Below are 115,343 nucleotides of genomic sequence, written 5' to 3'. Positions count from 1 at the left end.
ATGATGGCGAAGGTGCGCGCTACCTTGCCCATCGTGGCGGCGTAGTAGCCCAGCTCGTAGACGGCCTCTTGCTTATTGTCCTCTACCAGCGGGACGAGGATCTCTGCGGCCTTGGGGCCCTGCACGGCGATCATGGCAACATCGCGGGACTCGTTCTTGAGCTCAACGTCAAAACCCTCGGCGCGCTTATTGAGCTCGTCCCAGACGATATCGGCATTGCCGGCATTGGGCACAACGAGGAACTTTTCTTCCTCGAAGCGATAGGAAATCAGGTCATCGATGATGCCGCCGTCTTCAGCGGTGATCATGGAGTACTTGGCCTTGCCCACCTTCAGCGAATCCAGGTTCGAGATGAAGGAGTAGGACAAGAACTTGCCGGCATCGGGCCCATTGACCCAGATTTCTCCCATGTGGGAGAGATCAAACAGGCCGGCGCTGGTGCGAACGGCGCGGTGTTCTTCCAGTTCGCTGTTGTACTTCAGCGGCATATTCCACGGCCCAAACGCCGTGAAGGTAGCGCCGAGTTCCTCGTGCTTGGCATTGAGCGGGGAGGTTAGAAGTTCGGACATTGTTACTCCTCGGAATTGTCGATCTCGAATGCTTCTGGCGGCGGGCAGCTGCACACCAGGTTACGGTCGCCGTAGGCCTCATCGAGGCGGCGAACCGGTGGGAAATACTTGTAGCTATGCAGTAGGGATTTGACCGGCCACGCGGCCTTGTCGCGGCCGAAGGAGTACTCCCAGTTATCGGTAGCCACCGACTCAGCCGTAAACGGTGCGTGGTGGATAACGGAGTCCTCGTAGGCCACCTCACCGTCGATGATCTCCTGGATTTCGGTGCGGATGGTGCGCATGGCTTCGATGAAGCGATCCAGCTCGCCCTTGTCTTCAGACTCGGTGGGCTCAATCATCAAGGTGCCGGCCACGGGGAAGGCCAGGGTGGGGGCATGGAAGCCGAAGTCGATGAGGCGCTTGGCCACATCGGCGGCGGTGACCCCGGAGGCATCGGTAAGCTCGCGCAAATCGATGATGCACTCGTGCGCCACCAAGCCCTCGTTGCCGGTGTAGAGGACAGGGAAGTACTCGTTGAGCGAGGCCGCCAGGTAGTTTGCGCCCAATACGGCGTGGCCGGATGCGGCGGCAAGGCCCTCGGCACCGGTCATGGCCAGGTAAGCCCACGAAATGGGCAGGACGCCGGCGGAGCCGTACTTGCTGCCGGTAATGGGAACACCCTGGCCCACCGGGGTTTCCGCGGTGGCGTCAAGCTCAGGGGACGCGGCATCGCTGGGCAGGAACGGGATGAGGTGCTCTGCCACCGCTACCGGGCCAACGCCCGGGCCGCCGCCACCGTGGGGAATGGTGAAGGTCTTGTGCAGGTTGAGGTGGGAAACATCGCCGCCGAAATCGCCCGGGCGAGCCCAGCCGGTCAGCGCGTTCATGTTGGCGCCATCGATGTAGACCTGGCCGCCGACCGCGTGCACCTTATCGCACACATCGCGCACCTCGGGGTCGAAGACGCCGTGGGTGGAAGGGTAGGTGACCATGATGCCGGCGATGTGGTTGCCGTGTTTTTCGATCTTTTCTTCCAGGTCCGCGACATCAATGGAGCCGTCCTCGGCGGTCTTGACCACGGCGACGCGCAGGTTTGCGAGGGTCGCAGAGGCGGCGTTGGTGCCGTGCGCGGAGGCCGGAATGAGCACGACATCGCGCTCATTATCGCCATTGGCCACGTGGTAGCGGCGAATGGCCAATAGACCCGCCAACTCGCCCTGGGATCCGGCATTGGGCTGGATGGAGACCTTGGCATAGCCGGTAAGCTCGGCGAGCCAGCCTTCGATTTCTTCCACCAGCGCGCGCCAACCCGTCGTGGTTTCTTCCGGGGCATATGGGTGGATGCCGGCGAATTCTGGCCAGGAGATGGGCTCCATGGCCGCGGTGGGGTTGAGCTTCATGGTGCACGAGCCCAGCGGAATCATGGAACGATCCAGCGCCAAGTCCTTGTCCGCGAGCTTGCGCAGGTAGCGCAGCATCTGGGTCTCGGAGTGGATAGAGTGGAAAATCTCGTGCTCCAGCGGTTCCTCGGCGCGCTGCAGGTTCTCCGGCAGCTCAAAGTTCGCTTCCGCCGGGTTGGCACCGAAGGCCTCTGCCAGGTGTGCGACATCGCGGGCCGTAGCGGATTCACCGAAGGATACGGATACCTTGTCCGTGCCAATCGCGCGCACCAAGTAGCCCGCATCCTGCAGGTCGGCCTTGATCTTCTGCGCGTCCACACCGCTAACGGTAACGGTATCGAAGAAGTCCCTTGCCGTAATCTCCAGTCCGGCATCCACGATGGCCTGGGCGAAGGAGGAGGCCAAGCCGTGCACGCGCTCGGCGATGTCCTTCAGGCCCTTCGGCCCGTGGTAGACGGCGTACATCGAGGCCACGTTGGCCAAAAGGGCCTGAGCGGTACAGATATTGGAGGTCGCGCGCTCGCGGCGGATGTGCTGCTCGCGGGTTTGCAGCGCCAAGCGGTAGGCCGGGCGGCCATCAGCATCCTTGGAGACGCCGACGATGCGGCCCGGCATCTGGCGCTTGAGCTTATCTGTTACCGCCATGTAGGCAGCGTGCGGGCCGCCGAAGAAGAGGGGCACGCCAAAGCGCTGGGACGAACCCAAGACGATATCGGCACCCAAGTTGCCGGGGCCTTCCAGAAGCAGCAGGGACAGTGGGTCAGTGACCACGGAGGCCAACGCGCCGCGGGTGTGCAGCTCTTCAATCAGGGCAGAGGGATCGAAAATTTCGCCTTCGGTGCCGGTGTAGGCGATGACGGCACCGATGAGGTCTTCACCCACCAAGCCCTCGCGCACGTCCACGATCTCTACCTCGAGGTCAATGGCGCGGGCGCGCTCAGCGGCAACGGTAAGCACCTGCGGATGCAGGCGGGAATCCAGCACGACGCGGCGGCCCTTCTTTACCGCGCGCGACATCAGACCGACGGCCTCGGCGGTGGCGGAAGCCTCATCCAACAGGGAAGCATTCGCGATGGGCAGCCCCGACAAAGACTCGATCATGGTCTGGAAGTTGAGCAAGGCCTCCAAGCGGCCCTGGGAAATCTCGGGCTGGTACGGGGTGTACGCGGTATACCAGCCGGCATCCTCAAGCAGGCCGCGGCGGATGACGGCCGGGGTCAGGGTGTCTGAGTAGCCCTGGCCGTAGAAGGGCTTCAGCACCGTGTTTTGATTGGCGAACTCCCGCAAAGCGGCCTGTGCCCCGTCTTCAGAGAGCGCTTCTGGCAGGTGGGGAAGTTCCTTAGCGCGGATCTTGGGGGGAATGGCGGCATCGACAAGCGCTTGCACGCTGTCGTAGCCCACCGTGCCGAGCATGGCGGACTGCTCGGCAGAATCCGGCCCTAGGTGGCGGGAGATGTAATCCATCTGTGAGGTCTCCTTCATCGGGTGCAATGGTCTTAACCGCCCCTAAGTATATGTTTAATAACCGGTAAAAACAGCGCCCTTGACAAACTTTTATGCAGTAACTCACCGATGAAAATGTGTTGTAGCCCGCTTACCTCCCACTTAGTGAAATATGTCCTGTAGTGCCGGGATAAAACTCCTCTGATATTTGTGCCGGAAGTTCTCCCGCTACACCCCCGCGGAGTACCCCAGGCATGACAAAACCTCCCGTCCCCTTCGCGGGGAAGGAGCGGGAGGTATGCCAGTTAGCTAACTGCTTTTAGATATCGAGGTCAGCCTCGAAGTCTGCAGTCTCCAGGCGGTCCTTGATGGTGGTGATGAAGCGACCAGCGTCTGCACCATCGATGACCTGGTGGTCGTAGGTGAATGGCAGGAAGCACATCTGGCGGATGGCGATGGCGTCCTGGCCGTTCTCGTTGACCACGACGGCGCGCTTCTGGATAGCCGCGGTACCCAGGATTCCGGCCTGTGGCGGAACCAGGATCGGGGTATCGAGCAGGGCGCCCTCGGAACCGATATTGGTCACGGTGAAGGTCGCACCGGTCAGGTCATTCGGCTTCAGCTTGTTATTGCGGGCCTTATCAGCCAGCTCTGCAATCTGCTGCGCGATTTCCGGCAAGGACAGGTCCTGTGCCTTGTGGATGACCGGGGTGAGCAGACCCTTCGGGGTGTCTACGGCAATGGCGACGTTGACATCCTCGTGGTAGGTCATCTCCTTGGTCTCTGGGTCATAGGAGGCGTTCACGTTCGGGTGGGAAACCAGAGCCTCAGTGGTGGCCTTCACAATGAACGGCAGGAAGGACAGGTTGGCGCCGTACTTATCAATGAACGCCTGCTTGCTCTTCTTGCGCATATCCCAGATAGGAGTCATGTCGACTTCCTGCACGTGGGTCAGCTGTGCGGAAATCTGCAGCGCTTCCACCATCTTGGTAGCGGTGATTTCGCGGATGCGATTGACCTTCTTGGTGGTGCCGATAAGCTCCTGCTTTTCCGGATCTACGGACTTGGTGGACCAGCGTGCGCGTGGGGAGTCAGCAGCCTTCTTATCGTCGCCTGCCGATGCCTTCGCATCGCCCTCGCCAGCAGCGGCCAAGACGTCCTGCTTGCGGATGCGTCCGCCTACACCGGTGCCCTCAATGGAGTTGAGGTCCACGCCGTGCTTATCAGCCAGCTTGCGCACCAACGGGGTGACGTATGGAACGTTATCGCCGTTGTTGACCTTGGCGGAGGTGTTCAGGGAGGAATCCTGCTTCGGCTCTTCCTTCTTCTCCTCCTTGGCAGGCTCGGACTTGTCTTCCTTCTTGTCCTCGGACTTGGTTTCTTCCTTGTCTTCGGACTTGTCGTCGTCGGAGTCGGAGTCGTCAGAGTCGTCGGAGGATGGTGCGGCGTTTTCGTCGCCGACGCGGGCGATTGCTTCGCCGACCTCGATGGTTTCGTCTTCTTCTGCGAGGATTTCTACCAGGGTGCCGGCAACGGGGGAAGGAATTTCGGTGTCTACCTTGTCGGTGGAGACCTCGAGTAGTGGTTCGTCTACCTCGACGGTGTCGCCGACGGACTTGAGCCACTGGGTAATGGTGCCCTCGGTGACGGATTCGCCGAGTTCTGGCATTTCGACATCGGTGGTCTCGCCGGAGGACTTGGCGGAGGAATCAGACTTGGACTCTTCCTTCTTGTCCTCGGACTTGGTTTCTTCCTTGTCTTCGGACTTGTCGTCGTCGGAGTCGGAGTCGTCAGAGTCGTCGGAGGATGGTGCGGCGTTTTCGTCGCCGACGCGGGCGATTGCTTCGCCGACCTCGATGGTTTCGTCTTCTTCTGCGAGGATTTCTACCAGGGTGCCGGCAACGGGGGAAGGAATTTCGGTGTCTACCTTGTCGGTGGAGACCTCGAGTAGTGGTTCGTCTACCTCGACGGTGTCGCCGACGGACTTGAGCCACTGGGTAATGGTGCCCTCGGTGACGGATTCGCCGAGTTCTGGCATTTCGACATCGGTGGTCTCACCGGAAGCCTTGGAGCTGGAACCGGACTTCTTCTCGTCCTTGTCTTCCTTTTCCTCGGACGTGGATTCTTCCTTGTCCTCAGACTTGTCACCGTCGGAGTCATCAGAGTCATCGGACGAGGAGCCAGCCTCGTCTTCATCACCGATGAGCGCGATGACCTCGCCGACCTCGATGGTGTCGTCTTCTTCGGCCTTGATTTCTAGGATGGTGCCTGCAACGGGGGAGGGGATTTCGGTGTCTACCTTGTCGGTGGAGACCTCGAGCAAAGGCTCGTCCACCTCGACGGTGTCGCCGACGGACTTAAGCCACTGGGTAATGGTGCCTTCGGTTACGGACTCGCCCAGCTCGGGCATCTCAACGGAGTTCGCCATGAGTTTTAAGACTCCTCGAAAAGTTGGAAGTATTCTATCGCTACCGCACAATCTTACAGCGTGATGCCCGTCATCGTGCAGTAGTGGGGTTAGTAATACCCTCCATGCGGGTAAACTAGTGGGTTATGTTCAACCTCTTCCGCCGCAATAAGTCCCGATCGCCACTGCGACCGCCCCGCGGTCCGGGAGAAACTATCCGCCCAGAAGATGAACAAGAGCTCAAAATGTGGGCCGCCGATAAGGCATTTATTGAGGCATTTATCGAGCCAGAGACCGTGGTCAATGAAATGTCCGTGGTCGTTGTGGATGAAAAGGGTGAGTTTATTCGCCGGCGCATCGGCGGGCCGAAGGGGATTGACGCGGTAGGAAAACTGTTGCAGTGCGACGTTTTTGATGTCGAAGAAACCGGGTACCCCCAACGCATGCGCGAGCGCATGGAACGCCAACGCATCTTGCGTAAAAGGGAAGAACAGCGCCTTCGCCGCGCCCGCTTTGAGCGCGGCGAAAACCCTGATTCGGGGCAGGACTTAAGTTAATCGGCCTAGACGATGGTGGCGCCGGCCTTTCCTAACTTCGCTAGGGCGGCATCCCCGCGATCTGGATCAACAGGAGAGCAATACTCGCTTAAGACGCGGACGGAAAAGCCTTCCTTTAAAGCATCCGCCGCGGTTGCCTGCACGCAGTGATCCGTGGCGATGCCGACGATATCTACTGCGTCGATATCGTGCTCGCGCAGCCACTCCGCCAGCAATACGCCGTGTGCTGCGCCCTCAAAGCCGGAGTACGCGGCGGTGTATTCGCCCTTACGAAAATATGCTTGCGCAGGACCGATGGCCTCGTGCATCTGAGCCCCATAGGAATCGGCGACGCAGTGCACCGGCCAGGAATCGACAAAATCCGGGTCCTCCGCAAAGTGGGAACCCGGATCGATGTGCCAGTCCTGCGTGGCAACGACGGTGTCATACTCGGACTGCAAAGAAGAGATCTTCTCTGCAACCTCGTTGCCGCGATCGGTGTCAAGCGCGCCGCCTGGGCAAAAATCGTGTTGGACATCAACGATGATTAAAGCAGTGTTCATAACTCCGCTATTTTAGGCCCAGGCGGCTACGTGAGGTATTACTTTGATTCAGCAATCTCGCGTAGGGCAGCGATGACGGTGCGGGTGGGAACGCCCGTACCCATCTTTGGCGTATAGCCATAAGCGCCGGTGGTATTGAAGGAAGGCCCGGCGACATCGATATGTGCCCATTCGATGCCCTCGCCCACGAACTGCTTTAAGTAGGTGCCGGCGTATTCCATGCCGCCCTCGCGCTTGGCGTTGATATTGCGGATATCGGCGCTGGCGGATTTCACGGATTCATCGTGTTCTTCCAATAGCGGCATGGCCCAGGCATTTTCGCCGACCTCGCGGCCGATGCCCGCCATGCGGTCACGGAAGTCTTCCGAACCCATGACGCCCGCGGTGCGCTCGCCTAGGGCGACCATCTGGGCGCCGGTTAGCGTGGCGGTTTCGATGAGGAAGTCGGGCTTATCCTCGCTGGCGCGCGCGATGGCATCGGCAAGCACGAGGCGGCCTTCCGCATCGGTATTGAGAACCTCAGAGGTAATGCCGCCGTAGTGGGTTATGACATCGCCTGGGCGGGTGGCGTTATCGCCCGGCATGTTTTCTGCCAGCGGCAGGGTAGCGGTGATCTTCACCGGCAGGTTGAGCTTGGCCGCAGCGATGATGGAGGCGGCCATGGCGGCGGAACCGCCCATATCGGAAATCATGTCCCACATGCCAGAACCCGGCTTCAAGGAAATGCCGCCGGTATCGAAGGTGATGCCCTTGCCCACGAGCGCCACGTGCTTCTTCGCCTTCTTCGGGTTCCAGCTCAGGCGCACCAGGCGCGGCGGGCGAGCGGAACCGCGGCCAACGGCGGTAATGCCGCCAAAGCCCTGCTTCTGCAGCGCCTTTTCATCCAGGATTTCCACCTCGAGGCCAACTTCTTTAGCCTGGGCGGAGAGGAAGTCTGCATAAGACTCCGGGTACAGCAGGTTGGACGGGGTATTGACCAGGTCGCGGGCAATCACCACGGACTCCGCGGTGATCTTGGCCGCCTCGAACTCCTCGCGGGCGGACTTTTCTGCCACCACGGTAAAGGCGGCTGGCTGCTCGGAATCCTTGCCAGGCTTAGAGCGCAGCCCCTGGAATTTGTAGCCGCCCAAGATGAGGCCTTCTACCGTGGGAGCGATTCCGAAATCGCCCAAGGAAGTGGCTACCTCTTCCACCTTGGAAATCGAGCGTGCGGCGCTGCCGGCGGCGCGGCGCAAGGTTTCTGCATCGAGGTCCTCGGCATCGCCAAGGCCGACGGCGATGATGGAATCGACCTCTGCCTTCTTAGGTGCCGGGATGCGGGTGACCTCATTGGCCTTGCCGGTTGCCCCCACGGCGATAAGGGACTCGTATGCTTCGCGCAGCGCGGCCGGCTTGAGCAGTGAGGTGCCTGGAAGCTCAATGCCCTCCTCGCCCTTAAATGCGGCGATGAGTAGGGCCTGCGCGTTCTTCGGGGCCTTCTTTTCTAGCTTAAGCTCCGAAAATGCCCCACGTGTGGGTCCAGCGTGCTGAGACATAAAGTCCTCCTTTTTAATTGGTACTAATGAAACTTCTGCCCATGATACCGCGCTAGAGTGAACATATTCCTACCCGGCTATAGATAAAAGGAGTAGATTGTGGGCATGCTTGATTACACGATTACCCGTACGAATCAACCAACAGCGGCAGAAGATTTAGATAATATCCTGGCCAATCCCGGCTTTGGCCAGCACTTTACGGACCACATGGTCACCATCGATTGGTCCACGGACAAGGGCTGGCACGACGCGCAAGTCCGCCCCTACGGCCCGCTCACGATGGACCCGGCGAGCAACGTCTTCCACTACGGCCAGGCCGTCTTCGAAGGCATTAAGGCCTACCGCCAGCCCGATGACTCCATCGTTACCTTCCGCCCCGAGCAAAACGCGCAACGCTTTATCAATTCGGCGCAGCGCTTGGCGATGCCCGAGCTACCGCAAGAAGAGTTCATCGAGGCGCTGCGCCAGCTGGTGGACATCGATAAGAGCTGGGTCCCAGAGGCAGGCGGGGAAGCATCGCTCTACCTGCGCCCCTTTATGATTTCGACCGAGGTATCGCTGGGCGTGCACCCGGCCAATGCTTATCGCTTCATCCTCTTGGCCTCGCCCGCCGGTGCGTATTTCAGTGGCGGCATTAAGCCTGTTTCGGTGTGGTTATCTACCGACTATGTCCGCTCCGCGCCGGGCGGAACCGGTGCCGCGAAATTCGCCGGCAATTACGCCGGCTCCTTATTGGCGCAGGACCAGGCCGAAGAAAAGGGCTGTGACCAGGTGGTGTGGCTGGATGCCATCGAGCGCCGGTATATCGAGGAAATGGGCGGGATGAACCTCATGTTCGTCTACGGCACCGGCGACGACGCCGAGATCGTCACCCCGGCGCTGTCCGGATCCCTGCTGCCCGGCATTACCCGCCAGTCCCTGCTGCAGGTCGCCGAAGACATGGGTTACGAGGTTACCGAGCGGCGCATCACCGCCGAAGAATGGCAGCGCGATGTGGAATCCGGTGAGATGACCGAGGCCTTTGCCTGCGGTACCGCCGCCGTCATCACGCCGGTGGGGCGCGTGCTTGGTGAGGATACCGATTTCAGCGTCAATAATAACGAGGCCGGCGAGGTCTCCATGGCCTTGCGCGAGCGTCTGACCGGTATCCAGCGCGGCGCCGTGGAGGATGCCCACGGCTGGTTGCACACTTTGGTCTAGCGCGCCAGGCGTGAAGCGGCGCGAGGCGGACCTGCGCCGCGCAGTTAGGCCTCTGGCTGCGTCGCGTCCGCGGTAATTTCCACGCCGAGCAAGACCAGGGGTAGGGCGGCCAAGGCGCCAAGCGCCGGCACCGGCTCCATCTGCAGATCCAGCAGGGGATCCAGCCGCAGCTTCTTTAAGGCCAGCCGGTGAGCCGGCTGCGGCGAGATATTGGTGGCAAGGAGCCAGTCATGGATCCGCGTGTCTGCAGCAGCGCATAGGGCGGCGGTGGCGGTTAAGGGGGCATCGACAAGCAGGGGCGTGCGCCGCCTAGCCGCCTGGGACATAAAACCCACCAGCGCGGCCAATACGGGGGAGCCGCAGGCCTTAATGAGATCCCGCCCAGTCAGGCCGCGCATCCGAAACATGGAATCGCGAATGGCCGCAACCTTCGTCTTCCAGTCCTCGACGCTCGGCTGCTTGCCGACGACCACCACCGGCTCCTCCTGCGCCATCACCCCCATGGCGGCCGCGGCAACCTGCGTGCTGTCGATGCCGCCCGGAATGAGCAGATCCGCACCGCCATCGATTTCCGCATCCGCCGCCTGCACTCCTAAGTCATAGGCGGTGGAGCAATCCGTCACCGTGACAGAATTAATGCTGGCCCCAACCCGCCGCGCCGCGGTCTCCGTGGCCAGGGGGATCCCTTCACCGTCCTCGGCGAAAATTACGGCCCGCACCCGCTGTGGCTCGGAAGCGGGGGATCGATCTTGGCAGGCGGCGAGCCACTGTGCGGCATCGCTTAGCCGGCCATAGGGATAAAGCTGCAGGGAATCAGCCATCAGTGTGCTTCCTTAAACGTCGGCCCCGCGCTCTACGCGCGGGCGAGGAATGCGCCACTTGCGGGGCTGGCTGGCGCGGGAAAATGCGTAGAATCCCAGGCCAAAGCCGGTGGCGGTGGTGCCGGGGAACTTCTTGCGGACAGCATTATTAGCGCGGCGACCCAGCCAGATGCCATCGATGGCGAAAATGAGGATGACCACCATGGCAATCGCATTGATGAGGCCGGCGATGCTGGGGGCCGCATAGGTCACAAAGACCACGACGATAAGGGCAAGCGCCATCGGCATGACCCATTCCGAAAGCGTACGGCGGGCATCGATCCAATCGCGCACGTAGGCGCGCTCTTCGCCCTGATCGCGGGCAGGGAGGAAGCGTGGATCGCCTTCGGCCATGCGCTCTTGGCTTTCGCGGTTGCGCTGGTTGCGCTCCTTGCGCTCCTGCTTTTTATATTCTTTCCATTCGTCCTTGCTCATGGACTTTTTGAGTTCCTTGCGGCGCTTATAGCGCTGCGCATCGGATACCCCATGTGGATCGCGCTTCACGCCGCGCGCGATTTCTTGTTCCTGGCGCTTTGGCGTGGGACGACCCTTCGGCGGGGTATACCCCTTGCGGTGGGTTTCTTCCTGAACTTCTTCCTGCACGGGAGCGGGTTCAGGGGAGGTCTTGTCATCTTTTTGCCACGGAAGTTTCACGCTGATCAGACTACAAGGTTTCGACCCCAAGAGGGGAATAGGCCCGCCCACGGCGTTGTTATTACTATGGGCTACCTTTTCCCTCCTTGTAGATGCGGGTAGGGTAGTGGCTACGCAACCAAGACACATTTGAGGAGAAGTGATGACCGCTCCAGTTTCCGAAACCGGCGTCATTCTGACCGAGGCCGCAGCCGCAAAGGCAAAGGGCCTGCTTGATCAGGAAGGCCGCGACGATCTCTCCCTGCGCATCGCAGTACAGCCCGGCGGCTGCGCTGGCCTGCGCTACCAGCTCTACTTCGATGACCGCAGCCTTGATGGCGACAAGGTCGACGAGGTGGGTGGCATCAAGCTCGTCGTGGACAAGATGTCCGTGCCATACCTTACCGGCGCCAAGATCGACTTTGCTGACACCATCGAGTCTCAGGGATTTACCATCGATAACCCGAACGCTACCGGCTCCTGCGCGTGTGGCGATTCCTTCAACTAAACAGAAGGATAAAGAAAGAGGGTGAGCGCTTCGCGGCGCTCACCCTCTTTTTATGTCTTTAAAGCTCAGCGTGGAACTTTGCCCAGTTCGGCTTAAAGCTTGACCGGGTAGTCGCGCTGCTCGATCTGCGGGTCGATGCGCTTTTCCACAAAGATGCCGTGCCAGATCATAAAGGAAAGCACGGTCCATAGGCGGCGGGAGTGATCGGAGACGCCATCGCGGTGCTCCTTGAGCATCTCCAGGACTTCCTTCTTATTGAAGATGTCCTCGGTCTGGGAATCCTTGATGGTGTCTTGTGCCCAGCCGTAGAGCTCATCGCCGGCCAGCCAGTGGCGCATGGGAACCGGAAAGCCCAGCTTCTTGCGGTTGAGCACGTGCGCGGGAACGATCTGTTCCATGGCCTTGCGCAGTGCATACTTGGTGGTGCCGTGGGAAATCTTTAGATCGTGCGGGATGGATTCTGCGACCTTGAATACTTCCTTATCCAGGAATGGCACGCGAAGCTCCAAGGAGTTGGCCATGTTGATCTTATCGGCCTTGACCAAAATGTCACCGCGCATCCAGGTAAACAGGTCAAGGTGCTGCATGCGGGCTACTGGGTCAAAATCTTCAGACTGCGCATAGATGGGCGCGGTGACCTCGCGGTGATCCCATTCGCGCTTGGCCCATGGGATTACGCGCTGCATCTGCTCAAAGTTAAAGGACCGCGCATTGCCGTAGTAGCGCTCCTCCATGGTCATGGAGCCGCGGTTAAGCAGTGACTTGCCCTTCATGCCATCCGGGAGTATGCGGGAGAGCTTGCCTAGTCCTTGGCGCAGGGGAGAAGGGATCTTCTCAAATGGGGCGAGCGACAGCGGCTCCTTATAGATGGTGTAGCCGCCGAAGAGCTCATCGGCACCCTCACCGGACAGGACCACCTTGACGTGCTTGCGGGCTTCTTGGGCCACGAAGTACAGCGGCACGAGGGAAGGATCGGCCACCGGGTTATCCAGGTACCACATGATTTTAGGAATCGACTCGGCGTATTCTTCCGGCGAGACGATCTTGACGATGTGCTCCACGCCGATGGCGGCCGCCGATTCCGCGGCCACGTCCACCTCGGAATAGCCTTCGCGCTCGAAACCAGTGGTAAACGTCAGCAGATCCGGGTTGTGGCGCTTGGCCAGGGTAGCGATGGCGGTGGAGTCGATGCCGCCAGACAGGAAGGAACCAACGGTGACATCGGCACGCATGTGCTTAGCGACGGAATCCTCCAGCGCTTCTGCAATCCGGGCAAAGAGCTTTTGTTCTTCGCCTTCTGGAACCTGCTGGACCGGGAAACGCGGCTTGAAGTAGCGCTCGGATACGACCTTTTCGCCCGGCTTCAAGGTCACCGTGCAGCCGGATTCCACCCGGCGAATATTGGCGTGCAAAGATTCCGGTTCCGGCACGTATTGCAGGTCCACGTAGTGCTCGATGGCGCGGCGGTCAAGGTTGAGTTCTAGACCAATGTCCTCGGCCATGTCCAAGATGCACTTCATCTCGGAGGCAAAGACCGTGCCGGCGTCCGTGGTGGCATAGTAAAGCGGCTTGATGCCAAACTGGTCGCGCGCGGCAAACATGGTTTGAGTCTTGGTGTCCCAAATGACGATGCCAAACATGCCGCGGAGGTGCTCGACGACATCCTTGCCCCAGTGGTGGTAGCCCACCGCAATGGGTTCGCCATCGCCTTCCGTGTAGAAGGTATAGCCCAAGGCCTTGAGTTCTTCGCGGAGCTCAACGTAGTTGTAGATCTCGCCGTTAAAGGTAAGGGCATACCGCTCTGGTTCGTCCTCAGGGCCCCAGCGCAGGGGCTGGTGGGAATGTTCCAGGTCGATAATGGACAGGCGGTTAAAGCCGAAGGCGGCGTCGCCATCATGCCAAGTACCGGCTGCGTCCGGTCCGCGGTGGTGCATGCAAGGAAGCGACCGCTCCAGCGCGTCGACATATTTGTCCACGTCACCGGTGGCCGCGAGCATGCCAAGAAGTCCGCACATGTAAAGATAGCTCCTTTTAATTAAGCGACTAGTGCTCGGTGTCCTACTTTACGGTGCATGGGGTAGAAACCAGAAAGCGCCACGGCTTGGAAGAAGCTGCGGAAAAGCTTAAATTCAGCTTCCCCGTAAGGGTGCGAACTTTCGGATGATGGCCGGAATTGTTCTTTGTGAGTTAAGGCACATGGTGAAGGCGGTGACTGGGGGTACGGTTGGAACATTGTGCAGGTGGGGCGGTAACCTACTGGAATGTGGATATAAATTGAGCGCCCTGGGTCTCCTTTTAAGCTTCAAAAAGGCTGGGAACCAAGCATTTATCCATTATTCTGATTGGGTAAGGGTGCTCTGTGAGTATTCGAGAAGTTTGTGTGGACAGAAAGGCAGAACACACGTGGGACAGCGTAATAAGCGCACCTTCGCCCGTAAGGCGGGCGTAGCTGGCGCACTTGCCCTAGGCGGTCTCGCCCTGGCTGGTTGTGACGTTCAGGCGCCAACTGCTGTAGAGAACCTCCTGGGATTCGGTTGGCCAAAGGGTGTGACCCCTGAGGCTGAGGCAATGTACAACTTCTGGATCTGGGTCTGGGTAGCAGCTTGGATTGTCGGCTTCGTCATGTGGGGCCTCTTCCTTACTGCAATCTTCCGCTGGAGCGCGAAGAAGGCCAAGCGCGATGGCAAGGGTGAATTCCCGCGCCAAACGCAGTACAACGTGCCATTGGAGATGGTGCTGACCATCGTTCCAATCCTGATCATCATGACCTTGTTCTTCTTCACGGTGCAGACCCAGCAGAAGGTCACCGCATTGGATAAGGATCCAAAGGTTACCGTTGACGTCACGGCATTCCAGTGGAACTGGAAGTTCGGCTACGCCGAAAACCGCGTCAACGGTGAAAACTACAACGGTGCGGACGAAGCGCGTCAGGCCGAAGCGGAAAAGACCGCCCATGACCCTGAGGGTGTGGACAACCCCAACCCAATTCACGGTAAGTCCAAGGGTGACCTTTCCTACCTCAACTACAACAAGATTGAGACCGTAGGCTCCACCGAAGAGGTTCCGGTTCTGGTGCTTCCTTCCGATACCGCCATCGAGTTCCGTCTGGCTTCCGCTGACGTTTCTCACGCGTTCTGGGTACCGGAGTTCTTGTTCAAGCGCGACGTGTACGCACACCCTGAAGCCAACGCCCAGGAGCGCAGCTTCCAGATCGAATCGATTGATAAGCAAGGCGCCTTTGTTGGCCGCTGTGCTGAGATGTGCGGTACCTACCACTCCATGATGAACTTCGAGATTCGCGTTGTGTCCCCAGAGGACTTCAATGCCTACATGGACTTCCGCGAGAAGAACCCGAACGCCACCAACGCCGAGGCGCTGAAGGAAATCGGCCAGGATCCGTACGCAGTTACCACCCACCCGTTCTCCGGCGAGCGCGACACCGCCGATGGTGACAACTACGTTAAGACCGCGGCATAAGAGATAAGGACATTACACAATGCGTGCTACATCGAAAGTCTTTTACTCAATCGCGACCTACCTTTTCGTCTCGCTGATTGTTTATATCTTTGGCGTCACCCTCGTGAAGGATGATGGTTACCTCTACGGTGCCGAGTGGGTTGGCATCGTGGGCATGTTCCTCTCCGTCGTGCTCTGCCTCATGCTGGGCGGCTACCTGCACTTCACCGATAACCGCAGCGACGTTCTGCCGGAAGACTGGGAAGAAGCAGAGACCGAAGACTCTGCTGGTATCTTGGGCTTCTTCTCCCCAAGCTCCATCTGGCCGCTGGCCATGGCCGGTGCCATCGGCTTCTTGGGCCTGGGCGTCATCTTCCTGTACTACTGGCTCATCGCCTTGGGTGCCGTGTGCTTGATTGCTGCCTGCACCGGCCTGTCCTTGCAATACGGTCTGCCTAAGGAAAAGCACTAGAAATTATCTAGTCGCAGCCACTGCCTAAACTTCTCAGCCCTCCTCACCATTCCTCGGTGGGGAGGGCTTTGGCGATCCGCGTCGGAAATCGACGGGTAAAGTTCCCGCGGTTTCTAAATTTTTTTGAGGAGGGGGAGAGGGGTTGCGCCCAGGTTTTAAGTGGGCAGCAAAAGTGCATCCCAGCACGTAAACGGCTATTTCTGCGGGGGTCAACCGAAAGTTGCAAATGGGTCATTTTCCCCGGAAACCACCGTGTGATTTATCTCTCTAAGAAACTTGCCGAAACCGGTTGCGGGCGAAGGGTAGATCATCGTGCATCGGCTAGGTCGAGTCGTAGGAATTGCGGCTATAGCCGGAGTTTAAGTGTGTCACCTGCGTTGATGTCTCGTCGGATAAAAATACAAAAAGTTCCCAGGTATTTATTGTTGACGGATCTCGTTCGTTTCCTTATTGGTAGCTGGCAATTTGGTGAAATCCGAATAGAGAAAGCGGGGGGGAATTGAAGTGACTTTAGGATCCAGAACGGCCATAATTACCACTGTGACGAGCGTAGTTTCTAACCAAGGTATGACAGCACCACGTGTTGCCTCGCTGAACCGACCCAATATGGTCAGCGTGGGCACCATCGTGTTCCTGTCTCAGGAATTGATGTTCTTTGCCGGACTGTTCGCGATGTGGTTCACCTCGCGAGCGAACGGCCAGGAAGGCGATTGGGCAGAGCACACTGCCCATATCAACCTGCCAATGGGCTTTCTCATTACTGCAGTGTTGATTTCTTCCTCCGTGACCTCGCAGTTCGGCGTGTTTGCCGCAGAAAGGGGTGACGTTTACAAGCTTCGACTCTGGTACACCATCACGCTGGTATTGGGTGTTGTCTTCCTGGGCATCATGGCGTTTGAGTGGGCTGAGTTGATTCACGCAGGCGTGACGGTACAGTCCAGCGTCTTTGGTTCGGTGTTCTACATCATCACCGGCTTCCACGCTGCGCACGTAACCGCCGGTTTGATTTCCTTTGCAATCATTCTGGCGCGTATCGCTAAGTCTAAATTCACGCCGGCACAGGCTACCGCCGCGATGGCAGTGTCCTACTACTGGCACTTCGTTGACGTTGTGTGGATCGGTGTGTTCACCGTTATCTACTTGATTCAGTAGTGTCGGCGACCCTCTCCCCAAAACAGTCCTCCCGTGTTCGAGTTATCTAAAGGAAAATGATGGATAACAATTCGCAGTCCGCGGCAGTGGAGCAGACCACTGCCTCGGCTAAGAAGACCCGCCGTCGCCGCAAGGCGAAGCGCACCCTTGCAGGTGGCTTTGCTTTGGCCATCGGTTTGACCGGCGCTGGCGTCTTGGCCTCTGCCTTGACGCCTGACGCTCAGGTCGCTACGGCGGAAAAAGATGATCAAGCCCTCGTGCAAGAGGGTAAGGACATCTACGACACCGCTTGTATCACTTGCCACGGTGCCAATCTGCAGGGCATCGAAGGCCGTGGCCCCTCTCTCGTAGGTATCGGCGCCGGCTCTGTGTACTTCCAGGTTCACTCCGGTCGCATGCCGATGATGTCCAACGACGCTCAGGCAGAGCGCAAGGCTCCTCGTTACACCGAGCAGCAGACCTTGGCGCTGGCCGCTTATGTTGCTGCTAACGGCGGCGGCGCAGACATTGTCTACAACGACGATGGAAGCATCGCCCAAGAATCCCTTCGCGGCGCCAACTACAACGGCCAGATTCAGGCCGAAGACGTTGCCAAGGGCTCTGAGCTTTTCCGCATGAACTGCGCATCCTGCCACAACTTCACCGGTCAGGGTGGCGCGCTGTCCTCCGGTAAGTACGCTCCGGAGCTGGCACCTGCTAATGAGCAGGAAATCTACCAGGCAATGTTGACCGGTCCGCAGAACATGCCAAAGTTCTCTGACCGTCAGCTGACTGCAGATGAAAAGAAGGATATTATCGCCTACTTGAAGTCTGCAGAAGAGACTCCGTCTCCTGCCGGTTGGGACCTTGGCGGTCTCGGCCCAGTGGCTGAAGGCCTGGCAATGTGGATTATTGGTATCAGCGCCCTGTGCGCCGCTGCTATGTGGATTGGATCGCGCTCATGAGCAATGTGAAAAAGAATTACACTGACGCAGAGCTCGATAAGATGAGCAATGATGAACTTGCTGCACTTGGTACCGAGCTCGATGATGTCACCGTAGCGTTCCGCAAGGAGCGTTTCCCGGTTGAAGGTGACCCCGCGGAAAAGCGTGCGGGTCGCAATGTCGCCATTTGGCTGGCGCTCTCCGTTATCGGCGGATTGGCTTTCTTGGGCGTCTACCTCTTCTGGCCTTGGCAGTACAAGCAGCTAGGGGAGGACGGCCTCGTCTGGCACACTCTCTACACCCCGCTGCTTGGTATTACCGCTGCATTGTCCATCTTCGGACTCGGCTTTGCCATCGTTCAGTACGTGAAGAAGATCCTGCCGGAAGAAATCTCCGTGCAGCGTCGCCACGATGGTCCTTCCGAAGAAGTTGACCGCCGTACTCTTACCGCTCTCTTGAACGATTCTTGGAAGACTTCCACTCTCGGCCGCCGCAAGACCATCCAAGGTCTGCTTGGTGGTGCAGGCGTTCTCTTCGGCTTGACGGTTATCGCCCCGCTTGGCGGCGCAATCCGCAATCCATGGAAGGTTCGCCACGAGGTGAACTACGCCGGTGACGGCACGCTGTGGACCTCCGGCTGGACGATGCACGAGAAGGGCGTAAAGCTTTACCTCGCTCGTGACACCGGCACCATCGCTGAGAAGCACTCCGGCGAGTCCGGCGAACACTACACCACCGAAGGCGTTACCCGCTTGGTGCGCGTTCGCCCCGAGGACTTGGCTGCCGGCGGTATGGAAACCGTCTTCCCGCTCGCGGAAGAAGACGTCAACGACGGTGACCAGTACGACGCTAAGCGCGACGTATACGAGCACCACATGCACTCCATCCACGGCAACCGCAACGCTGTGATGTTGATTCGTCTGCGCCACTCCGATGCGCAGAAGGCGATCGAACGTGAGGGTCAGGAAAACTTCCACCACGGCGATTACTACGCCTACTCCAAGATTTGTACTCACATTGGTTGCCCAACGTCGTTGTACGAGGCACAGACCAACCGAATCCTGTGCCCCTGCCACCAGTCGCAGTTCGACGCATTGCACTACGGTAAGCCGGTCTTCGGCCCGGCCGCCCGTGCTCTGCCACAGCTGCCCATCACGGTGGACGATGAGGGCTACCTTGTTGCAGAAGGCAACTTCATTGAGCCTGTCGGTCCGGCATTCTGGGAGCGTAAGTCATAATGAGCAATAAACTCGCCCAAATGGGCAACAACATGGACGAGCGCTACAGCGCCGCCGGCGTGCTAAGGACGCAGCTGAACAAGGTCTTTCCGACCCACTGGTCCTTCATGCTCGGTGAGATGGCGCTGTACAGCTTCATCATTCTTCTACTAACCGGTACATACCTGGCGCTATTCTTTGACCCTTCCATTACGAAGGTCATCTACGACGGCACCTACGCACCGCTGAACGGCGTTGAGATGTCGCGCGCCTATGCAACCGCACTCGATATTTCCTTCGAGGTCCGTGGTGGCCTCTTCGTTCGCCAGATGCACCACTGGGCAGCACTGCTGTTCATGATGTCGATGGTTGCGCATATGCTGCGCATCTTCTTCACCGGTGCATTCCGTCGTCCCCGCGAAGCTAACTGGATTATTGGTTGCACCCTTATCCTGTTGGGCATGATCGAGGGCTTCCTCGGTTACTCCCTGCCGGACGACCTGCTTTCCGGTGTTGGTCTGCGCATTATGTCCGCCATCATCCTGGGTCTGCCGATCATTGGTACCTGGCTGCACTGGGCCATCTTCAACGGCGACTTCCCGTCCGACTTGATGCTGGACCGCTTCTACATCCTGCACGTTCTGGTCATCCCTGGCATCATCCTGGGCCTCATCGCGGCCCACCTGATCATGGTGTGGTTCCAGAAGCACACCCAGTTCCCTGGACCGGGTCGCGCAGAGAACAACGTGGTTGGCGTCCGTATTATGCCGGTCTTCGCCACCAAGGCGATTGGTATGGGCATGATGGTCGCTGGCGTGCTGGCTTTGATGTCCGGTGTGCTGACCATCAACGCCATCTGGCTGCTTGGTCCGTACAACCCGTCACAGGTGTCTGCGGGTTCCCAGCCCGATATCTACATGCTCTGGACTGACGGTGTGGCGCGTGTCATGCCCGCTTGGGAGCTGTACCTGGGTAACTACACGATTCCTTCCGCCTTCTGGGTTGCGCTGTTGTGTGGCCTGATGGTTGTACTGCTTATCACCTACCCGTTCCTGGAGAAGAAGTTCACTGGTGACGATGCGCACCACAACCTTCTGCAGCGTCCACGTGACGTTCCTACGCGTTCCGCGATCGGTGCCGCAGCAATCGTGTTCTTCCTCCTAGTTACTCTCTCCGGTGGTAACGACCACGTTGCGCACTTCTTCCAGATTTCGTTGAATGCGATGACCTGGGTCGGACGCATCGGCCTGATTGTCCTGCCGCCGATTGCTTACTTCATGACCTACCGCATTTGCGTTGGTCTCCAGCGCTCTGACCGCGAGGTGCTCGAGCACGGTATCGCTACCGGTGTCATCAAGCAGCTGCCTAACGGTGCCTTCATTGAGGTTCACCAGCCGCTCGGCCCGGTTGATGAGCACGGCCACGCAGTACCGCTTGAGTACGCAGGCGCTCAGGTGCCGAAGCAACTTAACCACCTCGGTTACGCTGACTCCGAGATTCAGGGCACCTTCAGCCCGGACGATCTGGAACTCATGCGCCGCGTTCACGAGATTCACGAGGAGAACCACGAAGAGGAAGCGGAGATGTTCCGCCGCCTCAACGAGGCCAACCGCCGTGATGACGAGGAAAACGGTCGCATCTAACCTTTCCTTGGGTTAGCTCGATACACGCTCACTAAACGAGCCCGCTAAGCCACCAATACCTGGTGGTAAGCGGGCTCGTTTCAGTTTTGGGACCGTTGCTTTCTTAAGGAGTCCCGGGTTACTTTTGCTGGGCTATTGAGTGAGGAGTCGGCACATAATACAGGCAACCTGGGACCGTCTCTTTTAGGCGAAAATCGAATAATTGCCTAAGTCTTAGCAGAGCGCCTCGCACACGCCAGCGGTCTACCGAGGCAGTAAGAAGCTCGTCGCCCTCTGTATACAGGAATGGAAGTACCGACAAACGCCGGCTCACGCGGAAACGCCTTGTCTAGCGGTAGGGAATAGCGCCAGCCCTGTTAGTTAGCAGTAGGGTAGCCGTCCTAGGAGCATGCTTTTGCCACTGAACCTGGGATGGATGATTTCCGCGTATGGGCCTTTGAGCGAGCCCCATAGTCGGTATTTGTCTTTAAGCGTGGTCTACAGGGCTTCGGAATAGCTATTGCACACCCTCCAGCCCTAATATGTTCTTTTCCCTTTGCTTCACTTTCTTGGACACAGTTAGCACAGTTCTTAATTGCAGCTTTTCTGCTGTAGTCATCACCACTAGAAGCGTGAGCCTCATCTGGGGCCGTCGTCGCAGCTTTCCACTAATGCTAAAACTCTTCGAGTGTATCGTCTCCAAGAGCAGTCGCAGGATCCACGTTTGTATCGGCTTCGCCATTTCGCCTGGGTTAAATTCAGGGCGCTGTGCTTTGTACAGACATTTGGATTGGGAATCACCCAATCCAACAACGAGAGCGTTCCTCGAGGCGCGAGATATAGGCGTTATTCTCCGCCCTTAGATACAGCAGTGAGGTTTTCGTTCGGGCTAGGCCTTTAAGCAAGCATTGCCGGCCGCTGCAGAGACTAGGCGGACCAAGGCCTTTTTATGGGGACTGACGCCGTACAAGCGGGGGACTGGGCTGGACCAATCCTTACTCGCCCGGTGGGTAGTGGAAGCGGCGTTACCGAACCGGCCCCAGTGCTTGGCAACAAGCCACGGGGTGGCCCCTTGGGGTCAGCGCGCAATTGGCTCGCGGGCTCAGTAGAATTCGGAGGGATAACGCTGGATAGGGCGGCCGGTTTTACGCGATCGGAAGGCGTTAAAGGACGAGGCTGATGGTACGAAAGTGATTGTTACGCATAGTGTGTGTTGAAAGTCACAAATAATAATTTTTGACCTTGTTGAAGCCCTCGTTCGTGGAAGAGCTAACTGCCGGAGGCGGGGTAAGCCTTGGCTATTGTCCCAGTGTAGGGCCCTTAAAAATCAGTAATAGCTTTATTGAATCTTCGATATGCCGGGTTTGTCTCGGCTTGGTCAAAATAAGATAACGAACGTGTAACAAAGCTAGATCCGGGGCAGTGAATGGACATTGATTGTGATGATTTCGTAACCTATTCGAGACATTGAGTTACCGCCCGAAAAGGTGCTCAATACGAAATGAAAATTTATAGCGTCGCATCTGGCTCCTCCTAGTGAGGGGCCGAGTGGAGGAAGGCCTAAAGGAACGGCCCTCCAATGAACACTAGGCCCCAGGGTCAGAGCTTTTCTACAAGGGAAAGTAGACGCGTAGGAAGATTTGGAGTTTTTCTCGTGGCAAAGCACCGTCGTCAGGGCACTGTAAATACCCGTCGTATCGCATCTACTGCAGCTATCGCTGCAACCGCAGCTGTCGCCGCCCCAGGCGTCGCTCAGGCTGCTGAGGTCGTTGTTCCTAATACCGACTACCGTTTCGAGGTTGCCGGTCTGGAAAACGTTCCGAACATTGACCAGGTACCGAACATTGACAAGTACGTCCCGTCCTTGGGTCAGGTTTCCAACCAGGGTGGCGACAACTTCGTTGCCGCTGCTGAGCAGCAGGCTGCTCCGGCACCGTCCACCGTTGGCCAGAAGGCTCTGGAAGCTGCACGCTCCGTCCTTGGCTCGCCGTACGTTTACGGCGCTGCCGGCCCGAGCGCATTCGACTGCTCCGGCCTGACCAGCTGGGCATACTCCCAGGCTGGCGTTCAGATTCCGCGCACCTCCCAGGCTCAGGCCGCTGGCGGTACCCCGGTTTCCTTGGACCAACTGCAGCCTGGTGACATCATTTCCTACTACGGTGGCGCTTCCCACGTCGGTATCTACACCGGCAACGGCACCATCATTGACGCGCTCAACTCCGGCACCCCTGTGCAGGAGCGCGACTTGAACTACATGCCGATCCACAACGCCGTGCGTTTCTAATCGGCAGTGAAATGACATGCCCTTCCCTTTGTAAAAAAGGGGAGGGTTTTGTTGTGCAACAGCGGCCAAAACCCGCTATAGTAAATTCGATTTTTGAAAATTTTGAGTTGAAGGTCTTCTCGTGTCTAAACGTGTGCTCCCAGCCGCTGCACTAACTGCAGTTCTCGCTGTTACTTCTCTTTCTGGCCTGCCGCAAGTTATCGCGCAAGAGGCGGAACCAAACCAGGAATCTGCCACTGAAAATGTTGACGATCTGGTGGATCGCGTCGGTGAGGTCGCCCGCAAGGTCTCTGCTAAGAACGAGGAAGTCAAAGAGCTAGAAGATAAGCTCGCGGCCAAGGAAGAAGAGGTCGCTCAAGCAGAAGAGGACGCCGATCAGGCACAAGAGCGCGTGCGCGACGCGCAGGGCGATGTCTTCACGCAGCAGGGCCGGGTGGACGATCTGGCACAGTCTCGCTACCGGGGAGACTCCCGTTCCGCCGTCTCGGGCGCTTTGGCAGCAGAAGACCCCGCTGACGCCGTAGAGCGCATGGGTTACTTGGGCGCACTCTCGCGTAAGGCGCAGCGCACCCTCGATGCCAAGGCTGATGCCGCCTCGACGGCCGAAGCGATTCAGCAGGAAGCGGCTGAGGCTGCGAAAAAGGTCCGAAAGGAAAAGAAGGACCTCGAAAAGCAGCGCGATGAGCTGGTAAAGCAAAAGGATGCGCTGGAAGAGCAGCAGGCCGATATCGAGGCGCAGGTGGATGCGCTGAGCGATGAGCAGCGTGAAGCCTGGGAGGGACAATTCGGCGGCACGGATAAGCTGGACATCGACTTGGGCGAGATCGCCGATGGTGCTAGCTCTGCGGCTCTGTCCAAGCTGGGCTCGCCCTATGGTTGGGGCTCTGCCGGCCCGAACCAGTTCGACTGCTCTGGCCTGATGTATTGGGCCTACCAGCAGATTGGTAAGACCATTCCGCGTACCTCGCAGGCGCAAATCGCTGGTGGCACGTCCGTGCCGGTTGACCAGCTGCAGCCTGGCGATATCGTGGGCTACTACCCGGGAGTTACCCACGTCGGAATGTACATTGGCAACGGCCAGGTAGTACATGCCTCGACCTATGGCGTGCCGGTTCAGGTCGTGCCGCTGAACTCGATGCCTATTTCGGGGACTGCACGGTTCTAAGTGGCCCGCATACTGCTGGTAACGAATGACTTTCCTCCCAAAGTCGGAGGAATCCAGTCCTACCTGCGGGACTACCTAGATGCGCTCAACCCAGATGATGTCGTAGTATTCGCTTCGACCCAAGAGCCGCCGGAGGACTATGACGCCTCGGTTGCCTACAAGGTCATCCGGTGGCCACATCGCGTGATGCTGCCCACGCCGGCAACCATGCGTCGCATGCAGGAGATTATCCGGCAAGAGGCTATTGAGGTTGTGTGGTTTGGTGCGGCGGCACCGCTGGCGCTGATGGGAAAGGCTGCGCGGCAGGCGGGGGCGCGCCGCGTGGTGGCAACGACGCATGGCCACGAGGTGGGCTGGTCCATGGTTCCGCTGGCCCGGCAGTGCCTGCGGTTGATTGGCAATAACGCCGATGTCATTACCTATATTTCGGACTACACTCAACGGCGCCTGCGTGGAGCGTTTGGCCCGCACCCCGAGTGGGCGCACCTGCCTTCCGGGGTCAGCCTAGATTCGCTTTCTCCCGCAACCCCTGCCCAGCGCGCTGCGGCAAAGGCGGAGTTTGGGGTAAGTGGGCCGACCATCGTCTGTATTTCCAGGTTGGTACCGCGCAAGGGGCAAGACCAATTATTGCGGGCGATGCCGCATGTCAGGGAAGAATTCCCCGATGCGCAGCTAATGTTGATTGGTCGTGGGCGCTACCACGACGTACTGCAAGAATTGGCAGAGATGTACTGCCCCGATGCGGTGATTCAGCCGGCCCCCAGCATCGAAACCGCGCTTCATGCCGCGGATATTTTTGCCATGCCGGCCCGCACCCGGGGCGGCGGCTTGGACGTGGAAGGCTTGGGCATCGTCTATCTGGAAGCACAAGCCTGCGGGCTGCCGGTCGTTGCCGGTGATTCTGGGGGAGCACCGGAGACCATTACGGAGGAGACGGGGATCGTCGTCAAGGGCGCGTCCGTCGATGAGCTCGTGGAGGCCTTGAAGGCGCTCTTGCGCTCGCCAGAAATGCGTACTCGTATGGGGCAGGCGGGGCGCAGGCACGTTGAAAAGCACTGGAGCTGGGAGATCATGGGGCAGCGGCTGAGAAAGCTTATGGCTTGATGTGACCCTGGCCCGGTTGTCGGTATATTCTGATATCCATGCTTGAAAACAACTCCGCCGATCTTACTATCGGCTTCGATGTCGGTGGCACCAATGTGCGCGGTGGAGTAATCACTCGAGACGGGGAAATCCTTGCGAGTCGCACCATGCCAACGTCGGGGGATCCGCGCCAGCTTGACGATGACCTGGTAGCGATCGTCGAAGAGCTGCGCGTGGACTACCCCGTGGGCGCGGTGGGCCTTGCCGTGGCGGGATTTTTGGACCCAGAGTGCGAAACCGTCCGCTTTGCCCCGCACCTGCCGTGGCGGAATGCGCCCGTCCGGAGAAACCTCGCGGAGCGCTTGGGGCTGCATGTCCGGCTGGAGCACGATGCCAACTCCGCTGCCTGGGGTGAATGGCGCTTTGGTGCGGGGCGCGGCGCGAAGGATTGGGTATTTTTTGCCGTTGGCACCGGCATCGGCGCGACCTTAATGACCCATGACACCATCTACCGCGGCGCGTTTGGAACGGCCCCGGAATTCGGCCATATCGTGGTGGTGCCGAATGGCAGGCAGTGCTCGTGCGGCAAGCGAGGATGCCTAGAGCGCTACGCCTCTGGCACGGCGTTGCCGGATACCGCGCGGGAATTGCGGCCAGACTATGAGACCACCTTGCCGCCATACCCCACCGGTGAGCAGGTCGCACGTGCGGCCCGTGGGGGAGACCCACTCGGCATTGCGGTAATGGAGAACTTTGGTCAGTGGTTGGGCCAAGGCCTATCCATCGTGGCAGATGTGCTCGATCCGGAGCTCATCGTGATCGGCGGCGGGGTGTCCCAAGACGCGGATATGTACTTGGAGGAAGCCACCGCTGCCATGGGCCGAGATATCGTCGGCGCTGGGCATCGCCCCCTTGCTCGCGTTGCAACCGCGGAATTGGGCTCGGCAGCAGGTATGATTGGCGTAGCTGACTTGGCCCGCCGCGGCCACTAGAACGAGCGAAGGACGAGCTGGAGATGAAAAACAAGTGGTACTGGGCGTTTAAGCATATCTTTTTCGGTCCCGCCCTGCGTGTATGGAACCGCCCTTGGTCAGAAGGAATGGAAAAAATCCCTGCTGAGGGCCCCGCGATTTTGGCATCCAACCACCAAGCGGTGATGGATTCCTTCTTCTTCCCTTTGCTGTGCCCGCGCCAAATTACGTTCTTGGCCAAGGCCGAGTACTTCACCACCCCCGGGCTCGTGGGCGGCATGCAGAAGTGGTTTTTTAGCTCCGTCGGGCAGGTCCCCATTGAGCGCGATCACGAATCAGCCAGCCAAGCCATGCTCGAAACCGCGCGGAAGATTTTGGGGCGCGATGATCTCTTTGGCATCTACCCAGAGGGCACACGTTCCCCAGATGGGCGTGTGTACAAGGGTCGTACCGGAATGGGGCGCATCGCGATGGAGACCAATCAGCCGGTCTATCCCATCGCCATGATCAATTCTCGCAAGGCCAACCCGATCGGGTCGTGGATTGTCCGCCCCGCCAAGGTGGGCGTGCGCGTGGGAGACCCCATCTACCCGCACGATTGGGCGCGCGAAAACGGCATGGATCCACAGAAGCACGAGACCATCCGTGCTTTTACGGATATGGTCATGAAGACCTTAGCCGAGCTCTCCGGCAATCCCTATGTGGATGTCTATGCGGCTGATGTGAAGGAATCATTAAAGGCCGGCCACGGGTACCCCGCCGGTGCGGAGATTAAAGGGAGGTAATTACAATTCCTCAGGCCCGCTTAGCGTGGCCGGATACCGCAAAAGGAATTTCTATCATCGGCGTGGTGCTCCTACACATCACGCTGAAGGTGCCAGGAGCCGAACAAACGTGGCTTGCAACTCTCAATACCTTTCTCGATCCCCTGCGCCTTCCCCTGTTCTTTCTGGTCTCCGGCTACTTCTCTTATAAAGTCTTTCGTTACAATTTCGCGGAGTTATTCACCCGCCGCCTCTGGTTCTTCCTCATCCCTTATCTGGTGTGGATGTCCGTGGAGCACTTGACCAAACAGCTGGAGTACCAGTGGGTTTTCGGTGACTCTTCTTGGGGCATGACCGACATGGTGTATAACCTCTTGCTCGGCCATACCATGGCGTGGTTTATCCATGCGCTCATTTTGTTCAACTTATTTCTGTGGTGCGTGCGCAAATTGCCTGCGTGGGCGGGCATCGGGCTGAGCTTTACCCCCGTTATTTTTATTGCATGGCAGGAACAGTTTCAGTTTATTAGCAAGGCCATCATGTTCCTGCCCATCTTCGTCGGTGCAGCCTACCTGCGGGAGCCGATTACCCGTTTTGCCGCCGCAGCAGAAGAGGTATTCCACGGCTCGTGGACCGTGCGCAGCGTTGGGGCATATGCCGCGGCCATCGGCACGTACTGTGTTGGCCTGGCATTGCGCCACGCGTGGGACGGCAACGAAGCAGACATTGCTTTTAACTGGCCCCTGTTGGGCGCGGACTTTTTGGAGTGGGGAGATATCAACCTATTAGTGCGCTTCGCGGAACAGGTGCTAGAAGTGCCCGCGGGAATCGTTGGGGCCGTACTCATTAGCCACATTCCGTGGATTGCAGAAGGCGTGAAGTTCGTCGGCCGGCACACGCTGCCGATTTATCTCTCGCACCCCATCGGGCTGACCGTGGGCTATGGGTACTACATGGCGCATCATGACTATGTCGTCTCTTTGGCTGGGTCGTGGCCGCTGGAAAATACGTGGTTCTGGATCGCCATGTGCTTTATCTTTACGGCCATTTCCTCCCTGGCGCTGTGGGCGCTGGGGAAGGTCCCTATCCTTGGCTGGACGCTGGTTCCGCCGCGGATCGATCGGCGCCGCCCCGCCGTAGAGCCAATGGTAGCGAACAAGCAACCAACAACACGGTGATGATGACGTAGTCATTGCCAACGATGTGCTGCCACCCTGTCCAATCCAGCTCCTGGTCCTCGGTATGCGGAACCTGCCAGTGGCCGCGGGCGAAAAGTGCCAGCCAGGTGAGTGCAGCGAGGATCCAGCGGCGGCTGGCCACCAGGTAGATGCCCGCTAATACCAGCCAGGTAAAGTGGTGCGACCACGATACGGGGGAGCACAGCAGCGATACGGAGGCTGCCAGCAGCATGAGCACAACCTGGTTACCGCGGGACAGGCGCTCCATGGCAAACCACACGATCGCGATGACGACGATGACGCCAACGAGCCACAGGGTTTCTGCGTTATCGGGGCTTAAGCGGGTAAATAGCCCTCGCAAGGATTGGTTGGCGCTATAGGCCAGGCCGCCGATGCGCTCGGAATCGCGCAGGGTAGAGGTCCAATACTCAATCGAGCTGTGCGGATTGGCGGCAAAGGCGATAAGGCCGGCGGCCACGAAGGAGCCCAGGGTGGTAAAGAAGGCCTTCCATTCGCGGCGGACGAAGAAGACAGCCAAAAAGACCGCCGGGGTGAGCTTGATGGCAATGGCGATGCCGGTCAGGATGCCGTGGGCCTTTTTCACCCACAGCAAATCAATGACCACGAGTGCGGTGAGCAGGATATTGATCTGGCCAAAGCTAAAGGTCTGCGTAATTGGCTCGGCCAGCATGGCGGCAAAAAGCCCCCAGGCCGCCCATTGTTGGCAATTGAGGGTGCGCAATACCAGCGCAATGCAGACCCACAAGGCGAGCACGGAGAGGACCGTGATCACCACTGCGGCAGCGGTGAGGGGGATCCACTGGAGTGGGGCGAAGAGCAGGGCCGCAAACGGTGGGTAGGTAAAGGGGAGAGAGACGTTGCGGTCGGTGCCTACGAAATAGTCGCGGTTATAAAGGTCGCTGCCGAATCCGGCCCCGCCTTCGCGGTACACATCGAGGTCAATGTGGTAAAAGGCGCGAAAATCACCGGCGAATAAGGCAGGAATATCGATAATCCACCACAGGGCGGCAAGCGCTGACAGGATTAGGGGGAGGGCGGTGGTCCACAGGGATTTATTATCGGTTCGGCTCACCTGCAAAATTTTACAGCGGCGCGATCGTGGGGCCAATTTCCCGCGCCCGTCGCCGCAGCGCTAGGCTTGTACAACGTGCGTTACTTCTATGACACCGAATTTATCGAGGATGGCAAGACCATTGAATTGGTCTCCATCGGCATCGTCGGTGAGAACGGAAGTGAATATTATGCCGTATCCACGGATTTTGACCCGTCCAAGGCCAACTCTTGGGTCAAGGAAAACGTCTTGGCCAAACTACCCAGTCCCCAGGATTCCGCATGGAAGCCGGCGAGCACCATCCGCACGGAAATCCTGGAGTTTTTAACGCGCAGCTCTACGCCCATTGAATTGTGGGCGTGGGTCGGCGCGTATGACCACGTGGTATTGGCGCAGCTGTGGGGCGATATGGCGAGCTTGCCCAAGCGCCTGCCGCGCTATACCCGCGAGCTAAAGCAGCTGTGGGAGTTCGCCGGCCGCCCCAGCTTGCCGGCCGTGCCCAAGGGCAACCACGATGCGCTTGTCGATGCCCGCCATAACCTCGCCAAATTCCGCGCCTGCACCGAGGTCTTGCCCTTGTCCAAGGGTAATAGAATCAATTTCTAGCAGTTAACTACCAAGCGACAGGCATTAAATGGTTAAATGGAAGAGTGAGTTGGACAGTAGATATTCCCCAAAGCGTTCTGCCTGATCTTCCGCCCTTGCCTGAGGGCATCGAGGAGGTCTTCCAGGACGTCATCAAGCGCGATGCAAAGCAACAGCCCAGTTGGGATCCCACCCAAGCCGATAACGTGCGCAAGATTCTCGAGTCGGTGCCGCCCATCGTGGTTGCCCCAGAGATCGAGAAGCTCAAGCGGCAGCTTGCCGATGTCGCACTAGGCAACGCCTTCCTGTTGCAAGGCGGCGATTGCGCCGAGACCTTTGAATCGAATACCGAGCCGCATATTCGCGGCAACGTGAAGACCCTGCTGCAGATGGCCGTCGTTTTGACCTATGGCGCGTCCGTTCCAGTGGTGAAGCTGGGGCGCATTGCTGGGCAGTATGCCAAGCCGCGTTCCTCGGATACGGATGCGAATGGCCTATTAAATTACCGCGGGGACATCGTCAATGGCGTGGACCCCACCGATGAGGATCGCCGCCACGATCCTGCCCGCATGATCCGTGCTTACGCTAACTCTTCTGCCGCCATGAACTTGGTGCGCTCGCTGACCTCCTCCGGCACCGCGGATCTCTACCGCCTGCATGAATGGAACCGCGAGTTCGTCCGCAAATCGCGCGCGGGTGCCCGCTACCAGGACTTGGCCCGCGAGATTGAGAATGGCCTGAAGTTCATGAATGCGTGCGGCGTGCAGGATTCCACCCTGCACTCGGCGGATATTTACTGCTCGCACGAGGCGCTGCTCAAGGATTATGAGCGTTCCATGCTGCGCTTGGGCCAAGACGATAATGGCGATACCAAGCTCTATGACCTCTCCGCACACCAGGTGTGGATTGGTGAGCGCACCCGTGGTCTGGATGACTTCCACGTTAATTTCGCTGCCATGATCGGCAACCCGGTGGGCATCAAGCTCGGGCCTGGCGCTACTCCAGAGCAGGCCGTGGAATACGCCGAAAAGCTAGATCCCAACCGCGAGCCAGGCCGCCTGACCATCATCTCCCGCATGGGCCACGACAAGGTTCGCAGCGTCTTGCCGCCCATCATCAAGGCCGTCGAAGATTCTGGGCACACCGTGGTATGGCAGTCCGACCCCATGCACGGCAATACCTTTACCTCGTCCAACGGGTACAAGACCCGCCACTTCGACAAGATCGTCGACGAGGTGCAGGGCTTTTTCGAGGTACACCGCGATTTGGGCACCCACCCGGGCGGCGTGCACCTGGAGTTCACTGGGGAAGACGTGACGGAATGCTTGGGTGGAGCCGAGGACATTACCGACCTGGACCTGCCGGGCCGCTATGAATCCGCCGTGGATCCGCGCCTGAATACGCAGCAGTCCCTCGAGCTCTCGTTCCTCATCGCGGAGATGCTGCGGAACTAGGGGCGCCACCTAGACCCAGAGGGACGGGGTCCCTTCGTAATAGGAGGAACCAAACCACCACCCGCTGATAGCGACCGCGCCGGTTGCCACCGCCACTGCGAGGAGAAAAACCAGCAGTGAGGCAGGATGGCGATTGGTCAGGGGCCGCTCGGCGGGTTCTTCTTCTGCCGCCTGTGCCGGCGGCTGCGCAGCAGACTGCGCTGCTGCTCCCACGCCCGCAGCGGGTGCTGGGTCGGGGACAGGAGCCGGGGCCGGGGACGGTGCTGGAGCAGGTGCCAGCGGCGGCTCGGGGGAATCGTCGACGGGCGCTTGGGGGACATCGAGGCGCGTTTCAAAGTCTGGCTGCTGCGGATCCGGCTCGGGCTCAGGGGGAATGACCTCGGTGGGCCCGCCGTCTAAATGCTCGGTAGCGCCCTGCGGGATGGTCCGCGTGGGCTCAAATACATCCGTGGCGCCGATGCCGGAATAATCCGTCGGCGTTTGCGCGGTGCGCGCGGCGGCCGCATTGCGGGGAACCGGGATGGTCACCGTGGGTAGATCCAATTCCCGGCAAATATCCTCGATGGCATCCAAAAACTCCCCGGCATCGGCAAAGCGCTCGCGGGGATCGCGGGCGGTGGCGGTGGCTACGAGGGCATCGACAAGCTTGGGTACGCCCTCAGCGCGCGTGGATGGGGCGGGAACGTCATCGTATAGGCGCGCGGTGGCGTGCGCGATCGGGGTGTCTCCGGAAAAGGGCACGGTTCCGGTGAGGAGCTCAAAAAGCACGATGCCGGCCGAATACACGTCGGTAGCGGGGGTTATATCCTCACCGGTGACCTGTTCCGGTGCCAAGTACGAGACGGTGCCGACGATCATATTTGAGGTTGCCTGCGCATTCGTCGCACGCACCAAGCCGAAATCGCCCAATTTCACCCGGTGATGCGAGGTAATGAGCACGTTATCCGGCTTAATATCGCGGTGGATAAGCCCCGTCGAGTGCACCTCGGTCAAGCCCTGGAGCACGCTGCGCAGCGTCGATAAAGCGGCAGGGACGGTAAGGGGGCCGCCTTCGGCAAGCAGCTCGCGCAAGGTGCCGCCATCGATGAGCTCCATGATGAGGTAAATGGGCTCGCCGTCAGCGGAAAAATCATGAATGGCCACGAGGTTGGGGTGCTGCAACCGCGCCATCGCGCGGGCCTCGCGGGAAAAGCGCTTGATAAAAACCGGGTCATCGTCATAGCGCTCATCCATGACCTTTGCGGCCACTTGCCGGCCCAAGCGCATATCCACGCAGCGATAGACGGTAGACATACCGCCGCGGGCGATGGGGCGATCGATGCGGTAACGGTCTTCCAACACGTCACCAATTTCCAACCTAGTCATACCTCCCAGTATGGCCGATCCCCTAGGCCGCGTTAAAGTAGGTGGCGTGACTAACGCAGAAAACTCCCTGAATTCCTTATTGGCCGGCGAAGAGCTGCTCAGCATGCAGCAGGTGGCAGACAAGCTGGGCCTTCCCATCACCCGCGCCTATGACTTGCTCCAGGACCGCAAATTCATTGTCTGGGACTCGCCCGAAGGCAAGCGCGTGCCGCTGGCATTCTTCAACGACAAGGGGAGCATTGCCAAGCACGTCACGGGCGTTATCACTGTGCTTTCCGATGGCGGCTATGACGACGAAGAGATCCTGCGCCACCTATTTACCGCAGATGACTCCCTGCCTGGCCGGCCCATCGACGCCCTGCACGGGCACCTGGCGCGCGAGGTTATTCGGCGGGCGCAGGCGTCTGCTTTTTAACCCAGCGCTTGGGGAGTTGAGGGCCTTTTTGGCTCACGCCATCGAACATCCACTGCGTTGCGGACCAAGACACAACGATGAGGCCAATGACCCAGAACCAGTTATAGAGCTGGTGGTTGCCGTCGCCGGAAAAGCTCAAGCTGATAAATAGCGCTACGCCGGAGGTAAACTTCAGCAGCCACAGCGGCGGGCGGAAGGTGCCCATGAGCGTGAAGATGGAGGCGTAGTACCACGGCAGGGTCACCGAGTTGAAGACGAAGGCAACCTGGTAGGCCGCCGCGGTGCCCATAATGGCATCGCGGGCCGTGTGCCGGCTTAGCCACCACACGATGACCAACCCGATGAGCATGCACACCATCGCGATTGTGCGCAGGACGCCCAGGATGGCGTTATAGGATGCCTCCGGGTCAAAAATGTGGACCGCCGGGACGATGATGTCCGCGGCCAATGTCGGGCCCGCCAAGGGGTTAATCACCTTAGAATTGCCGCTGACCTGGGATAGCCAGCCCCACGAGGTGCCGGAGGCCCAGGTGATAAGCGCCACGGACGCGATGATTTCCACGGCAGCGATGAGCCCTGAGCAGACGAAAACCACCGCGGTGCGCGCCGCGGTAGAACCCTTGGGCGCGTAGCGGTGCAGCATCAGCCAGACGATGAAGGGGGCGGCAAAAATCGCGGTAGCCTTCATCGCCACCGCCGTGCCGACTAGCAGCAGCGCGGCGTGGAAGCGCTGGTGCAGCGCGGCCAAAAGCCCCAACGACACCAGGCCGACCATGAGGGATTCATTGTGCATGCCACCGATAAGGTGCAAGATGATGACTGGGTTGGCAACGCCGATCCACAGCGCGACCGCCGGATCCGCGCCGAGCTTTCGGGCGATCCGCGGGACCGTCCACGCAATAAGGACAAAGCCTGATAGCGAAAGCAGCTTATAGATGATGATGCCGACGGTGACATTATCGCCCACGACGGTGGTGACGATTTTGCCAATCCACAGGTGCAGCGGTCCATACGGGGTGGTGGTATTGCGCCAGTCTTGTGAGACCTCGAGCAGGAAGGGCCCGGGGTTGACGGCGGCGCCCTCGGTATAGGGGTCGAATCCATCGCGGACCATGGCGCCCTGCATGAGGTAGGAATACACGTCCCTGGAAGCCATAGGGCCGGCGAATAGCAGTGGGGTGACCCATGCGATAAGGATGCGTTGTAACTCGCGTACCCCTCCCTCCGGGCGCGGGTGTTTAAGCTGCTTGCGTATAATCATGCGCCCGGCAAGCACCCAGGCGGCGGCGAGGAGGAAAATGCCCACCCAATACAGCACCAACCCGAGGTTGCGGCCGTGGCCATAGGAGAAGAAGCCGATATTGAGCGCTTCGAGCACGCCGCCGCGATTGCGGGTCGAGCCGCCGGAAAAGGACGAGAAAAGGAGCACGCACGAGGCAACGAGGCCCAGCGGGAGCGCGCGGGGGACTGGCAAGGAGTAGGTATTGGCCACGGTGATACCTACTTTTGGCGCGTCGTCGCCTGAACGGCCAGGTGCTCTAGCGTTTCCGTGATCTGCGGATCCACGTTCGCCGCACGCAGATGAGCCAACCCGGATTCCGTCAACGCGGTAATGCGGCGCTCAATTTCATCCGGGGCGCCGGAATCCGCAATGATTTGGGATAGGCGCAGCAGGTCCTGCGTATCGGAGGTACGGCCGATGAATTTCCGCAGGGTAGCGGCGGCGCTGGGATCGCGTTCATCGGCGCGCTGTAGCGCTAAGGCCAGAAGCTCCGTGCGCTTGCCCTCTCGCAGATCGTCGCCGGCGGGCTTGCCTGTAATGGCAGGGTCCCCAAAGACCCCCAGTTGGTCATCGCGCAGCTGATAGGCAATGCCGATATCGTACCCATAGCCGCGGAAAGCCGAGATGAGTTCCTCGCTCGCCCCCGCGATGGCAGCGCCCAAATGCAGGGGCCGCTCGATGGTATATGCGGCGGTTTTGTAGCGATTGACGGAATTGCTCAGCGCCACCGATTCCGAACCGGCTGCCTCGAGGGAAATATCGAGCAATTGGCCGCCCAAAACCTCGGTGCGCATTCCCCGCCAGGGCTCGCGCGCACGCTGCAAAGCCTCCGGGCTGAGCCCAGAATCCTGGAACATATCCTCGGCATAAACCAGCGCAAAATCGCCCACCAAGATGGCCACGGACGTGCCAAAGAATTCCGGATCCCCTAAGAAATCGGATTCTCGGTGAAGGCGCTCTGCTCCCCGATGCACCGTCGGTTTCCCGCGCCTCGTATTCGACGCGTCAATGATGTCATCGTGGATTAACGCGCAGGCTTGGATGAACTCCAGTGAGGATGCCGCGCGCAGCATCGCCTCTGGGGATTCCGAACCGCGGCCTGCGGCGAGGTAACCCGCCCACGCATACATGGGGCGCACCCTTTTCCCGCCGTCGAGGACGAATGATTCCAAAAAGCTCATGGCGGTACTGACCGGGGCGCCGATTTCTGCCACGTGATCCCGGCGCTGGTCCAAGAAGATAGCCAGTTTTTCGCGCACCGCGCCGGGGATATCCGCAAGCTCAGGAATATTCGTCATAGTCACACCTCCACACGATACCGCCTTGGGCCGAGAAGAAATAACACAGGTTTATAGCGGCAGGCCCACTCCCAAAATGGCAAAGGGTCGGGGATCTGCGGGGTAGCGATGGTGGCGCACGACATCAAAGAAGCCCACAGACCGGTATAGGCGAAAAGCCCCGTTGGCTTCCTGTGGTGCTTCCGGCGTTGACAATAAGGCAAATCGGGCAGGGATATTCCATAAGAGCCCTTCGAGTAGCTGCTTGCCTAAACCGTGGCCTTGAAAGGAAGGCAGCACGTGTACTTCAGCCACCTCAAAGTAGCTGCGCAGCATGCTCCATTCGGACTCAGTTGGCCCGCCGTTGCAGCGCAGGGCGCGGCGCAGCTCGGAATCCCACCAAGTATCTGGTGAGCCCAAAAATCCATAGGCCACTCCCACGACGCCATTGTCATGCGCAGCGATAAGAGCTGTAAACCCGGGACGCATGGAATCCGCCCGCCAATTGTCCACGCTGCGCGAAAACGTGACCGGATCGTATCCCATGGCCTCGATGTAGATCTCCACGAGTTGGGGAGCCAGCATAGAGAACTCTTGCGGGGTTAAGCGGCGGATTTCGAAACTCACGGTATCTATCACACCAGATACGCACGTCCACCGGCGGACAAGGGTGGGGGCGGGGTTATTCCATCGAGCCCTAAGGGATTTCGAACTGTGTTCGATTTGTAGGCAGTTATGACTGGTAAAACTCTTGAGTAATTCGAACATGTGAACTAGAATAGGGGTAGATGTCCGGTTGGCTACTTAAAGTGAGCGGCAATCGAACACGGTTAGCTATTAGCGCAGTACAGGAGAAAAACAATGGCACAGATTATTTCGGCAACGCAGTCCCGCTCTACCGGTCGCTTCGCTGGCAAGCAGGGCGCGAAGCGGGCTCACTTTCTTTTCCAGGCCCGCGAGCTTCTAGATCGGGCGAGGGGCTACGCGGCAGATGGTCGCTTTGATCAGGCGCTGGAGGTGGCCTATCAGTCCGCATTGCGTACGGCGGGTGCTCGAGTAGCGGTATCGGTGGTCTCTCGCCGCCGGCGTCTGCCAACGAGCGCCTGGGACCGCTTGGCTTTGGTTGGGGCCGAGGAAAAGCAGTGGGCCGAGGCTTTTAAGTCCTACTCTCGTACCCGTGCCCGGGTAGCATCTGGCTTGGATGCAACTCCAGATGAGGAATATGTCTACGGGCTAATGCAGCAGGCGGCGCAATTTTTAGATGAGAGTGAAGCCGAGACGATTCTGGGATCCTTTGCGGCATAGCAGCAGCATAGCGGCGCCATAATCACTGTTGAGGGGAATAACTACCTTTTGGGGAACATACTGGTTACTCTGGACGTTAGTATTGGTAGAAGATATATCGGCCGAAGCCCAGTCCCTAGTTGGAGGAAAAGTGTCTCTTTCTGAGCAGGAGCAACGCACGCTCCGTGAAATAGAGGAATCGTTATTAGCGGACGATCCTAAATTTGGCGCTTCTGTGTCTGAATCTACCTCGATCGGCGGTTCCGGCGGCGCAGTTACCCTGCGTGGGATTGCGCTCATCGTGGTTGGTCTGTGCATGCTTGTTGGCGGCGTGGCCTTGGCGCAGCAAAGCTTGTGGTTTATTGCGTTGTCCATCGCCGGGTTCTTAGTCATGTTCGCTTCCGGCGTGTGGATGCTTCGCGGCGACCAGCCTGCTGGTAGCGGAAAGAAAAAGTCCACCAATGGGCGGTCAAAGAAGGCAGCCTCGTCTCGTAACAGTGGAGTAGGCAGCAAGCTGGAAGAAAACTTCCGTCGGCGCTTTGAGGAAAGCTAGCCGCGAACTTTCCATTTCCCCAGTCACCAGGAAGGGTGGCTGGGGATTTTTTACGCCTTACCAAAATTTCCCACTTTGCCCCACCTTCTGACCAAAACCGCGGCGCGGTGGGGGATTGTGGGTAGTAGAGGGCGGTAGCAGGTCCAATATGCAGGCATTGCGCTGTAAGTGGTGTATGAGGTGGGGCGATCTTGGTGTTGTAAGTGGGACTAAAGGGGTTGATTTTTGGGGTTGTCAAGGTGGGGCGCGGGATTTCTCCCCACCGAAAAAACATGCTTTTAGCTGCGCATACGTTTTGGGTTGCTGAGAATATGGCGATTTAAGTGGGGCATGTGGGGGAAAGTGGGGTAGAGTGGGGCGCAGCGGAGGAATGGGGTTGAAAAACTCTCTTCTGACGTGAGGGAATCCGGAGTTGTCGAGTGAGGAAGGTGGACGCCGGGATGTTTCTCGGAACCTACACTCCGAAACTTGATGACAAAGGGCGCTTAACGCTTCCTGCAAAATTTCGCGACGAGCTCGCCGGTGGCCTGATGGTTACCAAGGGGCAGGACCATTCTTTGGCCGTGTACCCGCGCGAAGAGTTCGCCGAACGCGCACGGAAGGCTGCGGCGGTTTCTCGAACCAATCCGGAAGCGCGCGCTTTCATTCGTAACTTGGCTGCAAGTGCGGACGAACAGCGGCCCGACGGGCATGGTCGCATCACCTTGTCCGCAGGCCACCGTGAGTACGCGGGTTTGTCCAAAGAGTGCGTGGTGGTTGGCTCGGTAGATTTCCTCGAAATTTGGGATGCAGCCGCGTGGGCTGAGTATCAATCGCAAACTGAAGATGCTTATTCGGCAGCAGATGCCGATGACGTACTTGCGGGATTGCTGTAAGCGCCCGCATCTCGAGTGCGTGTAAGGACTCTGTCCGAGGCGGATGATTCTGGTGTACTTCCCCGATATCAGAAACCTGCCTCGGACAGGGCCCTATATGCACTCGCCGTGCTTTCCACGATAGGAAGTCCTGCACAGCGGAAATAAGAAAGGGGGACCCGGGGAGACATGGCTACAACTAACCTTAATTACGATGTCGCGGATAACCACGGCCATGTGCCGGTCATGCGCGAGCGCATGGCACAGCTCCTGCGCCCCGGGGTAGAGGCTGCGGGCTCGCAGGCTGTGCTTGTCGATGCCACCTTAGGTGCCGGCGGCCACAGCGAGTACTTCCTCCAGACCTTTCCGCAGGCACGCGTTATCGGTGTGGACCGCGATGAGCAGGCATTGCAGAATGCTTCGGCGAGGCTAGAGCCCTTCGGCCCGCGTTTTTGCGCGGTCAATGCACGCTTCGATGGGCTGGGTACCGCCATTGCCCAGGGCGAGGGCGATATCTTTGATGCTGCCCGCGCCCACGGTATTGCGGGAGCCCTCTTCGATTTGGGCGTTTCTTCCATGCAGCTGGATCAGGCAGAGCGCGGCTTTGCCTATAAGACGGATGCGCCGCTGGATATGCGGATGGATCCGAGCCACGGGCTTACCGCCGCTGACGTGCTCAATACGTATTCGCACGGGGACTTGGCGCGGATTCTCAAGACCTATGGTGACGAGCGTTTCGCGGGCAAGATTGCCTCCGCCGTGCTCAAGGAGCGCGAGAAGGAACCGTTTAGCACCTCGGGCCGCTTGGTTGAGCTTTTATACTCGACCATTCCGGCGGCAACGCGCCGCACGGGCGGGCACCCGGCAAAGCGCACGTTCCAGGCGCTGCGGGTAGAGGTCAACCGCGAGTTGGAGGCCATTGAAAATGTGCTTCCCGTAATCACCAGTGCGCTTTCCATTGGGGCGCGCGCGGTTTTTATGAGCTACCAGTCTTTAGAAGACCGCCTCGTAAAGGCAGCATTCAAGGACCTTTCTACGTCCACCACGCCTGCCGGTCTACCGATGGATTTGCCGGGCACCGCACCGGAATTCGCCACGGTCACCCGCGGGGCCGAAAAGGCATCCGCGGCGGAGGTAGAAGAAAATTCCCGCGCCGCGTCGGTGCGCGTGCGCGCCCTTGAACGGCTTGAAGGCACGCCAGAATTTTTACCACCGGGAGGCAAGAAATGAGCACCATCCCACGCCGAAACCAGCACATAACGGACAGCCGCGACAGAGAGGCCACTCGCAGCATGGGCGCCAGCCGAGACTTCACCACCGGAATCGACACCGGAGCGCCTACCGCTGTGCGCGAGCGCACCGCCCCTAGGGCTACCGGGAAAACGACACGTCGCACGGCCCCTAGCCGTACCCGGGTGCCGCACCGCGGGGCGAAGCGGCTTGGTTCGAAGCAGGTCGTCAGCTTCCGTGGCCGGCGAGTGCAACAGCAGACGAAGCAGAATAATGCTTTTACCCGCGTTGCTGTCTTGGCCGTTACCTTGGTCATCGGCGGGGTAGCACTGGCCATGTGGCTATCTGGTTTGTCCACCTCACAGACGTTTAAAATCCAGCAGCTGACGGTGCAGGAATCGCAGTTGGATAACCAGATTGAGTCGCTCAACCGAGACGCAGAAAATTTAAGCTCCTCGGCGGATATTGCCCGCCGCGCGGATGAATTGGGCATGGCCGTGCCCAAGCAACCTGGCGTGACTGAGGTCGGCGGGGATGGTGAGATCATCGCCAAGCGCGAAGGCACCCCGGATACGGAAAAGCTTATCGATGTCAACGGTGAACCCATCCGCCCGGGCCAAGCCTCGAGCGACCCGAAGGATACGGAGGGGATGTCTGATTCCCTCAACGCCGTGCCGCGCGGACAGCAGCAACATGCCCGCGGCAACGATGCGGACGAAAACCGGGATGAGCAACGCGGAGGCGATGACGCCGATAATCGCGATAGCGCAGACGATAATCGCCCCAACCTTCCCGCCCGCGCGCCGTACACCAGCCAGGCTGATTAAACGGACAGAATAAGTGGTGAAATTCTCTGTGCTCGCGCGTGGTAGCGCGGGCATTGCCCATCTTGTAGGGCACAATCGATACACGCAAGAACCTGTGGCGGCGAAGGGAAGGTGACTGAGCACCGTGACTGCACCGAATAATGGTGGCAACCGTGGGTACCGTCCGCGGCCACGCCGTGCTGCTAGCTCTGTTGTGCCCCAAAAAGCGATCATGCGCCAGCGCCTGCGCATCATTTTGACCTGTGTTGTCGTCGCCACCGTCGCTTTGGGCGGCCGCCTTGCGTGGGTGCAATTGGTCTGGGGTCCGGACCTTGCGGCAAAAGCCGTCACTCAGCGCGAACGCGTCTATATTGACCCGGCCCGCAGGGGAGAGATATTGGACCGGGATGGCCAGCGTTTGGCCTATACAATGAAGTCTCGTTCCTTGACTGTCTCTCCCACGCGCCTGCGCGATGAGCTCAAAGAGCAGGCGAAGATGGAAGCCACGTCCGAGGGAAAACTCGAGGGCATGGATGAGAGCAAGAAGGATGAGTACCTCACCAAACAAATGGAGGACAAACTCAAGGAGATGGCTGAGGGCATTCCGAAGATGATTGAGGATTCGGGTGCTTCTGCCTCCAAGGTCGATGCGAGCGATATTAAAAACAAGCTCAAGGCCGATACGCAGTACGAGGTCCTGGTCCGCAATGTGGACCCGGATGTCGCCGTAGAGATTTCCAATAAGTACCACGGTGTGGCGGCGGACCGGCAAGATATCCGCCAGTACCCAAACGGGGCGATTGCAGAAAACGTCGTGGGCAAGGTCTCTATGGATGGCCACGGCCAATTCGGCTTTGAGGCGGCCCGCGATACCGAATTAACCGGCATCGATGGGCAGTCCACGGAGGATGTCTCCACCGACGGGCAGGTTATCCCCGGCACCCTGCGCGATGTCGTGGATGCCGTCGATGGCCGCGATGTCACCCTCACCCTGGATTTGGATCTGCAGACCTACGTCCAGCAAAAGCTGGAAAAGGCCAAGGCCAATTCCCAGGCGGAGGGTGCCGAGGCCGTGGTGCTTGATGCCGCGACCGGCCAGGTGCTCGCCATGGCTAATACCGATACGGTGGATCCGAATAAGAATATCGAAGACCAGCTCAAGGAGGGCAAGGACTTCGAGAACCGCAGCATCTCCCACCCCTATGAGCCGGGTTCCGTTGCCAAGATAGTGACGGCGGCGGCAGCTCTGCAAGAGGGCATTACCACGCCGGATGAGGTGCACCAGGTCCCAGGTTCCATCGACATGGCTGGCGTGACCGTCAACGATGCCTGGCCTCACGGCACCGAGCCGTATACCACCACCGGCATCTTTGGTAAGTCCTCCAACGTGGGCACCTTGATGATCGCGGATAAGCTTGGGCCCGAGAAGTATGCGGAGTACCTGAAGAAGTTCGGCTTGGGCGCGACCACGGGCGTTGAGCTGCCCAATGAATCCGCCGGTACCGTGCCAGATCAAGAGCAGTGGTCGGGTGGTACCTTTGCCAACCTGCCCATCGGCCAGGGCCAGGCGTGGACGACGCTGCAGATGGCGAGCGTGTACCAAGCATTGGCCAATGGCGGCGAGCGCATCGAACCGCGCATCATCGACGAGATCAAAGACCCTGACGGCGAGACGGAAAAGCTACCCGAGCCCAAAAAGACCCAGGTAGTGGACAAGGAAACCGCCAAGACTGCGGTGGATATGTTCCGCGCCGTCTTCCAAGATGACGATGCCGGCGTGCAAAACGGTACGGCTGCGAATGCCCAATTGGACGGCTACCAGCTCTCCGGCAAGACCGGCACCGCCCAAAAGGTGGATCCCAATTCCGGGGCGTATTCTAATTCCGCCTACTGGATCACCTTTGCGGGCATTGCGCCTGCCGATGACCCACGATTCGTCGTCGCAGTCATGCTCGATGAGCCTAAGTCCGGCGTGGAAGACAATGGCGGCGGCGGCCAGTCCGCGGCGCCTATCTTCCGGGATATCTCTTCCTGGCTGCTCAATCGCGATAATATTCCCACCTCGAAACCAGCGCCGCGGATGACCCTGCGGGAACAATAGGAGCTTGAAATGTCTGTTTCCTTAGAAAAACTTGCGCAGCTTTCGCACGGACGCGTCATCGGTGATGGCACCGTAGAGGTCAGCGCGTGCGGCTTAGATTCCGCGAGCCTTCCCGAAGGCGCGTTATTTGCGGCCCTTCCCGGCACGCGGGTGCACGGCGCGCAGTTCGCCGGGGATACCAAGGCGGGCGCGGTGCTTACCGATGCCCCCGGTCTCGACCACCTCCGCCAAGCTAACGAAACCCGCCCGATCATCGTGGTAGACGATATCCGCGCCGTCTTAGGCCCGATTGCGGCAGAAATCTACGGACACCCCACCCGCGATCTCACGGTCTTGGGTATTACCGGCACCTCCGGCAAGACCACGACTAGTTACTTGCTGGAAGCTGGCCTCTTGCAGTCTGGCCACTCCGTGGGCCTTATTGGCACCACCGGCACCCGCATCAATCGCACGCCTGTGCCTACCTCCTTGACCACTCCGGAAGCCCCACGGCTGCAAGAGCTTTTTGCCCGCATGAAGGACGAGGGCGTGACCCACGTGGTCATGGAGGTCTCCTCCCACGCCTTGGAGCTCGGCCGCGTGCGCGGAACCAACTTTGCCGTGGCTGGATTCAGCAACCTTAGCCAGGACCACTTGGATTTCCATCCCACGATGGAAGAGTACTTTTCGGCCAAGTCCCGGCTATTTCTGGGAGAGCAGGCCGCCGAGCGCGCGGTCATCTGCGTTGATGACGAGTGGGGCGAGCGCCTGCGCGGAATGATAGAAGACGCCGATTCCCCGGTAACGACGGTGGCAACGCGTACAGGCGATGCCACGATCTCCGCCCGGCAGACGGCTACCGAAGTGACCGGTGCACAGGAGGTTGACCTCAACCTAGACGGCACCGACTATTCCTTCCGGCTACCGCTGCCCGGCGAATTCAATATCGCCAATGCCTCGCTCGCCCTAGGGATGGCTACTGCGGTGGGCGAAGACCCGCAGGTCTTTTTGACCGGCGTGGAAAACGTCGCCGTTCCGGGGCGTATGGAAAGGATCGACCGCGGGCAGGACTTTGTGGCCGTGGTGGATTATGCCCACAAGCCCGCAGCCATCGCAGCGGTGCTCGATACCCTACGCTTGCAATTGGAGGGCACTTCCGGTCGCGTCGGCGTCGTCGTGGGCGCCGGCGGTGACCGCGATAGCACCAAGCGCCCGATTATGGGAGAGGCTGCGGCCACCCGGGCGGATCTCACGGTGGTGACCGATGATAATCCGCGCACCGAGGACCCAGCCGCAATCCGCGCAGCGGTCATTGAAGGCGCTCGCCAAGCCGCGCCGGACGCCGATATTCGGGAGCAGGGCTCGCGGGCACGCGCCATCGATGAAGTGGTGGATTGGGCGCAGCCGGGCGATGCCATCATCGTCGTCGGCAAGGGCCACGAGGTAGGCCAGCTCGTGGGCGAACGCACCCTGCACTTTGATGACCGAGAGGAAATGGCGCGCGCCATCGAGGAAAAGCTGGCGGGAACGGCGCATCGCGATACTCTTAGGGATACGAAGGAGTAGTAATGATTCCACTTTCTATTGGAGATATCGCCGCGATAACCGGCGGTAGCCTGGATAGCGTTGATGATCCCGATGAACGCGTGACCGGTTTCGTAGAGTTTGATTCGCGCAAGGTCACCAGCGGCAGCTTGTTCGTAGCCCTACCCGGTGCCCGCGTCGATGGCCATGATTTTGCCGAAAAGGCCATAGAACAAGGCGCCGCGGCTGTGTTGGCCGCTCGGCCGGTGGGGGTACCGGCGATCATCGTCAAGCCCCAAGGCCGCGTGACCGGGGATGCCGCCAATGCCGATATTTATGCCAACGATGAGGATGGCTCCGCCGCCGCTGTGATTGGGGCATTATCCGATCTCGCGCGCGAGGTGACTTCCCGTCTCGCCGCGGAACAGGGCTTGGATATCGTCGGCGTTACCGGCTCCGCGGGCAAGACCTCTACTAAGGATTTGCTGGCTACCATCTTCCGCGCCGAGGGCGAAACCGTCGCCCCGCCGGGCTCCTTCAATAACGAGGTGGGCCTTCCCTATACCGCCCTGCGCTGCGATGAGCATACGCGTTTCCTCGTGGCGGAGATGTCCGCGCGCGGCATCGGCCATATTCGCCACCTGACCGAGATCACGGCCCCGACGGTGGGCTTGGTGCTCAACGTGGGCACCGCCCACCTGGGTGAGTTTGGTTCGCGTGAAAATATCGCCCAGGCCAAGGGCGAGCTCATTGAGGCCCTGCCAGCCGCGGCAGACGGCGGGGTAGCGGTGCTGAATGCGGACGATCCCTTCGTGGCTTCTATGGCACCGCGCACGCAGGCCAAGGTGGTCTTTTATTCCGCCAATCGCCCGCAAGCCGCGGATGCGCAGTACTATGCCACAGACATTGAGCTTGACGATGTCGCCCGCCCATCCTTTACCTTCCACGCCCCCGGCGTCGCGCCGATGAGCATTAAGCTGCAGGTCTTTGGCAAGCACCAGGTCTCCAACGCCCTGGCCGCGGCCGCGGCGGCCATCGAATCGGGCGTGGAACCCGCCGTTGCCGCGCGGGCGCTCAGCGGACACCAGACGAGCTCGGCGCACCGCATGGACGTGCGCACCCGCCGCGATGGCGTCACCGTCATCGATGACTCCTATAATGCCAACCCGGATTCGATGCACGCGGCGATTGCCGCCTTGGCCTATACCTCCGCGGCTCGTCCCGATGCCCGCTCCATCGCGGTGCTGGGGGAGATGGGCGAGCTCGGCGGCGAAGCCGTCGAAGCCCACCGCATCTTAGGCTCGGTCCTCTCTAAGTACCACGTGGATTGCCTCGTCGCGGTAGGAGAGGGAGCGCATACCGTAGCCATGGTGGAGGCCGCGCACGCGCACGGCATCCAGACCGAACTCTGCCCCGATATTGAAGCCGCGACGGCGGCCGTAGAAAATATCCTGCGGGTCGCCCCTGCCGGGGTGGAGGACTGGTCCGCGCGCGCGGCCAAGGACGTCGTCCTCGTAAAATCCTCGAATGCCCAGCGCCTGTGGCGCGTGGCAGAACAGCTCAATCGCCGTTAGTCCCTATCTCAAGGAGAAAGATCTCTAGCAATGACTCAGATCATTATCGCGGGCGTCGTTAGTTTCCTCGTCGCGATTTTTACCACCCCAGTTTTGGTTCGGTATTTTTCTGGCGTCGGAAAAGGCCAAGAAATCCGCGAAGACGGCCCGCAGCTCCATCTGCGCAAGCGGGGCACCCCGACGATGGGCGGTCTGGCGATCTTGCTGGCCATCACGGTGGCCTACCTCATCGTGGGCATCTATGCCCGCGCGACCGGCAACGGTGGGTTTAGCCCCTCGGGGTTATTGGTCTACTTCTTGACCATGGGACTCGGCGGCCTGGGTTTTGCCGATGACTTCATCAAGCTATTTAAAAAACGCAACCTCGGCCTCAATAAAACCGCCAAGCTGGTAGGCCAGCTGGCCATCGCGCTCATCTTCGGCATCCTCGCCCTACAATTCCCGGATGCCAATGGGCTAACCCCCGCCTCGACCAACCTGTCCTTCGTCCGCGATTTCGATACCTTCGATATCGCCGTTGGCGGTGCCGTCATCGGCACGATTATTTTCTTGGTCTTTTTGTACCTGCTCATCGCCGCGTGGTCGAATGCGGTCAACCTGACCGATGGCCTGGACGGCCTCGCCGCAGGTACTACCGCCATGGTGATGGGGGCCTATACGCTCATTAGCTTCTGGCAGTTCCGCAACTCGTGCTCGATTTCCCCGGCCGCCGGTTGCTACGAGGTCCGCGATCCTCTTGACCTCGCGGTTCTCGCAGCCGCGGGCCTGGGAGGTTGCCTCGGCTTCCTGTGGTGGAATGCCGCACCGGCGAAGATCTTCATGGGCGATACCGGATCTCTCGCGCTCGGCGGCCTCGTCGCCGGCCTTTCTGTGACTACCCGCACCGAGCTGCTGATGATCGTTATCGGCGCCATCTTCGTCATTGAAACGGTCTCCGTGGTCATCCAGATCGTAGTCTTCCGCACGACGGGCAAGCGCTTTTTCCGCATGGCGCCCATCCACCACCACTTTGAAAACGGCGGCTGGGCCGAAACCGCGGTTGTTACGCGTTTCTGGCTATTAAGCGCGATGGCCGCGATGGCGGGCATCTGCATCTTCTACGGCGATTGGCTCTCTGCAGTCAGCTTCGGAAACCTGCAATAAAGTTTTGGCACTAGATACTTAAGGATTGAGGCACTCATCATGGCTGAGCTACCACCTTTTCTGCGCGGGCATGTCCTCGTCGCAGGAGCCGGCGTCTCTGGCCGCGGGTGCGTGGCGATGCTCGCGCGCCTCGGCGTGGATACCACCGTCGCAGATTCCAATGCCGCTGCCCTAGCGGCCCTAGCGGAAGAGTTTGGCGTGGCTACGGTATCGACCGACGCCCCGGCACCGGGCGACTATGACCTGGTGGTGACCTCGCCGGGATGGCGTCCCGATTCTGAACTCTTAGATTCTTTCCAGGCCGCCGGCGTGGAGGTCATCGGCGATGTCGAGCTGGCCTACCGCCTCGATCGCGCCGAGGTCTTCGGCCCACCTCGCACTTGGCTGGTTGTCACCGGCACGAACGGCAAGACCACCACCACGGGAATGCTGACCAAAATCATGCAGGCCGATACCGCTCGCAGCGGGCTGCGCGCGCAAGCCGTGGGCAATATTGGCGTCTCGCTTTTTGATGCCCTGACCGCCATCCCGCGGGTCGACATCCTGTGCGCCGAGCTTTCGTCCTTCCAATTGCACTGGTCCAGCGAGCTGCGCCCCGATGTCGGCGTGCTGCTCAACGTGGCCGAAGACCACCTGGATTGGCACGGGTCCTTTGACGCCTATGCCCGCGCCAAGGCCAAGGCCTTGCACGGCACCCGCGCAGTGGTGGGCAAGGACGATGCCGCGGCGGGCCGCTATGCCGCTGGAATCGACGGCGTATACGGCTTTACCCCCGGCGAACCGGCCACTGGTGAGGTAGGGGTGAGCGCCGGGCGCTTGGTCTCCAGGCTGGAAGGCGAGGACGTCATAGATCTTGCCTCCGCCGAGGGCATCGAGCCGGCGGGCCTTGCGGGTGTCCTCGACGCGGCGGCGGCCGCGAGCGTGGCCCGCTTGGCAGGCGCTAGCCCCGCCGCCATCCAGGAAGGCCTAGCAGCTTACGCGGTGGCCGGTCACCGCGGCGCAGTGGTGCATGAGCACGGCGGGGTGGCCTATATCGATAACTCCAAGGCCACCAACCCGCACGCGGCCGATGCCGCCCTAGAAGGCTTCGATTCGGTGGTCTGGGTCGCCGGCGGCCAGCTCAAGGGCGCGGATGTAGATGAGCTCATCGCCACCCACGCCGCGCGGTTGAAGGCGGCGGTGCTGGTGGGCATCGACAAGAGCATCATCGCCGAGGCGCTGGCCCGCCGCGCCCCGCAAACCCCGGTTGAGCTCATCGAGGATACCGACCCGCAGGTGGCAATGAATGCCGCCGTGCGCGCCGCCGCGCAACACGCCGAGGCCGGCGATACCGTCCTCTTGGCTCCGGCTGCGGCATCGTTGGATATGTACACCGGAATGGCCCAACGCGGCGACCTTTTTGCCGCAGCGGCGCGGGATATCGCCCGCGCGCATTAGACCTTTTTCAAAATTAGGAGACTTCATGACGGCCACCTCCCCGCAGCGCCCCCGCGCAAAGAGCACGCGCGAGCGGATTAATGACGTGCGCGAACAAGCCCGCCAGCATCCCGGCCTGGATTATCTGCTTTTGCGCCTGATTATCTTCTCGCTCATTGGCATCGGCGTGGTCATGGTCTTTTCCTCGTCCATGGCCACGTCCCTGACAGAAGATGGCGGCGTGTGGAACCAGGCCCTGCGCCAAACCGCCATGGTCATCATCGGCTTGGGGGCGTTCTGGCTCGGCCTGAAGGTTTCCCCGCATACGCTGCGCAAATTTATCCCGTGGCTGTTGGCCCTTTCCATTTTGCTGCTCATCGCGGTGCTCATCCCCGGCATCGGTACCGGCCGCGAGGAGGTGGGCTCCCAGTCGTGGATCTACATTGGCCCGATTTCCCTGCAGCCCTCCGAGCTGGCGCGCATCACGGTGGGCATGTTCGGTGCCTCGGTGCTCGCGGATAAGGAACACCATTCCCTCAAGCTCTCGGACCCGTTCATGATGTACTCGCTCATTGCGGGCCTCATGTTCCTGCTCATCGTGGGGCAGGGCGACTTGGGCATGGCCTTGTCCTTTGCCCTCGTGGTGGTCTTCACGCTCTTTTTCGCCGGCGTCAACAGGCGCGTGCCCATCATCATCGGCATCTTGTGTGCGCTGGGACTGGTCGCCGTCTTCCTCATCGGCGGCTTCCGCTCCCACCGTTTCCACACCTATTTCGATGCCCTCTTTGGCAATATCTCCGATACCCAGGGCACGGGTTTCCAGTCTTACCAGGGCTTTCTCTCGCTTGCCGATGGCGGCTTCTGGGGCGTTGGTCTCGGCCAATCGCGCGCCAAGTGGTTCTACCTGCCAGAAGCCAAGAATGACTTCATCTTCGCCATCGTGGGCGAGGAGCTCGGCCTGTGGGGCGGCGCGCTAGTGATCATCCTTTTCGCAGCCTTGGGCTACGTGGGCCTGCGCACCGCCACCCGCGCGCAGAACCAATACCAATCCCTGCTGGCCGCGACGCTAACCATCGGCGTGGTGACCCAGGCGTTTATCAATATCGCCTACGTCGTCGGCTTGCTGCCGGTGACCGGTATTCAGCTGCCGATGATTTCCGCGGGTGGTACGGCCGCGATTATTACGATTGGCTCGATGGGCATCTTGTGCAACGTGGCCCGCCACGAGCCGATGCAGATTTCTGCCATGCAGAACTTCGGGCGCCCGCTATTTGATCGCCTCTTCTTCATCGGCGAGCCGGAGCCGCCGGCGGCGAGGAAGAAATCGCGGGGTCGGCACTCCCAGCCGCAGGGTGCCCGTCCGCGGGTGCGCGACGAGCGCTACGGCCGGCCGGTGACCGGAAGCGGGCGGAGGTATCCGCGCGCCGAGCACCGCCCGAGGCGGTAGGCGCTGGTAGCCTTTAGGCTATGAATTCCACGCCAATTTCCGTCGTCCTTGCAGGTGGCGGCACTGCAGGACATATTGAGCCCGCCCTTGCCGTCGGTGAAGCTTTGCGCGAGCGCTACGGCGCCCGGATTACCGCATTAGGGACCGAAAAGGGGCTGGAAAGCGATATTATTCCCGCCCGCGGCGTGGACCTGCGCCTGATTACCCCCGTGCCGATTCCCCGCAAGGTGAGCACCAACCTGGCCAAGCTCCCCGTCAAGCTTGCGCGGTCCGTCCGCCAGGCGCGAAAGGTCTTAAAGGACGTCGAGGCCGATGTCGTCTTTGGTACCGGTGGTTATGTCTCCGGGCCGGCCTATATCGCGGCAAAGACCTTAGGCATTCCCTTCTATGTCCTCGAGACCAACGCCCTGGCAGGCATGGCCAATAAACTGGGCGTCAAGCTCGGCGGCATTGGCCTTAATGCCCACGCCAATTCGGGCATGGAGGGCGAGGTCATCGGCATCCCGGTGCGCCCGAGCCTGGCCGCGTCTGCCGCGGATAAGGACGGGAATACCGCCGCGGATGCCCGCACGAAGTGGGATTTGGCGCAGCTGCCCACCATCCTCATTACCGGCGGTTCCCAGGGTGCGGCCAGCATCAACGGCGCCGTGGCGGGTGCCGCGGAGGACCTCACCAAGGACTTCCAGCTGCTGCACGCCTATGGCAAGAAAAACGATCCGCCTAAGCCGCACCCGAACTACGCCGCATTGCCGTATATCGACGACATGGCCGGCGCGCTCGCTGCGGCGGACCTTGTGGTGTGCCGTTCGGGCGCGATGACGGTGGCAGAGGTTTCCGCCGCGGGCCTTCCCGCCATCTACGTCCCGCTGCCGCACGGCAATGGCGAGCAAGCGCTGAACTCGCGCGAATTGGTAGAAGCCGGCGCTGCGGTGCAGATTCCCGATGCCGAATTGGGCGCCGATCGCCTCATCGAAGAGGTCCGCGCCATCCTCGATGATCCAGAGCGCCTGAAATCCATGACGCAAGCCGCCGCCCAGTCTAAGGCGGGGGATGCGGCGAATATCATCGCTGACCGCATCGCCACCCGCGTGCAGGACGCAGAATTGCAGGCTGGAAAGAAGGATAAGTAAATGACCGATCCCGCACAGTACGATCTCAGCCGCGTCCACCTCATCGGCATCGGCGGCTCCGGTATGTCGGGTCTTGCCCGCATCCTCGCCGCCCGCGGCGCCGTCGTGACCGGCTCCGATGTGAAGGACTCCACCCCGGTGGAGGTATTGCGCTCGATGGGCGCCAAGGTGGCCATCGGTCACGATGCGGACAACCTCAAGCTTTCTGGCGAGCTGCCCACCACCGTCGTGAGCTCCTTCGCGGCGATTCCGCAGGATAACCCGGAGCTCGTCGCAGCGCGGGACAATAATATCCCGCTCATTCGCCGCTCGGATCTGCTCGCCGCACTGATGGAGGGCCACACCCAGGTGCTATTGGCCGGCACGCACGGCAAGACCTCGACGACCTCGATGGCCGTGAGCGCCATGCAGCACGCGGGCCTGGATCCCTCCTTTGCCATCGGCGGCCAGCTCAACCGCGCCGGCACCAACGCGCACGGCGGCACCGGCGAGGCCTTCGTTGCCGAGGCCGATGAGTCCGATGCCTCGCTCTTGCGCTATAGCCCCGATATCGCCGTCATCACCAACGCGGAGCCGGACCACCTCGATTACTTCCACTCCGCGGATGCCTATTTCAAGGTCTTTGCGGACTTCGCGGATTTGGTCACCCCGGAAACCGGTTACCTCGTCGTGTGCGCGGAGGACGAGCATGCCGCCGAGATCGGTGAGCAGGCGCTTAGCCGCGGCATCAACGTCATCGGCTATGGCGGCGCGGAAAAAGCCCGCACCACCTCCGTTCCGCTTGCCGCAACGCTGACCGCGGAGGAAACCACCGCCGCCGGCATGGCGTGCACCGTGCAGCTGTCCCTGCCCGGCGTGGAGGAATCCGTGAGCTACCAGCTGCAGATTCCCGGCCACCACATGGTGCTCAACTCCATGGCGGCGCTGATCGCCGGCGTGCTATCGGGTGGCGAGCCCAGTACCATCGCGGAGGGGCTTGCGGATTTCAGCGGCGTGCGCCGCCGCTTTGAGTACCGGGGCAGCGTGGACTGGCAGGGCGGCAGCGTCCGCGTCTTCGACGATTATGCCCACCATCCCACCGAGGTCGCCGCGGTGCTGCGGGCCGCGCGCGCCAAGGTCGCGGCCGAGGGCAATGGCGGGCGCGTCATCGCCTGCTTCCAGCCGCACCTGTACTCGCGCACCATGGAATTCGACGCCGAGTTCGCGCAGGCGCTTGCGCTTGCCGATGCCGCCGTTGTACTCGACATCTACGGCGCTCGCGAGCAACCCGTGGAAGGCATTACCTCGCGCATTATCACCAATAAGATGCCAGAAGAGATGGAGGTTATCTTCGAGCCAGACTTTTCCGCCGCAGCCAAGGACGTGGTCTCCATCGCGCAGCCGGGCGATATCATCTTGACTATTGGCGCCGGTTCCATCACCCTCGTGGCCGCGGAAATCCTCGATGAATTGCGGGCCCACTAGTGCGGGTGTCGAAGAAACTCATTTTCGGCATCATCGGCGGCCTGCTCGCCCTCGTGCTGGTGGTGGGCGTCGCGGTATGGGCACTGCCCATCTTCAAGGTGAAAAACTTTGAGGTGGAGGGCGTGCACCAGCTCGATGCCGCCCAGGTACAGGAGGCCGCGGGCGTGCCCGAGGGCGAAAACCTCTTGCGGGTGGACGCGCACGAGGCCGCCAGTGGCGTAGCCAACTTGGACTGGGCGGATTCGGTGACGGTCTCGCGCGACCTGCCATCGACCTTGACCATCTCCGTCACGGAACACAAGCCCGTCGCCTTCGTGAAGCGAGACGAGACCACCTACCTCATCGATGACAAGGGGGAGGAATTTACTTCCGCAGAGCCGCCTGAAGGTGCGGTAGAACTTACCGGGGACATCGACAGTGGCTCCTCCGAGGCCCAAGACGCGGTGGCTGCCATTGCCGCACTGTCTGATGACGTGCGCCACCAAGTTGCCACCCTCGAGGTCACCGATTCCTACTCCTTGCAGTTCACTACCAAGGATGATCGCCGCATTTTCTGGGGTGCGAGCGATAAAAATAACGACGATAAGGCCCGCGCCTTCGCCACCGTGCTGAAGATGGAAGGCCGAGAATGGAATATCTCTAACCCCGAGCTGGTCACTACCCGCGGATAGGGTAGATACCTCGGTGGAGGCTGAGACAGACCCGAAAGTTTCCCTGCCGCGCCGCGCCCGAAGCGTATGCGCTGCAGGGTCTTTTATTTTCTCTTTTAGGTGGTGTCAATGGTGCGGAAGTGGCGGACAAAACCGCAGGCCAGCAACCCTAAAGTGGTACTTGAGAGTCCCGACACGCGTAAAATGAGCATGAAAATTACAGGTGTGTCGTTAAAGATGGAAAGGAACGCGATTCACGCTCGTGAAGCGCATACAATCCTCGTTTAATGCACGTGCAGACTTAAAGTAGCGAAAGGTGAGACCTGCTCACATGATCTCTTCCAATAACAATCTCGCGGATATCAAGGTCGTCGGTGTCGGCGGCGGCGGCGTCAACGCCGTGAACCGCATGATCGAAGAAGGCCTGAAGGGCGTCCAATTCGTCGCCATCAACACCGACTCCCAGGCGCTGATTTTCTCCGATGCCGATACCAAGCTCGACATCGGCCGCGAGGCCACCCGCGGATTGGGCGCCGGCGCCAACCCTGAGGTGGGCAAGACCTCTGCGGAAGACCACAAGTCCGAAATCGAGGATGCCCTGCAGGGCTCCGATATGGTCTTCGTTACCGCCGGAGAGGGTGGCGGCACTGGTACAGGTGCCGCCCCCGTTGTGGCTTCCATTGCGAAGAAGATGGGCGCGCTGACCGTGGGCGTTGTCACCCGCCCCTTCAAGTTCGAGGGCGCGCGCCGTACCCGCCAGGCCATGGCCGGCATCGAGGAGCTGCGCGAGGTTTGCGATACCCTCATCGTTATTCCGAATGACCGCCTGATGCAGCTCGGTGGGGAAGAGCTTTCCATCGTGGAAGCCTTCCGCGCGGCCGATGAGGTTCTGCACAATGGTGTCCAGGGTATTACCAACCTGATCACCATCCCGGGCATGATCAACGTCGACTTTGCTGACGTTCGCTCCGTCATGTCTGATGCCGGCTCCGCGCTGATGGGCATCGGCTCCGCACGGGGCGATAACCGCGCCATGACCGCCGCCGAGCAGGCCATCAACTCGCCGCTATTGGAATCCACGATGGAAGGCGCCAAGGGCGTGCTCCTGTCCATCGCCGGCGGCTCCGACCTGGGCCTGCACGAGGTTAACTCCGCGGCCTCCATGGTCGAAGAGCGTGCCGACGAAGACGTCAACCTCATCTTCGGCACCATCATCGATGACACCTTGGGCGATGAAATCCGCATCACTATCATCGCTACCGGTTTCGACGCCGAGGCCAATGCCGCCCAGGCCGCATCCGCCCAGCGCGCCCCCGAGCAGCGCAAGCCCGGCTCCCTCTTTGATAACCGTGACCGCGAGTCCGGCAACTCCGCCACCCCCGCACCTGCCCAGCCCGCCGCCGATGACTACGCACCGCGCCACTCCTATGAGCCGCGCGTCGGTCAGGGTGGCGTGGAGGACCGCCGCGCTGATGAGCGCCGCGTAGACGATCGTCGCTACGACGACCGCCGTGTGGAAGAACGCCGCCCCGAGGAGCGCCGCACCGAATCCACCGGCCTGTTTACCAACTCCGATCGCTTCCGCGAGGAGCGCCGCGAAGACTACCGCCTGTCCCGGCCAAGCCAGCGCCGCGATGACGATGGCGACGACGATCTCGATGTGCCGTCCTTCATGCGCTAAGCACAAACCGCTACGCTGGTGTGCATGCCAGTAAACGAGGAACATCGCACCAGCCGCCCCGTCCGTATGGTTTTTACTAGCCGTGCAGGCGGGGCGTCTGCATATCCCTATGAGTCTTTCAATCTTGGCGGCCACGTCGGCGACGAGCCAGCCAACGTCGCGGCCAACCGCGAGCGCCTCTTGCGCGTGACCGGGCTCGAGAACATCGTATGGATGGAACAGCTCCACACCAATACGGTCACCATTATCGACGGCCCGCACGAGTCACCGGTTCCAGCCACGGATGCGGTGGTGACCACGCAACGCCGGCTTGGCCTTGGCGTCCTCGTCGCCGATTGCACTCCCGTGCTGCTTGTCGATGTCCCCGCCGGCGTCATCGCCGCCGCCCACGCCGGCCGGCTCGGTGCCCGCAACGGCATCGTGGTCAATACCGTGCGCGAGATGCAGAAACTTGGCGCTCAGCCGGAGCGAATCCAGGTGGTCATGGGACCCGCCGCATCCGGGAAAAACTACGAGGTGCCAGAAGAAATGGCCAACGATGTCGAACGGCGCCTTCCCGGCTCGAAGTGTAGGACCGCGAAAGGGACGTGGGGCATCGACGTGCGCGCTGGGCTTATCCGCCAATTGATGGGCCTGGGCATTACCAATATCGATTCGGATCAGCGCTGCACCATTGAGGACACGGATTTCTTTTCTTATCGCCGCGAAGGAACCACCGGCCGCCAGGCCGGTGTGATTTGGTTGGAGGCTAATCATGAGTAACCGGAAACAAGAACTGGCAGATAATCTTGCCGCAACGAAGGAACACATCAGCGCCATTGCCGCCGAGCACGACCGCCCATCACCGCAGCTATTGGTCGTGACCAAGTTCCACCCCGCAGAGGATATCGCCCTTCTAGCGGAGCTCGGGGTGGAAGATGTAGCGGAAAACCGCGAGCAAGAAGCCCGGGCAAAGGCGCAGAAACTAGACCAGCTGCGCTTTCACATGATTGGCCAGATTCAAACCAAGAAGGCCAACCACGTCGCGCGGTGGGCCGCCAGCGTGCATTCGGTGGATTCGGTGAAACTGGCCAACGCGCTTGACCGCGGCGTGAGCCTGGCCAAAGAGCGCGGCCAGCGAGAGTCCAACCTCCCGATATTCATTCAGGTTTCTGCCGATGGCGATACCTCCCGCGGTGGAGTAGTCCGCGAGGAGCTGGATGAGGTCATCGAGGCTGTCGAAGCGGCGGAGCACCTAGAATTCGCCGGGCTCATGGTGGTTCCTCCCCTCGATGCCGATGCGCAGGAGGTATTTTCTACGGTGCGCGCAGACGTGGATCGCCTGTCCGAGCGCCTTGGCCGGCAGCTCAAACTATCGGCTGGGATGAGCGCGGATATGGATGCGGCGATTGCCGCGGGGACGGATATTGTGCGTGTCGGAACCAGCATCATGGGAAAGCGCCCAGTAGGTTAAAAATATCGCAAAAGCGCATTTCACAGCGTAAATCACATGAGTCACATCATTCACATTTGCGCGCTTGAACTTGAACAAATTTAGGTCAGAGGGAGACCCAAAAATGTCATTCATTGATAGGACGAAGAATTTCTTCGGGCTTGGTCCGATGGATTTCGAAGAAGACGACGCCTACTACAACGACGAGCCGCGCTACGCGGGCAACGGAGCTGCCACTTCTGCGGCCTACGCCCCGCGCCGCGCCCCGCAGGCTTACGAGCCGGCCCCAGCGCCAGCGCCCGTCGAGGAAAAGTTCGTTCCGACTATCGTGGCAATCTCCCTGACCTCGTTCAACGACGCCGCCAAGGTGGGCGAGCCCTTCCGCGATGGCGATGCAGTGGTCTTTGAGCTTACCGATGCCGAGCGCGGCACCGCCAAGCGCTTCATCGACTTCGCAGCCGGCCTCTGCTTCGGCCTGGAAGGTCGCATGCTCAACCTTTCGAAGGGCATGGACACCCAGCGCAAGGTATTCGCCGTCGTGCCCAAGTCCGCCGATATCGCTAAACCTGAACTGGAGCGCGCCGCCGGTCTGCGCTAGGAGCGCGGGCCAGGCACAACGACGCACATCCCATTAACCCCCGTACGGTGCGCAATGCGCACGTGCGGGGGACTATTCGATAGGCTGAGTAATCGTGACTGAAATTGGAATTATTCTCATCTTCTTGGTGAGGGTTTATACATGGGTATTGATCGCCCGGATTATTATCGAGATGATTCAATCCTTCTCGCGGCAATTCAACCCGCCGCGCTGGTTCATGATCATCGCTGAGCCTCTTTTCGCCATCACGGATCCGCCGGTCAAGGCGCTGCGCCGGGTCATTCCTCCGCTGCAGATGGGTGGAATCGCGCTAGATGTTTCCGTCTTAGTGCTGTTTTTCATCCTGTCGTTCCTGACGCTTTTCCTGCAGGTAATTTTCTTGTAGGACGACCCCGCATCACCCCGTAACCTGTGGTAGACATTGAGAGTCAGCGTTACGTCCATTATTGTGGACTTTCGGTTACAATAAAATGCGATAATCCGTATCATGAACCACATATAACTTTGTGGGGAAGGTTTAGATAAACTGGAACCGCAGCTCCTAAGGCCCTGGAACCTCCGGGGTTCTATCAACTCGAAGGGGAAGACAAGTCATGCCACTGTCACCAGCTGATGTACACAACGTCGCGTTCAGCAAGCCGCCGATTGGCAAGCGTGGCTACAACGAGGATGAGGTAGATCAGTTCCTCGACCTCGTTGAGGACGCCCTTGCCCAACTGCAGGATGAGAACGAAGACCTGCAGGCGCAGGTGAGCGATCTTAGCTCAGGCGCCAAGGCCGGCGGAGCAGGGGCTGGTGCCGCAGCCGCCGCAACCTCTGGTGCAGATGAAGAAGCTCTGCGCAAGGAGATTGAGGCCAAGCTGCGTGCTGAGTATGAAACCAAGTTGGCAGATTCCAAGTCCGAGGTCTCTCGCGCTAAGGAAGAAACCAAGAAGGCCCAGGAGCAGGTAAAGGCCGCCCAGGCCGAGGCCGCAAAGGTCAAGGAAAGCGGTGCCGATGCCACCGCAGCGGGTGCTACCGCCGCCGCTAATACTGCCGAGCTTAAGGCTGCTCGCGACGAGGCAGCAAAGGCCAAGAAGGAAGCCGAGGAGGCTCGCGCAGAGGCCAAGCAGGCCAAGGAGAAGCTGGAGTCTTCCCAGCGCGAGAACGAGAACCTGAAGAAGTCCGCTTCCGCCGCTGGTTCCTCCAACTCGGCCGCCTCCAGCGCCGCAGCGGCCGCCGCAGGTGCTGGTGTAGCACAGGGCGCAGATGGCTTGGCTACCCCGGATACGCACATGCAGGCAGCCCGCGTGCTGGGCTTGGCCCAGGAGATGGCGGATCGCCTGACCTCTGAGGCACGCGCAGAGTCTGAGTCCATGCTGACCGAGGCCCGCACGGCCGCTGAGAAGCAGCTTTCTGATGCCGACTCTCGTTCCAAGGCACAGCTTGCCGAGGCGCAGAAGAAGTACGACGCTCAGGTGCAGGATGCAGAAACCCGCTCCAAGAAGCTGGTTTCTGAGGCAGAGGAGAAGGCTCAGCAGACCGAGTCCGATGCTTCCTCCCGCGCCGAGGCGCAGATTCGCCAGGCGGAGGAGAAGGCCGCATCGCTGCAGGCCGATGCCGAGAAGAAGCACACCGAAGTCATGAACACCGTCAAGCAGCAGCAGACCGCCTTGGAGGCGCGCATCTCCGAGCTGCGCACCTTCGAGCGCGAGTACCGTACCCGCTTGAAGACCCTCCTCGAGTCCCAGCTGGAAGAGCTCGAGACCCGCGGAACCGCCGCACCAAACGGCGATGCCGGCAAGAACTAAAAAGCTGGTTGGCAGTAACTAAACCAAATTAGTTACCCGTAGCGCCCACGCCTCTAGGGGAGTGGGCGCTATTGTGGTTTTATCCACCTCGCTATGATTGTTCCCATAGCTACTTTTAACCCCTCTGAGAGGAACTGACATGCTCGTTGCTGCCCTCGTCCTTGCCCTTGTGGCCTTCGTGGCTTTGGTGATGTATGTCTTAAACACCGCCGATTGGGCGTTGTACCTCGTATTCATTGCAGCGGGCTCCGGCATCGTGTTGTTTATTATCGATTGGGCGCGCAAGTACCGTGCGGATAATAACGCGCTTGAAGAAGACCTGTCTCAGGGCTGGAAACAGAACTAGGCCCAGCGCCGTCCAGGATCGCTCAGCCCCGGTCAGACTGGGGCAGGTAGGGTCAGGCTGGGTTAGATTCGGTCACGTTCCGTCAGAAGTATTAGCTCCCGCCATTGCGGCATGCCAAAGTAGGCGCACGACGGCGCCTCGTCTAACCGGTGGGTCCAACGCCAGTGCTAACCGCACTAACCGCACCACCCCAATTGCCCGCACCGCCCGTAATCATTCGCAACATCTGCGGTCTACCGGATCGTGGTTTCCTCGGTTTCTTCGGATCTCTCAGATTCCCCGTCCGGGTTGTGAATCCCGTTCCTGCGGCGGTCCCTTCCGCAGATCCGCTACGAACCCCGTATAATATTTATCTAATCTGGGGGCTCCCACCGGATGGTCCCATTCCGGCGAACGAGGTGCCCGCGCAGTGGCGGGGCATTGGGGTCATCGTCGTTGACCCCGTTGTGGTAGGCGCAGGCTGTGGATAAGTTACCTATGTTGGTCAATCCACCGTGCAACCACGGCTCCAAATGATGAATCTGACATTCGTCAGCGGGCTTATTGCACCGCGGCCACGGGCAGATTGGGTTTTCTGCAGCGGCCATCAGGCGCTGTTTCGCATTGGCAAAGCGCTCCGTGCGGTACAGGTTCACCGCTCCCTCATAGGGGCTAATAAGGGTAATCAGCCCGCGTTCCTTAAGCGCGCGCTCGAGGTACTCGGCGCCGGTAAGCGTAGCGCCATTGGTCATTTGGAGCTGGATTTCTTCGCCATCGCCGTTGATGATGCGTACGTAGTCATCCAGGTTGACCAGGACATTGGTTATCACCGTGGTCTTTACGGCGGTACCGCCGCCGAAAAAGGTCTGTTCCACCGCCTCGAGCGGCTCCTTGCTGCTCTCTTTTAGCGCGGCATGAAGGTCTGTAATAAGCGTGGAGCGCGCATCGATGGCCAGGGTCCACGGCGCGTTCTTGCGGCGAATGATGCGCACCCCAGGCTTAACCTTCTTCTTTTTCGCAGGTAGCTTAGATTTTGCCAGTTTTTCTAGGTCCGCCGTGCCGGCGTTGGTAGTGCAGAGCTGCTCGCGGAGAAGCCAGGCATCGAAAAGCGTGGGCATCTTGCGGGCATACTTTTCGATGATGGACAACGCCACGATGGAATGACCATTGCGCCGGGCACCGTCCATGGCTCGCCGGCGTCGGCCGGTGAATTTGGTGTTTCCGCAATAAGCCTGCTTTGAGCAGGATAAGCTCCCGCGCCGTGTGCTCCGGCGCACCATGCGCCCGCAGATCGTCCTCAGACAGGCCAGCGCACCCGGCGACGATATCCATCCCCGGGGCCATAGCTGCTAAGTAATTCTCGAGCGCGGTCATGCTTCATAATCTATGGCCGCGTGCAACCACGTACAACAGGAAAATTTCTACCTGTGGATAACTTTTGTGCACAGCGTTCTTGTGGCGCTATACTGGCGGGCACATGCGATGATCCGGCCATCACCGGGGGAGCAATTCAGAAGAACGGCCATAAGGCTCAGTAGAACTGAACGGGTGGGACCGTTATCTCCTTCACCGAAACGAAGCGGAGCTTTTAGCTCAAGCAGGGTGGTACCGCGAGCCATTGGCCCGTCCCTGCATCAAGTTACAGCGTGAAGGAAGATAATGGTGAAAAAGATTTACCCCAAGGTCGATATGACCGGCGGCTCGAGCCGTTTCCCGGATATGGAAGAAGAAGTCCAGAAGTACTGGAAGCAGGACGATACGTTCCAGGCTTCTTTGGAAAAGACCAAGGACTGCCCCGAATACATCTTTTATGATGGCCCTCCCTTTGCCAATGGCTTGCCACACTACGGTCACCTGCTGACTGGCTACGTCAAGGACATCGTGCCGCGCTACCGCACGATGGCCGGAAATTACGTCCCCCGCGTCTTTGGCTGGGATACCCACGGCCTGCCAGCGGAGCTGGAGGCGGAAAAGCAGCTCGGGATCACCGATAAAGCCCAGATCGAGGACATGGGCCTGGACAAGTTCAACGAGTACTGCGCTAAGTCGGTGCTGGAATACACCGATGAGTGGGAAGATTACGTCAACCGCCAGGCACGCTGGGTGGACTTTGATAATGGCTACAAGACCATGGATATCAACTTCATGGAATCGGTCATGTGGGCCTTCAAGGAACTGTATGACAAGGGCCTAATCTACAAGGGCTTCCGCGTCCTGCCGTATTCCTGGGCGGAGCATACCTCCTTGTCCAACCAGGAAACGCGCTTGGATGATTCCTATAAGATGCGCCAGGATCCCACCTTGACGGTGACCTTCCCGGTCGCGGGCGCTCGCGAGGGCACCGCGGCGGAAAAGACGCTGGCGGATTACCCCGCGCTTGCCGATGCCTCCTTCCTCGCCTGGACCACCACCCCCTGGACTCTGCCGTCCAACGAGGCGCTAGCTGTGCACCCGGAGGTCTCCTACGCACTATTTAAGGCCACCGACGACGAATTCGCCGGCCGCACGTTCATCATGGCCGAAAACCTGCTGGGCACCCTGGAAAAGGAACTGGGTGAGGCGGAGGTGCTGGACACCTTCACCGGCGCGCAGCTCGAGGGCTTTAAGTACGAGCCAATCTTCGGCTTCTTTCCAGACCTGCGCAATGCTTATCAGGTGCTGTTGGCGGACTACGTCACCACCGAAGACGGTACGGGTGTTGTCCACCAGGCACCCGCCTTTGGTGAAGACGATATGAATACCACCAATGAATACGACATCGAGTTGGTGGTCCCAGTGAATGAGGACGGCAAGTTCACCTCCCAGGTCCCGCCATACGAGGGTCAGCTGGTCTTCGATGCGAATAAGTCCATCATCAAGGACTTGAAAGCCGCTGGGCGAGTGGTGCGCCACGTCACCATCGAGCACTCCTACCCGCACTCCTGGCGCTCGGGCGAGCCGCTTATCTACATGGCTCTGCCCGCATGGTTCGTAAAGGTCACCGAATTCCGCGATCGCATGGTGGAGCTTAACCACAACGAGATCGAGTGGCTGCCGGAGCACATCCGCGATGGCCAATTTGGTAAGTGGCTGGAAGGCGCCCGTGACTGGAATATCTCCCGCACCCGCTACTGGGGCGCGCCCATCCCGGTGTGGATGTCCGATAATGACGAGTACCCGCGCATGGACGTCTACGGCTCTTTGGATGAGCTGGAGAGGGACTTCGGCAAGCGCCCGGAGTCGCTGCACCGCCCGCACATCGATGAGCTGACCCGCCCGAACCCGGATGATCCCACCGGCAAGTCCACCATGCGCCGCGTGTCGGACGTGCTGGACTGCTGGTTCGAATCCGGCTCCATGCCGTTTGCACAAAAGCACTACCCGTTTGAAAACAAGGAGTGGTTTGAAACCCACTCGCCGGCGGACTTCATCGTGGAGTACTCCGGGCAAACCCGCGGTTGGTTCTACCTGCTGCACGTGCTGTCCACCGCGCTCTTTGACCGCCCGGCGTTCAAGAAGGTCGTGGCCCACGGCATCGTCTTGGGCAATGACGGGCTCAAGATGTCCAAGTCCAAGGGCAACTACCCGGACGTCAACGAGGTCTTTGACCGCGATGGTTCCGATGCCATGCGTTGGTTCCTGATGTCCTCGCCAATCCTGCGCGGCGGCAACCTCATCGTCACCGAGCAGGGCATCCGCGAGGGCGTGCGCCAGGCGCTGCTTCCCATCTGGAATGCGTACACCTTCCTGCAGCTCTACGCCGAGCAGGAAGCCAAGTTCGATACGAGTTCCACGCACGTGCTCGACCGCTACATCCTGGCTAAGACCCACGATCTTGTGGCCAATGTCGATGCTGCGCTGGCGGGGACCGATATCGCTACCGCCACCGAAGAGGTTCGCCTTTTCGCCGATGTGCTGACCAACTGGTACGTCCGCCGCTCCCGCGACCGCTTCTGGGGCGGCGAGGACGCCAACCCAGAGGCCTTTAACACCCTCTACACCGTTTTGGAGACCACCACGCGCGTGGTGGCCCCGCTGCTGCCGCACGTCGCCGAGGTTATCTACCGTGGCCTGACCGGTGAGCGCTCCGTCCACCTGGCGGACTTCCCGAAGGCCGAGGACTACCCCGCGGATGCGGACCTGGTTTCTGCCATGGACGCCACCCGCGCGGTGGCATCGGCTGCATCCTCGGTGCGCAAGGCCAATAAGCTGCGCAACCGCCTGCCGTTGCCGAAGCTCACCGTGGCCTTCGCGGGCTCGCAGAGCCTGGCGGACTTCGCGGACATCATCCGCGATGAGGTTAACGTCAAAGAGGTTGAGCTTACTGATGATGTCGATTCCGTCGGCACCTTCCAGGTGGTCTGCAACGCCAAGGTTGCCGGCCCGCGCTTGGGTAAGGATGTCCAGCGCGCCATCAAGAATCTTAAGGCGGGCAACTACGAGCGTCGCGGCGATGAGGTCGTGGTAGACGGCGACATCGTCTTGAGCCCTGAGGAATACACCGAGCGTTTGCAGGCGGCGAACCCGGACTCCACAGCCCGCATCGAGGGTCTAGATGGCCTCGTCGTCCTGGATACCGAGGTCACCGAAGAGCTCGAGGCCGAAGGCTGGGCCGCCGACGTTATCCGCGGCCTGCAGGATGCCCGCAAGAACTCCAGCTTCGACGTATCTGACCGCATCTCCGTGGTCCTTTCCGTTGCCGAAGATAAGAAGGAGTGGGCGCAGCGTCACGCTGACACCATCGCAGGCGAAGTGCTGGCTACGGAGTTCTCCGTGGTCACCGAGCCGCTTGCGGATGCCCACGATATCCTCACCGGAGTCACCGCCACCGTAGCGAAGAACTAAGAGCGTAAAGCTCCAACCTGAAGCGGCCCGGCCGGATGCTTTCTACAGCGTTCGACCGGGCCGCTTTGTGCACTTGCGAATCAGTGCGTCGCGAATCAGTGCGTCCAATAGGAGGGACCGAAAACAAAATACGAGGTGGTGTGCCAATTGCTTAGTGCATCGGCACTAGGCAGATTGGACCGCCAGCCAAATACCTTGTTGATGAGCTAACCCAACGCGAATGGAAAGTTACTGAGGAACAGGTCGGTCCAGTGCTTGTGAAAATTGCTAGCGGAATCGTAGGAACCTATGGAAACAGGGGATTAGACTACATCCTGCGTATCGCAATTTGGGGTTAGTTACCTTTTGGAGCCGGGGACGGGGCACTTACAAATCAACTGCTGAAGATGTGCCATTGGATGGGCGTGACTGGGAGCGAAAAGAGTACCCCTAACAGTGGGGAGGAAGCAAAATTATCGACGAAAAATGCTTTGGGATCACACGCGTTTATGGTTACCTGAGGTCAAGGTTAATAACGCTAATAGCATGATAAATGTCGTGCTAAGCCGCATTTGCGGGAATGTGCTTTCTTTTGAACTGTGAAACCACATCGTTGCGTATATGGCCCAAAGTCGTCTGAACTCTCTGGAAGATTTGTATGAAACTCAATAAGCGTATTTTTGCTTCTGCCGCTCTGTCCGTATCCCTCGTTGCTCCTGCTGTAGCTCCAGTCGCTTTGGCTGCCGATGTGCCGACTCACACGAAGTGTGAGCAAAGGTTCCAAAAAGGAGCTGATTTCACTGGCACTCCTGAGATTATTGTAGCTGCGCACCTCAACAAGAATTGTGGCTTGAGTCCTGAGGAAATTGGGAAGTTGAGCCCAGAGGAAGTCAAGACCGTCGCGAAAGAGCTGAAGGACTCCAAAGGAAAGCCGGCTCTAACTGAAGCACAAATTAATAATGTGAAGCAGCCAAATCCGTTTGTCGTCAAGTCGTATTTGGATGGCTTGGCAAATAAGCCGAGCAAGGTACAAGGTTCTGACGAGCAGAAGGTTGAGAAGAAAACCTCAATCTTGGCCAATGACATCGCTGCCGGTGAGCGCGAAGTAACTGGGCAGGTATTCGTCGTTGGCGCCGAAAAGCAATCGGTTAAAGCCATCTTCCCAGGCGGCAAGGAAGCGACAGTTGAACTCGGAGACGGAATTGTCCTAGAAGAAGGACTGCGATTGGTGGAATTTACTATCGCTGTTCCAGAGGGTGTTGAACTGAAGGCAGATGACCAAGTTTCCTTCGTTACGGTTCCATCGAACGGTAAAAGCACGACCATCATGGTTGGTGCCGCCGAAGAGGCTGACAGCAATGAAGAGAGCACCCCTGATGATGCAGTGGGTAGCTCTAAAATCGGTAAGGTCTTTGGTGTGATTGCAGGCCTTGGCGGCCTGGCCGCTTTGGTTGCAGGCGCTACCCATTGGTTGAACCAGAACCAGGACTTTGCTCACTTCCTACAGCCACTTCGTGACTTCTTGGCGCAGTTCAACTTCAAGTTCTAATTCCGTCTGAATTAGCTTGGGAACATGCCTTGGCTATGATTCTGACAATTACTAAACCGGAGCCCTCTTTGCGGAGGAGCTCCGGTTTCTTTTGGTTAATAGGGGCAGGGAAGTGGACTTTGGTTGTTTAGCTTCAGCCTCGTGCTATTTCACGTACCCAGCAATCATCCCCTATTGAGCGGAGCTTGCTACTGGCGATTGTTTCACTGCACTACAGGCGCAGCGATTGAGTGATTTCGCGCACTTTTTGGTGGTGGATATTTTGAATGGAAAATCAATATGGTTTACTAATCTTACGTTTAAAAGCGTAAATGGCGCGATAAAGATCGTGTTATCCCACTTTCTACGGAGTCTGTCCATGCTTTCCATTCCTTGAAAGCACATCTTGGCGTATGGGACCCGTAGCTTGTAGTTCCCCTTGGAAGGTTCGTATGAAACTCAATAAGCGTGTTCTCGCTTCTGCAGCCCTCTCTACGTCTCTCGTAGCTTCTGTTGTCACCCCAGTTGCCTGGGCTACTGATGGCCATGTCAACTGCGCACAGGATTCCGGTGATGGGAGCGATCCTCATTCTGGATTCAATGTAAATGATGCAGATTATCTGCAGCCAAACTGCGAGTTGAGTCAAGGTGAAGCCTCTCAGCCTGGCGTTGAAGAAGAGTTGAAGCAATTATTGCCTTCTGAGGTTGTTGGGGGAGCAGAAGGCAGCGACGTTTCTTTCGGCGATAACGGCGAGAATCTTGCTGATGGTGAACAGCAGTCTGGGCAGCCTCTATCGGTGAATGAAGTCAAAGAGGGGGATAAGGTGATCACTGGCTCTGTATATCTGCTCCCAGGTGAGCAGAAGATACTTCAGGCGCATTATCCAAACCGGACCGTTGCAACTAAAGTGCTAAAATCTGACGAAAAGTCCGGTGAAGAAGGTAAACCCTCTGGTGGTAAAGTTGTCACCTTTACATTCGATATTCCTGAGGACTTGCAACTAAAAGCCGGAGATGAAATAACAGTTTCTCGGCTTGTTGCTAATTCAGAAGAAGCTGCCAACAAGGATAAACCCGTTAAAATCATTGTTAAGGCGGCTGACAAGGGTAATGGTCAGGCTCCAGGGGGTGGCGCTGGCAACAATCCGTCAAAGCCGTCGGTTCCAGGTGATAATGAGAATCCGCAAAAGCCGCCGGCTCCGGGTGGTGGTGAGAATCTGCCAAAGCCGCCGACTCCAGGTGGCGGTGCTGGAGAGGACAGCTCTAACTTTGGCAATATCTTTGGCGTAGTCGCTGGTCTTGCTGGTTTGGCTGCTGTGGTGGCGGGTATCGCTAAAATCTTCCACCCGAACTCAGGTCTCGTTCGCTTCTTGCAGCCGCTGCGAGACTTCTTGGCACAGTTCAACATCAAGTTCTAAGTTAATCTGAACTGGTGGACTAGAGCGGGGCCGAGGCTATAGCTGTGTTTTGGCTGGGAAGTAAACCGGAGCCCTCTTTGTGGAGGCGTTCCGGTTTCTTTTTGATGAATCGGTCAGAAAAGTGAACCTTGGTCGTTTAGGTTTAGTCTCGCATTGGCTGAGACACTTGGCGTTCTTCGATGGTTATGTCGCCCGGGCTGAGTGCTGATCGGGCGTATGCTTTAGGAATTGAAGTAATCGCTAGATGCTCCTGTTTAACGGGACCCCACCGGAAATTTTTAGACTGTGCCATAAGTATAGCACTTAGGTGATCTCGCGCACTTTTCTGGTTTGGAACTTTTAAGTGGAAAACCAATATGGTTTACTAATCCTGCGTTTAAAAACGTAAATGACACGATAAAGGTCGTGTTATCCCACTTTCTGCGGTGTCCGCTCATGCTTTTCATTCCTTGAAAGTAAAACGTGGCGTATAGGATCCGTGGCTTGTAGTAACCTTGGAAGGTTCATATGAAACTCAATAAGCGTGTTCTCGCTTCTGCAACTTTGTCTGTGTCCCTCGTTGTTCCTGCTGTTGCTCCAGTCGCATGGGCTGATGCTACGCATGTAGCCTGCGAACAGAGCTTCCGCGCGGGAAGCGATTTTGACGGTGATGCAAACGCCAAGGTTGCGGAACACTTGAAGCGGAATTGCCATCTAACCGCAGAACAGATTTCTAAGCTCAGCATTGAAGATTTGAAGTCGGTGGCTAAAGAGCTGAAGAGGGCAGACGGTACTCTCGCCATTAGCGTTGAGGAAATTGAGCAGTTGACGACTGGGCAAGTCAACTCTGAGGCACAAAAAATAAAGCTGCTGATGAGGCCGATGAACCCGGCGAAACTCAGGGCAATGGGGCTGGTGGCAATCAGCAGTCTGCGGATACTCTAACGGTGAATGCCGTAAAAGCGGGTGCTAAGAACGTTACTGGCTGGGTGTTTTTGCTCCCAGGGCAAGAGAAGACTATTAACGTGTTTTTCCCGAACGGTTTACAGCCATCTGTCACCGTAAAACATGAGGTTGAGGAGGGGAAAATCCCTCGAGGCGAATATGTCCCCTTTGAAGTTGCCGTTCCTGGAGGCCTGCAATTAACGGCCGGCCAAGAACTGATCGTTACTCCGTCTAAAGATCCTTCCAAGCCAGGTGTCAAAGTAGTTTCCACTAAAGTGGTTGTTGAATCTGCGGATGCAGTTGAAGGTGAAGGCCAAGGCCCTGAAAGCCCAGAGGGATCTGACCAATCAGGTGCCGGTAGCGAAGGCTCCGAAACCCCCGAAGGCCCAGATTCTGGAGACTCTGTGGACGAATTCCCAGTTGATGTTATCGAGAAAGTAAATGACATCAAAGAGGGGGACAAGAAAGTTACCGGAAAGCTTCGTTTGTTCCCGGGCCAAAAAGAGGAAATTGAGGCTTATTTCCCGGGCGGACGTCATCAGTCAACTGAGGTAGAGCTACCGAAAGACCCTGCAAAGAAGGGCCAAGAGCTTGTTCCCTTTGAAATCGATGTTCCTGAAAGCGTGCAGTTAAAAGCCGGTGAAAAGGTAAAGGTTTCTCCAGTGCCTACCGTTACGGATCCGGAAACTGGTAAATCCAATAGTGTAGAGGTTGTCGTTAAGGCTGCTGATAAGGGCAGCGAGTCGCGACCCGAGCAAACCCCTGATAACGGTAAGGGCCAGACTCCAGGCAGCGACGGTAGTGAGGAGCCGGGTAAGCCACAGGGCCCAGGTAACGACGGTAGTGAGAAGCCGGGTAAGCCTTCGGTTCCGGGTAACGGCGGTAGTGAAAAGCCGGGCAAGCCTTCGGTTCCGGGCAATGGCAGTGGAGGGAGCAGCTCTAACTTCGGTGCTGCCTTTGGTGTAATCGCTGGTGTGGTTGCTTTTGTGGCAGGCGTTGTTAAATTCTTCAACCAGTTCTCTGGCATTGCTCGCTTCTTGCAGCCACTGCGCAACTTCTTCTCACTGTTCAAGTTCTAATCGCGCCTGAATCAGCGGATGAGCAGATTAGTGCGGGCTTGATACCCGGACTAGGTGTTAAGCGGTGACCAAACCGGAGCCCTCCATATGGAGGGCTCCAGTTTTTACGTTGTGTGGCCAAATCTTGCGGGACTTGGCCTAGCGCACTGGGCCCGGCAGGTGGGCGCGCCAGCCGTGAATCACGTTGATGAGGCAGCATGCGGCGAGGAGGGAGCCGATGAGGAATAGAGCAGTGAAGCCAATGTAGGGGGCAAGGGCGCTAAAAGCCATGGGGATAAAGAAGCCGGTATAGGACACGGAATAGAACACGGCGGTAAGGCCGGCGAGGTCATCTTTTCCGGCGATGCGTTGGACCTCGGAAAGGCCGGCGACAAGTGCTAGGCCGTAGCCGGCACCCATGACGGCGGCGCTGGTGATGCCGAGTGGGAGGGAGAGCGTGCGTGCGGCGATGGCGCCGAAAATGGTGCCGACGGTAATGACGGCCATGGCAACCGCAGAGGCACGGGCGGAGCGGTGGGTGTCGATGACCTTGCCAAACATTTGGATGCCAACCCCGCAGCCCAGCGTGATGACGGTCATGAGGCCGGAAAAGGCAATGGGGGCATCGCCGGCGGAATCGGAAAGCAGCTGCGGCAACAGGGCATAGGCTGCACCCGCGCAGCCGAATACCCAAGGGGCTACAGGAAGGACGATGCGGGAAAAGCGGCGGTGGGCGGCTGATGGGATGTGCAGCATGTGCAGCATATCGCGGATGCTTAGATCCAAGAATGTGTCCTTGACGGTCGCGCCGCGGGGTGGACGGGTTTCGGGGGTTTTCAATAGCCACACCGCGGTAATGACGGTGAGCAGGATGTGCAGGACATAGGCCAGGTGAGTAGGCCACGGGCCCCATTGCGCCAGTACCGAGGCCAAGGCGGCGCCGATGAGGAAGCCCAGGGTAAGGCACATCGATGCCTTTCGGGGACCTGCGGCGGGGTCACCGCCGGAGCGGGTGATGAGCTCGGAAATCCAGGTGGAGCCGACCGCCATGACGATGCCCAGCGCCAGGCCACACAGCACGCGGCCGGCGGCGATGATGAGGGGTTCTTCGGGCGCGATGGACAGCAGGAAGGAGCCGGCGAGAGAGAGCGGTGCTGCGGGCAGCATCGTGGGGCGCCGGCCGATATAGTCCGACAGCGGCCCGGAGATAAGCAGCGCGGGCACGATGCCAATGACGTAGGCCGCCAGGAGGCCATTGACGGTGACCTGCGAGAAGTGGGATTGCTCGCGGTACATCACGAGCAGGGGAGTAAATTCATTGCCGCCCCAGGCAACGGCCACCATGCTGCCTGCGACGGGTAACCAGTCGCGATTAGCGGTGTCCTGACTCATAGTTGATCCTTCGAATTCTTCAGGTGCGAACGGAGTGCGGAAAGGTAGGCGGGCAGGTTGGCGGTGAGGAGGGCATCGGCAAGCACGCGGTGCTGATCGACGAACGCGCGGGCCCGCGCCACATTGCGCCCGATGGCGGTGGCGGTAAAACGCTGCTGGCGCTCGCGCAGCTGGTGGCCCACGTTGGCCAGCAGGCTATTGCCGGCGCTATCCATGATGATTTGGTGGAATTGGGCATCCAGGCGCGTGTATTCGCGGAGATCCTCGGCATCCAGGGCGGCGTCTTGGGCCGCAATGTTTTCGTGCAGGCGCTTGGCGATGCCCCCGCGTTCCGCCTCACCCAGCTCGCAGATCTTTTCGGCACTGTGGGCATCGACAAGCAGGCGCGCCTCGTAGACCTCGCGGATTTCTTGGGGGCTAATCGGCACGACCAGCGCGCCGCGCTTGGGATAAAGCTGCAAAAAGCCCTCGAGCTCCAGGCGCAGGAAAGCCTCGTGGGCCGGGGTCCGGCTGACCCCAACCTCGGCCGCGAGTGCGGCTTCTGACAGCATCTGCGAGGAATCGATGGTGCCGTCGATGATCCTTTCTTTGACCAATTCATAAACCCGCTCCGCGGCAGGCTGCATGCTTGTATCGCTCATGCATACATCTTGCATACAAGTTAGTTTAAGCGTCAACCTATTCCCAATTCTGGGGTTGGCGTGGCTTAGACTGGAGGGCATGCAACGTTGGGTCTTACACATCGATATGGATGCGTTTTTCGCCTCCGTCGAGCAATTGACCCGACCGACTTTGCAGGGCCGGCCGGTGCTCGTCGGTGGAGTTGGCGGCCGCGGGGTCGTTGCCGGTGCCTCCTATGAGGCGCGCGAATACGGCGCGCACTCGGCGATGCCGATGTACCGCGCCCAGCAGTTGGTGGGCCTGCGCGCGGTGGTGGTCAGCCCGCGCCGGGTGGTGTATTCGGCGGCCTCGCGCCGGGTATTTGAGATCATTTCCCAGCACGTGGAGGTGATCGAGCAGCTGTCTATCGATGAGGCCTTTATGGAGCCAGAGGCATTGGTGGGTGCGACGGCTGACGAGGTGCAACAGTGGGCGGATGGCCTGCGCGCGCTCATCCGGGAGGAAACGGGCCTGCCGTGTTCCATCGGCGCGGGCTCCGGCAAGCAATTTGCCAAGATCGGCTCTGGTGAAGCCAAGCCCGATGGCACCTATGTCATCCCGGCAGAAAAGCAGCTGGAGATGCTCCATCCGCTCCCGGTGGGAAAGCTGTGGGGTGTTGGGCCGGTCACGGAGGCCAAGCTCAAGGGCATCGGGGTGGAGACCATTGGCGCGCTGGCCGCCATGACCCAAAAGGAGGTGGAAATCTCCATCGGCAGCGTCGTTGGGCTGCAGCTGTGGCAGCTGGCGCAGGGCATCGACGATAGGGAAGTGGCACCGCGCGCGATTTCCAAGCAGATCTCCACGGAGCATACCTATCCTAAGGACTTGCTCACGGTTGCCGATGTTGATGCAGCGATTACCCGCGCGGCCGAGGGCGCGCACCGCCGCCTGCTTAAAGATGGCCGCGGCGCGCGCACCGTGACGGTCAAGCTGCGGATGGCGGATTTCCACATCGAATCGCGCTCGACCACACTTGCCTATGCCACCGATGACCTAGAGATATTGACCGCCGCCGCCTTCAAGCTGGCGCGCTACCCGGATGAGCTGGGCCCCATCCGCCTGGTGGGAGTGAGCTACTCCGGGCTGGAAGCCGCGCGCCAAGACGTACTATTTCCGGAGCTCGACCGCGAAATCGTGCGGCCCGTGCTGCCGGATAGTGACTATGAAACGGGCGTGAGCGATGATTCCCCGCCACCGGCGCCGACCACCGTCGTGGTCGAAGACGATGTGGAGGATCAGTGGCACGCCACCCAAGACGTCTACCACCCGGAGTTCGGCCACGGTTGGATCCAGGGCACCGGGCACGGGGTGGTCAGCGTGCGTTTTGAAACCCGCGCCACCGGACCCGGCCGCACGAAATCCTTTGCCGCCAGCGACCCAGATTTGGTGCCAGCGGATCCGCTCGAGTCCTTAGATTGGCAAGACTGGCTGGAAACCCAAGACTAGGCTTCGCGGTAGCGCTTGGGGTCAGGGCTTTGCCGGAATACCTCGGCAGGGTCCGTGCCGGTGGCCAGCACCGCGGCCAAAAGAATACGCGCCTGGCTGGGGCGGAAGGCCCCCGCGTTGATCGCGCCCAGGCTGCGGAGGCTCGCCCCGCCGCCATCGCCACCATAGGACAACGCGGTCGCGCCGTACGGGGTGCGGGTGGAAATAACGACGGGGAGGCCATCGCGGAGGGCATCGGCAAGCGCGCGGCCCATATCCCCACTCATATTGCCCGCGCCCATGGCCTCGATGACGAGGCCGGCGGCGGAAGTGCGGGCGGCATCGACAAGCACGCGCCCCGCGCCGGGGTAGGCAGGGATGATTTCTACCGGGTGCGGCGCCAAGGGCTGCGGCTGCAGCCGCGGGGTGGCATCCGGGACCCGCAGGGACTCAAAAGCGCGCAGGTCAGAGGTGTGCTGCTTGCGGGCCCCGCGCGCAGGGATGGTCATGCCGCCAAAGCGGATGAAGACGCCGGGCTGCCCGCTAAGAGCGAGCTCGCGCGCATCGCGGAGATTGCGCGGGCCGTCCGGGTGCGGGTGATCGTAGGAGCGCTGCGCGCCGGTGAGCACAATGGGCGTATCGCCGGCGCAAAAAATCTCCAGCGCCATCGCCGTCTCTTCCATCGAATCGGTGCCATGGGTGATGATGACGCCGTCGATGTCCGCGCGGGCGGTTTGCTCATTGACCACCCCAATGAGCTCGTCGAGGTCCGCGAGCGTAATAGAAGAGGAATCGAGCTGGCGAAATTCCACCACTTTGGCGTCGATATCGGCCGCGAGCTGCGCGCCGGTGACGGTAGGGACGAGGGAACCATCCCGCACAGTGGTGCAGGCAATCGTGCCGCCGGTGGCGATGAGGGCGAGGTTAGTCATGCCTTCCAGAATAAAAGAAGACGCGCCGAGGCGGCAGGCGCGGACCAGAAAAGCTGGTGCAAATGTAAACTGATGGGAGTTTATAACCCAGACGTGAGGAGTGAGAAGTGAAATTCCGCAAATTTGGTGCCGCGTGCCTCGCATTGAGCGCGGCGGCCGCCCTGTCCGCCTGCTCTTCTGATGACGAGCAAGAAGACACCACCAAGAACAGCGAATCCAGCGAATCGGCGTCCGCTGACGGCGACTCCGCGGCCCCGGCGCTGCCATCCGCCGCGGATTTGAACGCCATCCTGGCAAAGGCCACGGATCCGGAGGCATCGCAGGAAGAAAAGACCGCCACCGTGGAAGGCGGCGAATCCGCCCCGGAGATCTTCGACACCATGGCGCGCTCTAAGGAGGAATCCGGCGCGGAGTTCGCGGTCGTGGATCCGGTTTTGCCCGGCTATGACCCGCAGTCCGTGCTGACCACGGTGAATTTCTCCACGGCCGATGGCCAAGAGCAGACCGCGGACCAGGTGGAATTTATTTATGAGGACGGCACCTGGAAGCTGTCGAAGACCTGGGCCTGCACGCTGATCCAAAACACAGTGCCGCCTGAGCAGGTGCCGGAGATGTGCGCCGATACCGGTGCGGGCGCGCTGCCAGCCGATGAGGGCGACGGCGCACCGGCCCAGGGCGATGCCCCCGCGGCCGGCGCAGAGCAGGCGCCTGCCGAGGCCCCCGTAGAGGCCCCCGCCGAGTAAGTCCTGTTACTCGGAAAACGCCAGCTCCGTCAGGCTTGATTGCACGACGCGCAGGTCTGAATCGGCGGTGCCGTAGGTTACCTTCGTATCAAAGGACACGTCACCGCCCACGGGGAGCGGTTTCGTTAGATCTACCGTGATGCTGCCCGAGGAGTTGGTGGAAGAATCCAGCACGTCGAGTTCCTTATCCTCTAACTCCGTGCCCTCGGCCTGGCCCTCGAAGGACAATGCGCCCAGGGTGGGGCGTTGTTCCACCTCGACGGATAGCGTGACGCGGTCGCCATCGATGGACTCGACCGTATAGCGGGTCGTCTGCAAGAGCGTGGATTCCCCCGTCACGCGCGAATCCACCGTCCACGTCGCGCCGGTGCCCACCTCTTCTTCCGGAAAGACGATGGGTAGCGCGGTCAGCTTCATGATCGCCTGCTCGACGGTGCCGCGCGCCTCATCACTCGCGTCCTGCGGGGCGGCCAAGCGTAGGGAATTCATCTGGCCGTTGTCTTGGCCGCGCCAGCCAAATTGGAACCCGGACGCAGAAGAGACATCGGTATCGCCGGAGTATTCCGGATCCCCCGCGGTGACAAACGCGTTGCGCGAGGCCGGGAGCTGATCTTCGACGTCCTCGGTGGCTTTATCCACGGAAGCTGAAAGCGGCAGGGTAGTGGTGGCCTTATCTACGTCCGCGGCCTGGAAGTCGGCGGCGGCGGATTTATTCAGCAGGTCCTGCGAAAATCCCTCCGTGGCGCGGTAGGTTACCTCCTGCGAGGAATCGATGTCGTGATATTCCAGCAATTTCTTCTCACCGGTTCCGGCCTCTTCGACGGTCAGGCGCGGGGCATCGATAGTCAGGCCGACGGGCTGTTCCACGGCGGGGCCGGGGGTCTCATAAGAACAGGCGCTTAGCGCTACGGCGACGGCGGAAAGGGCTGTAAAAACTTTGACTCGAAACACGCTTACCAAAATACCGGACGCTCCTGATTAGAATGGTGTGGGTGAGCCAAAAACGAAGGAGTCAGACAGGTCTTATCGCCGCGGTGGTTATCGCCGTGGCGGTTGTGGATCAAGCCGTAAAACAACTCATGCTGACCGTCCTGACGGAGGGTGTGCCGCACTATGTCATCGGGGACTGGTTCAGGTTTACCCTGCTCTTTAACCCGGGCGCGGCGTTTTCCATCGGCGGCGAGGGATCGACCTGGCTGTTTACCACCATTCAATTGGCGTTCGTCCTAGGCGTGGCCATCGCCGCCCCGCGCATCCACAATACGGGCCAGGCGCTGGGGCTGGCGCTCATTGCCGGCGGGGCATTGGGCAATTTTGCAGACCGTATCTTCCGCGACCCCGGCTTTTGGTTTGGTCACGTCGTGGACTATATCTCGGTCGGCTCGTTCGCGGTCTTTAATATCGCAGATGCGGCCATTACCTGCGGCGTCATCATCTTCATCGTCGCCATGCTGATTGCGGAACGGAGGGCGGAAAATGAATAGGCAATTGCGCAGTTTTCCCATTCCAGAAGGCTTGGAGGGCATGCGTGCCGATGCCGCGCTTGCCAAGCTCCTCGGCCTCTCCCGCTCGGCCACTGCCCAGCTGTGCGCCGAAGGCGGGGTCACCGTGGATTCGCAGGAGCTGGGTAAATCCGAGCGCCTGGCGTCCGGCCAGGTGGTCTCGGTGCTGCTCCCGGAGCCGGAAAAGCCCCTGCTGCCGCGCGAAGAGCTGGTAGAGGGCATGGACGTTTTATATAGCGACGCCGATATCATCTGCGTGCACAAACCCGTGGGCGTCGCCGCGCACCCGAGCGTGGGCTGGGATGGGCCGACGGTCATCGGCGGGCTGCGCGCGGCGGGGTATAACGTGGCCTCGCTTGGCCCCACCGAGCGCCAGGGCATCGTCCACCGCCTGGACGTGGGCACCTCCGGGGTCATGGTCGTGGCCTCCTCCGGGCGCGCCTATTCCGCACTCAAGCATGCGTTTAAGCACCGGACCGTGAAAAAGACCTATCACGCGGTGGTCCAGGGCCTGCCCGATCCGATTGAAGGCACCATCGATGCGCCCATCGGCAGGCACCCGAAGTCAGGCTGGAAATTCGCCGTGCTTGACGACGGCAAGGCCGCGGTCACCCACTACCGCCTCATCGAGGCCTTTCGCGAGGCCAGCCTCATCGAGGTGCACCTGGAAACCGGCCGCACCCACCAAATCCGCGTCCACATGTCCGCCACCGGGCATCCCTGCGTCGGCGATCCCATGTACGGCTCGAACCCGCAGCTTTCTGCCCGCCTAGGACTCGAGCGCCAGTGGCTGCATGCGGTGCAGCTGGGCTTTACCCACCCCGGCACCGGAAAGTGGTTCGAGGCCCGCGCGCCGTACCCGGATGACCTGCAACAGGCCCTGGAGCGCCTGCAGGGATGAAGAAGTTTTATCGGCGGCGCCGCCTGGCGGCCTTGGCGCTGGTGCTGGTGGCGATCGTGGTGGCCCTGGTGCTTTTTGGCACGCTGGGCACGCAGGCATCCACGCGCGTGCAAGGCGATCAGCTGGGCCCGGATGAGGAGTCCCGCGCGGAGTATATTGAGCGCGTTAATTCCATGGACATCGACCCGGATGCCGCCACGTATGCGCTGGTTACCTTCGATACCGAGCTGCCGCCTGTCGCCGTCGCCGCCGCGCTGACTGATATTCCGCGCATGGACGCCATCCTCATGGGCTCGACCGCGCCCATCGCGGTGCCGGAGCCTGTTGCCGGCGAGGATCGCGCCGCGGTAATTAACCGCACCTTCGACCGCATCGGTGCCTCCTACGGCCAGCGCCCCAGCGAGGTGAGCGCCGCCGTGGTGTGGGGGACGGGCGCCCAGCTTGCCGATGTCGCCTCCCTCCCCGCCGTCGCCGCCGTCGAGCCCGCGCCTGCCGATGCCGCCTGGGGCAGCTTCGCCGTGCGCCCACCCAGCTAAAATTGCCATCCTGAACGCTTCGCCGCGCGGGGTGTGGGGGTGGCGGCTTAGCATCGGGGACATGGAACACATTCGGGCATATATTGCGGCTTTAAACTCGGCGATGGATATCCTCGCCGAGGCCGCCGATATGCCCGCCTCCGAGCTGACGGCCGCCGGCATGCCGGATGCCGCCGCCGCGTCGATAGCCCACCTTGCCCAGATTTATTTCGGGCCGACCAGCTTTACGCGCCGCCAGCGCCGGGCGGTCGAGGGGGCGCGCCGCAATGGGCATTCGCTGCCGACGCTGGAGGTCATCGAAAAGCACGCCCGCCGCGCGCCCACCCAAGCCCGGGCCTGGGCCCTGCGCGCGGAGCTTGCCCAGGTATCAGCCGATACCCAGGCGATGGACAAGCTCGCCCGCAAGAAGGTGCGCGCGCTGCGCCCGCCGCGCGAGCCCAAACCCGGGGTGAGGCTGCGCCGCCGCGCCGCGGGCAAACCGTGGACGCTGACGATTACGGGTAGCTCCAGCCTCGTCGCGGAGCTGCATAACCAGGCAGGCACGCTTGCCGATGTCGCCGCCCTCTTCCACTCCGGCGCCTCCACCTCCACCGTGCGCACCAACGTGGTAATCCCGCTGGATAAGCTAAGCGCCGTTGTGCAGGGTGATAAAGATGTGACGGTCACCATGACCAACGGCGCGCAGATAAGCGGCGCTGAGCTGGCCCAGCGCGCGATGGCGGAGGAAGGCTTTATCACCCTTATCCACCCCGTGGAGGGGCCGGTGAACCTGTACCGCATGCGGCGCGGGGCAACGTGGAAGCAATTTATGATGGCCGCCGCCGAAAACCCCATCTGCCCGGCGCGCGGGTGCCACCGCCCAGCCGATGAGTGCCAGGTGCACCACATCTATAGCTGGGCCGGCGGCGGCTGGACCAATGCCAAGAACCTCACCGTAGCGTGCCCGCATCACAACGGCCGCAATGACGACGACCGCGCCGCCCGCCCCCGCAATGGCCGCTTCGAGCGCGTACACGGCGGCGTGCGGTGGATTAAACCCTGGCAGCCGCCACCGCCGGACCTCGTTGATACCGGGCCCAGATAGCCACAGCTTTGAGCCCAAGGCCCGCCCCCTCAGCGGCGACCATTACGGGCCGTTTTCCCGTGCCGCACACTCTCGCGAACCCCTTTTCACGCAGGACATTCCTGCGTACCGTTTTCCTGCGCACGCAACCATTTCGCATTCCCCCTCGCCGCGGACTCTTGCGTGCCGCTTACCCGCGCCGCGAACTTCTGGGCGCCGCTAACCTGCGCCGCGCATTCTTGCGTGCAGCGCTCTGGCACCCTTCTCCCGTGCCGCGCACTCCTGTGGGCCGCCTACCCGCGCCGCGCACTCTTGCGCGGCGCGCTTTGGCGAACGCGAATGAGATCCGCAATGTAGATGCTGACCGCCACGCCGATGATGGTGAAGCCAATCCACCGGTGCGCGGAAAAGTGCTCTTGGGTGACAAAGAGCGCCCATAGCATCTGCATGATGGGGGTGAGGTATTGGAGCATGCCGATCGTCGACAAGCGCAGCGTCCGCGCGCCTTGGGCGAAGCACAATAGTGGCAACGCGGTAATTAGGCCGGCGCTGATTAATAGCAGCATGTGTGGCGTGCCATCCGAACTGAACGTGCCGCGGCCGGCCTGCTCGATCCACACGATATAGGCAATGGCAATGGGGGAGACCACCAAAGACTCCGCCGCGACCGAGACCGCTGCCGATACCCGCACCTGCTTCTTGATGAGCCCGTAGATGCCAAACGATGCCGCCAACAGCAGCGAGATATACGGCGCTTGGCCGGTAAAGAAGGTCAGATACAGCACCGCGATCGCCGCCACGGCGACGGCGGTCGCCTGCCATGGGCGCAGCTGCTCCTTTAAGAAGATCATGCCGAGCGCCACCGATACCAGGGGATTGATGAAATAGCCTAAAGCGGCATCGGCCACGTGATCGGTATTAATCGCCAGCACATAGGTGCCCCAGTTGACCGTGATAAATACGCCCCCGGCGGCAAGCCAGCCCCACGTGCGCTTGTCCATGGGCACCAATTCGCGCCAGCCGCCGCTGAATATTAAAAACGCCGTGACGATAACCGCGGTCCACAACACGCGGTGGGCGAGGATTTCCAGCGGCGTGGCCGGCAGCAGGAGCGGGAAGAACGCGGGGAAGAACCCCCACATGATGTATGCGGCGAGCGTGTAGATCATCACCGCATAATATCGTCATCTTGACCGCCCCGCTAAGATGACCGCATGGCCAAAAACTCCTCCTTCGTCCACCTGCATAACCATACCGAGTTCTCCATGCTGGACGGCATGGCCAAGGTCGATATGTTGGCTGATGAGGTGGTCAAGCAAAACATGCCCGCCGTGGGCATGACAGACCACGGCAATATGTATGGATCCGACGCCTTTTACAAGCGCATGACCAGCGCCGGGGTCAAACCCATCATCGGCATCGAGGCCTACATGGCCCCGGAATCGCGCTTTAATAAAAAGCGCGTGCTGTGGGGCACCCCGGACCAAAAGCGCGACGATGTCTCCGCCTCGGGCGCGTACTTGCACCAGACGATGATCGCGGAAAACGCCACCGGGCTGCGCAACCTGTTCACCTTGTCCTCGCTCGCCTCCTACGAAGGCCAGCTGGGCAAGTGGCCGCGCATGGATGCAGAGCTCATCGCCGAGCATGCCGATGGCATCATCGCCACCACCGGCTGTCCATCTGGCGATGTGCAGACCCGCCTGCGCCTCGGCCAATTCAACGAAGCCCTCGAGGCTGCGGCGATGTGGCAAGACATCTATGGCAAGGACAACTTCTTCTTGGAGTTGATGGACCATGGGCTGGACATCGAAAAGCGCACGCGCGATGGGCTGCTCGAAATCGGCCGGAAGCTGGACCTGCCGCCGCTGGTGACCAATGACTGCCACTACGTGCTGGAATCCCAGGCGCCGGCGCACGAGGCCATGCTGTGCGTGCAGACCGGCAAGACGTTCATGGACCCGGACCGCTTCAAGTTCGGCGGTACCGGCTACTACATCAAGTCCGCCGCGCAGATGCGCGATACCTGGGATGACCTGATTCCGGATGGCTGCGATAATACCCTGTGGATTGCCGAGCGCGTGCAAGACTACAGCGAGGTGTGGGAGGAACACACCCACGACCGCATGCCCATTGCCGATGTCCCCGAGGGCCACACCCCCACCTCCTGGCTGACCCACGAGGTGATGGAGGGGCTGCAGCAGCGGTTCCCCGGGCGCGATGTGCCGGAGGAGTATATCGAGCGCGCCAAGTACGAGATTTCCGTGATTGAGATGAAGGGCTACCCGTCCTACTTCCTCATCGTGGCGGAGCTTATTAAGTATGCGCGTTCGGTGGGCATCCGCGTGGGGCCCGGCCGTGGTTCTGCGGCGGGTGCGCTCGTGGCCTACGCGCTGACCATTACCAATATTGATCCGCTGGAACACGACCTGCTCTTCGAGCGCTTTTTGAACCCCGAGCGCCCGTCCGCGCCCGATATCGATATCGACTTCGACGATCGCCGCCGCGGCGAGATGATTACCTACGCCGCCGAGCGCTGGGGCGAGGATAAGGTAGCCCAGGTCATTACCTTCGGCACGGTGAAAACCAAGCAGGCCATCAAGGACTCCGCCAAGGTGCACTTTGGTCAGCCCGGCTTCCAGATGGCGGACCGCATCAATGGCGCGCTGCCCCCGGCGATTATGGCGAAGGACATTCCGCTGCGGGGCATTACTGACCCCGACCACGAGCGCTATTCCGAGGCCGCCGAGGTCCGCCAGATGGTGGAAACCGACCCGGATGTGAAAAAGATTTATGACACCGCGCGCGGCTTGGAGGGGGTTGTTCGCCAGGCTGGCGTGCACGCCTGCGCGGTGATTATGGCCTCCGTGCGGTTGATGGACCACATCCCGATGTGGAAGCGGCCTGCCGATGGCGCCTATATCACCGGCTGGGATTACCCCGCCTGCGAGGCCATTGGCCTGTTGAAGATGGACTTTCTGGGCCTGCGCAACCTCACCGTTATTGGCGATGCCATCGAAAACATCAAGCGCAACCGCGGCGAAGAAGTACAGCTCGAGCAGCTGCATGCCGATGACCCCAAGGTCTCCAAGGTCTATGACCTGCTCTCGCGCGGGGATACCTTGGGCGTGTTCCAGCTGGACTCCGGCGGAATGCAGGAGCTGCTCAAGCGCATGAAGCCTACCGGATTCAAAGACATCGTGGCCTCCTTGGCCCTGTACCGCCCTGGCCCGATGGGTGTCAACGCCCACTGGGATTATGCCGACCGCAAGAACGGGCGCAAGGAAATTACCCCGATCCACCCTGAGCTCGAGGAGCCGCTGAAGGAAATCCTGGATGAGACGTACGGTCTTATCGTCTACCAGGAGCAGATCATGCGTATCTCGCAGAAGGTAGCGAATTACACCGCCGGTGAGGCGGACGGCTTCCGTAAGGCGATGGGTAAGAAAAAGCCCGAGGTCCTGGCCCAGCAATACGATAAATTCTGGGGCGGCATGCAAGAAAATGGCTACTCAAAATCCGCCATGGATGCCCTGTGGGGGACCATCGAGCCCTTCGCGTCGTACGCGTTTAACAAGTCCCACGCCGCGGGCTACGGGTTGGTCTCGTTCTGGACTGCCTACCTCAAGGCCTACTACGCGCCGGAATACATGGCAGCGCTGTTGACCTCTGTGGGCGATAAGAAGGATAAGTCCGCCATCTACTTGTCGGACTGCCGCCACTTGGGCATTAACGTCTTGCCGCCTTCGGTCAATGAGTCCGAGGAGGACTTCCAAGCTGTGGGCGAGGATATTCGCTTCGGCATGGGCGCTATCCGCAACGTGGGCTCTGAAGTGGTCGAATCCATCATTGCCTCGCGCAAGGCAAAGGGGGCGTTTAACTCCTTTAGCGATTACCTCGACAAGATCGACCTTGCGGCGTGTTCCAAGCGCGTGACCGAGGCGCTGATTAAGGCCGGCGCCTTTGATGATTTCCAGCAGCCGCGCAAGGGGCTGATGCTTATTCACGAGGACGCCGTGGATGCCGTGCAAACCACCAAGAAAGCGGCGGATAAGGGGCAATTCGACCTCTTTGCCGGCTTCGGCGGTGGCGACGACGCCTCCTCGGAGGGCGCCTTTGCCATTGATGTGCCGGACGACTCGTGGGATCGCAAGCACGAGTTGGCACTCGAGCGAGAGATGCTGGGCCTCTACGTTTCTGGCCACCCACTCGATGGTTTCGAAGAGGCCCTAGCTGCGCAGACCAATACTCCGCTGACCAAGATCCTCAACGATGAGGTACACAATGGCCAAGAACTCATCATCGGCGGCATCATTTCCGGCGTGGACCGGCGCTTTTCTAAGCGCGATGGTTCCCCGTGGGCGATTGTCACGGTAGAAGACCACAACGGCGCGCAGGTAGAGATCTTGGTATTCAATAAGGTCTATTCGCTGGCAGCGCCGCATATTGTGGAGGACAACATTATCTTGGCGCGCGTCAACGTCAAGGTGCGCGATGAGCGCCGGTCGCTGTTTTGTTCCGATATTCGCGTCCCCGAGCTGGGCCCCGGCGGGGGTGCGAGCCTGCCGCTTCGCCTGACCATGCGCACGGACCAGTGCACGATGGAAAATATCGCCCGGCTCAAGCAAGTTTTGGTCAAAAACCACGGTGATTCCGATGTTTACCTCGAGCTTGTCGAAGGCGATCAAACCACCACGATGGTCCTAGGCGAGCACCTCCGCGTGCAACGATCCGGCAACCTCATGGGGGATCTGAAGGCCACCATGGGCGCTGGCATTTTGGGCTAGTAGAATTTGCCTGCCTCGTCCCTGCGCTCCCTCTTTCTGAGGCGAACAGGGATTGAGGTGGCGACGGGCCTCGGGCGAAGCCGCTAGGACACCTCCGCGAAAGGCTGGGCATAAAGAAATGGCCGCCGTGCACATGCAACGGCGGCCATTTTTTAAGAAATCGGGGATTAGTACTTAATTCCCAAGCGGTCAAGCGCAGCCTTCAGCGGTTCGAGGACTGCCGGGTTGAACTTGGCGATGGCGGCGTAGGTCTGCAGAATCGCAGCGACGGCGCCGGCGATGACGGCGGTCCACTGCGAGACCTTCAGGAACTTTTCTGCAGTTTCCTCGGAGGAGCCAAGCTTGGTCAAGCTATCGAGCTGCTGTTGCTGTGCCTCTTTAGTCACGCAATCTGGCTGCTTCGGCATGCCGGCGGTGCCGTAGCCATTGACCAAGCCCTCGAGGAACTTATTTGGGTTGGACAGGTTGACTCCGCCCTTGCCCTCTTCGATGTTCTTGAGGTGCTCTTGCTTGGCAGCTTCTACTTGGGCCTTGCATTCAGCGCTGAGCCCCTTGCCGGTCTCATCTGCGGAAGCAACAGCCGGGGTGACAAGGCCCGCCGCCACAGCGGTGGCAGCGACGAGAGAGGTGCTGAGTCGTTTACGCATAGGGAAAGGCTCCTTAAAGTTCAGATTTTAGCTTGTTAAAACGTAGCAGCTTTAAGGCTAAAAATCTATGGAAGTAATTGCCGGATGGGTTCAGGAAGCATCTTATAAAATTGATCCGCCACCTGCGGCATGAAGTGCAACACCCCGCTCAACATGGCGCCGAGGGCAATGACACCGGCGATAATCCCGATACCTTTCCCGATGAAGCTGCTGCCGGAACCGTCATCAGGTAGCGACGTCCCGGGAGTATCGTCGTCATTTTCATCGGAGTCGGCGTCGTCGCTTTCATCCTGGGAGCCGCCCACGAGATCGGCGACGGAGAAGACCGTGGTAGTGCCGGATACCTCGTTGCCGGCGATAAGGAGGGCATCGGCAGTAGGCGAGTCTTCCTTGCTAATGAACGCCAATCCCTCTGGGCCCAAGTCGCCGGCCAAGCTGGTGGCGGCGACATTGTCTTCGTCGTAGTCCACGGTGAAATCGCGGTTATTGGTGTAGGTGACGAACTCGGCTTGAGCGGGGTCGGTGACGTCATAGACAAAGATGCCGCCCACGCGCTCCATGCCGATGAAGGCATAGGTGCGATCGCCAACTGATCCAATCGTCAGGGCCTCCGGTTCGGGGCCTTTATTATTGGAGCGATCGTCGAAGTCGGGGTCTTCGTTATCGGCATTGAAGCTAAGTCCCTCGATGTCCTTGGTGATTTCCTCGAAGTCGGAACCGGAATCGAAGACGACGTTGCCCTCGGCATCGTAAATGCTAAAGGAGCGGGACCCGAAGGAATACAGGCCATCGAAGCAGCCCTTTTCCTCATTCCACCCAGAGGCATTGCTTAACTTGAGGTTACCGGCGTATTTCTTGTCCTCGATGCCTTCTGGAAGGTCGACGGAATCACAAACCTGGCCCTCTTCAACGAGCTCTTTCAGTTTGACCTCATCGGTGTAGCCGCCCCAGTCGCGGGCATCGCCCTCATTGGCGGTTGCGAAGTAGGTCTGGCCGTTGGTCTGGAAGGCGCCGATCGAATCCGGCATGGACAGGCCATGCACAGGGATCGTGCGCAGTTTTGCCTCGCCGTCCTTATTGGAGGGATCGAGGGGGATAACCGAGTGATCCGCGATGTGGGCGGGCAGCACCTTTTCTACGGTGGCGGAGGCGATATCGACCACGGCGATGGCGTTGTTTTCTTGCAAGGTGACATACGCCTTGCCATCAGCGGAGGAAATATACTCCGGCTCGAAGCCGAGCGAAGGCTTATTGTGGTGGTTTTCTGGGCCGAAGACGCGAATGGACGGGTCAAGTTCTGCAGCCGGGTCATCGAAGGCGCGGAAATCGGCGGTGCGAACATCCGCAGCGGAGGGGGCCTGGACGCCGTCTGGCAGGGAAATGACAGACACGGTGCCTTCTGGATCTTTTGCGTATTCGGTGCCGTCGGCGGTGAGCTCATCGGAGGGTTCTCCCTCATTCGCGGCCAAGGCGTAGGCACCGTCTTTTGTGATGTGCACGTTATCCGGCAGCGCGCCGAGCGGGACGCGGCCGAGCTCGTCGCCGGAGGCGGCATTGAAAATCAGGGCCTCGCCGTTTTCGGTTTTGTCTGCCTGCTGCACGGCGGCGATGGCGAGGCCATCGGGGCGCACGGCCACGGAGTTGATTTCCTTATCGCCGCCGGCGGAGACCTCGGCAACCTTGGTGGGGTTGGCGGGATCGGAAGCATCCAGGATATCCACCTTGCCCGATTGCGCGTTCACCGTGAGAATGCGCTGGGAGGCGGCGTGGTAGGCCACGATTTCCGCTGCTGATTTGCCCATGACCCCAGCTTCATAGGAGCCAATGGGGCTGAGCTTTACCGCAGCATCGTCGGCGGAGCGTTCCAAAACATTATCGACGATATGCGCGTTTGCGGCCGGGGCGCAGCTGAGCGCAAGGCAGGCAGCCACGCCGATGGAGGTGCGCTTAAACATAGAGAGAGTCCTTTCTTGTTGAGCACTCCATTGTCTCGGGCCCACGTAACAGGCGCGCTACACCGGAATGAAATCTAGGTGAATCGGTCGAACACTAGGTAGGGCGAGTAGACTCTGCAATCATGACTGAATCGACCATCCACGCATCCGATATCCAGCAGGCACAGGCACGCATCAGCTCTGAAATCGCGCCGACGCCGCTGCAGTATTGCCCCCGGCTTTCTGCGGAAACGGGCTGTGAGGTCTATTTAAAGCGCGAGGATCTCCAGGACGTGCGCTCGTATAAGATACGCGGCGCGCTCAATAGCATCTCCAGCCTGTCGCAGGAGGAGCGGGAGCGGGGCATCGTGACGGCATCGGCTGGCAACCATGCACAAGGCGTGGCCTATGCGTGCCGCACCATGGGGATTCCGGGCAAGATTTTCGTCCCGGAGCCCACGCCCATGCAAAAGCGCGACCGCATCCACGTGCACGGCGGCAACCAGGTGGAGCTCGTCGTCGTGGGTGCCAACTTTGACGAGGCCGCGGCCGCCGCGCATGCCGATGCCGCCGAGCGCCACGCCACCTTCATCGAGCCCTTCGATGCCCGCGATACGATCATTGGCCAGGGCACTGTCGCCGCTGAGGTCTTGGCGCAGCTTTCGGCCAAGGGTGCCTCGGTCGATACCATCGTTGTGCCCGTCGGCGGCGGCGGGCTGATTTCTGGCATCACCTCCTATTTGGCGGATATGGCACCGCACGCGAAGGTGGTGGGGGTGGAGCCGGAAGGGGCGGCATCGCTAAGAGCAGCCTTCCGCAACGGCGGGCCGGTGGCACTAGAGAGCGTGGATCCGTTCGTCGATGGCGCGGCGGTCAAGCGCCTGGGCGCGCTGCCGTATGAGATTTTGGAGGCCAACCAATCGCGCCTGCACTGGGACGCGGTCTCTGAGGGGGCGGTGTGTACGGACCTGCTCAACCTGTACCAGAATGAGGGCATTATCGCCGAGCCCGCCGGTGCGCTGTCCGTGGCTGGGCTGCAGCGTGTGCCGCTGGAGCCGGGTTCGACGGTGGTCTGCGTGATTTCTGGGGGAAATAATGACGTGCTGCGCTACGCTGAAATCATGGAGCGCTCGCTGGTGCACCGCGGCCTGAAGCACTACTTCTTGGTCAATTTCCCGCAGGAACCGGGCCAGCTGCGCCACTTCTTGTCTGAAATCCTGGGGCCCAGCGATGACATCACGCTCTTCGAGTACCTCAAGCGCAATAACCGCGAGACCGGTGCCGCGCTGGTGGGCATTCAGCTTAGCCGCGCCGAAGACCTGGCAGGGCTGAAGGAGCGGATGGCCGAATCCAAGATTTCGGTGCAGCACCTGCAGCCGAATACCCCCGAGTACGATTTCCTGGTGGCCTAATGCGCGATACCTATCGGCGCCCCACCGGCCAGGTGGAGCACGAAATTGAGATCAAGCGCTCGCGGTTTATCACCCTGATCGGCCGGGTCACAAACGAGGAAGAAGCACGGGCGTTTATCGATGCCGCCCGCCAGCGCTTTCCCGATGCCCGCCACCATTGCTCCGCCTATGTCTACCACGTCGACGACGCGAACCCAGTGGAGCGTTCCTCCGATGATGGCGAGCCTTCCGGGACCGCTGGAAAGCCCATGTTGGATGTGGTGAACGGCTCTGGAATGCTCGATATTTGCGCGGTGGTCGTGCGCTACTTCGGCGGCATCAAGCTGGGTGCGGGCGGCCTCGTGCATGCCTATGGCGGGGCGGTCAGCGAGGCCATGGAGAAGGTCGAGGCGGTCACCAGGGCGCGCCGGGAGCTTTATACGGTGGAATGCCCGCACGCCACGGCCGGGCGCCTCGAAGCGGATTTGCGCGGGCGCGGCATCGATATCACCGATACCGAGTACGGTGCAGCCGTAACCTTTACCGTCGCCGTGCGCCCGGGTGGGCTCGATGCGCTCCAGGCGATGCTCGCCGCGCTTTCCCAAGGTGAAATCAGCGCGCGCGAAGCAGGTTCTGCCTGGGTTGAGGTAGGATCTGGGTCATGACTATGCAGCAGCGACCGAATAACCCCATTGCGCAGCGCAAGCAGCAGGTGCGCAAGCACTCCCGCAACGCCGTTATTTCCGTTGCCGGTGGCCTCGGCGCAGGAGTCGTTCTAGGTGTGCTTTCTGCAAATTTTGCCGCTTGGATGGTTTTGGGCCTTATCATCGCCGTGGTGGGTGGCGGATATAACTGGTTGAAGATCCGCAAAATCGTCAACGAGAACCACAATAATTATTAATGCCTACCCCGCAGCCAAGCGGCCGTCCCGTCCGCATTGATGCTTGGGTATGGGCGGTGCGCATGTTCAAAACCCGATCCGCCGCGGCCACCGCGGTGCGCGCTGGACACGTGAAAATCAACGGTGAAGCGGTCAAACCCGCGCAACAAGTCGTGCCAGGCGATAGGGTGCGCGTGTGGCGCAACCACCACGAGCACGATTTGGAAGTGCTGGCTACCGTCGCCAAGCGCGTGGGCGCGCCGGTGGCGCGCACCTGCTATACCGATCACGCGCCCCCGCCGCCGCCCAAGGAGTTCATGCCATCCGTACCGGTGCGCCCCCGCGGCGCGGGCCGGCCGACGAAGAAGGAGCGCCGTGATATGGAAAAATTCCGCGGCGGGTTCCGCTAGGAGTTGGCGCGCAGCGCCTTAAGGCGCGCGTTCAGGCGGCGCCGGCGGCCGGCGCGGTCGCCGGATTCAGCGGTTGCCTCGATGTGCTGCTTGCCAAACTTATTGAGCAGCAGATCATCGATAAGGCGCACTTGGCCGGGCCGAAAGCGGTAGCGCATGGTGTCGTGGACGTGGGCAATGGCGTCATCGTCAAGCAGCTGCTCGAGCTGGTCCAAGGACCGGATATCGTTTTCCTCCAAGATTTCCGCGAGGAAGCGGTAGTGCTCCGAACGCGAAAGTGGGAAGCGGTTGCCCAAAATGATGGCCAGGACGCCAGGCAGGGTTTCCGGAGTAAGCTCCACATCCGTGTCCGCCTCCGTGCGCGGGGCCTTGAGCGCGGCGATCTCGTCGAATTGCTGATCGGCTAATTCGATGAGGCCGGCGGCCAGCGTAAATAGGCGGTCGACCTCGGGCGAGGGCGGGGTAGGGCCCTGCTTATAGCGGATATCGTGCTCGAATTCCGCCCACGCGTGCTGCAGCACGGTGCGGATTTGCACCTCAAAGGTCCAACCCACAAAATCGGCGAGCTCCTCCATGGCCGCCGCGCTATCATCCGTCACGGTGAGCACCAGGTGGTGGGAACCGTAGCCAAAGCCACCGGAAATGCGGGTCTCGGCCGCCTTATCCACAGAGCGCACGACCTTGAAAGATTCGCCCAGCACGTCTAGCGCATTGGGAATGGTGGTGGAGTGGTACAAGGTGACGCGCACGCCCATGACATCGTGGATATCGTCCCACGGGGTGGGGTAGATGAAATCGCCGCCCTCGCCCCGCTTCTTGGCCTTGCGCTTGAGTGAAGACCAGGCCTTGACGCGCGTCGATACCCGGTCAAAGATGATGCCGGCGTCATTGAGCAGGTCCTCGATGGCGGTGCGAAAATCCTCCGCCGCCGTGGGGTGGCTGCGGGTCCAGGCGTGGTACTGATTGCTCAGCCGCGACATCCTGCTTTCCGCCATGGTGCTCCTCTCATAATTCGCGGGGAAATCCGTTAGACCATACTAGCGGGCGCGAATGTAAAACGGTGCGATGGCTTGGAAGTTGTTCGGCGGCGGCGCGGGCGAGGTCGCGAGCATATTCATCGGGTAAGTGGGCGAAGACAAAAACCGTCGCGGAATCCGGCACCAGGTAGGTCAAAGAATGCGAGCGCATGAGGCGGCGCATGTGTTTATCCAGCACGGTAAAGGTTTCCGGGTGAGCCAACCAAGAGGAAATCGGGGCACCGTGGGAGCGGACCTGTAGGCCGCCATAAGGCGTTGCGGCAGGCAGGGCGCAGCGAGCTGGGCGCGTCCAAAAACGCAGGCCCTGCGAGTCGAGCGCGGCGCGCTGCAGGTTCAGCGAGGCACAATTCCACGCCTGACGGGTCGAGACATCCAGGTCCGCGAGGCCGCGGTGGCTGAGCCGGCGAAAGGTGCGCTGCCCGGGAAAGACTAGCGCCATCGACAGGTTGGGGGAGAGCTGGATGGTGGCGAGGGAGTCGCAAAAGCCGTCATCGGAAAGCCGCTGGTGCTTAATCCACGATCGCGCGAAGAGCGCCGGCAGCAAATTAGCGGTGGTGGGGCGGGGAGCGTCGAGCGTAAGGGTCATGGCGATTTCTCCAGGGTCGTGAGTATCCGCCCTTATTGGACTGGAGAAATAGCCGGGTGGTTCCCTGTGGGTTTAAAAAGGCGGCTCGGCGTCGAGCTCCAGCTCAGAAAAGAGCTGGGCACCGGACCACATGGTGATGTCCTGGCCCTTTTCCTGCAGCTCTTCGGCGCGCTTTTCCTTGGAGGTCTTCTTTGCCCATTCGCCGACGACAAGCAGCGTGGTCTTCTTGGTGACGTTTTTGCCCACTTGCCCTCCGCGCTTGGCGATGCCCTGCCACAGCAGCCCCTTATCGTACGGCTCGAAATCCCCGGTCAGGGTGACGTGTTGGCCGTAGAGTGCGCCTTGAGGATCGGCGTCGAGGTTGGGATCTGGAATGGTATCTGGGGTGGCAACGGCCTGCCACGGCGCCCGGCCGGAAGACGCGGGCTTCTTGTTGGTTCCGGCGGAACGGGTGGAATCGCGGAAATCGGTGCCGGCGCCCAGATCGTCGCCGGAGGTGGGCGCGGTATGCGCGCGCAGAACCGGCAGGATGGCCGAGGATTCGAGCCGGCCGAGGCTAAACTCGCGGGTGGTAAAGAGATCGGTGATGCTTCCGGTATGCCCGAAGCGCTGGGCTAGCCCGGTGATGATGGTGCCGGCGGCGCGGGCGTCCTCGGTGGCATCGTGGTGGGTAAAAGAGGCGCCGCCGAGGTGCTTCACGACGGTAGGAAGCTTGTGGTTGGCCACCGAGATAACACCTTGCCTTGAGGCATCGCGAGACAAAGCGAGCGAGCAGGCCAGCGGGACGGTGGGGACATCGGCGCCGGCGGCCAGCAATCCGGAGCGCAGCGCGGAAGAATCGAACTGGACATTGTGCGCGACGATGACATCGCTGCCGATGAAATCAAAGAGCTCTGCGGCCGCTGTGGCAAAGGGCATGGCACCTTCGACATCGGCTGCGGTAATCCCGTGGATGGAGATATTGATTTCGGCAAAGTGCTCCAAGCCTGGGGGAGGGGTGCACAGCCACGACTGGGACGCGGTTTCCCCGCCATCGCGGTAACGCACGGCACCGATCTGGCAGATGGACCCCCAATTATCATTGGCGGTCTCTACATCAACCGCGACGAAATCAAGCCCCGGGTTGCCCACGGAGGATTCTTCGCTAGAGGATGGGGCTGCGGCTTCCGCGGGTGCGTCGCCCTGCTGCGCCGCCTTAATGGCGCGCGCCACGCTGTGGGGATCTTGGTGCGGCGCGAAGGCAATGCTGCCGGCGCTGCCTAAGGACAAGGAACCAAAACCGGTGGCGGTGGGTTCGTGGGCGCGCAGGTCATCGATGGTATCGAGCGCGATTTCTGCGGTGGCAGGCGCGCCTAAGCTGCGGGAGAGCAGGCTGCGGTGAAGCACGACTTTTTCCGCAGTGACATCGATCAATACGCCATGCGCGGGATACGACACGAAAATGGCCTTTCTTCTGAGGTGACTATCTAGGAGGGCTGCTGCACAGAGATCGTACTCGCTTGTGCTTGGCGAAAATCCGCCGCGGGGGTGAAGCGTTTTAATCCGCCTCGCTGTGCTGCAGTCCGGCATTAATAATCCGCACGCCACGCACCAAATCGGCGCGGTAGTCCGCCGGGGTAGCCCCGCCGGTGGTTTCTAAAAGCTGGCGCTGGGATTGCTCGAGCAGCGTGGCGCCCAAGACGAGGTGCACGGCGGAAAGGGCAGCGGCCTTGCGTGCGGCGGCATCGAAATCGGGGCACGTGGCGGAGCTAAACTGCGCGACGAGGTGGTCCCAGGCCTGGGAATCCGGCTGCGAGAGGCCGGCGATGGCTACCTCCGCGCCATCGCGCCGGGCCAGGAGCAATTCGCGCAGGTGCAGGCTAATCTCTTCCAGCGTGGATCCGGCGACGGGGGCGATAATATCTTCAGCAAGAGCGGCAATGAGCGCCTGCTTATTGGCGATGTGCCAATACAGCGCCCCCGGGGCAACGCCGAGGGAGGAGGCGACGCGGCGCATGGTGACATCGGCAAGCCCATACGTATTCAATAGGGTCGTGGCGGCGTCGATGATGGCCTCGCGATGTAGTTGCACAGTGGAAATTGTACGTGTTTCGCCGCGCTAAGGAATAGCTCACAGGTACTTTTCAGACTGCAATAATGTCCCTTGCAAACTTGCATTGTTAGGATTGCGGGGACATAAGAACCCGTCGTGAGGCGGCTTCGCATTCGAAAGATTGATTCAGGAGCTCTCCCTTGTCCTTTTTGACCCCTGCTAAGAAGTCCCTTTTTGCGGTCGCTATGGTTGCCCCGCTTGCCTTAGCTGCATGCAGCTCAGATGACGAGGACGATTCGACGAAGACCGCGTCGTCTTCGTCCGCCTCCTCGTCTACTGAGACCTCCGCAAAGGAATCGGCGAAGAAGTCTGAGGACAAAGACGCCGACAAGGATAAGAAGGAAAAGGAAGAAAAGGATAAGAAGAAGGCCGCCGAGGACCCTAAGGACAAGGGCGAAGAAGGCGGCAATGAGGGTGCTAATACGAACCCCATGCACAACGGGGACGATCCCTTCGCCAACGCCCAGGACATTAAGCCCATTGAAGGCGGACAAGAAGCCAACGATGGCGATAAGCAGGCCATTGAGCAGCTGGTGCGCGGCCAGCATGAGATTGACAACGTCAAGGAATACTTTGGCTACATGCCAGCCCACGCCTGCAGGGCCGTGCGCGAAGGCGAATCCGGGGATTTCCAGCAGTACCTCAACTACGTCGATAGCCTGCCCAACCAGTCCTTTTCCGAATACGCAAACTCCATGCGCCAGCAAGGCCAGGGCAATCCCCAGATCAACGAATTTGCCAACCAGCTAGAGGCCATTCCTACCTCCACCAAGCTGGAATCGGTCAATGACGTTGTGGTCAACGGCGATGACGCCTCCGCCACCGTGAGCGTGTCAAACTCGGAAGGTACCGATACCTCCACCGTTCGTTTCCGCCGCGAGGACGGCAACTGGACCTTCTGTAACTAAAGTGTCTTCCCGCCAAGCTCGCTTGCCCCGCACTCTCGGTGTTGGTGCGGGGCTCCTCGCGTGTTCCCTGCTCGTTTTCGGCATCTGCGGCGCGCTCTGGGGTTTTATGCGCCCCACGATGACCGGCCGCGCTGTCGAAGGTGGCGGTTATGCCATTGAAGCGGTGGGCAACGCGCAATTCGTCGCTTTTATGACCTTTGCGCTCGTTACGGGTTTCTTGGGGCTGTGCTTGGGGCTAGCCGCATTTGTCCAGCGCCGCGGGCGCGGTCTCGCGATGTTGCTGTGGGTGGGGGCATGCGCCTTCGCCGGTGCCGTGTCCTTCTACGTCTTTGGCGGCATCACCGCGACGCACCCGCCGGAGAACCCAGGCGATGTCGTGGAGTTTGCGCCGAACTTTTCTCCCGCCGTGGCCTGGGTGGTAGCGCCATTTTTGGCCATGTTTTCCTACTGGTGCACCGCGTTTATTAGCTCCGACGCGGACTGGGAAGTTGTGGGGCGAGAGGCTGCGGATGAGCCGCAACGGGAAGTTACGCCCACTTAACCGGGGAGCTGCCGCAAAATTCCCGCGCGATTTCATCGATAGCGTGCAGGATCGCATCGAGGCTCTGGCTTAAAACCCGCTGCAACTGGTCTTGGCTTAGACCCGCCCCAATAAGCGTCGGCACATCGACGTGGACGTGGAGGCCGTCGTCGCTGGCGCGGCAGTAAGCCGTGGCGCTGTGGCTTATCAAGTTCCAGTCATTGCAGATCAAAAACAAACGGGTGAACTCGTCCTCATCCGCATTGAGAGCCCACCGGCCGGTAATGATGAGGCTTGGCCCAGAGTCGAGGGTGAAGGTGCAGGCGATGGAATTGACCAGGGCAAATAGGCAGATGTCACCATCGCTATGAAAGCTGTCGATCCCTATCTGCGGCAAAGTGGCGGCGAGGAAATCCAGGGAGACTGCGGGCGGGGAAGCAGCATCGTCTTGAGCTAGCAACAGCTCTGGTTCTTGGGCTAGGGCCGGAAATTCGCGTGTCGCCACGCTCATGAGCACCTCTGCGCCGCGGAGCGCGGCGGGCACAAACGCGGCTAGTTGATCGTGCGTTGGTGCAGCCCCAGTGGTGAAGTGGCTCTGCCCGCACAGCACCAGCGAGCCCGCCTCGTCATAGTCCAGCAGGGCGGTGGGGTAGAGGCAATCGGCATTCCATGTGGTGATGAAGCGGGACAGCTCGGCGGCATCGCCCAGCGCAACCGCGCCGCGCGGAGTGGTGTGTAGGTGGATTACCACACCGTCGGCCTGCGACACAGACACCAGGGTGGATCCCTCCTGCCCATGGGAGATGACGAGTTCTCCAGTGGGCAAGGCCCAATAGGAAAAGTCATTCTCGCGGACGATGGCGCGCAGGTGCCGCTCAAGACTGGTGGATTCAAATTCGATCATCATGCACCGCACACTCGCCTTCGCTGGAATTTGCTTTGAGTCTATCGCCCAAGAGGGTGTTCCCGCGGCGCTTTGGGCGATAGTATATTGGTTTGTCTACAGATATAGCCCACGGTGATCAACCAGAAAGTGAGCCAGGAATGCTTCGAACCATCGAGCTCCGCGGTCAACAGCTCCGCCCCGCTACGCTGCGCCGCGTCCTTCCGCGCGGCGGCACCGATGTGAATTCCGTCATGGGGACCGTCGTGCCGATGGTGAATAAGGTGCGCGAGGAGGGCGTTCAAGCAGCACTGGATTATGGGGAGCAATTTGATGGGGTGCGCCCGCCGTCCCTACGCGTGCCTGAGGCGGAACTGCAGAGGGCCGCCGAAGAGCTTGATCCTCAGGTGCGTGCGGCCATCGAGGCCTCCATTGAAAGGGTGCGCCGCGTGCATGCGGACCAAAAGCCGGAGTCGCACACCACGCAGCTGGCCCCCGGCGCCACCGTGACCGAGGTCTTTCGCCCCATCGAGCGCGTCGGTCTCTACGTTCCCGGCGGCAAGGCGGTCTACCCGTCCTCAGTCATCATGAATACCGTGCCCGCGCAAGAGGCCGGCGCCTCCAGCCTGGTGGTGGCCTCCCCGCCGCAAAAGGATCACGGCGGCTTGCCACACCCCACGGTCTTGGCCACGTGCCACATGCTGGGGGTGGAGGAAGTATGGGCCGTCGGCGGTGGCCAGGCGGTCGCGCTTTTAGCCTACGGCGACGCGGAAGAAGATTTAGAGCCCGTAGATATGATTACTGGGCCGGGCAATATCTTTGTCGCGGCGGCCAAAAGGGCAGTGCGCGGGGTGGTAGGCACCGATGCGGAGGCCGGCCCGACCGAAATCGCCATCTTGGCGGATGAGACCGCGAACCCCGTCTACGTGGCCTACGATCTCATCTCCCAGGCAGAGCATGATCCGATGGCGGCTAGCGTGCTGATTACGGCATCGGAAAGCGTGGCCCAGCAGGTGCAGCAGGAGGTCGAGCGCCGCTATACGGCAACGGAGAACTCCGCCCGCGCCGCCGAGGCCTTAACCGGCGAGCAATCCGGCATCGTCCTGGTGGATTCTCTGGAGGCGGGCATCGCCGTGGCGAATGCGTATGCCGCCGAGCACCTAGAAATCCACACCGCGGATGCGCGCGCCGTGGCAGAGCGCATCAACCACGCCGGAGCCATTTTCGTCGGCGCGTATTCCCCGGTGCCCTTGGGGGACTATTCGGCCGGTTCCAACCACGTGCTGCCCACCTCGGGCACGGCGCGGTTTTCCGCGGGGCTTTCCACCCACACCTTCCTCCGGCCGGTCAACCTCATCGATTATGACCGCGGCGCCCTGGAAGAAATCGCCCCCAACGTCATCGCCTTTGCCAATGCCGAGCGCCTTCCCGCCCACGGGGAGGCCATCCGCGCCCGATTCGAGGAGAAATAAATGGCCCAGCTACATGACCTACCGCTGCGCGAGGAATTGCGCGGCGAGACCGCCTATGGCGCCCCGCAGCTGCGGGTGGCCTACCAGCTCAATACCAACGAAAATCCTTTCCCGCCTTCGCCCGCGCTTGTCGATGCCCTCGTGGACGAGGTCCGCCGCTGCGCCAGCTCGCTCAACCGCTACCCAGAGCGCGATGCGGTCGAACTGCGCACCGAGCTAGCCCGCTACGTTTCGCAGCAAACCGGCGTGGATGTCACCTACGAGCAGGTCTGGGCCGCCAACGGCTCCAATGAGATCCTGCAGCAGCTGTTGCAGGCCTTCGGCGGGCCCGGGCGCAGCGTGCTGGGATTTACGCCGTCGTATTCCATGCACCCGATCCTGTCTGCCGGTACCCACACCCGGTTTATCGAGTGCCCGCGCGATGAGAACTTCGTCATAGATATGGACCGCGCCCTGGCGGCGGTGGCCGAGCACCAGCCTGACGTCATTTTTGTCACCACTCCGAATAACCCCACCGGTGGGATAACCAGCCTGGAGGATATTGCCGCGCTTATCGATGCCGCCCCCGGCATCGTCATCGTCGACGAAGCCTACGCCGAGTTTTCTTCCTCGCCGTCCGCGACGAGCCTGTTGGAAAAGTACCCCACCAAGCTCGTGGTGTCGCGCACGATGTCGAAGGCCTTCGACTTTGCCGGCGGGCGCCTGGGCTACTTCGTGGCGGACCCGGCCTTCGTGGAGGCCATCATGCTGGTGCGCCTGCCATATCACCTCTCCGTCTTATCCCAGGCCGCGGCCACTGTGGCCCTGCGCCACAGCGCAGACACCCTCGCCACCGTGGAAACCATCGCCGCCGAACGCGACATGGTGGCAGGGCGCCTGCGCGAGATGGGCTATACCGTCATGCCGAGCGAATCTAATTTCCTTTTCTTTGGCAATTTTGCGGATCAACACCGCGTGTGGGAGCAGTTCTTGGATGAAGAGGTGCTCATCCGCGATGTAGGGATCGACGGGTACTTGCGCGTGACCATCGGCCTGCCAGAAGAAAATGCGGCCTTTCTGGCTGCGGCGGAAAAACTAGCGACTACAGTAGGAGCGGATACTTCAAAGGAGTGATTTATGACAAACCGTGTGGGGCGTGCCCAAAGAGCAACATCGGAATCGGACATCGCCGTTTCCATCGACCTTGACGGCACTGGGAAAAGCGACATTTCCACCGGGCTGCCGTTCTTTGACCATATGCTTACCGCATTTGCCACACACGGGCTCTTTGACCTGCAGGTTAAGGCCACCGGTGACGTGGAGGTAGACGCCCACCACACCGTGGAAGATACCGCCATCGTATTAGGCCAGGCCCTGCGCGAAGCAGTGGGGGATAAGGCCGGGATCCGCCGCTTCGGCTCCCAATTACTACCCATGGATGAGGCGCTGGTAGAGGCGGTCGTGGATTTTTCGGGCCGCGCCTACTTCGTGATGAATGGCGAGCCGGACCACCTGCAGTGGCAGGTCATCGGCGGGCACTATGCCACGGTGATTAACCGCCACTTCTTCGAATCCTTGGCCACCCACGCAGCTATTACCCTGCACGTCAACGTGCGCTACGGCCGCGATCCGCACCACGTGACCGAGGCAGAATACAAGGCGGTAGCCCGCGCGCTGCGCGCTGCCGTGGACCACGATCCGCGCCAGACCGGCATCCCTTCAACGAAGGGAGCCCTGTAGCCCGTGCAGTTTATGATCCTCATCCTGTTTCTGGTGGCAGGCCTCTTGGTAGGAGGGGCCTGGTCCGCGTATCAGCAGGACTCGAAGTTTTTTACGGTCGTCGCCGCGCTTTTAGCCGTTATCACCGCGGCTGCGGCCATTGCCTGGATGGTTGGAGGCTTTAGTAAATGAGCGAATCTCAAGAGACCAATATTTGGAAGGTCCCGGGCTATACGCCGACGATGGTAGCCATCGCCGCCGCCTTTGGCGCTTGGTCCATCCTGCTTCCCGTGGTGCCGCTGGCCGTTATTGACTCCGGCGGTTCCGCGACCCTAGCGGGTGGATCCACTGGTATCTTCATGGCCTTTACGGTTGCCACGCAGATCATATCGCCGTGGCTGTTGCGCCGCTGGGGCTACAGGCGCGTGATGGCGCTGTCCGCCTTTACCTTGGGCGTGCCGGCCTTCGGCCACCTGTTGGGTACCGACGCCTGGATCGTCTTGCTATTTTCCGCCATGCGCGGGGTGGGCTTCGGCGCCCTCACCGTGTCCGAATCCGCGCTCATTGCAGAGCTCTCCCCGGTGCGTCTGCTGGGCAAGGCTACCGGCATGATTGGTGTATTTACAGGCTTGGGGCAGATGATCTTCTTGCCGCTCGGCCTGTTCATGGCGGATTCCTTAGGCTACGCCTCGACCTATATCACCGCCGGTCTCATCGGCTTCTTGGGCTTTGCCATGTGCCTGCGCATCCCCAAGATCAAGGTCACCTTGGCCGAGGATAACGATGAAGAAGTCAATATCATCCGCGTTCCTACCTGGAAGCTGGTGGCAGTCCCGGCCTTGGCCTTGACCACGTTCTCCATGAGCTACGGCGCCATTTCCTCGTTCTTGTCCCCCGCGATGCAGGAACTCGATGCCGCAAGGGGTGCCAGCCTCGCCGGCATCATGCTGTCAATCGTGGGTGGCGCGGCGATGATCTTCCGTTACTTCGCCGGCGTGGTGGCGGACCGCACTGGGGCCCCAGGCAGCCTGTACATTCCAAGCCAGATCATGGCGATCATCGGCGTCGGGACGATTTCGCTCACCCTATTTATGGAAAGCTCCATCTGGTGGCTGGTGCTCGGCGCGGTTCTATTCGGCGGTGCCTTTGGTATCGCGCAAAACGAGGCCTTGCTTTCCATGTTTGACCGGCTGCCCCGCGAGCGGGTCTCGGAGGCCTCGGCCATTTGGAATATTTTCTACGATAGCGGCACCGGTCTGGGCTCGACCCTGCTCGGCGCCATGGTGGCGGGCTACGGCTACGACGGCGCCTTCGGAGCTGGGGTGGCGATCCTTATCGCCGGTTTGCTGCTCACCACGGCGGACTTCATCTTGGGCCGGACTCGTATCAGCGAGACCAACGATATCCGCACTCGTTTGCGTCGAATGCGTAAGGTATAGCCCATGACAAAATCGGTGGTGTTATTGGACTACGGCGCGGGCAATATTCGCTCTGCCCAGCGTGCCCTCGAGCGCGTCGGGGCGGAGGTCACCGTCACGGCGGATCCTTATCAGGCCCTCGAGGCAGACGGGCTGCTGGTTCCCGGCGTGGGCGCGTTCGATGCCTGCATGACAGGGCTTAAGGCGGTGAATGGGCCGAGGGTCATCGGCCAGCGGCTGGCAGGAGAGCGGCCGGTCATGGGCATTTGTGTGGGTATGCAGGTGCTTTTCGATGCCGGCGTCGAGCACGGCATCCACTCCACAGGCTGCGGCGAATGGCCGGGTACGGTCGAGCGCCTGCAATCCGACGTGTTGCCGCATATGGGCTGGAATACCATCGAGATGCCAGATGGCAGCGCCATGTTTGCCGGGCTTAACGTCGATGAACGGTTTTATTTCGTGCATTCCTACGGCGTACGCCGCTGGGAATTGGAAACCGTCATTACCCGCCCGCCGCTGGTGAGCTGGTCCACGCACGCTGGCGATTCTTTCGTGGCGGCGGTGGAAAATGGCGCGCTCTGGGCCACGCAATTCCACCCCGAAAAATCCGGGGATGCGGGCGCGCAGCTATTGGAAAACTGGATGCACACGCTCTAGGTAGGATGAGACCATGACTTTTACGCTTTTGCCCGCAGTCGATGTCGCCGGCGGCAAGGCCGTGCGTTTGGATCAGGGAGAGGCCGGCACCGAAAAGGTCTACGGTGCCCCGCGGGATGCAGCCCTTGAATGGCAGCGCCAGGGGGCCCAGTGGCTGCACTTTGTTGACCTCGATGCCGCCTTTAATCGCGGTTCCAACCACGAGCAGATGGCGGGAATTACTCAAGAACTCGGCATTAATGTCGAGCTGACCGGTGGCATTCGCGATGATGTCGGGGTAGAGCGCGCGCTGGCTACCGGCGCGAATCGCATCAATATTGGCACCGCCGCCTTAGAAAACCCAGAGTGGATAGAAAAAATCCTTGGGCGCTATGGCGAAAAGGTCGCCGTGGATTTGGCGGTGCGTTTAGAAGATGGTGAATGGCGCACGAAGGGCAATGGCTGGGTATCCGACGGCGGGGATCTCTGGGAGGTACTCGAGCGCCTCGATGCCGCAGGGTGCCAGCGCTTCGTGGTTACGGACGTGTCCAAGGACGGGACGCTGTCTGGGCCCAATGTGGAATTATTGCGCGAGGTAGCAATGGCAACCGATGCCAAGGTCACCGCCTCCGGTGGCATTTCCTCCCTGGCGGATGTTAGCGAGCTGGCCCGGTATGAAAATGAGGGCATCGATTCGGCGATCATCGGCAAGGCGCTGTATGAGGGAAACTTCAGCCTGGAGGAGGCGCTAGCGGCGGTGGCAGAGGTAGAGCCGCTGCCCGCAGAGGTGCCCATCGATCCTTATGACCCCGAGGAAGGGTAATCAATGATGGATCCGCGCGAGTTGGTGGCCTTCGCGGAGGCGGCCGTTGACCAGGTTGAGCCCATCTTTCGATCCGGCATCGGGGCGCCGCCGGCCCACTTTAAAAGCCGGGGCGATTTCGCCACAGAGGTGGACTTGGCCATCGAAAAGCAGCTGCGCGATATCTTGCAGCAGATGACCGGCATCCCGGTGTACGGTGAGGAATCCGGCGGTAGCATCCAGGACACCGTGTGGGTTGTCGATCCGATCGATGGGACCGCGAATTATTCCGCGGGCAACCCCATGGCCGGCATCTTGGTGGCTTTGGTCCACGAGGGCCAGACTGTTGCGGCCATCTCAGATTTTCCCCTCTTGGGCAGGCGCTTGGTGGCCAGCGACGGCTCGCCGCTGCGTTCTGCCGGTGGGCCGTCCGGCGGTTTCGGTGGCGGGGAAGAGTCCCCAGAATTCGATGATGCCCGTGGGCACGTGGGATGTTTTTCCAACCTTCCCACTGCGGCATTCCACGAGCTGCGCGAATCCGGCTTGCGGCCGCGCATCACGGGCTCGGTGGGACTAGATAATGCCTTCGTGGCCCAGGGCGTATTTGACGGTGCCGTGAATTTCTCGCCGCACCCGTGGGATAACGCGGCGGGAGCGCTCCTTATTAAGGCCGCTGGGGGCATCATCACGGATCCGGAGGGCAATCCGTGGACCGTGCAGTCGCGGGGTATGGTCTCCGGTACGCCGCAGGTGCACGAGACAATCCTAGAAATCCTATCTCATCACTCAGATTAAACCTGTGAAGGAGTAAGCCCCGCATGGCTGTAGCCGTACGCATTATCCCGTGCCTTGATGTGGATCAAGGCCGCGTAGTCAAGGGCGTAAATTTTGCCCACCTGCGCGATGCAGGAGACCCCGTGGAATTAGCCTCGCGCTATGAGGAATTGGGCGCGGACGAACTGACATTTCTCGATGTCTCCGCGTCCAAGCACGGCCGGTCCACCATGCTCGATGTGGTACGCCGCACCGCCGATCAGGTCTTTATCCCTCTCACCGTGGGCGGGGGAGTGCGCAGCGTTGACAATGTCCGCGAGCTCCTGCGCACCGGTGCGGATAAGGTATCGGTCAATACCGCGGCGATTGGCAATCCAGACCTGCTGCGCGAATTGGCAGAGGTCTTTGGCTCGCAGTGCATCGTCTTATCCGTGGACGCGCGGCGCACCGACGCGGCGCACGCACCGTCGGGGTTTGAAGTCACGACTCACGGCGGGACGACATCGGCTGGCATCGATGCAGTGGAATGGGCCCGCACCGGCGCCGAACTGGGCGTGGGGGAGATCCTTTTAAACTCCATGGACGCCGATGGCACGAAGGCCGGATTCGACCTCGAGCTTCTGCGCGCGGTGCGCGAAACGGTGAATATTCCCGTCATCGCCTCCGGTGGGGCGGGTGCGGCAGCGGATTTTCCACCCGCCGTTGAAGCCGGTGCCGATGCCGTGCTGGCAGCCAGCATCTTCCACTTTGGGGAGGTAGAAATAGGCGAGGTCAAAAAGGCGCTGGCAGACTCCGGATACGAGGTGCGCCGGTGAACACTCCCGCAGATTATGAGCTAGACCCGCAGATAGCTGCGCTGCTCAAGCGCAATGAGCAAGGGCTCGTGCCGGCGGTTGCCCAATCCGATTCCGGCGAAGTGCTTATGCTTGCCTGGATGGATGACCACGCGCTGGCCCACACGCTGGCGACGCGCAAGGGCACTTATTTCTCGCGCTCGCGCGGCGAGTATTGGATTAAGGGCGAGACCTCCGGACATACGCAGGACGTGCTCGGTGTGCGCCTTGATTGCGATGGCGATACCATCTTGCTGACCGTGCGGCAGCGCGGCGCGGCGTGCCACACTGGAGACCGGACCTGCTTCGATGCGAGAGTTCTTTTAGGGGATGATTCCTGATGACGAGGCGACTTGGCCCGCTCCTTATTGCGGTGGGCACGGCGGTGCTGTGGTTTTCTTCCCGCAGCACCTGGGTAAAAGCGGTAAGCGAGGACGATAAATCGGGCTCGGCAACCAATGAGATCGTGGGTTCCGCGTGGTCCCTAGAGCTGATGGCATTGACGCTGGTCCTCCTCGCCGGGGTGCTCGCGGGGATTGCGCTGCGCCGAACGGGGCGCCGCATCGTGGCCATTGTGTGCGCCCTCGCCGCGGCCGGCGCCGCGTGGAGCCCCATTAGCCTGCTGACCAGCGGTGCTGACGCCCAGCGCGCGCAAAAAATATTGCAGGGCGCGTCCGCGAATGAGAACGCGGTGGATTCTGCCGCAATCTCCGAGTGGGCCACCGTCATCTCGGTGGAGGTCACCAAACTTGGCCCCATCGTGGCCATTATTGGTGCGGCCCTAGCGTTCTTTGGCGCCGTCCTCCTCGCCCAGAACCCAGGCAAGGACAAGGCCAAGGCATCGAGCAAGTACGAAACCCCCGCCGCCCGCCAAGAAAAGCTGGCGGAAGATTTGGAGACCTCATCCGATTCCGGCCGCGTGATGTGGGACGCGCTCGATAGCGATATCGACCCGACCGATGTGGGCCGCAAATAGCCCCGTTCGCGCAGCGCAATTTCCGGAAACACTTCCCATAGCGTTAATCTAAGTGTGATCTTAATCGCGCTTGGAGGGAGGTGCTCATGCCCACACCCATAGCCGTCGATCACCTGGTCGCTGGGGTGCTTGAGGATGTCGCCGCGCGCGAAGCACGCGTTTCCTTCCAAGATATCAAGGCGCGCTCGCGGGACATGGAGCCTCCCCGCGATGCCCGCGCGGCCCTCTTAAAGCCCGGTTGCTCAGTCATTACTGAGCTTAAGCGCGCCGTTCCTTATACCGGGGAAATTGCCCACGTGGGCTCGGCCGAGCAGATGGCCGAATGGGCGCGCACCTTTGAAAACTGCGGCGTGCATCTGATGGCCTGCCAAACGGATACGCGGCGCTTTAACGGTTCGCTTGAGGATATGGCGGCCGCGCGCGCTGCTATCGATATCCCGATGATGGCGCGCGACCTCATCGTGGATCCGTACCAGATTCATGAGGCTCGCTGTTTTGGTGCCGATGCGATCCCGCTGCAGGTCGAGCTTTTAGAACAAGCCCGATTGGAAGCCCTCTTGGATCGGGCGGAATCGTTAGGGATGACCGCCATCGTGGAGGTGCGAACCTGCGGGGAGGTCAACCGCGCCATTAAGGCCGGCAGCAGTGTCATCGCGATCAATGCGTGGTCGCTTGCCTCCGATGAGATCAACCGGGAAGCCTTTAACGATATTGCCCCGGGGCTGCCGGAATCGCTCCTGCGCATTGCCGTGGGCGGGGTAAATAACGCCCGCAACCTCTTCCACTATGCCTCTCGCGGGGCGGATGCGGTATTGGTCGGCGAATCCGTCATGGCGGCCCAGGATCCCACCGCCTTGGCACGCTCTCTGGTGGCCGCGGGCCAGCACCCAGCGTGCCCGTCGCGTAAAAGTTCCTAGGAAAAGTGACCCCAAACTAGCTCACGGGCACGCTGATAAGGCACACTATCTACGTGCATACTCAGAATCTTGCAAATATCCCCTCCCCGCCGCAGGGCGTGGTGTGGCATCTTGGCTCCATTCCAATCCATGCGTATGCGCTGTGCATCATCGCCGGCATCCTCGTGGGCATGTGGATGACGCTGCGGCGATACACGGCTCGGGGCGGCAATCCCGATACCGTGTGGGATGCGACCATCGTCGTCATCCCTGCCGGCATCGTGGGCGGGCGGCTCTATCACGTCATTACGGATAACCAGAAATACTTCTGTGATACCTGCAACCCAGTCGACGCCCTCAAGGTCACCAATGGCGGCCTTGGCATCTGGGGTGCGGTCGCTTTAAGCGCCGTAGCGCTCTGGGTAATGTTCCGGATCAAAAAGATCCCCCTGGCACCGTTTGCGGACGCGGTAGCGCCTGGCCTCATCCTTGCCCAGGGCATCGGCCGGTTGGGCAACTGGTTCAATCAGGAGCTCTACGGCCGGCCGACCGACGTTCCGTGGGCGCTGGATATCTACTACCGCGTCGATGAGGCGGGGGAGTACGCCCCAGTATCCGGGCATTCTACCGGCGAGGTCATCGCTTCGGTGCACCCGACGTTTTTGTATGAGCTCATCTGGAACGTGCTTGTGTGCCTGTTCCTTCTGTGGGCGCACAAGGCATGGAAGCTGGGGCGCGGACGGGTATTCGCCCTCTACGTCGTGGGCTACACTCTGGGCCGCTTCTTTATCGAAGGCATGCGCTCTGATGAGGCCACCGAAATCTTTGGTGTCCGCGTGAACCTCATCGTCTCGGCGGTTGTCTTTATCGCAGGTCTCATCGTCTTTTTCTTACTGGACAGGCAGCGCAAGGGCCCCGAAACGCCAGAGGAAGTTGACCCGCGGTACTACCGCGAGCAGGCGGAAAACGGCGGCGAGGGCGACGAGAAACGCGTGGCAGCCACGCATGCTAACGGCACCTCGGGCACTGCTACCGGCCGGAAATGACCGGTTATGTGTGATCGTGTCCGATTGCCGTAGTTAAGGCGCCAAAAAATTGTGGCCTGTCGGCGCGCGAGGGAGTAGGTTGGGGGTTGTTCAATTTCCCCGATGGAATAGGCCAATAATGCTGGATAGAAGAACCAAAATTGTCTGTACTCTCGGCCCCGCGGTAGCTAGCGGGGACGGAATTTTGCGCCTTGTAGAAGACGGCATGAACGTCGCGCGCCTCAACATGTCGCACGGCGAGCATGCGGACCACGAAGCCAATTACAAGTGGGTCCGCGAAGCCACCGAAAAGACCGGCCGGAACGTAGGTATCTTGGCCGATCTTCAGGGCCCCAAGATCCGCCTTGGCCGGTTTAAGAACGGCGAAGAGCAGTGGGATAACGGCGAGATCGTCCGCATCACCGTGGACGATGTCGAAGGCACCCACGACCGCGTATCCACCACCTACAAGGGCTTGGCACAAGACGCGAAGCCTGGCGATCGCTTGCTTATCGATGACGGCAAGGTCGCCGTCGTCTGCAAGGAAGTAGACGGCAATGACGTGGTGTGTGAGGTCACCGAGGGTGGTCCCGTATCCAATAACAAGGGCGTCTCCCTGCCCGGCATGAGCATTTCTGTGCCGGCCCTGTCTGAGAAGGATATCGAGGACCTGCGCTTTGCCCTGCAGCTCGGCGTGGACTACATCGCGCTGTCCTTCGTGCGTTCGCCTGCCGATGTCGACAAGGTCCACGAGATCATGGACGAGGAAGGCCGCCGCGTGCCGGTCATCGCCAAGCTGGAAAAGCCCGAGGCTGTCGATGCCCTCGAGTCCATCATCTTGGCCTTCGATGCCGTGATGATTGCCCGCGGTGACTTGGGCGTTGAGGTTCCGCTGGAAGAGGTGCCACTCTTCCAGAAGCGCGCTATCCAGATTTCCCGGGAGAACGCCAAGCCGGTCATCGTGGCCACCCAGATGCTGGATTCCATGATCGAGAACTCCCGCCCCACCCGCGCGGAGGCTTCCGACGTGGCCAACGCCGTGCTCGACGGCGCCGATGCGGTGATGCTCTCTGGCGAGACCTCCGTGGGCGCGGATCCGCACAACGTGGTGCGGACCATGTCGCGCATCGTCAAGCGCTCCGAGACTGATGGCCAGGTCCCGCCGCTGGCGCACGTTCCGCGCACCAAGCGCGGCGTGATGTCCTATTCCGCCCGCGATATTGCAGAGCGCCTGAACGCGAAGGCTATCGTTGCCTTCACCTCCTCCGGTGATACCGCAAAGCGCGTCGCCCGCCTGCACTCTGACCTGCCGCTTTTGGTATTTACCCCGGACCAGGACGTGCGCGCCCAGCTGGCGCTTACCTGGGGTGCAGAGACCTTCTTGAGCCCCGACGTCAAGTCCACGGATGAGATGATGGAGGCCATCGATAAGTACCTGCTGGACTTGGACGAGTACGACGAGAATGACTTGGTCGTTGTCGTTGCAGGTACCCCTCCGGGAATCTCCGGCAATACCAACATGATTCAGTGCCACATTTTGGGAGAGACCATCAAGGACTAGCGCACTGAAAAGCCGCCGCGCCCCACACTCCATTGAGAGAGTGGACGCGGCGGATTTTTTATGGTGAGTTAAGCGCCCAGGTACGCCAGCACCGCCGCATGGGCGGCTTGGGTGGAGGCCTTGACCGTCGGCTCATAATCCGGCAGGAAGTTGGCCTGGTGGTTGACCGGGGGATCGGCTAGCTCAGATTCCGGGGTGCACCCTACGTGCCAAAAGACGTACGGCACGCCCCAGGCCTGCGGCAGGTAGCAAAAGTCTTCCGAAGCGGTCGAGGGGGAGGCGGTAACGGATGCTTCACCGAAGGTGGCCGTAAAGGCCTCGTCGATGGGCGAATACGCGGCGGCGTCGTTATCGGTGACCTCGCCGTGCGCGTAGTACTCGAAGGTGGGCTCCTTCTCGCAGCCGGAGGCCACGCATTCTGCCTTCACCATGCGTTCTAGGGAGGAGTAGACCTTCTCCGCCAGGGCTGGATCATAAAAGCGGGTATTGAGCACGAGCTCAGCGGAATCAGGGATGATGTTGTTTTTATCGCCGGAGTGCAGCTCGCCTACGGAGATGACGAAGAACTCGTGCGGGGCCACCTCGCGGCCCACGATGGCCTGGAGCCGGGTGACGATCATCGCCGCGGTATATGTCGGGTCGATGGAGTTATGCGGCATAGAGGCATGGGCGGATTTACCAAAGATGCGGATGCGCAGGGAATCGCAGCCGGCCATAATGGGGCCGGCGGTGTGGCGGACGGTGCCGGCGCGGCCGGGCATGATGTGTTGGCCTAAGCAAATATCGGGGCGTGGCACGCGCTCGGTGAGGTTATCGGCGATCATGTATTTCGCGCCCATGGATGATTCCTCCGCGGGCTGGAACAGGGCGAGGAAGGTGCCGGACCAGGTATCGCGGGAGGCATCGAGAAGCGCACAGGCACCGAGTAGAGCCGTGGTGTGCATGTCGTGCCCGCAGGCGTGCATGTAGTCATTGGTCGAGGAATAGGCCACGCCGGTGGCCTCCTTGACCGGCAGGGCATCGAAATCGGCGCGCATGAGGGCGGTGGGGCCATCGCCGTTGCGGAAAATGGCCACCATATCGTGCCCGCCGATGTTTTCTTCTACCTCGCACTCAAACTCCGCCAATTTGGCGCGGATGCGCGCCGCGGTGCGTTCCTCCTCGTGGGAAAGCTCGGGGTGGCGGTGCAGATCTTCGTAAAAATCGCGCTGCCACGCCAGGTCAGTGTCCGCAGAGTTGACCAGGGAAGCGATGTGTGTGGAATAAGACATAGTTTTCATCCCTTTGGTTAGGGTAGGGTCAGCTATATGCCGACTATTCAATTCGATGTATTGGTTCCAGATGAGCAAGCGGACCGCGTGGAGGAAATTTTCACCACTGCCACCGATAAGCTGGTGGCGGGCGGATCGCTTACCTCCGCCGAGGTTACTCGCCCGGCAGATCCCCAGTTCCCTGAGGGCTTGGAGGAGCAGCTGCAGCAAAATTACCGTGATGAACACGAAGAGCGCGACTTAGAAGGCGCGCACGCCCACCGCTATAACATCGCGGTGGAGGGAGCAACCGGCTCCGTGAACCAGCTGGCCATGGTGCTGTCGCGCTTGCTGACGCCGCACGCCGTATTGCCCAAAGATCACGTGCTGCTGGAGGATGAGTTGGCGCATGAGCGCCCTGCCATCTTTCCGTGGACGGTCGAGATTCGCCGTTAGCCCAGCTGCTTGACGATGCCCCGGGCAGCCCTAGCCAGCTGCTCCGGCATCCCACCTTTTTGATCTAGCTCCGCAGTGAAGTGCTCGGTGTCCTGGTTGATGGCCCCGGCAACGATGCCGACGGGGGTAGAGGACTCCGCCGCCAGGTCCGCGACGGTGCCGACGACCTTGCCGGTTAAGGATTGCTCGTCAAACGCGCCTTCGCCGGTGATGACGAGGTCCGCCTGAGAAATGGCCTCGGCGAGGCCGAGGGCCTTGGCCACATGTGCCCCGCCAGAGACGACGCGGGCGTGTTCATCGGTGCCCCACAGGGTGCGCGAAAGCCAGGTAAGGCCGATGGGGATGCCGCCTGCGGCACCGGTAAATTCCGTTTCCGGATCCGTGCCGGTGACCTTGCACAATTGGAGTAGTGCCCCGGCAAGCAGGGCTATTTGTTCGCCCTCTGCGCCTTTTTGTGGCCCGTACATGGTGGCAGCTTGCATGGCCTTAGCCCGGGTATCGGCCAGGAGTGTGAAATCAACCATGCCCGCTTTGATATTTAATTGCGCGGTATCGATGGAATCGAGCTGCACCAGCGGGGCACCGCCCTTGGGCAGGGCATAGCCGCGTGCATCGTGGGCGGCAGCGCCGAGGGCAGCAAGGATTCCCATGCCACCGTCGATGCTGGCCGTGCCACCGAGGCCGAGCACGATGGAGGTGGCGCCGCGGGATTGGGCATCGGCAAGCAGCACGCCCGTGCCATAAGAATCCGCGTGAAGGGGATCGAGTGCGTCGCGGACCGCGGGCAGCCCGGTGGCGGCGGCGACGTCGATGAAGGCCGTGTGCCCAGCGAGGAAATACTGCGCCTCGGTCAAGCGCCCCACCGCATCAGTTGTGGGAAGGGTAATGGTCTGGGTTTCTTGCCCGCCTGCCGCGGCGGCCTGGGCCAACACCTGGGCGGTGCCTTCGCCGCCATCGGCCATGGGCAAGGTGGTGACGGTGGCGTTGGGGTAGTGCTGGCGGATTCCGTTGGCGATTCCGGCTGCGGCTTCCGTGGCGGAAGCGGTACCTTTAAAAGAGTCAGGCGCGACAACAATATGCATGCCCGCGATTATAAAGCCCACGACCCGTTCGGCGGCTTTTTGCTAGAAATCCGAACGTTCTACAGAAAATATTTACCTTTATCGCCGCAGGTAAAAGCCGGTAAGCGGGGGAGTGAGAAATAATTGTACTTGCATTATCGGTAGATTGATAGGAAACTGGTTTCTGCTAGTCAAACTCCACGAGAATGGGATTTATACACTATGTCTGTTGATAGCCAGATTTCTGAGTACTACGACAAGCTACTCAAGCGCAACGCCGGTGAACCGGAATTCCACCAGGCGGTGTCTGAGGTGCTGGATTCGCTCAAGATCGTCCTGGATAAGGACCCACACTACGCAGACTACGGTCTGGTTGAGCGCCTGTGTGAGCCGGAGCGCCAGCTCATCTTCCGCGTCCCATGGGTTGATGACAACGGCGAGGTGCAGGTCAACCGCGGTTTCCGTGTGCAGTTCAACTCCGCGCTCGGCCCGTACAAGGGTGGCCTGCGTTTCCACCCCTCGGTAAACCTGGGCATTATTAAGTTCTTGGGCTTCGAGCAGATTTTTAAAAACTCCCTGACCGGCCTGCCCATCGGTGGCGGCAAGGGTGGCTCCGACTTTGACCCGAAGGGCAAGTCCGAGCAGGAAGTTATGCGCTTCTGCCAGTCCTTTATGACCGAGCTGCACCGCCACATCGGCGAGTACCGCGACGTTCCTGCCGGCGATATCGGCGTCGGCGGCCGCGAAATCGGCTTCCTCTTCGGCCAATTCCGCCGCCTGACCACCCAGCACGAGTCCGGCGTCCTGACCGGTAAGGGCCTGACCTGGGGCGGTTCCTTGGTACGTACCGAGGCCACCGGTTTCGGTGCCGTCTACATCACCGAAGAAATGATGAAGACCCACGGCGAGTCCTTCGACGGCGCCAAGGTCATCGTGTCCGGCTCCGGTAACGTGGCCATCTACGCCGCTGCAAAGGCACAGGAACTCGGCGCTACCGTCGTCGCAATGTCTGACTCCTCCGGCTACATCACCACCCCGAATGGTGTGGACGTTGACCTGCTTCGCGATGTCAAGGAAGTCCGCCGCGAGCGCATCTCCTCCTACGCCAAGGAAGCTGGCAACGGCGTGGAGTTCCACGAGGGTGGCAATATCTGGGATGTCCAGGCTGATGTTGCACTGCCGTGTGCAACCCAGAACGAGCTCGACGGCGAGTCCGCCAAGAAGCTCGTCGAGGGCGGCGTGCGCTACGTTGCAGAGGGCGCTAACATGCCGTCTACCCCGGATGCGGTACACGTATTCCAAGACTCCAAGATCAACTTCGCGCCCGGCAAGGCTGCTAACGCCGGTGGCGTGGCAACCTCCGCACTGGAGATGCAGCAGAACGCATCCCGCGACTCCTGGTCCTTTGAATACACCGATGACCGCCTGCGCGGCATCATGAGCAACATCTTCAAGAACATCGACAACACGGCCAAGGAATACGACCGTGAAGGCGACTACGTGGCTGGCTCCAATATCGCCGGCTTCAAGAAGGTGGCTGACGCCATGCTGGCACAGGGCGTTATCTAAACTCCCATAACCAACGGCTCCCCATTTCTCCGCACCCGCGGGGAGGTGGGGAGCTTCTGCATTGTTGCGAGGGCACGGCGGCCGCATGCACCTGTGCCGCGGGTATGTGGAGGGAAAATAGGTTAATCGCACATGGGATGCGAATCGCACTCGGAGAGCTTTAGCCCTCGTTGCACCGGCCTGAGGATCCAAGGCGCGCCCTCCACACAATGCGGGGTACTGCGTTGTAGAATTCCCAGCATGTACCGTGTCTTTGAATCCCTTGATGAATTAGTTCAGCATTTGGAGCAGGCTTCTGGCTTTCCCATGACCTCTAATTGCTTGGTCCCCCGCCATGAGATGCTGGCGCTTCTCGATGACCTGCGCAATGCGCTGCCTGTAGAAATCGACGATGCGCAGGACGTTTTAGACAAGCAAGACGAGATTATCCGCGGCGCCGAAGAGCGTGCGGATAACACAATTAATGAGGCGTCTGCGCAGGCCACCGATATGGTCAACCAGGCGCGCCAAGAGGCCGATACCACGGTCGCGCAGGCAGAAGAACATGCCCAGCGGCTGATGGCAGATGCCGAGGCGCGCGCCCAGTCCACTGTTGAGCAAGCCCGCGCAGATGCAGACCGCACCATTGCTCAGGCCAACGAGGAATACGAGCGCTCGGTGGCCGAGGGCCGCCAGGAACAAGAGCGTTTGGTTTCCGAATCTGAAGTTGTTCGCCGCGCCAACGAAGAAGCCAACCGGATCGTGGAGACCGCATACACCGAATCCAACCGGCTGCGCACGGAGTGCGATGACTTTGTAGATAGCAAGCTCAGCGAATTTGAAAGCTCCCTCAGCGGCCTCTTGCGCACCGTAAACTCCGATCGTTCCGCCCTGCGCGGTGGGGCCGGCGTGCGCTCTCGCGGCGGCGACTACCTGCCGTCCACCAACGCTGGTTCCTCTCGCGGTGGTGCTAGCGCCCCGCGCTATGGCGACGATGACGGTTACGAGCGCCGTTATACCGAGCGCTAAACGCTTAAACTACAAGGCACGACGCTTAAAAAGTCCTGCTGCACGGGGTACATCGCGAAAATCGCGGCACCGTGTAGCAGGACTTATTGTGCCTGTGGGAGTCTAGACCGAGCTGCGCGAGTTGGAGTAGCGCGGGGTGGGGGACGATGAGGGGGCATCGGCAAGCGAGGCATCAACAGCATGTGTAGTGGGGTGAGGGTGCTGGCTCTGGACCGCCACGAAGGCCACGATTCCCGCGCTGACCAGGCCGGGGAAGAGGAAGGTGACCAAGGCCGTGGTGAAGTAGGAGGTGAGCGAGGTCATCGAGCCGCTCATAAAGTCTTGGGGGAAGAACATCGCGCTGAGGCTAATGACCGCGCCTGCGGTAAGGAACATGGTGCCGACGCTAAGCAGCGCGCAGGCAAGGGCTTCGCGCGAAAGCCACGTGATGGCGGCGGCGCTGGCGGAAAATACTAGGGCACCGGTAAGCACCGTGAGGTCGAGTCCGGAAGGGATGACCAAAATCGCGCCGGCAATGAGTCCCGCGCACATGCTGAGGATGAGGGCGGAGGAAAGGCGCAGGCCCCTGTCGCCGTAGATGCCGGAGTGGTCGGCCTTGGGCAGGCGATGGAGGACTGTCCCAGAGATGACCAAGAAGGTGGCGGGAAGGCAGCACAACACTCCGAATCTAGGAGCGATAGCGCTCAAATCTCCTGAGGCCGCGGCCAAGTGGTAAGTCATGCCTTTAGGCTAAGGCGGCTGCGGCCTGCAGGAAAGGGAAAACCGGCAAGCCATAGCGCTTTATGCCCAAACCTTCAGTTTCTTGCCAGAAAAAGCGGCCGTGCCAGCAACTACGCGGAGCTTGCGAGGCAGGGTAGACTACCAACTGTTATGACATCTCCATTGAAGTTCGATGTGGGCGAATTATTAAACGCCCAAGGCGCTGACGCAATGCCAGAACAACGCACCCAGACGGGGCCTGCACCGGAAAGGATTGGCGTGGAAATGATCGCCATCCCTAAGGGCGAAGATCTCACCGTTGCCGCGACCCTGACCCCGCTGGGGTCAGGCGTTCTGGTTGATGCGGATATCTCGGGCGTTCTCACGGGCGAGTGTGCGCGCTGCTTAAAAGAGCTCCACCCACAGCTGGATTTGCACGTGACTCAGGTCTTTGCCGCCGATGAATCTTTTGTCAGCGGCGATGACGCCGATTCTGATGATGCCGGTTCGGGCGATGAAATCCCAGAAATCGAAGACGACGAGCTGGATCTGCTCCAGGCGGTCATCGATGAAGCCGGACTGAACCTCCCGTTCGCCCCCGTCTGTGAAGACGGCTGCGATATTCAGACCCCAGAGGGTGTGACCACCGGAATTTCCGGGGAAGAAGAGGAAGAGGAGAAGGTAGACCCGCGCTGGGCCGGTCTGGAGAAGTTCCTATGAGCCGCAAGAAGAAGCTAACCGGGCACGAGGCATGGGAGGCCGCCTTTGCGGCGGTGGACCACAGCCCGCTCTTGGAATCGCTCGGCGTTGCCCTGGAACCGGAGAACCTGCGCTTGGCGCTTACGCACCGCTCTTTTGCCAATGAAAACGGGCACCTGCCTAATAATGAGCGCCTCGAGTTCTTGGGCGATGCCGTCTTGGGGCTCTCGGTGGCCGCGAAGCTATACGTGACGTATCCATCGCGCCCGGAATCCGATATCTCTAAGATGCGCGCCTCCATCGTCTCGCGCTATGGGCTGTCCGATATCGCGCGTGAGATTAACCTGGGCCCGCATATCTTATTGGGCAAGGGCGAACAGTCCACCGGTGGCCGCGATAAGGATTCCATCCTTGCGGATACCACCGAGGCGATTTTCGGCGCCATTTACCGCGAGCACGGCTTTGAAACCGCCCGCGATGTCATCCTGCGCCTCTTCGCGGAAAAGATTGATAATGCCTCTGTCAGCGGGCGCCACTTGGACTGGAAGACTACCTTGCAAGAGCTGTGCGCTGAGCTAAAGGCACCGATGCCGGTCTATTCGGCTACCGCCACCGGCCCAGAACACGACCAAACCTTCAGCGCAGTTGCCACCGTCGCTGGGCTGACCGTGGGAAATGGGCAGGGCCACAATAAGAAATTAGCGGAGCAGCAGGCCGCGCAAGAAGCATGCCAAACCCTGCGCGAAACCCCGTTGCTGGTGCAAGGGACCGCTCATAAAGAAGGCTAAATAATGCCAGAACTGCCCGAAGTGGAATCGGTGCGCCGCGGGGTGGAAACCTACGTCGTGGGTAAAGAAATTACATCGGTAGACATTGCGCACCCGCGGGCGAACCGCGGCCAAGATGAGCCACTGGCGGGCCTTGTCGTGGGCAAGGAAATCGCCGCGGTGGCCCGCCGCGGCAAATTCATGTGGCTGGAATTCGTGGGGGAGGACCCGATGGATAGCCACCGCGACGTGCTTTTTATTCACTTGGGCATGTCGGGGCAGCTGCGCATCGGCCACACTGATTCGCCGCACCGCCGCATCACGGTAGTACTTAGCGATGCCACCGAGCTGCACTTCGTGGATCAGCGCACCTTTGGGTACTGGCTGTATGCGCCGTGGTCCAAGATCTCGCATATCGGTTTGGACCCTCTGGAACCCGATTTTGATATCGCCAGCGCCGCGCGCCGCCTGCGGCAGAAGAAAACCGCGGCAAAAACGGCACTGTTGGATCAAACGCTGGTATCTGGCATTGGCAATATCTACGCAGATGAAGCGCTGTGGGCAGCACGCATTTCACCGCGCAAGAAGGCTTCGGCGCTGCGGCAGAAAGATGCCGTGGCGCTATTGAGCGCGGCGCAGACCGTGATGTCTGCCGCCCTCAAAGCGGGGGGAACGAGCTTTGATTCTTTGTACGTCAACGTCAACGGTGAATCCGGCTATTTTGCGCGCTCGCTTGCGGCCTATGGCCGTGCTGGCCAGCCATGTTCCCGCTGCGGCACGCTCATTGCGCGCTCCGTTATCGGAGGCCGCTCGAGCCATTATTGCCCCCACTGCCAATAGGGCTTTACCTGTGAGGTTCACGTTGTGCACCTTCAGGCAGTAAATTAATCCGCATGGAATTTCTCGAAAATGTCGTCACGACATTTAACGATGGCGTGTGGACATACATCCTGCCCTGGCTGCTCATTGGAGCGGGCCTTCTATTCGGTGCGCGCACCGCAGTGGTGCAGATCCGCAAGGTACCCGATATGCTCCGCGCCGTGGTCGAGCGCCCCAAAACCGACGATGAGGATGAGGGCGCAGGAAGCGGGGGAATCTCCGCATTTAAGGCATTTACCATCTCTGCTGCCTCGCGCGTGGGCACCGGCAACGTGGCCGGCGTCGCGGTGGCCATTTCGCTGGGCGGTCCTGGTGCCGTCTTCTGGATGTGGATCATCGCCCTCCTCGGCGGCGCTACCGCCTTTGTGGAATCCACCTTGGCGCAGCTGTGGAAGGTCCGCAATGGCGATACGTACCGCGGCGGGCCGGCCTACTACATGAAGCGCGGGCTGGGCTGGGGCCCGCTCGGCGTTCTTTTCTCTATCGCCATCGTCTTTACCTTCGGCTTGGTCTATAACTCCTTCCAGACCAACGCCATCGCTGAGGCCGTGGCCTTTTCCTTCGGCCGCGAAGACGATGCCACCTTTGGCTCCATCATTGGCATCATCATCGCGATTGCCGCGGGCCTCATCATTTTTGGCGGCGTAAAGCGCATTGCCAATATCACCCAGGTGGTCGTTCCTTTTATGGCCCTGGCGTACCTGCTCATCGGCGGCTTCGTGGTCATTACCAACTTTGACAAGGTCCCGGGCATGCTGGGCGATATCATCGGCCACGCGCTCGGATTTAAGGAAATCGCCGGCGCGAGCATCGGCGCCGCGATGATGAAGGGCATCCAGCGCGGCCTGTTTTCCAATGAGGCCGGCGAGGGTTCTGCCCCTAACGCGGCGGCTACCGCCACCGTCTCCCACCCGGTCAAGCAGGGCCTGGTGCAGACCTTGGGCGTGTACTTCGACACCATCGTGGTCTGTACCATTACCGCCTTCCTGATCCTGCTCGGCCCGGAAGTTGCCTACGGCGAAGAGGCCGAGGGCGTTTCCCTTACCCAGGCGGCCTTGTCCGCCGAGGTTGGCCACTGGGGTATTCACTTCGTCAGCTTCATCTTGTTCTTCCTGGCCTTTTCTTCCATCTTGGGCAATTACTACTTGGCAGAAGCCAACCTGGAATACCTCACCACCAATAAAACGGTGCTGAATATCTTCCGCCTCGTGGTGCTGTTCTTCGTCTGGTTCGGTGCCGTCGGCTCCTTGCCATTGGTCTTCGCCCTGGCGGATACCGGTGCAGCGACGATGGTGATTCTGAATATCATCGCCATTGTTCCGCTATCCGGCGTGGCCATTCAATTGTTAAAGAACTTCAACGAGCAGCGCAGTAAGGGCATCGATCCGGTCTTCCACCGCGATATGCTTCCCGATGTCCCCGGTGTGGAGTGCTGGGACGGTTCTGACCCCGTGACTCGCCGCAGCGATGCGGACCGCAAAATCTTGCGCGATCGCGGCGAAGCCGATCGCTACTAATAAGGAAGGTGCAGTGGCATGGAAAGAATGACG

General features: G+C 60.3%; 107 protein-coding genes and 1 pseudogene (2 of these 108 cut by a window edge). 79 read left to right on the top strand and 29 right to left on the bottom strand.

Features of this window, described 5'->3' with window-relative positions; translation table 11 throughout:
* From gcvT to sucB, 3 genes are all read right to left on the bottom strand, one after another.
* Positions 1 to 569 carry the 5' portion of a glycine cleavage system aminomethyltransferase GcvT gene (gene gcvT / locus EL217_RS07970; protein WP_023030464.1) on the bottom strand. The gene continues 544 nt to the left of window position 1, outside the view, so only the first 569 of its 1,113 coding nucleotides appear in the window; the start codon lies at positions 567 to 569; its stop codon lies beyond the left edge, outside the window.
* Between the two features lie 2 nt (positions 570 to 571).
* Complete coding sequence (gcvP, locus tag EL217_RS07965) at positions 572 to 3,415, bottom strand: aminomethyl-transferring glycine dehydrogenase (protein WP_023030465.1); 2,844 nt, start codon at positions 3,413 to 3,415, stop codon at positions 572 to 574.
* A gap of 298 nt (positions 3,416 to 3,713) precedes the next feature.
* Complete coding sequence (gene sucB / locus EL217_RS07960) at positions 3,714 to 5,822, bottom strand: 2-oxoglutarate dehydrogenase, E2 component, dihydrolipoamide succinyltransferase (RefSeq protein ID WP_126319446.1); 2,109 nt, start codon at positions 5,820 to 5,822, stop codon at positions 3,714 to 3,716.
* 125 nt (positions 5,823 to 5,947) lie between these two features.
* Between sucB and EL217_RS07955 the strand changes: the two genes are divergently transcribed.
* On the top strand, positions 5,948 to 6,358 hold the full coding sequence (locus tag EL217_RS07955; protein WP_005283964.1) for a hypothetical protein: 411 nt from the start codon (positions 5,948 to 5,950) through the stop codon (positions 6,356 to 6,358).
* 5 nt (positions 6,359 to 6,363) lie between these two features.
* On the opposite strand, the gene EL217_RS07950 is transcribed toward EL217_RS07955, so the two are convergent.
* Entirely contained in the window at positions 6,364 to 6,900 is a 537-nt protein-coding gene (locus EL217_RS07950; RefSeq protein ID WP_126319444.1) for an isochorismatase family protein, read from the bottom strand.
* A 38-nt stretch (positions 6,901 to 6,938) separates the two neighbouring features.
* A complete protein-coding gene (locus EL217_RS07945) occupies positions 6,939 to 8,435 on the bottom strand; it encodes a leucyl aminopeptidase (RefSeq protein WP_126319442.1) in 1,497 nt (498 codons plus the stop codon).
* Positions 8,436 to 8,540: 105 nt separating this feature from the next.
* On the opposite strand from EL217_RS07945, the gene EL217_RS07940 reads away from it, so the two are divergent.
* Positions 8,541 to 9,635: a branched-chain amino acid aminotransferase gene (locus tag EL217_RS07940; protein WP_034658261.1), complete on the top strand. Its 1,095-nt coding sequence runs from the start codon at positions 8,541 to 8,543 to the stop codon at positions 9,633 to 9,635.
* Between the two features lie 44 nt (positions 9,636 to 9,679).
* Here the strand turns inward: EL217_RS07940 and EL217_RS07935 are convergent, their stop codons facing one another.
* Together EL217_RS07935 and EL217_RS07930 are read right to left on the bottom strand one after the other, a co-directional pair.
* Positions 9,680 to 10,456 carry a nicotinate-nucleotide--dimethylbenzimidazole phosphoribosyltransferase gene (locus EL217_RS07935; protein ID WP_023030470.1) on the bottom strand — a complete coding sequence of 259 codons (777 nt, stop codon included), beginning with the start codon at positions 10,454 to 10,456 and terminating at the stop codon, positions 9,680 to 9,682.
* Between the two features lie 12 nt (positions 10,457 to 10,468).
* A complete protein-coding gene (locus tag EL217_RS07930) occupies positions 10,469 to 11,149 on the bottom strand; it encodes a DUF3043 domain-containing protein (RefSeq protein ID WP_005278343.1) in 681 nt (226 codons plus the stop codon).
* Positions 11,150 to 11,291: 142 nt separating this feature from the next.
* Between EL217_RS07930 and EL217_RS07925 the strand changes: the two genes are divergently transcribed.
* Positions 11,292 to 11,636 (top strand): HesB/IscA family protein, encoded by a 345-nt coding sequence (locus EL217_RS07925; protein ID WP_005283948.1) that lies wholly within the window; start codon positions 11,292 to 11,294, stop codon positions 11,634 to 11,636.
* 92 nt (positions 11,637 to 11,728) lie between these two features.
* Here the strand turns inward: EL217_RS07925 and asnB are convergent, their stop codons facing one another.
* The gene (asnB, locus tag EL217_RS07920) at positions 11,729 to 13,651 is read right to left on the bottom strand and encodes an asparagine synthase (glutamine-hydrolyzing) (protein ID WP_023030471.1); all 1,923 of its coding nucleotides are present in this window, start codon (positions 13,649 to 13,651) and stop codon (positions 11,729 to 11,731) included.
* A 388-nt stretch (positions 13,652 to 14,039) separates the two neighbouring features.
* On the opposite strand from asnB, the gene EL217_RS07915 reads away from it, so the two are divergent.
* The 12 genes from EL217_RS07915 to EL217_RS07855 all read left to right on the top strand — a co-directional run bounded on the left by EL217_RS07915 (position 14,040) and on the right by EL217_RS07855 (position 27,923).
* The gene (locus tag EL217_RS07915; RefSeq protein WP_005278347.1) at positions 14,040 to 15,113 is read left to right on the top strand and encodes a cytochrome c oxidase subunit II; all 1,074 of its coding nucleotides are present in this window, start codon (positions 14,040 to 14,042) and stop codon (positions 15,111 to 15,113) included.
* 19 nt (positions 15,114 to 15,132) lie between these two features.
* A complete protein-coding gene (locus EL217_RS07910; protein ID WP_005278348.1) occupies positions 15,133 to 15,564 on the top strand; it encodes a cytochrome c oxidase subunit 4 in 432 nt (143 codons plus the stop codon).
* Positions 15,565 to 16,131: 567 nt separating this feature from the next.
* On the top strand, positions 16,132 to 16,716 hold the full coding sequence (locus tag EL217_RS07905; protein ID WP_197719670.1) for a cytochrome c oxidase subunit 3: 585 nt from the start codon (positions 16,132 to 16,134) through the stop codon (positions 16,714 to 16,716).
* Positions 16,717 to 16,772: 56 nt separating this feature from the next.
* Positions 16,773 to 17,660 (top strand): c-type cytochrome, encoded by an 888-nt coding sequence (locus tag EL217_RS07900; protein ID WP_005283937.1) that lies wholly within the window; start codon positions 16,773 to 16,775, stop codon positions 17,658 to 17,660.
* Positions 17,657 to 18,877, top strand: a complete 1,221-nt coding sequence (locus EL217_RS07895; protein ID WP_023030472.1) for a ubiquinol-cytochrome c reductase iron-sulfur subunit — start codon at positions 17,657 to 17,659, stop codon at positions 18,875 to 18,877. Before EL217_RS07900 ends, EL217_RS07895 begins: the two co-directional genes overlap by 4 nt.
* Positions 18,877 to 20,499: a cytochrome b gene (locus EL217_RS07890; RefSeq protein WP_023030473.1), complete on the top strand. Its 1,623-nt coding sequence runs from the start codon at positions 18,877 to 18,879 to the stop codon at positions 20,497 to 20,499. The genes EL217_RS07895 and EL217_RS07890 overlap by 1 nt, the downstream gene beginning before the upstream one ends.
* A gap of 1,633 nt (positions 20,500 to 22,132) precedes the next feature.
* Positions 22,133 to 22,762, top strand: a complete 630-nt coding sequence (locus EL217_RS07880) for a C40 family peptidase (protein ID WP_005278362.1) — start codon at positions 22,133 to 22,135, stop codon at positions 22,760 to 22,762.
* Positions 22,763 to 22,883: 121 nt separating this feature from the next.
* Entirely contained in the window at positions 22,884 to 23,927 is a 1,044-nt protein-coding gene (locus EL217_RS07875) for a C40 family peptidase (RefSeq protein ID WP_023030474.1), read from the top strand.
* Positions 23,928 to 25,031 carry a glycosyltransferase family 4 protein gene (locus EL217_RS07870; protein ID WP_126319440.1) on the top strand — a complete coding sequence of 368 codons (1,104 nt, stop codon included), beginning with the start codon at positions 23,928 to 23,930 and terminating at the stop codon, positions 25,029 to 25,031. It begins immediately after the preceding gene.
* A gap of 38 nt (positions 25,032 to 25,069) precedes the next feature.
* Positions 25,070 to 26,002 carry an ROK family protein gene (locus EL217_RS07865; protein WP_126319438.1) on the top strand — a complete coding sequence of 311 codons (933 nt, stop codon included), beginning with the start codon at positions 25,070 to 25,072 and terminating at the stop codon, positions 26,000 to 26,002.
* Between the two features lie 23 nt (positions 26,003 to 26,025).
* Positions 26,026 to 26,766 (top strand): lysophospholipid acyltransferase family protein, encoded by a 741-nt coding sequence (locus EL217_RS07860; protein ID WP_126319436.1) that lies wholly within the window; start codon positions 26,026 to 26,028, stop codon positions 26,764 to 26,766.
* Positions 26,767 to 26,831: 65 nt separating this feature from the next.
* Positions 26,832 to 27,923, top strand: a complete 1,092-nt coding sequence (locus EL217_RS07855) for an acyltransferase family protein (protein WP_232018235.1) — start codon at positions 26,832 to 26,834, stop codon at positions 27,921 to 27,923.
* Here EL217_RS07855 and EL217_RS07850 read toward each other — a convergent pair.
* Positions 27,829 to 29,016 (bottom strand): glycosyltransferase 87 family protein, encoded by a 1,188-nt coding sequence (locus EL217_RS07850; protein WP_126319434.1) that lies wholly within the window; start codon positions 29,014 to 29,016, stop codon positions 27,829 to 27,831. The two genes, EL217_RS07855 and EL217_RS07850, sit on opposite strands and share 95 nt — an antisense overlap.
* A gap of 75 nt (positions 29,017 to 29,091) precedes the next feature.
* On the opposite strand from EL217_RS07850, the gene EL217_RS07845 reads away from it, so the two are divergent.
* Positions 29,092 to 29,601, top strand: coding sequence for a polyadenylate-specific 3'-exoribonuclease AS (locus EL217_RS07845; protein ID WP_023028997.1), 510 nt, complete (start codon positions 29,092 to 29,094; stop codon positions 29,599 to 29,601).
* Between the two features lie 44 nt (positions 29,602 to 29,645).
* The gene (locus EL217_RS07840) at positions 29,646 to 31,034 is read left to right on the top strand and encodes a class II 3-deoxy-7-phosphoheptulonate synthase (RefSeq protein ID WP_005283913.1); all 1,389 of its coding nucleotides are present in this window, start codon (positions 29,646 to 29,648) and stop codon (positions 31,032 to 31,034) included.
* A gap of 9 nt (positions 31,035 to 31,043) precedes the next feature.
* Here the strand turns inward: EL217_RS07840 and EL217_RS07835 are convergent, their stop codons facing one another.
* Positions 31,044 to 32,399, bottom strand: coding sequence for a protein kinase domain-containing protein (locus EL217_RS07835; protein ID WP_126319432.1), 1,356 nt, complete (start codon positions 32,397 to 32,399; stop codon positions 31,044 to 31,046).
* A gap of 10 nt (positions 32,400 to 32,409) precedes the next feature.
* Between EL217_RS07835 and EL217_RS07830 the strand changes: the two genes are divergently transcribed.
* Complete coding sequence (locus tag EL217_RS07830; protein ID WP_023028995.1) at positions 32,410 to 32,814, top strand: Rv2175c family DNA-binding protein; 405 nt, start codon at positions 32,410 to 32,412, stop codon at positions 32,812 to 32,814.
* On the opposite strand, the gene EL217_RS07825 is transcribed toward EL217_RS07830, so the two are convergent.
* From EL217_RS07825 to EL217_RS07815, 3 genes are read right to left on the bottom strand one after another with little or no spacing between them, the layout of a single operon-like run.
* Positions 32,783 to 34,306, bottom strand: coding sequence for an alpha-(1->6)-mannopyranosyltransferase A (locus EL217_RS07825; protein WP_126319430.1), 1,524 nt, complete (start codon positions 34,304 to 34,306; stop codon positions 32,783 to 32,785). The two genes, EL217_RS07830 and EL217_RS07825, sit on opposite strands and share 32 nt — an antisense overlap.
* An 8-nt stretch (positions 34,307 to 34,314) precedes the next feature.
* Entirely contained in the window at positions 34,315 to 35,394 is a 1,080-nt protein-coding gene (locus tag EL217_RS07820) for a polyprenyl synthetase family protein (RefSeq protein WP_126319428.1), read from the bottom strand.
* 51 nt (positions 35,395 to 35,445) lie between these two features.
* A complete protein-coding gene (locus EL217_RS07815; RefSeq protein WP_126319426.1) occupies positions 35,446 to 36,000 on the bottom strand; it encodes a GNAT family N-acetyltransferase in 555 nt (184 codons plus the stop codon).
* A 234-nt stretch (positions 36,001 to 36,234) separates the two neighbouring features.
* Here EL217_RS07815 and EL217_RS07810 point away from each other — a divergent pair, with 234 nt between their 5' ends.
* From EL217_RS07810 to EL217_RS07710, 21 genes are all read left to right on the top strand, one after another.
* Positions 36,235 to 36,678, top strand: coding sequence for an SAV_6107 family HEPN domain-containing protein (locus tag EL217_RS07810; RefSeq protein ID WP_005278401.1), 444 nt, complete (start codon positions 36,235 to 36,237; stop codon positions 36,676 to 36,678).
* A gap of 130 nt (positions 36,679 to 36,808) precedes the next feature.
* A complete protein-coding gene (locus tag EL217_RS07805) occupies positions 36,809 to 37,210 on the top strand; it encodes a DUF3040 domain-containing protein (protein WP_023017226.1) in 402 nt (133 codons plus the stop codon).
* Between the two features lie 440 nt (positions 37,211 to 37,650).
* Positions 37,651 to 38,085 carry a division/cell wall cluster transcriptional repressor MraZ gene (gene mraZ, locus EL217_RS07800; RefSeq protein ID WP_034654127.1) on the top strand — a complete coding sequence of 145 codons (435 nt, stop codon included), beginning with the start codon at positions 37,651 to 37,653 and terminating at the stop codon, positions 38,083 to 38,085.
* A gap of 168 nt (positions 38,086 to 38,253) precedes the next feature.
* A complete protein-coding gene (gene rsmH, locus EL217_RS07795; RefSeq protein WP_126319424.1) occupies positions 38,254 to 39,294 on the top strand; it encodes a 16S rRNA (cytosine(1402)-N(4))-methyltransferase RsmH in 1,041 nt (346 codons plus the stop codon).
* A gap of 62 nt (positions 39,295 to 39,356) precedes the next feature.
* On the top strand, positions 39,357 to 40,121 hold the full coding sequence (locus EL217_RS07790; RefSeq protein WP_232018233.1) for a hypothetical protein: 765 nt from the start codon (positions 39,357 to 39,359) through the stop codon (positions 40,119 to 40,121).
* Positions 40,122 to 40,332: 211 nt separating this feature from the next.
* A complete protein-coding gene (locus tag EL217_RS07785; protein ID WP_023030485.1) occupies positions 40,333 to 42,201 on the top strand; it encodes a peptidoglycan D,D-transpeptidase FtsI family protein in 1,869 nt (622 codons plus the stop codon).
* 9 nt (positions 42,202 to 42,210) lie between these two features.
* The gene (locus EL217_RS07780; RefSeq protein ID WP_126319420.1) at positions 42,211 to 43,746 is read left to right on the top strand and encodes a UDP-N-acetylmuramoyl-L-alanyl-D-glutamate--2,6-diaminopimelate ligase; all 1,536 of its coding nucleotides are present in this window, start codon (positions 42,211 to 42,213) and stop codon (positions 43,744 to 43,746) included.
* Positions 43,747 to 43,748: 2 nt separating this feature from the next.
* The gene (locus EL217_RS07775; protein ID WP_126319418.1) at positions 43,749 to 45,278 is read left to right on the top strand and encodes a UDP-N-acetylmuramoyl-tripeptide--D-alanyl-D-alanine ligase; all 1,530 of its coding nucleotides are present in this window, start codon (positions 43,749 to 43,751) and stop codon (positions 45,276 to 45,278) included.
* 30 nt (positions 45,279 to 45,308) lie between these two features.
* The gene (gene mraY, locus EL217_RS07770; protein ID WP_023023075.1) at positions 45,309 to 46,421 is read left to right on the top strand and encodes a phospho-N-acetylmuramoyl-pentapeptide-transferase; all 1,113 of its coding nucleotides are present in this window, start codon (positions 45,309 to 45,311) and stop codon (positions 46,419 to 46,421) included.
* Between the two features lie 39 nt (positions 46,422 to 46,460).
* Positions 46,461 to 47,858 (top strand): UDP-N-acetylmuramoyl-L-alanine--D-glutamate ligase, encoded by a 1,398-nt coding sequence (gene murD / locus EL217_RS07765; RefSeq protein ID WP_126319416.1) that lies wholly within the window; start codon positions 46,461 to 46,463, stop codon positions 47,856 to 47,858.
* Between the two features lie 25 nt (positions 47,859 to 47,883).
* Positions 47,884 to 49,284 (top strand): FtsW/RodA/SpoVE family cell cycle protein, encoded by a 1,401-nt coding sequence (locus tag EL217_RS07760; protein ID WP_126319414.1) that lies wholly within the window; start codon positions 47,884 to 47,886, stop codon positions 49,282 to 49,284.
* Between the two features lie 20 nt (positions 49,285 to 49,304).
* On the top strand, positions 49,305 to 50,414 hold the full coding sequence (gene murG / locus EL217_RS07755; protein ID WP_126319412.1) for an undecaprenyldiphospho-muramoylpentapeptide beta-N-acetylglucosaminyltransferase: 1,110 nt from the start codon (positions 49,305 to 49,307) through the stop codon (positions 50,412 to 50,414).
* Positions 50,415 to 51,878, top strand: coding sequence for a UDP-N-acetylmuramate--L-alanine ligase (gene murC / locus EL217_RS07750; protein ID WP_126319410.1), 1,464 nt, complete (start codon positions 50,415 to 50,417; stop codon positions 51,876 to 51,878). It abuts the gene before it with no gap.
* A complete protein-coding gene (locus EL217_RS07745) occupies positions 51,878 to 52,549 on the top strand; it encodes a cell division protein FtsQ/DivIB (protein ID WP_126319408.1) in 672 nt (223 codons plus the stop codon). The genes murC and EL217_RS07745 overlap by 1 nt, the downstream gene beginning before the upstream one ends.
* 310 nt (positions 52,550 to 52,859) lie before the next feature.
* Positions 52,860 to 54,209 carry a cell division protein FtsZ gene (gene ftsZ / locus EL217_RS07740; protein WP_126319406.1) on the top strand — a complete coding sequence of 450 codons (1,350 nt, stop codon included), beginning with the start codon at positions 52,860 to 52,862 and terminating at the stop codon, positions 54,207 to 54,209.
* A 24-nt stretch (positions 54,210 to 54,233) separates the two neighbouring features.
* Positions 54,234 to 54,971, top strand: a complete 738-nt coding sequence (pgeF, locus tag EL217_RS07735) for a peptidoglycan editing factor PgeF (RefSeq protein WP_126319404.1) — start codon at positions 54,234 to 54,236, stop codon at positions 54,969 to 54,971.
* Entirely contained in the window at positions 54,964 to 55,662 is a 699-nt protein-coding gene (locus EL217_RS07730; RefSeq protein WP_126319402.1) for a YggS family pyridoxal phosphate-dependent enzyme, read from the top strand. Before pgeF ends, EL217_RS07730 begins: the two co-directional genes overlap by 8 nt.
* Positions 55,663 to 55,765: 103 nt before the next feature.
* Positions 55,766 to 56,239 (top strand): cell division protein SepF, encoded by a 474-nt coding sequence (locus EL217_RS07725; RefSeq protein WP_005283848.1) that lies wholly within the window; start codon positions 55,766 to 55,768, stop codon positions 56,237 to 56,239.
* A gap of 94 nt (positions 56,240 to 56,333) precedes the next feature.
* Positions 56,334 to 56,624 (top strand): YggT family protein, encoded by a 291-nt coding sequence (locus EL217_RS07720; RefSeq protein WP_005278444.1) that lies wholly within the window; start codon positions 56,334 to 56,336, stop codon positions 56,622 to 56,624.
* Between the two features lie 208 nt (positions 56,625 to 56,832).
* Positions 56,833 to 58,029, top strand: a complete 1,197-nt coding sequence (locus EL217_RS07715; protein WP_126319400.1) for a DivIVA domain-containing protein — start codon at positions 56,833 to 56,835, stop codon at positions 58,027 to 58,029.
* Positions 58,030 to 58,168: 139 nt separating this feature from the next.
* Positions 58,169 to 58,375, top strand: a complete 207-nt coding sequence (locus tag EL217_RS07710) for a hypothetical protein (RefSeq protein ID WP_005278448.1) — start codon at positions 58,169 to 58,171, stop codon at positions 58,373 to 58,375.
* A 353-nt stretch (positions 58,376 to 58,728) separates the two neighbouring features.
* Here EL217_RS07710 and EL217_RS07705 read toward each other — a convergent pair.
* Positions 58,729 to 59,728, bottom strand: a pseudogene (locus tag EL217_RS07705) (HNH endonuclease signature motif containing protein).
* Positions 59,729 to 60,013: 285 nt separating this feature from the next.
* Here EL217_RS07705 and ileS point away from each other — a divergent pair.
* The 5 genes from ileS (at position 60,014) to EL217_RS07685 (ending at position 68,106) form a co-directional block, all read left to right on the top strand.
* Positions 60,014 to 63,178 carry an isoleucine--tRNA ligase gene (gene ileS / locus EL217_RS07700; RefSeq protein WP_126319398.1) on the top strand — a complete coding sequence of 1,055 codons (3,165 nt, stop codon included), beginning with the start codon at positions 60,014 to 60,016 and terminating at the stop codon, positions 63,176 to 63,178.
* Between the two features lie 637 nt (positions 63,179 to 63,815).
* A complete protein-coding gene (locus tag EL217_RS07695; RefSeq protein ID WP_126319396.1) occupies positions 63,816 to 64,706 on the top strand; it encodes a hypothetical protein in 891 nt (296 codons plus the stop codon).
* A gap of 431 nt (positions 64,707 to 65,137) precedes the next feature.
* Positions 65,138 to 66,103 carry an intracellular motility protein A gene (locus tag EL217_RS07690; RefSeq protein WP_126319394.1) on the top strand — a complete coding sequence of 322 codons (966 nt, stop codon included), beginning with the start codon at positions 65,138 to 65,140 and terminating at the stop codon, positions 66,101 to 66,103.
* A gap of 507 nt (positions 66,104 to 66,610) precedes the next feature.
* Complete coding sequence (locus tag EL217_RS11355; protein ID WP_232018229.1) at positions 66,611 to 67,027, top strand: hypothetical protein; 417 nt, start codon at positions 66,611 to 66,613, stop codon at positions 67,025 to 67,027.
* A 2-nt stretch (positions 67,028 to 67,029) separates the two neighbouring features.
* Positions 67,030 to 68,106, top strand: a complete 1,077-nt coding sequence (locus EL217_RS07685; protein ID WP_232018227.1) for a hypothetical protein — start codon at positions 67,030 to 67,032, stop codon at positions 68,104 to 68,106.
* Between the two features lie 138 nt (positions 68,107 to 68,244).
* Here the strand turns inward: EL217_RS07685 and EL217_RS07680 are convergent, their stop codons facing one another.
* A complete protein-coding gene (locus tag EL217_RS07680; protein ID WP_126319392.1) occupies positions 68,245 to 69,477 on the bottom strand; it encodes an MFS transporter in 1,233 nt (410 codons plus the stop codon).
* Entirely contained in the window at positions 69,474 to 70,118 is a 645-nt protein-coding gene (locus EL217_RS07675; RefSeq protein WP_126319390.1) for a GntR family transcriptional regulator, read from the bottom strand. Before EL217_RS07675 ends, EL217_RS07680 begins: the two co-directional genes overlap by 4 nt.
* A gap of 79 nt (positions 70,119 to 70,197) precedes the next feature.
* Between EL217_RS07675 and EL217_RS07670 the strand changes: the two genes are divergently transcribed.
* A complete protein-coding gene (locus tag EL217_RS07670; protein WP_126319388.1) occupies positions 70,198 to 71,583 on the top strand; it encodes a DNA polymerase IV in 1,386 nt (461 codons plus the stop codon).
* Here EL217_RS07670 and EL217_RS07665 read toward each other — a convergent pair.
* A complete protein-coding gene (locus EL217_RS07665) occupies positions 71,580 to 72,494 on the bottom strand; it encodes an asparaginase (RefSeq protein ID WP_126319387.1) in 915 nt (304 codons plus the stop codon). The two genes, EL217_RS07670 and EL217_RS07665, sit on opposite strands and share 4 nt — an antisense overlap.
* Before the next feature lie 107 nt (positions 72,495 to 72,601).
* Here EL217_RS07665 and EL217_RS07660 point away from each other — a divergent pair, with 107 nt between their 5' ends.
* Complete coding sequence (locus EL217_RS07660; protein ID WP_126319385.1) at positions 72,602 to 73,237, top strand: hypothetical protein; 636 nt, start codon at positions 72,602 to 72,604, stop codon at positions 73,235 to 73,237.
* 6 nt (positions 73,238 to 73,243) lie between these two features.
* On the opposite strand, the gene EL217_RS07655 is transcribed toward EL217_RS07660, so the two are convergent.
* On the bottom strand, positions 73,244 to 74,188 hold the full coding sequence (locus EL217_RS07655; RefSeq protein WP_126319383.1) for a hypothetical protein: 945 nt from the start codon (positions 74,186 to 74,188) through the stop codon (positions 73,244 to 73,246).
* 32 nt (positions 74,189 to 74,220) lie between these two features.
* Between EL217_RS07655 and lspA the strand changes: the two genes are divergently transcribed.
* From lspA to EL217_RS07635, 4 genes are all read left to right on the top strand, one after another.
* Positions 74,221 to 74,721, top strand: a complete 501-nt coding sequence (gene lspA / locus EL217_RS07650) for a signal peptidase II (RefSeq protein WP_126319381.1) — start codon at positions 74,221 to 74,223, stop codon at positions 74,719 to 74,721.
* Positions 74,714 to 75,640: an RluA family pseudouridine synthase gene (locus EL217_RS07645; protein WP_005278479.1), complete on the top strand. Its 927-nt coding sequence runs from the start codon at positions 74,714 to 74,716 to the stop codon at positions 75,638 to 75,640. Before lspA ends, EL217_RS07645 begins: the two co-directional genes overlap by 8 nt.
* Positions 75,637 to 76,176, top strand: coding sequence for a hypothetical protein (locus tag EL217_RS07640; RefSeq protein WP_126319379.1), 540 nt, complete (start codon positions 75,637 to 75,639; stop codon positions 76,174 to 76,176). Before EL217_RS07645 ends, EL217_RS07640 begins: the two co-directional genes overlap by 4 nt.
* A gap of 61 nt (positions 76,177 to 76,237) precedes the next feature.
* A complete protein-coding gene (locus EL217_RS07635; RefSeq protein WP_126319377.1) occupies positions 76,238 to 77,260 on the top strand; it encodes an HNH endonuclease signature motif containing protein in 1,023 nt (340 codons plus the stop codon).
* A 272-nt stretch (positions 77,261 to 77,532) separates the two neighbouring features.
* Here the strand turns inward: EL217_RS07635 and rarD are convergent, their stop codons facing one another.
* Positions 77,533 to 78,408 carry an EamA family transporter RarD gene (rarD, locus tag EL217_RS07630; protein ID WP_126319375.1) on the bottom strand — a complete coding sequence of 292 codons (876 nt, stop codon included), beginning with the start codon at positions 78,406 to 78,408 and terminating at the stop codon, positions 77,533 to 77,535.
* Between the two features lie 45 nt (positions 78,409 to 78,453).
* Here rarD and dnaE point away from each other — a divergent pair, with 45 nt between their 5' ends.
* Positions 78,454 to 82,026, top strand: coding sequence for a DNA polymerase III subunit alpha (gene dnaE / locus EL217_RS07625; protein ID WP_126319373.1), 3,573 nt, complete (start codon positions 78,454 to 78,456; stop codon positions 82,024 to 82,026).
* Positions 82,027 to 82,193: 167 nt separating this feature from the next.
* Here dnaE and EL217_RS07620 read toward each other — a convergent pair whose 3' ends face one another.
* Together EL217_RS07620 and EL217_RS07615 are read right to left on the bottom strand one after the other, a co-directional pair.
* Positions 82,194 to 82,673, bottom strand: coding sequence for a hypothetical protein (locus EL217_RS07620; protein WP_126319371.1), 480 nt, complete (start codon positions 82,671 to 82,673; stop codon positions 82,194 to 82,196).
* Between the two features lie 65 nt (positions 82,674 to 82,738).
* A complete protein-coding gene (locus tag EL217_RS07615; protein WP_126319369.1) occupies positions 82,739 to 84,628 on the bottom strand; it encodes a choice-of-anchor I family protein in 1,890 nt (629 codons plus the stop codon).
* A gap of 122 nt (positions 84,629 to 84,750) precedes the next feature.
* Between EL217_RS07615 and ilvA the strand changes: the two genes are divergently transcribed.
* The 4 genes from ilvA to EL217_RS07595 are packed head-to-tail and all read left to right on the top strand — an operon-like array spanning position 84,751 to position 87,288.
* On the top strand, positions 84,751 to 86,019 hold the full coding sequence (gene ilvA, locus EL217_RS07610; RefSeq protein WP_126319367.1) for a threonine ammonia-lyase IlvA: 1,269 nt from the start codon (positions 84,751 to 84,753) through the stop codon (positions 86,017 to 86,019).
* Complete coding sequence (locus EL217_RS07605; protein WP_126319366.1) at positions 86,019 to 86,663, top strand: YigZ family protein; 645 nt, start codon at positions 86,019 to 86,021, stop codon at positions 86,661 to 86,663. Before ilvA ends, EL217_RS07605 begins: the two co-directional genes overlap by 1 nt.
* On the top strand, positions 86,660 to 86,899 hold the full coding sequence (locus EL217_RS07600) for a hypothetical protein (protein ID WP_126319364.1): 240 nt from the start codon (positions 86,660 to 86,662) through the stop codon (positions 86,897 to 86,899). Before EL217_RS07605 ends, EL217_RS07600 begins: the two co-directional genes overlap by 4 nt.
* Positions 86,899 to 87,288: an RNA-binding S4 domain-containing protein gene (locus tag EL217_RS07595; RefSeq protein WP_005283779.1), complete on the top strand. Its 390-nt coding sequence runs from the start codon at positions 86,899 to 86,901 to the stop codon at positions 87,286 to 87,288. The genes EL217_RS07600 and EL217_RS07595 overlap by 1 nt, the downstream gene beginning before the upstream one ends.
* Here EL217_RS07595 and EL217_RS07590 read toward each other — a convergent pair.
* The 4 genes from EL217_RS07590 to EL217_RS07575 form a co-directional block, all read right to left on the bottom strand.
* Positions 87,285 to 88,283, bottom strand: a complete 999-nt coding sequence (locus EL217_RS07590) for a GTP pyrophosphokinase (RefSeq protein WP_023017266.1) — start codon at positions 88,281 to 88,283, stop codon at positions 87,285 to 87,287. The genes EL217_RS07595 and EL217_RS07590 overlap by 4 nt on opposite strands.
* A 10-nt stretch (positions 88,284 to 88,293) precedes the next feature.
* A complete protein-coding gene (locus EL217_RS07585; RefSeq protein WP_005278513.1) occupies positions 88,294 to 88,911 on the bottom strand; it encodes a hypothetical protein in 618 nt (205 codons plus the stop codon).
* A gap of 72 nt (positions 88,912 to 88,983) precedes the next feature.
* The gene (locus EL217_RS07580) at positions 88,984 to 90,348 is read right to left on the bottom strand and encodes an exonuclease domain-containing protein (RefSeq protein WP_126319362.1); all 1,365 of its coding nucleotides are present in this window, start codon (positions 90,346 to 90,348) and stop codon (positions 88,984 to 88,986) included.
* 100 nt (positions 90,349 to 90,448) lie between these two features.
* On the bottom strand, positions 90,449 to 90,982 hold the full coding sequence (locus EL217_RS07575; protein WP_005283769.1) for a TetR family transcriptional regulator: 534 nt from the start codon (positions 90,980 to 90,982) through the stop codon (positions 90,449 to 90,451).
* A gap of 161 nt (positions 90,983 to 91,143) precedes the next feature.
* Here EL217_RS07575 and EL217_RS07570 point away from each other — a divergent pair, with 161 nt between their 5' ends.
* Both EL217_RS07570 and EL217_RS07565 read left to right on the top strand, forming a co-directional pair.
* Positions 91,144 to 91,911, top strand: coding sequence for a hypothetical protein (locus EL217_RS07570; RefSeq protein ID WP_023028949.1), 768 nt, complete (start codon positions 91,144 to 91,146; stop codon positions 91,909 to 91,911).
* Position 91,912: 1 nt separating this feature from the next.
* Positions 91,913 to 92,452: a hypothetical protein gene (locus tag EL217_RS07565; RefSeq protein WP_126319360.1), complete on the top strand. Its 540-nt coding sequence runs from the start codon at positions 91,913 to 91,915 to the stop codon at positions 92,450 to 92,452.
* Here the strand turns inward: EL217_RS07565 and EL217_RS07560 are convergent.
* Positions 92,439 to 93,338 carry a YbjN domain-containing protein gene (locus tag EL217_RS07560; RefSeq protein ID WP_126319358.1) on the bottom strand — a complete coding sequence of 300 codons (900 nt, stop codon included), beginning with the start codon at positions 93,336 to 93,338 and terminating at the stop codon, positions 92,439 to 92,441. The two genes, EL217_RS07565 and EL217_RS07560, sit on opposite strands and share 14 nt — an antisense overlap.
* A 137-nt stretch (positions 93,339 to 93,475) precedes the next feature.
* Between EL217_RS07560 and hisD the strand changes: the two genes are divergently transcribed.
* The 14 genes from hisD (at position 93,476) to pyk (ending at position 105,405) form a co-directional block, all read left to right on the top strand.
* Complete coding sequence (gene hisD / locus EL217_RS07555) at positions 93,476 to 94,786, top strand: histidinol dehydrogenase (protein WP_126319356.1); 1,311 nt, start codon at positions 93,476 to 93,478, stop codon at positions 94,784 to 94,786.
* Positions 94,787 to 95,899 (top strand): histidinol-phosphate transaminase, encoded by a 1,113-nt coding sequence (locus tag EL217_RS07550; protein ID WP_126319354.1) that lies wholly within the window; start codon positions 94,787 to 94,789, stop codon positions 95,897 to 95,899.
* A gap of 3 nt (positions 95,900 to 95,902) precedes the next feature.
* Complete coding sequence (gene hisB / locus EL217_RS07545) at positions 95,903 to 96,505, top strand: imidazoleglycerol-phosphate dehydratase HisB (protein ID WP_126319352.1); 603 nt, start codon at positions 95,903 to 95,905, stop codon at positions 96,503 to 96,505.
* Positions 96,506 to 96,508: 3 nt separating this feature from the next.
* Positions 96,509 to 96,676: a hypothetical protein gene (locus EL217_RS11240; protein ID WP_172596685.1), complete on the top strand. Its 168-nt coding sequence runs from the start codon at positions 96,509 to 96,511 to the stop codon at positions 96,674 to 96,676.
* Entirely contained in the window at positions 96,673 to 97,923 is a 1,251-nt protein-coding gene (locus EL217_RS07540) for an MFS transporter (RefSeq protein WP_005278542.1), read from the top strand. Before EL217_RS11240 ends, EL217_RS07540 begins: the two co-directional genes overlap by 4 nt.
* Positions 97,924 to 97,926: 3 nt before the next feature.
* The gene (gene hisH / locus EL217_RS07535; protein WP_126319351.1) at positions 97,927 to 98,559 is read left to right on the top strand and encodes an imidazole glycerol phosphate synthase subunit HisH; all 633 of its coding nucleotides are present in this window, start codon (positions 97,927 to 97,929) and stop codon (positions 98,557 to 98,559) included.
* 13 nt (positions 98,560 to 98,572) lie between these two features.
* Positions 98,573 to 99,361, top strand: a complete 789-nt coding sequence (gene priA / locus EL217_RS07530) for a bifunctional 1-(5-phosphoribosyl)-5-((5-phosphoribosylamino)methylideneamino)imidazole-4-carboxamide isomerase/phosphoribosylanthranilate isomerase PriA (RefSeq protein ID WP_126319349.1) — start codon at positions 98,573 to 98,575, stop codon at positions 99,359 to 99,361.
* 3 nt (positions 99,362 to 99,364) lie between these two features.
* Positions 99,365 to 100,135, top strand: coding sequence for an inositol monophosphatase family protein (locus EL217_RS07525; RefSeq protein WP_126319347.1), 771 nt, complete (start codon positions 99,365 to 99,367; stop codon positions 100,133 to 100,135).
* Positions 100,136 to 100,158: 23 nt separating this feature from the next.
* Positions 100,159 to 100,929, top strand: a complete 771-nt coding sequence (hisF, locus tag EL217_RS07520) for an imidazole glycerol phosphate synthase subunit HisF (RefSeq protein WP_126319345.1) — start codon at positions 100,159 to 100,161, stop codon at positions 100,927 to 100,929.
* Positions 100,926 to 101,288: a phosphoribosyl-AMP cyclohydrolase gene (hisI, locus tag EL217_RS07515; protein WP_005278556.1), complete on the top strand. Its 363-nt coding sequence runs from the start codon at positions 100,926 to 100,928 to the stop codon at positions 101,286 to 101,288. The genes hisF and hisI overlap by 4 nt, the downstream gene beginning before the upstream one ends.
* Positions 101,288 to 101,923 carry a TIGR02234 family membrane protein gene (locus EL217_RS07510; RefSeq protein WP_005283730.1) on the top strand — a complete coding sequence of 212 codons (636 nt, stop codon included), beginning with the start codon at positions 101,288 to 101,290 and terminating at the stop codon, positions 101,921 to 101,923. The genes hisI and EL217_RS07510 overlap by 1 nt, the downstream gene beginning before the upstream one ends.
* 86 nt (positions 101,924 to 102,009) lie before the next feature.
* Positions 102,010 to 102,840: an indole-3-glycerol phosphate synthase TrpC gene (locus EL217_RS07505; RefSeq protein WP_005278561.1), complete on the top strand. Its 831-nt coding sequence runs from the start codon at positions 102,010 to 102,012 to the stop codon at positions 102,838 to 102,840.
* Between the two features lie 53 nt (positions 102,841 to 102,893).
* Positions 102,894 to 103,865: a prolipoprotein diacylglyceryl transferase gene (gene lgt, locus EL217_RS07500; RefSeq protein ID WP_126319343.1), complete on the top strand. Its 972-nt coding sequence runs from the start codon at positions 102,894 to 102,896 to the stop codon at positions 103,863 to 103,865.
* Between the two features lie 121 nt (positions 103,866 to 103,986).
* A complete protein-coding gene (gene pyk / locus EL217_RS07495; RefSeq protein WP_175279200.1) occupies positions 103,987 to 105,405 on the top strand; it encodes a pyruvate kinase in 1,419 nt (472 codons plus the stop codon).
* 68 nt (positions 105,406 to 105,473) lie between these two features.
* On the opposite strand, the gene EL217_RS07490 is transcribed toward pyk, so the two are convergent.
* Entirely contained in the window at positions 105,474 to 106,676 is a 1,203-nt protein-coding gene (locus tag EL217_RS07490; RefSeq protein ID WP_172596721.1) for an amidohydrolase, read from the bottom strand.
* A gap of 36 nt (positions 106,677 to 106,712) precedes the next feature.
* Here EL217_RS07490 and EL217_RS07485 point away from each other — a divergent pair, with 36 nt between their 5' ends.
* The gene (locus tag EL217_RS07485) at positions 106,713 to 107,111 is read left to right on the top strand and encodes a hypothetical protein (RefSeq protein WP_023030532.1); all 399 of its coding nucleotides are present in this window, start codon (positions 106,713 to 106,715) and stop codon (positions 107,109 to 107,111) included.
* On the opposite strand, the gene EL217_RS07480 is transcribed toward EL217_RS07485, so the two are convergent.
* Positions 107,108 to 108,193, bottom strand: coding sequence for a glycerate kinase (locus EL217_RS07480; RefSeq protein WP_034658267.1), 1,086 nt, complete (start codon positions 108,191 to 108,193; stop codon positions 107,108 to 107,110). The two genes, EL217_RS07485 and EL217_RS07480, sit on opposite strands and share 4 nt — an antisense overlap.
* A 201-nt stretch (positions 108,194 to 108,394) precedes the next feature.
* Between EL217_RS07480 and gdhA the strand changes: the two genes are divergently transcribed.
* Positions 108,395 to 109,741, top strand: coding sequence for an NADP-specific glutamate dehydrogenase (gdhA, locus tag EL217_RS07475; RefSeq protein ID WP_126319339.1), 1,347 nt, complete (start codon positions 108,395 to 108,397; stop codon positions 109,739 to 109,741).
* Positions 109,742 to 109,981: 240 nt separating this feature from the next.
* Entirely contained in the window at positions 109,982 to 110,749 is a 768-nt protein-coding gene (locus EL217_RS07470) for a DivIVA domain-containing protein (protein WP_126319337.1), read from the top strand.
* 102 nt (positions 110,750 to 110,851) lie between these two features.
* Here EL217_RS07470 and EL217_RS07465 read toward each other — a convergent pair whose 3' ends face one another.
* On the bottom strand, positions 110,852 to 111,469 hold the full coding sequence (locus tag EL217_RS07465; RefSeq protein ID WP_126319335.1) for a hypothetical protein: 618 nt from the start codon (positions 111,467 to 111,469) through the stop codon (positions 110,852 to 110,854).
* 150 nt (positions 111,470 to 111,619) lie between these two features.
* Here EL217_RS07465 and EL217_RS07460 point away from each other — a divergent pair, with 150 nt between their 5' ends.
* The 5 genes in view from EL217_RS07460 to EL217_RS07440 are tightly spaced (at most 53 nt apart) and all read left to right on the top strand, a layout consistent with a single transcriptional unit that may run on beyond the window.
* Complete coding sequence (locus EL217_RS07460; RefSeq protein ID WP_126319333.1) at positions 111,620 to 112,168, top strand: YceD family protein; 549 nt, start codon at positions 111,620 to 111,622, stop codon at positions 112,166 to 112,168.
* On the top strand, positions 112,165 to 112,935 hold the full coding sequence (gene rnc / locus EL217_RS07455; protein WP_005278587.1) for a ribonuclease III: 771 nt from the start codon (positions 112,165 to 112,167) through the stop codon (positions 112,933 to 112,935). Before EL217_RS07460 ends, rnc begins: the two co-directional genes overlap by 4 nt.
* A 3-nt stretch (positions 112,936 to 112,938) precedes the next feature.
* Positions 112,939 to 113,754 (top strand): bifunctional DNA-formamidopyrimidine glycosylase/DNA-(apurinic or apyrimidinic site) lyase, encoded by an 816-nt coding sequence (mutM, locus tag EL217_RS07450; RefSeq protein WP_126319331.1) that lies wholly within the window; start codon positions 112,939 to 112,941, stop codon positions 113,752 to 113,754.
* A gap of 53 nt (positions 113,755 to 113,807) precedes the next feature.
* On the top strand, positions 113,808 to 115,310 hold the full coding sequence (locus EL217_RS07445; protein WP_126319329.1) for an alanine/glycine:cation symporter family protein: 1,503 nt from the start codon (positions 113,808 to 113,810) through the stop codon (positions 115,308 to 115,310).
* An 18-nt stretch (positions 115,311 to 115,328) separates the two neighbouring features.
* Positions 115,329 to 115,343, top strand: the beginning of a protein-coding gene (locus EL217_RS07440) for an acylphosphatase (RefSeq protein ID WP_005278595.1). The gene runs 264 nt beyond the window's last position; the window shows 15 of its 279 coding nt (coding positions 1–15); its start codon is at positions 115,329 to 115,331; its stop codon lies beyond the right edge, outside the window.

This window comes from Corynebacterium segmentosum, assembly GCF_900637825.1.
GTDB classification, from domain to species: Bacteria; Actinomycetota; Actinomycetes; order Mycobacteriales; family Mycobacteriaceae; genus Corynebacterium; species Corynebacterium accolens.
This window is presented reverse-complemented; position numbering and strand designations above follow the sequence as displayed.

Bases quoted from the DNA above. Each gene is read 5' to 3' on its own strand.
- gcvP (WP_023030465.1), bottom strand. From the start codon at position 3,415: ATGGATTACATCTCCCGCCACCTAGGGCCGGATTCTGCCGAGCAGTCC.
- dnaE (WP_126319373.1), top strand. From the start codon at position 78,454: ATGGCCAAAAACTCCTCCTTCGTCCACCTGCATAACCATACCGAGTTC.
- EL217_RS07665 (WP_126319387.1), bottom strand. From the start codon at position 72,494: ATGACTAACCTCGCCCTCATCGCCACCGGCGGCACGATTGCCTGCACC.
- mraY (WP_023023075.1), top strand. From the start codon at position 45,309: ATGACTCAGATCATTATCGCGGGCGTCGTTAGTTTCCTCGTCGCGATT.
- EL217_RS07900 (WP_005283937.1), top strand. From the start codon at position 16,773: ATGATGGATAACAATTCGCAGTCCGCGGCAGTGGAGCAGACCACTGCC.
- EL217_RS07940 (WP_034658261.1), top strand. From the start codon at position 8,541: ATGCTTGATTACACGATTACCCGTACGAATCAACCAACAGCGGCAGAA.
- EL217_RS07670 (WP_126319388.1), top strand. From the start codon at position 70,198: ATGCAACGTTGGGTCTTACACATCGATATGGATGCGTTTTTCGCCTCC.
- EL217_RS07485 (WP_023030532.1), top strand. From the start codon at position 106,713: ATGCCGACTATTCAATTCGATGTATTGGTTCCAGATGAGCAAGCGGAC.
- EL217_RS07950 (WP_126319444.1), bottom strand. From the start codon at position 6,900: ATGAACACTGCTTTAATCATCGTTGATGTCCAACACGATTTTTGCCCA.
- hisF (WP_126319345.1), top strand. From the start codon at position 100,159: ATGGCTGTAGCCGTACGCATTATCCCGTGCCTTGATGTGGATCAAGGC.
- EL217_RS07550 (WP_126319354.1), top strand. From the start codon at position 94,787: ATGGCCCAGCTACATGACCTACCGCTGCGCGAGGAATTGCGCGGCGAG.
- EL217_RS07695 (WP_126319396.1), top strand. From the start codon at position 63,816: ATGAAACTCAATAAGCGTATTTTTGCTTCTGCCGCTCTGTCCGTATCC.
- EL217_RS07935 (WP_023030470.1), bottom strand. From the start codon at position 10,456: ATGGCTGATTCCCTGCAGCTTTATCCCTATGGCCGGCTAAGCGATGCC.
- EL217_RS07470 (WP_126319337.1), top strand. From the start codon at position 109,982: ATGTACCGTGTCTTTGAATCCCTTGATGAATTAGTTCAGCATTTGGAG.
- priA (WP_126319349.1), top strand. From the start codon at position 98,573: ATGACTTTTACGCTTTTGCCCGCAGTCGATGTCGCCGGCGGCAAGGCC.
- mraZ (WP_034654127.1), top strand. From the start codon at position 37,651: ATGTTTCTCGGAACCTACACTCCGAAACTTGATGACAAAGGGCGCTTA.
- EL217_RS07560 (WP_126319358.1), bottom strand. From the start codon at position 93,338: ATGATGATCGAATTTGAATCCACCAGTCTTGAGCGGCACCTGCGCGCC.
- EL217_RS07890 (WP_023030473.1), top strand. From the start codon at position 18,877: ATGAGCAATAAACTCGCCCAAATGGGCAACAACATGGACGAGCGCTAC.
- EL217_RS07680 (WP_126319392.1), bottom strand. From the start codon at position 69,477: ATGAGTCAGGACACCGCTAATCGCGACTGGTTACCCGTCGCAGGCAGC.
- rarD (WP_126319375.1), bottom strand. From the start codon at position 78,408: ATGATCTACACGCTCGCCGCATACATCATGTGGGGGTTCTTCCCCGCG.
- EL217_RS07490 (WP_172596721.1), bottom strand. From the start codon at position 106,676: ATGTCTTATTCCACACACATCGCTTCCCTGGTCAACTCTGCGGACACT.
- EL217_RS07595 (WP_005283779.1), top strand. From the start codon at position 86,899: ATGCCTACCCCGCAGCCAAGCGGCCGTCCCGTCCGCATTGATGCTTGG.
- sucB (WP_126319446.1), bottom strand. From the start codon at position 5,822: ATGGCGAACTCCGTTGAGATGCCCGAGCTGGGCGAGTCCGTAACCGAA.
- EL217_RS07785 (WP_023030485.1), top strand. From the start codon at position 40,333: ATGCGCCAGCGCCTGCGCATCATTTTGACCTGTGTTGTCGTCGCCACC.
- EL217_RS07730 (WP_126319402.1), top strand. From the start codon at position 54,964: ATGAGTAACCGGAAACAAGAACTGGCAGATAATCTTGCCGCAACGAAG.
- EL217_RS07540 (WP_005278542.1), top strand. From the start codon at position 96,673: ATGAGCGAATCTCAAGAGACCAATATTTGGAAGGTCCCGGGCTATACG.
- EL217_RS07925 (WP_005283948.1), top strand. From the start codon at position 11,292: ATGACCGCTCCAGTTTCCGAAACCGGCGTCATTCTGACCGAGGCCGCA.
- EL217_RS07635 (WP_126319377.1), top strand. From the start codon at position 76,238: ATGGAACACATTCGGGCATATATTGCGGCTTTAAACTCGGCGATGGAT.
- ilvA (WP_126319367.1), top strand. From the start codon at position 84,751: ATGACTGAATCGACCATCCACGCATCCGATATCCAGCAGGCACAGGCA.
- murD (WP_126319416.1), top strand. From the start codon at position 46,461: ATGGCTGAGCTACCACCTTTTCTGCGCGGGCATGTCCTCGTCGCAGGA.
- rsmH (WP_126319424.1), top strand. From the start codon at position 38,254: ATGGCTACAACTAACCTTAATTACGATGTCGCGGATAACCACGGCCAT.
- ftsZ (WP_126319406.1), top strand. From the start codon at position 52,860: ATGATCTCTTCCAATAACAATCTCGCGGATATCAAGGTCGTCGGTGTC.
- EL217_RS07510 (WP_005283730.1), top strand. From the start codon at position 101,288: ATGACGAGGCGACTTGGCCCGCTCCTTATTGCGGTGGGCACGGCGGTG.
- hisD (WP_126319356.1), top strand. From the start codon at position 93,476: ATGCTTCGAACCATCGAGCTCCGCGGTCAACAGCTCCGCCCCGCTACG.
- EL217_RS07810 (WP_005278401.1), top strand. From the start codon at position 36,235: ATGGCACAGATTATTTCGGCAACGCAGTCCCGCTCTACCGGTCGCTTC.
- EL217_RS07860 (WP_126319436.1), top strand. From the start codon at position 26,026: ATGAAAAACAAGTGGTACTGGGCGTTTAAGCATATCTTTTTCGGTCCC.
- EL217_RS07760 (WP_126319414.1), top strand. From the start codon at position 47,884: ATGACGGCCACCTCCCCGCAGCGCCCCCGCGCAAAGAGCACGCGCGAG.
- EL217_RS07895 (WP_023030472.1), top strand. From the start codon at position 17,657: ATGAGCAATGTGAAAAAGAATTACACTGACGCAGAGCTCGATAAGATG.
- EL217_RS07600 (WP_126319364.1), top strand. From the start codon at position 86,660: ATGACTATGCAGCAGCGACCGAATAACCCCATTGCGCAGCGCAAGCAG.
- gdhA (WP_126319339.1), top strand. From the start codon at position 108,395: ATGTCTGTTGATAGCCAGATTTCTGAGTACTACGACAAGCTACTCAAG.
- EL217_RS07675 (WP_126319390.1), bottom strand. From the start codon at position 70,118: ATGAGCGATACAAGCATGCAGCCTGCCGCGGAGCGGGTTTATGAATTG.
- EL217_RS07605 (WP_126319366.1), top strand. From the start codon at position 86,019: ATGCGCGATACCTATCGGCGCCCCACCGGCCAGGTGGAGCACGAAATT.
- EL217_RS07640 (WP_126319379.1), top strand. From the start codon at position 75,637: ATGAAGAAGTTTTATCGGCGGCGCCGCCTGGCGGCCTTGGCGCTGGTG.
- ileS (WP_126319398.1), top strand. From the start codon at position 60,014: ATGGTGAAAAAGATTTACCCCAAGGTCGATATGACCGGCGGCTCGAGC.
- lspA (WP_126319381.1), top strand. From the start codon at position 74,221: ATGGTGTGGGTGAGCCAAAAACGAAGGAGTCAGACAGGTCTTATCGCC.
- EL217_RS07445 (WP_126319329.1), top strand. From the start codon at position 113,808: ATGGAATTTCTCGAAAATGTCGTCACGACATTTAACGATGGCGTGTGG.
- hisB (WP_126319352.1), top strand. From the start codon at position 95,903: ATGACAAACCGTGTGGGGCGTGCCCAAAGAGCAACATCGGAATCGGAC.
- asnB (WP_023030471.1), bottom strand. From the start codon at position 13,651: ATGTGCGGACTTCTTGGCATGCTCGCGGCCACCGGTGACGTGGACAAA.
- EL217_RS07830 (WP_023028995.1), top strand. From the start codon at position 32,410: ATGGCCGATCCCCTAGGCCGCGTTAAAGTAGGTGGCGTGACTAACGCA.
- EL217_RS11355 (WP_232018229.1), top strand. From the start codon at position 66,611: ATGAAACTCAATAAGCGTGTTCTCGCTTCTGCAACTTTGTCTGTGTCC.
- EL217_RS07525 (WP_126319347.1), top strand. From the start codon at position 99,365: ATGATGGATCCGCGCGAGTTGGTGGCCTTCGCGGAGGCGGCCGTTGAC.
- EL217_RS07585 (WP_005278513.1), bottom strand. From the start codon at position 88,911: ATGACCCTTACGCTCGACGCTCCCCGCCCCACCACCGCTAATTTGCTG.
- EL217_RS07835 (WP_126319432.1), bottom strand. From the start codon at position 32,399: ATGACTAGGTTGGAAATTGGTGACGTGTTGGAAGACCGTTACCGCATC.
- EL217_RS07590 (WP_023017266.1), bottom strand. From the start codon at position 88,283: ATGGCGGAAAGCAGGATGTCGCGGCTGAGCAATCAGTACCACGCCTGG.
- hisH (WP_126319351.1), top strand. From the start codon at position 97,927: ATGACAAAATCGGTGGTGTTATTGGACTACGGCGCGGGCAATATTCGC.
- mutM (WP_126319331.1), top strand. From the start codon at position 112,939: ATGCCAGAACTGCCCGAAGTGGAATCGGTGCGCCGCGGGGTGGAAACC.
- EL217_RS07505 (WP_005278561.1), top strand. From the start codon at position 102,010: ATGCCCACACCCATAGCCGTCGATCACCTGGTCGCTGGGGTGCTTGAG.
- murC (WP_126319410.1), top strand. From the start codon at position 50,415: ATGACCGATCCCGCACAGTACGATCTCAGCCGCGTCCACCTCATCGGC.
- EL217_RS07460 (WP_126319333.1), top strand. From the start codon at position 111,620: ATGACATCTCCATTGAAGTTCGATGTGGGCGAATTATTAAACGCCCAA.
- EL217_RS07780 (WP_126319420.1), top strand. From the start codon at position 42,211: ATGTCTGTTTCCTTAGAAAAACTTGCGCAGCTTTCGCACGGACGCGTC.
- EL217_RS07910 (WP_005278348.1), top strand. From the start codon at position 15,133: ATGCGTGCTACATCGAAAGTCTTTTACTCAATCGCGACCTACCTTTTC.
- EL217_RS07615 (WP_126319369.1), bottom strand. From the start codon at position 84,628: ATGTTTAAGCGCACCTCCATCGGCGTGGCTGCCTGCCTTGCGCTCAGC.
- pgeF (WP_126319404.1), top strand. From the start codon at position 54,234: ATGCCAGTAAACGAGGAACATCGCACCAGCCGCCCCGTCCGTATGGTT.
- EL217_RS07725 (WP_005283848.1), top strand. From the start codon at position 55,766: ATGTCATTCATTGATAGGACGAAGAATTTCTTCGGGCTTGGTCCGATG.
- EL217_RS07465 (WP_126319335.1), bottom strand. From the start codon at position 111,469: ATGACTTACCACTTGGCCGCGGCCTCAGGAGATTTGAGCGCTATCGCT.
- EL217_RS07710 (WP_005278448.1), top strand. From the start codon at position 58,169: ATGCTCGTTGCTGCCCTCGTCCTTGCCCTTGTGGCCTTCGTGGCTTTG.
- EL217_RS07690 (WP_126319394.1), top strand. From the start codon at position 65,138: ATGAAACTCAATAAGCGTGTTCTCGCTTCTGCAGCCCTCTCTACGTCT.
- rnc (WP_005278587.1), top strand. From the start codon at position 112,165: ATGAGCCGCAAGAAGAAGCTAACCGGGCACGAGGCATGGGAGGCCGCC.
- EL217_RS07955 (WP_005283964.1), top strand. From the start codon at position 5,948: ATGTTCAACCTCTTCCGCCGCAATAAGTCCCGATCGCCACTGCGACCG.
- EL217_RS07865 (WP_126319438.1), top strand. From the start codon at position 25,070: ATGCTTGAAAACAACTCCGCCGATCTTACTATCGGCTTCGATGTCGGT.
- murG (WP_126319412.1), top strand. From the start codon at position 49,305: ATGAATTCCACGCCAATTTCCGTCGTCCTTGCAGGTGGCGGCACTGCA.
- EL217_RS07715 (WP_126319400.1), top strand. From the start codon at position 56,833: ATGCCACTGTCACCAGCTGATGTACACAACGTCGCGTTCAGCAAGCCG.
- EL217_RS07905 (WP_197719670.1), top strand. From the start codon at position 16,132: ATGACAGCACCACGTGTTGCCTCGCTGAACCGACCCAATATGGTCAGC.
- EL217_RS07790 (WP_232018233.1), top strand. From the start codon at position 39,357: ATGGGCGCCAGCCGAGACTTCACCACCGGAATCGACACCGGAGCGCCT.
- EL217_RS07480 (WP_034658267.1), bottom strand. From the start codon at position 108,193: ATGCATATTGTTGTCGCGCCTGACTCTTTTAAAGGTACCGCTTCCGCC.
- EL217_RS07645 (WP_005278479.1), top strand. From the start codon at position 74,714: ATGAATAGGCAATTGCGCAGTTTTCCCATTCCAGAAGGCTTGGAGGGC.
- EL217_RS07620 (WP_126319371.1), bottom strand. From the start codon at position 82,673: ATGCGTAAACGACTCAGCACCTCTCTCGTCGCTGCCACCGCTGTGGCG.
- EL217_RS07775 (WP_126319418.1), top strand. From the start codon at position 43,749: ATGATTCCACTTTCTATTGGAGATATCGCCGCGATAACCGGCGGTAGC.
- EL217_RS07945 (WP_126319442.1), bottom strand. From the start codon at position 8,435: ATGTCTCAGCACGCTGGACCCACACGTGGGGCATTTTCGGAGCTTAAG.
- EL217_RS07820 (WP_126319428.1), bottom strand. From the start codon at position 35,394: ATGACGAATATTCCTGAGCTTGCGGATATCCCCGGCGCGGTGCGCGAA.